Annotated in this window: 83 protein-coding genes, 1 tRNA gene and 1 pseudogene (1 of these 85 cut by a window edge); 36 read left to right on the top strand and 49 right to left on the bottom strand. The window is 61.7% G+C overall.

The features are described from left to right. Positions 1 to 1,680: 1,680 nt before the first annotated feature. From BB934_RS01925 to BB934_RS01900, 5 genes are all read right to left on the bottom strand, one after another. The gene (locus tag BB934_RS01925; RefSeq protein ID WP_099508130.1) at positions 1,681 to 2,997 is read right to left on the bottom strand and encodes a family 1 glycosylhydrolase; all 1,317 of its coding nucleotides are present in this window, start codon (positions 2,995 to 2,997) and stop codon (positions 1,681 to 1,683) included. 402 nt (positions 2,998 to 3,399) lie between these two features. After that, positions 3,400 to 4,332, bottom strand: coding sequence for an RNA polymerase sigma factor RpoH (gene rpoH / locus BB934_RS01920; RefSeq protein WP_418294742.1), 933 nt, complete (start codon positions 4,330 to 4,332; stop codon positions 3,400 to 3,402). Positions 4,333 to 6,440: 2,108 nt separating this feature from the next. Then, positions 6,441 to 6,791: a hypothetical protein gene (locus tag BB934_RS01910; protein WP_099508128.1), complete on the bottom strand. Its 351-nt coding sequence runs from the start codon at positions 6,789 to 6,791 to the stop codon at positions 6,441 to 6,443. Positions 6,792 to 7,080: 289 nt separating this feature from the next. Beyond that, positions 7,081 to 10,176 (bottom strand): efflux RND transporter permease subunit, encoded by a 3,096-nt coding sequence (locus tag BB934_RS01905; protein ID WP_099508127.1) that lies wholly within the window; start codon positions 10,174 to 10,176, stop codon positions 7,081 to 7,083. Then, positions 10,173 to 11,363 carry an efflux RND transporter periplasmic adaptor subunit gene (locus tag BB934_RS01900; protein WP_099508126.1) on the bottom strand — a complete coding sequence of 397 codons (1,191 nt, stop codon included), beginning with the start codon at positions 11,361 to 11,363 and terminating at the stop codon, positions 10,173 to 10,175. The genes BB934_RS01905 and BB934_RS01900 overlap by 4 nt, the downstream gene beginning before the upstream one ends. A 148-nt stretch (positions 11,364 to 11,511) precedes the next feature. On the opposite strand from BB934_RS01900, the gene BB934_RS01895 reads away from it, so the two are divergent. From BB934_RS01895 to BB934_RS01880, 4 genes are all read left to right on the top strand, one after another. Continuing rightward, positions 11,512 to 13,179, top strand: a complete 1,668-nt coding sequence (locus tag BB934_RS01895; RefSeq protein ID WP_162299133.1) for a sensor histidine kinase — start codon at positions 11,512 to 11,514, stop codon at positions 13,177 to 13,179. Beyond that, complete coding sequence (locus tag BB934_RS01890; RefSeq protein ID WP_099508124.1) at positions 13,088 to 13,687, top strand: response regulator transcription factor; 600 nt, start codon at positions 13,088 to 13,090, stop codon at positions 13,685 to 13,687. Before BB934_RS01895 ends, BB934_RS01890 begins: the two co-directional genes overlap by 92 nt. A gap of 1,262 nt (positions 13,688 to 14,949) precedes the next feature. Beyond that, positions 14,950 to 15,420 carry a DUF1003 domain-containing protein gene (locus BB934_RS01885; RefSeq protein WP_237050139.1) on the top strand — a complete coding sequence of 157 codons (471 nt, stop codon included), beginning with the start codon at positions 14,950 to 14,952 and terminating at the stop codon, positions 15,418 to 15,420. 1,112 nt (positions 15,421 to 16,532) lie between these two features. Beyond that, positions 16,533 to 17,840 (top strand): NRAMP family divalent metal transporter, encoded by a 1,308-nt coding sequence (locus BB934_RS01880; RefSeq protein ID WP_099508122.1) that lies wholly within the window; start codon positions 16,533 to 16,535, stop codon positions 17,838 to 17,840. 944 nt (positions 17,841 to 18,784) lie between these two features. On the opposite strand, the gene BB934_RS01875 is transcribed toward BB934_RS01880, so the two are convergent. The 7 genes from BB934_RS01875 to BB934_RS01845 all read right to left on the bottom strand — a co-directional run bounded on the left by BB934_RS01875 (position 18,785) and on the right by BB934_RS01845 (position 24,689). Beyond that, complete coding sequence (locus BB934_RS01875) at positions 18,785 to 20,293, bottom strand: Do family serine endopeptidase (RefSeq protein ID WP_099508121.1); 1,509 nt, start codon at positions 20,291 to 20,293, stop codon at positions 18,785 to 18,787. Positions 20,294 to 20,971: 678 nt separating this feature from the next. Next, positions 20,972 to 22,642 (bottom strand): IS66 family transposase, encoded by a 1,671-nt coding sequence (gene tnpC, locus BB934_RS01870; protein WP_099508120.1) that lies wholly within the window; start codon positions 22,640 to 22,642, stop codon positions 20,972 to 20,974. Positions 22,643 to 22,689: 47 nt separating this feature from the next. Beyond that, positions 22,690 to 23,040: an IS66 family insertion sequence element accessory protein TnpB gene (gene tnpB / locus BB934_RS01865; RefSeq protein ID WP_099508119.1), complete on the bottom strand. Its 351-nt coding sequence runs from the start codon at positions 23,038 to 23,040 to the stop codon at positions 22,690 to 22,692. Further along, positions 23,037 to 23,462 carry an IS66-like element accessory protein TnpA gene (tnpA, locus tag BB934_RS01860; RefSeq protein WP_099508118.1) on the bottom strand — a complete coding sequence of 142 codons (426 nt, stop codon included), beginning with the start codon at positions 23,460 to 23,462 and terminating at the stop codon, positions 23,037 to 23,039. The genes tnpB and tnpA overlap by 4 nt, the downstream gene beginning before the upstream one ends. Before the next feature lie 72 nt (positions 23,463 to 23,534). After that, positions 23,535 to 23,747, bottom strand: a complete 213-nt coding sequence (locus tag BB934_RS01855) for a chlorhexidine efflux transporter (RefSeq protein WP_099508117.1) — start codon at positions 23,745 to 23,747, stop codon at positions 23,535 to 23,537. 54 nt (positions 23,748 to 23,801) lie between these two features. Further along, entirely contained in the window at positions 23,802 to 24,479 is a 678-nt protein-coding gene (gene folE / locus BB934_RS01850) for a GTP cyclohydrolase I (protein WP_099508116.1), read from the bottom strand. Between the two features lie 24 nt (positions 24,480 to 24,503). Then, positions 24,504 to 24,689, bottom strand: a complete 186-nt coding sequence (locus tag BB934_RS01845; RefSeq protein ID WP_099508115.1) for a hypothetical protein — start codon at positions 24,687 to 24,689, stop codon at positions 24,504 to 24,506. Between the two features lie 259 nt (positions 24,690 to 24,948). Between BB934_RS01845 and BB934_RS01840 the strand changes: the two are divergent. The 3 genes and pseudogenes from BB934_RS01840 to BB934_RS01830 form a co-directional block, all read left to right on the top strand. Continuing rightward, positions 24,949 to 25,308: pseudogene (locus BB934_RS01840) on the top strand (IS481 family transposase); the annotation flags it as partial. A 118-nt stretch (positions 25,309 to 25,426) separates the two neighbouring features. Beyond that, the gene (locus BB934_RS01835) at positions 25,427 to 26,569 is read left to right on the top strand and encodes a type II toxin-antitoxin system HipA family toxin (protein WP_237050138.1); all 1,143 of its coding nucleotides are present in this window, start codon (positions 25,427 to 25,429) and stop codon (positions 26,567 to 26,569) included. Beyond that, entirely contained in the window at positions 26,566 to 27,663 is a 1,098-nt protein-coding gene (locus BB934_RS01830; RefSeq protein ID WP_099508113.1) for an HAD family hydrolase, read from the top strand. The genes BB934_RS01835 and BB934_RS01830 overlap by 4 nt, the downstream gene beginning before the upstream one ends. A gap of 61 nt (positions 27,664 to 27,724) precedes the next feature. Here the strand turns inward: BB934_RS01830 and BB934_RS46735 are convergent, their stop codons facing one another. The 4 genes from BB934_RS46735 to BB934_RS46730 form a co-directional block, all read right to left on the bottom strand. Beyond that, positions 27,725 to 27,901, bottom strand: a complete 177-nt coding sequence (locus tag BB934_RS46735; RefSeq protein WP_157933972.1) for a hypothetical protein — start codon at positions 27,899 to 27,901, stop codon at positions 27,725 to 27,727. Further along, a complete protein-coding gene (locus tag BB934_RS01825; protein WP_099508112.1) occupies positions 27,902 to 28,762 on the bottom strand; it encodes a hypothetical protein in 861 nt (286 codons plus the stop codon). Positions 28,763 to 28,863: 101 nt separating this feature from the next. Beyond that, a complete protein-coding gene (locus BB934_RS50800; RefSeq protein ID WP_418294741.1) occupies positions 28,864 to 29,328 on the bottom strand; it encodes a DUF2293 domain-containing protein in 465 nt (154 codons plus the stop codon). Positions 29,329 to 29,536: 208 nt separating this feature from the next. Further along, positions 29,537 to 30,211, bottom strand: coding sequence for a hypothetical protein (locus BB934_RS46730; RefSeq protein ID WP_157933970.1), 675 nt, complete (start codon positions 30,209 to 30,211; stop codon positions 29,537 to 29,539). A 206-nt stretch (positions 30,212 to 30,417) separates the two neighbouring features. On the opposite strand from BB934_RS46730, the gene BB934_RS01810 reads away from it, so the two are divergent. Then, entirely contained in the window at positions 30,418 to 30,846 is a 429-nt protein-coding gene (locus tag BB934_RS01810) for a transposase (RefSeq protein WP_099508109.1), read from the top strand. Positions 30,847 to 31,902: 1,056 nt separating this feature from the next. Here the strand turns inward: BB934_RS01810 and BB934_RS01800 are convergent. The 6 genes from BB934_RS01800 to BB934_RS46720 all read right to left on the bottom strand — a co-directional run bounded on the left by BB934_RS01800 (position 31,903) and on the right by BB934_RS46720 (position 40,559). After that, positions 31,903 to 34,140: an AAA family ATPase gene (locus BB934_RS01800; RefSeq protein WP_099508107.1), complete on the bottom strand. Its 2,238-nt coding sequence runs from the start codon at positions 34,138 to 34,140 to the stop codon at positions 31,903 to 31,905. Further along, positions 34,137 to 34,607, bottom strand: a complete 471-nt coding sequence (locus BB934_RS01795) for a hypothetical protein (protein ID WP_099508106.1) — start codon at positions 34,605 to 34,607, stop codon at positions 34,137 to 34,139. The genes BB934_RS01800 and BB934_RS01795 overlap by 4 nt, the downstream gene beginning before the upstream one ends. Beyond that, positions 34,607 to 35,158, bottom strand: coding sequence for a hypothetical protein (locus BB934_RS01790; RefSeq protein WP_099508105.1), 552 nt, complete (start codon positions 35,156 to 35,158; stop codon positions 34,607 to 34,609). Before BB934_RS01790 ends, BB934_RS01795 begins: the two co-directional genes overlap by 1 nt. Further along, positions 35,142 to 36,800 (bottom strand): site-specific integrase, encoded by a 1,659-nt coding sequence (locus tag BB934_RS46725; protein ID WP_157933969.1) that lies wholly within the window; start codon positions 36,798 to 36,800, stop codon positions 35,142 to 35,144. Before BB934_RS46725 ends, BB934_RS01790 begins: the two co-directional genes overlap by 17 nt. Positions 36,801 to 37,185: 385 nt before the next feature. Continuing rightward, a complete protein-coding gene (locus BB934_RS01780) occupies positions 37,186 to 39,261 on the bottom strand; it encodes a hypothetical protein (protein ID WP_237050137.1) in 2,076 nt (691 codons plus the stop codon). Further along, on the bottom strand, positions 39,261 to 40,559 hold the full coding sequence (locus BB934_RS46720; protein ID WP_157933968.1) for a tyrosine-type recombinase/integrase: 1,299 nt from the start codon (positions 40,557 to 40,559) through the stop codon (positions 39,261 to 39,263). Before BB934_RS46720 ends, BB934_RS01780 begins: the two co-directional genes overlap by 1 nt. A gap of 1,706 nt (positions 40,560 to 42,265) precedes the next feature. Between BB934_RS46720 and BB934_RS01770 the strand changes: the two genes are divergently transcribed. The 3 genes from BB934_RS01770 to BB934_RS01760 are packed head-to-tail and all read left to right on the top strand — an operon-like array spanning position 42,266 to position 49,136. Continuing rightward, entirely contained in the window at positions 42,266 to 45,922 is a 3,657-nt protein-coding gene (locus BB934_RS01770; RefSeq protein WP_099508102.1) for a DEAD/DEAH box helicase, read from the top strand. 54 nt (positions 45,923 to 45,976) lie between these two features. Beyond that, positions 45,977 to 48,157: a YecA family protein gene (locus BB934_RS01765; protein WP_099508101.1), complete on the top strand. Its 2,181-nt coding sequence runs from the start codon at positions 45,977 to 45,979 to the stop codon at positions 48,155 to 48,157. Between the two features lie 49 nt (positions 48,158 to 48,206). After that, the gene (locus BB934_RS01760) at positions 48,207 to 49,136 is read left to right on the top strand and encodes an HNH endonuclease (protein WP_099508100.1); all 930 of its coding nucleotides are present in this window, start codon (positions 48,207 to 48,209) and stop codon (positions 49,134 to 49,136) included. Between the two features lie 407 nt (positions 49,137 to 49,543). Here BB934_RS01760 and BB934_RS01755 read toward each other — a convergent pair whose 3' ends face one another. From BB934_RS01755 to BB934_RS01735, 5 genes are all read right to left on the bottom strand, one after another. Then, the gene (locus BB934_RS01755) at positions 49,544 to 50,500 is read right to left on the bottom strand and encodes a ComEC/Rec2 family competence protein (protein WP_099508099.1); all 957 of its coding nucleotides are present in this window, start codon (positions 50,498 to 50,500) and stop codon (positions 49,544 to 49,546) included. Next, positions 50,500 to 51,663, bottom strand: a complete 1,164-nt coding sequence (locus BB934_RS01750) for a patatin-like phospholipase family protein (protein ID WP_099508098.1) — start codon at positions 51,661 to 51,663, stop codon at positions 50,500 to 50,502. Before BB934_RS01750 ends, BB934_RS01755 begins: the two co-directional genes overlap by 1 nt. Further along, positions 51,660 to 53,948, bottom strand: coding sequence for a ThiF family adenylyltransferase (locus tag BB934_RS01745; protein WP_099508097.1), 2,289 nt, complete (start codon positions 53,946 to 53,948; stop codon positions 51,660 to 51,662). The genes BB934_RS01750 and BB934_RS01745 overlap by 4 nt, the downstream gene beginning before the upstream one ends. After that, positions 53,948 to 55,084, bottom strand: coding sequence for a ComEC/Rec2 family competence protein (locus BB934_RS01740; RefSeq protein ID WP_099508096.1), 1,137 nt, complete (start codon positions 55,082 to 55,084; stop codon positions 53,948 to 53,950). Before BB934_RS01740 ends, BB934_RS01745 begins: the two co-directional genes overlap by 1 nt. Before the next feature lie 318 nt (positions 55,085 to 55,402). Continuing rightward, positions 55,403 to 59,110 carry a vitamin B12-dependent ribonucleotide reductase gene (locus BB934_RS01735; protein WP_099508095.1) on the bottom strand — a complete coding sequence of 1,236 codons (3,708 nt, stop codon included), beginning with the start codon at positions 59,108 to 59,110 and terminating at the stop codon, positions 55,403 to 55,405. 666 nt (positions 59,111 to 59,776) lie between these two features. On the opposite strand from BB934_RS01735, the gene BB934_RS01730 reads away from it, so the two are divergent. Next, entirely contained in the window at positions 59,777 to 60,190 is a 414-nt protein-coding gene (locus BB934_RS01730) for an NADH:ubiquinone oxidoreductase subunit NDUFA12 (RefSeq protein WP_099512583.1), read from the top strand. Between the two features lie 21 nt (positions 60,191 to 60,211). Beyond that, entirely contained in the window at positions 60,212 to 60,433 is a 222-nt protein-coding gene (locus BB934_RS01725) for a hypothetical protein (RefSeq protein ID WP_099508094.1), read from the top strand. 97 nt (positions 60,434 to 60,530) lie between these two features. Here BB934_RS01725 and BB934_RS01720 read toward each other — a convergent pair whose 3' ends face one another. Next, on the bottom strand, positions 60,531 to 61,523 hold the full coding sequence (locus tag BB934_RS01720) for an IS481 family transposase (protein ID WP_099508093.1): 993 nt from the start codon (positions 61,521 to 61,523) through the stop codon (positions 60,531 to 60,533). Between the two features lie 116 nt (positions 61,524 to 61,639). Here BB934_RS01720 and BB934_RS01715 point away from each other — a divergent pair, with 116 nt between their 5' ends. Next, complete coding sequence (locus BB934_RS01715) at positions 61,640 to 62,680, top strand: IS110 family RNA-guided transposase (protein WP_099508092.1); 1,041 nt, start codon at positions 61,640 to 61,642, stop codon at positions 62,678 to 62,680. A 651-nt stretch (positions 62,681 to 63,331) separates the two neighbouring features. Next, complete coding sequence (locus tag BB934_RS01710) at positions 63,332 to 64,120, top strand: bestrophin-like domain (RefSeq protein WP_099508091.1); 789 nt, start codon at positions 63,332 to 63,334, stop codon at positions 64,118 to 64,120. A 67-nt stretch (positions 64,121 to 64,187) separates the two neighbouring features. Here BB934_RS01710 and BB934_RS01705 read toward each other — a convergent pair whose 3' ends face one another. Beyond that, on the bottom strand, positions 64,188 to 64,988 hold the full coding sequence (locus tag BB934_RS01705; RefSeq protein ID WP_099508090.1) for an aldo/keto reductase: 801 nt from the start codon (positions 64,986 to 64,988) through the stop codon (positions 64,188 to 64,190). Between the two features lie 5 nt (positions 64,989 to 64,993). After that, positions 64,994 to 65,617: a hypothetical protein gene (locus BB934_RS01700; protein WP_099508089.1), complete on the bottom strand. Its 624-nt coding sequence runs from the start codon at positions 65,615 to 65,617 to the stop codon at positions 64,994 to 64,996. A gap of 249 nt (positions 65,618 to 65,866) precedes the next feature. Between BB934_RS01700 and BB934_RS01695 the strand changes: the two genes are divergently transcribed. Beyond that, a complete protein-coding gene (locus BB934_RS01695; RefSeq protein WP_099512582.1) occupies positions 65,867 to 66,478 on the top strand; it encodes a DUF2155 domain-containing protein in 612 nt (203 codons plus the stop codon). 2 nt (positions 66,479 to 66,480) lie between these two features. On the opposite strand, the gene aat is transcribed toward BB934_RS01695, so the two are convergent. The 6 genes from aat to BB934_RS01665 all read right to left on the bottom strand — a co-directional run bounded on the left by aat (position 66,481) and on the right by BB934_RS01665 (position 71,315). Continuing rightward, a complete protein-coding gene (gene aat, locus BB934_RS01690) occupies positions 66,481 to 67,152 on the bottom strand; it encodes a leucyl/phenylalanyl-tRNA--protein transferase (RefSeq protein ID WP_099508088.1) in 672 nt (223 codons plus the stop codon). A 59-nt stretch (positions 67,153 to 67,211) separates the two neighbouring features. Further along, positions 67,212 to 67,814 carry a class I SAM-dependent methyltransferase gene (locus BB934_RS01685; RefSeq protein ID WP_099508087.1) on the bottom strand — a complete coding sequence of 201 codons (603 nt, stop codon included), beginning with the start codon at positions 67,812 to 67,814 and terminating at the stop codon, positions 67,212 to 67,214. A gap of 84 nt (positions 67,815 to 67,898) precedes the next feature. Continuing rightward, complete coding sequence (accC, locus tag BB934_RS01680) at positions 67,899 to 69,263, bottom strand: acetyl-CoA carboxylase biotin carboxylase subunit (protein ID WP_099508086.1); 1,365 nt, start codon at positions 69,261 to 69,263, stop codon at positions 67,899 to 67,901. An 8-nt stretch (positions 69,264 to 69,271) separates the two neighbouring features. Beyond that, positions 69,272 to 69,733: an acetyl-CoA carboxylase biotin carboxyl carrier protein gene (accB, locus tag BB934_RS01675; RefSeq protein ID WP_099508085.1), complete on the bottom strand. Its 462-nt coding sequence runs from the start codon at positions 69,731 to 69,733 to the stop codon at positions 69,272 to 69,274. Positions 69,734 to 69,756: 23 nt separating this feature from the next. Continuing rightward, the gene (gene aroQ / locus BB934_RS01670; protein WP_099508084.1) at positions 69,757 to 70,224 is read right to left on the bottom strand and encodes a type II 3-dehydroquinate dehydratase; all 468 of its coding nucleotides are present in this window, start codon (positions 70,222 to 70,224) and stop codon (positions 69,757 to 69,759) included. Positions 70,225 to 70,535: 311 nt separating this feature from the next. After that, positions 70,536 to 71,315, bottom strand: coding sequence for a DsbA family protein (locus BB934_RS01665; RefSeq protein WP_099512581.1), 780 nt, complete (start codon positions 71,313 to 71,315; stop codon positions 70,536 to 70,538). A gap of 303 nt (positions 71,316 to 71,618) precedes the next feature. Between BB934_RS01665 and BB934_RS01660 the strand changes: the two genes are divergently transcribed. Next, positions 71,619 to 72,800, top strand: coding sequence for a pyridoxal phosphate-dependent aminotransferase (locus BB934_RS01660; protein ID WP_099508083.1), 1,182 nt, complete (start codon positions 71,619 to 71,621; stop codon positions 72,798 to 72,800). A gap of 274 nt (positions 72,801 to 73,074) precedes the next feature. On the opposite strand, the gene BB934_RS01655 is transcribed toward BB934_RS01660, so the two are convergent. After that, positions 73,075 to 75,828 carry an Rne/Rng family ribonuclease gene (locus BB934_RS01655; protein ID WP_099508082.1) on the bottom strand — a complete coding sequence of 918 codons (2,754 nt, stop codon included), beginning with the start codon at positions 75,826 to 75,828 and terminating at the stop codon, positions 73,075 to 73,077. Positions 75,829 to 76,433: 605 nt separating this feature from the next. Here BB934_RS01655 and BB934_RS01650 point away from each other — a divergent pair. The 3 genes from BB934_RS01650 to prfB all read left to right on the top strand — a co-directional run bounded on the left by BB934_RS01650 (position 76,434) and on the right by prfB (position 81,617). After that, positions 76,434 to 77,675, top strand: coding sequence for an N-acetylmuramoyl-L-alanine amidase (locus BB934_RS01650; protein ID WP_099508081.1), 1,242 nt, complete (start codon positions 76,434 to 76,436; stop codon positions 77,673 to 77,675). Between the two features lie 109 nt (positions 77,676 to 77,784). Then, the gene (locus BB934_RS01645) at positions 77,785 to 80,235 is read left to right on the top strand and encodes a penicillin-binding protein 1A (RefSeq protein ID WP_099508080.1); all 2,451 of its coding nucleotides are present in this window, start codon (positions 77,785 to 77,787) and stop codon (positions 80,233 to 80,235) included. 253 nt (positions 80,236 to 80,488) lie between these two features. Continuing rightward, positions 80,489 to 81,617 (top strand): peptide chain release factor 2 gene (gene prfB / locus BB934_RS01640; RefSeq protein ID WP_099508079.1). Its coding sequence is split into 2 segments (ribosomal slippage): positions 80,489 to 80,557 and positions 80,559 to 81,617, totalling 1,128 coding nucleotides; the frame shifts between segments, so codons are not numbered across the junction. Positions 81,618 to 81,666: 49 nt separating this feature from the next. Here prfB and BB934_RS50405 read toward each other — a convergent pair. Next, the gene (locus tag BB934_RS50405) at positions 81,667 to 82,269 is read right to left on the bottom strand and encodes a calcium-binding protein (protein ID WP_261344841.1); all 603 of its coding nucleotides are present in this window, start codon (positions 82,267 to 82,269) and stop codon (positions 81,667 to 81,669) included. A 41-nt stretch (positions 82,270 to 82,310) separates the two neighbouring features. Between BB934_RS50405 and BB934_RS01630 the strand changes: the two genes are divergently transcribed. Continuing rightward, a complete protein-coding gene (locus BB934_RS01630) occupies positions 82,311 to 83,579 on the top strand; it encodes an IS701 family transposase (RefSeq protein ID WP_237050040.1) in 1,269 nt (422 codons plus the stop codon). Between the two features lie 47 nt (positions 83,580 to 83,626). Here BB934_RS01630 and BB934_RS01625 read toward each other — a convergent pair whose 3' ends face one another. After that, positions 83,627 to 84,229 carry a matrixin family metalloprotease gene (locus BB934_RS01625; RefSeq protein WP_099508076.1) on the bottom strand — a complete coding sequence of 201 codons (603 nt, stop codon included), beginning with the start codon at positions 84,227 to 84,229 and terminating at the stop codon, positions 83,627 to 83,629. Between the two features lie 89 nt (positions 84,230 to 84,318). Continuing rightward, positions 84,319 to 84,786 (bottom strand): peroxiredoxin, encoded by a 468-nt coding sequence (locus BB934_RS01620; RefSeq protein ID WP_099508075.1) that lies wholly within the window; start codon positions 84,784 to 84,786, stop codon positions 84,319 to 84,321. A 206-nt stretch (positions 84,787 to 84,992) separates the two neighbouring features. Between BB934_RS01620 and BB934_RS01615 the strand changes: the two genes are divergently transcribed. Beyond that, on the top strand, positions 84,993 to 88,463 hold the full coding sequence (locus tag BB934_RS01615; RefSeq protein ID WP_099508074.1) for a YhdP family protein: 3,471 nt from the start codon (positions 84,993 to 84,995) through the stop codon (positions 88,461 to 88,463). A 13-nt stretch (positions 88,464 to 88,476) separates the two neighbouring features. On the opposite strand, the gene tyrS is transcribed toward BB934_RS01615, so the two are convergent. Then, positions 88,477 to 89,739, bottom strand: a complete 1,263-nt coding sequence (gene tyrS, locus BB934_RS01610) for a tyrosine--tRNA ligase (protein WP_099508073.1) — start codon at positions 89,737 to 89,739, stop codon at positions 88,477 to 88,479. A 377-nt stretch (positions 89,740 to 90,116) separates the two neighbouring features. Here tyrS and BB934_RS01605 point away from each other — a divergent pair, with 377 nt between their 5' ends. Continuing rightward, positions 90,117 to 92,636, top strand: coding sequence for a M10 family metallopeptidase (locus BB934_RS01605; protein ID WP_099508072.1), 2,520 nt, complete (start codon positions 90,117 to 90,119; stop codon positions 92,634 to 92,636). Positions 92,637 to 92,783: 147 nt separating this feature from the next. Here the strand turns inward: BB934_RS01605 and BB934_RS01600 are convergent, their stop codons facing one another. Next, the gene (locus tag BB934_RS01600) at positions 92,784 to 93,440 is read right to left on the bottom strand and encodes an alpha/beta hydrolase (protein ID WP_099512580.1); all 657 of its coding nucleotides are present in this window, start codon (positions 93,438 to 93,440) and stop codon (positions 92,784 to 92,786) included. Positions 93,441 to 93,675: 235 nt separating this feature from the next. On the opposite strand from BB934_RS01600, the gene BB934_RS01595 reads away from it, so the two are divergent. The 6 genes from BB934_RS01595 (at position 93,676) to BB934_RS01570 (ending at position 100,313) form a co-directional block, all read left to right on the top strand. Beyond that, the gene (locus tag BB934_RS01595) at positions 93,676 to 94,848 is read left to right on the top strand and encodes a cysteine desulfurase family protein (RefSeq protein ID WP_099508071.1); all 1,173 of its coding nucleotides are present in this window, start codon (positions 93,676 to 93,678) and stop codon (positions 94,846 to 94,848) included. A 66-nt stretch (positions 94,849 to 94,914) separates the two neighbouring features. Beyond that, a complete protein-coding gene (sufB, locus tag BB934_RS01590) occupies positions 94,915 to 96,387 on the top strand; it encodes a Fe-S cluster assembly protein SufB (RefSeq protein WP_099508070.1) in 1,473 nt (490 codons plus the stop codon). Between the two features lie 122 nt (positions 96,388 to 96,509). Next, complete coding sequence (gene sufC, locus BB934_RS01585; protein WP_099508069.1) at positions 96,510 to 97,262, top strand: Fe-S cluster assembly ATPase SufC; 753 nt, start codon at positions 96,510 to 96,512, stop codon at positions 97,260 to 97,262. Position 97,263: 1 nt separating this feature from the next. Next, positions 97,264 to 98,577 (top strand): Fe-S cluster assembly protein SufD, encoded by a 1,314-nt coding sequence (sufD, locus tag BB934_RS01580; protein WP_099508068.1) that lies wholly within the window; start codon positions 97,264 to 97,266, stop codon positions 98,575 to 98,577. Positions 98,578 to 98,694: 117 nt separating this feature from the next. After that, complete coding sequence (locus tag BB934_RS01575) at positions 98,695 to 99,930, top strand: cysteine desulfurase (RefSeq protein WP_099508067.1); 1,236 nt, start codon at positions 98,695 to 98,697, stop codon at positions 99,928 to 99,930. A gap of 86 nt (positions 99,931 to 100,016) precedes the next feature. Then, a complete protein-coding gene (locus tag BB934_RS01570) occupies positions 100,017 to 100,313 on the top strand; it encodes an SUF system Fe-S cluster assembly protein (protein ID WP_418294740.1) in 297 nt (98 codons plus the stop codon). Positions 100,314 to 100,546: 233 nt separating this feature from the next. On the opposite strand, the gene ybaL is transcribed toward BB934_RS01570, so the two are convergent. Next, positions 100,547 to 102,436: a YbaL family putative K(+) efflux transporter gene (gene ybaL / locus BB934_RS01565; RefSeq protein WP_099508065.1), complete on the bottom strand. Its 1,890-nt coding sequence runs from the start codon at positions 102,434 to 102,436 to the stop codon at positions 100,547 to 100,549. Between the two features lie 170 nt (positions 102,437 to 102,606). Between ybaL and BB934_RS01560 the strand changes: the two genes are divergently transcribed. Then, on the top strand, positions 102,607 to 102,987 hold the full coding sequence (locus BB934_RS01560) for a HesB/IscA family protein (RefSeq protein ID WP_099508064.1): 381 nt from the start codon (positions 102,607 to 102,609) through the stop codon (positions 102,985 to 102,987). A gap of 3 nt (positions 102,988 to 102,990) precedes the next feature. Beyond that, complete coding sequence (locus BB934_RS01555; protein WP_099508063.1) at positions 102,991 to 103,365, top strand: TfoX/Sxy family protein; 375 nt, start codon at positions 102,991 to 102,993, stop codon at positions 103,363 to 103,365. On the opposite strand, the gene BB934_RS01550 is transcribed toward BB934_RS01555, so the two are convergent. After that, positions 103,358 to 104,917 carry a DEAD/DEAH box helicase gene (locus BB934_RS01550; RefSeq protein WP_099508062.1) on the bottom strand — a complete coding sequence of 520 codons (1,560 nt, stop codon included), beginning with the start codon at positions 104,915 to 104,917 and terminating at the stop codon, positions 103,358 to 103,360. The genes BB934_RS01555 and BB934_RS01550 overlap by 8 nt on opposite strands. A gap of 188 nt (positions 104,918 to 105,105) precedes the next feature. Between BB934_RS01550 and BB934_RS01545 the strand changes: the two genes are divergently transcribed. Beyond that, positions 105,106 to 105,804, top strand: a complete 699-nt coding sequence (locus tag BB934_RS01545) for an alpha/beta fold hydrolase (protein ID WP_099508061.1) — start codon at positions 105,106 to 105,108, stop codon at positions 105,802 to 105,804. A 309-nt stretch (positions 105,805 to 106,113) separates the two neighbouring features. Further along, a complete protein-coding gene (locus BB934_RS01540; RefSeq protein WP_099508060.1) occupies positions 106,114 to 106,758 on the top strand; it encodes an outer membrane protein in 645 nt (214 codons plus the stop codon). Positions 106,759 to 106,998: 240 nt separating this feature from the next. Here the strand turns inward: BB934_RS01540 and BB934_RS01535 are convergent, their stop codons facing one another. The 4 genes from BB934_RS01535 to BB934_RS01520 all read right to left on the bottom strand — a co-directional run bounded on the left by BB934_RS01535 (position 106,999) and on the right by BB934_RS01520 (position 110,660). Further along, positions 106,999 to 108,168, bottom strand: coding sequence for an IS481 family transposase (locus BB934_RS01535; protein WP_099508024.1), 1,170 nt, complete (start codon positions 108,166 to 108,168; stop codon positions 106,999 to 107,001). A 207-nt stretch (positions 108,169 to 108,375) separates the two neighbouring features. Further along, positions 108,376 to 108,633, bottom strand: coding sequence for a hypothetical protein (locus BB934_RS01530; protein ID WP_157933965.1), 258 nt, complete (start codon positions 108,631 to 108,633; stop codon positions 108,376 to 108,378). Between the two features lie 206 nt (positions 108,634 to 108,839). Next, positions 108,840 to 110,249, bottom strand: coding sequence for a type I glutamate--ammonia ligase (gene glnA / locus BB934_RS01525; protein ID WP_099508058.1), 1,410 nt, complete (start codon positions 110,247 to 110,249; stop codon positions 108,840 to 108,842). A 72-nt stretch (positions 110,250 to 110,321) separates the two neighbouring features. After that, positions 110,322 to 110,660: a P-II family nitrogen regulator gene (locus BB934_RS01520; RefSeq protein WP_036360409.1), complete on the bottom strand. Its 339-nt coding sequence runs from the start codon at positions 110,658 to 110,660 to the stop codon at positions 110,322 to 110,324. Between the two features lie 183 nt (positions 110,661 to 110,843). Here BB934_RS01520 and BB934_RS01515 point away from each other — a divergent pair, with 183 nt between their 5' ends. Continuing rightward, on the top strand, positions 110,844 to 112,331 hold the full coding sequence (locus BB934_RS01515; protein ID WP_099508057.1) for an NAD(P)H-hydrate dehydratase: 1,488 nt from the start codon (positions 110,844 to 110,846) through the stop codon (positions 112,329 to 112,331). Here BB934_RS01515 and BB934_RS01510 read toward each other — a convergent pair. After that, a complete protein-coding gene (locus tag BB934_RS01510) occupies positions 112,324 to 113,661 on the bottom strand; it encodes a multicopper oxidase family protein (RefSeq protein ID WP_099508056.1) in 1,338 nt (445 codons plus the stop codon). The two genes, BB934_RS01515 and BB934_RS01510, sit on opposite strands and share 8 nt — an antisense overlap. Before the next feature lie 172 nt (positions 113,662 to 113,833). Here BB934_RS01510 and BB934_RS01505 point away from each other — a divergent pair. Both BB934_RS01505 and tig read left to right on the top strand, forming a co-directional pair. Next, positions 113,834 to 113,919, top strand: a tRNA-Leu gene (locus BB934_RS01505). 112 nt (positions 113,920 to 114,031) lie between these two features. Then, positions 114,032 to 115,343: the 5' portion of a trigger factor gene (gene tig, locus BB934_RS01500; RefSeq protein WP_099512579.1), read on the top strand. 56 nt of this gene lie beyond the right edge of the window; 1,312 of the gene's 1,368 nt are visible here — the first part of the coding sequence; its start codon is at positions 114,032 to 114,034; the stop codon falls past the right edge of the window.

Genomic DNA, 115,343 nt, shown 5'->3' with positions numbered 1-115,343 from the left:
GACTGGTTAGGGGTAAATTGGTGACCCACCGGATCCCGTTCTCCTGTCGATAGCGCAACTTGGCATCGGGCGACCCTCGTTCATGTCTCAGTAGGCCAATGGGATGACGCACTGGGACAATCCAAAAGGCACGTCGACTGAGCTGGGAAGATGGAATGAGGTTAGGATTTGTCTCGACAGAATGGACTGTCAGATTTCGCAGGCTGACATGCGTCTGACCAACGACAATCTACTCAGCAGCGGCAACAGCGCTCATGCTCACGCCGTTCAACGCAGCAAGTGACTAGGAGAACTCCTCATGCTTTCGATCCGACTCGTCCCCCTGACCGCTGTCGCACTTGTGGTCGCGTCCACAATGGCGCAGGCAGCGCCCTTCTCCCATAGAGAGATCAATGAGCTTCCGCCGAACCACACTCTCGCTGCGTACGCTGATCGCTCCTTCGGGATGCCAGCCACGGCTCCTTATGCTCGCTCCGAGCGGTGGCCCTCTTGCCTGCAGGGGCCGCCGGCTTGCACGGCAGCTGGCTACCCAAACCTGCACTACTACCGCGCGACGCAGGGACTGCCGTACTAAGTTAGAAGGCACAACTACGGCGTCGCTCGTCTCTCTGAGGCGCTGGGCCGCTCGATCTGCTTCGCCTTCATCAAGTGGAGGTGGGGCATGATTTCGGGTCGTTGCACACGAACGCGCAACGCAAAGGCTGCAATCATTATCAGACGTTGTGCGGCCAATGTGAGTGCTCGCTTCTGAGAAGGATTCGTTGACGTGTCTGGAAGCAGTGACACCTGCGGACTGCGATCATCGATGTGGTTTCCGCGCCCGCTAGTTCCGATGCAGTCTGCAGACCGGAGATCAAACAACCGAATGTGCCCAGGACCTACCATTCTTCGTGCTGTCCGGCTCCCGTCGTGGCCAGCTCACATCACGCCTTCGCCACACTTTGCAGATTCTGAAGCCAACTGTGCCAGAGTGCAGCTACCACAGATGCACAATGACTGCCTCTTCCGGCCGGCGCGATCTGCTGACTAAGCGATACCCCTCGCCGCATTGATGCACGCTTGAGGGATTACGGCTCATGTTCTGACAACCCGTGCGAGTCCACAGAACTGTGGCCCACTTTGAAAACCCTGCCAAGGCTTCTTGCCGGCTAACGCGATCGGGCGCTGCGTCAGCCCTAATATGGGTCGAACTCTCGTTCTGAGACATGACAGATGATGAGGACTTTCAATCCTTTCCCGCTAACATCGTCCATATCTCCTGAGTAACCGGGCAACTCCTGAGCGCGTCCACAGTAAGGCCTAGTCTTCAGTAGACCGATGCTCCCGGCGGCTGATGCAAAACACCTGTTCCCGCATTCGGGGAGGTCCCGGGCGGTTAGGCCCTAGTAAAACACTACAGATCCCCGCGTTAGGAGAGGAGGCCTTAATCGGCTCTTGCGCGGCCGAACCCAGAGTAGGGCGGACGCTCGCGACCGCGATTGACACGTTAAGTCTGGAATCGGAGTGATGCCCCTGCGGCTGGAATGACACGGAAAGTGCAGAAGAACAGCCGGAACTCCTGTGAGACGCAGTGAGGTTGTGCCGCCTGACCTCGCGGGACCGGGCTTCGATGCGGCTGGACGAGAGAGAACGATCTCACTGTCGAGCAGTCCACCCAGGGGAGCACGCGTTCCTCCCTCCTCATCCTGCATGACCCGGGATGGCCTGCGTGGTGGATATCCCTTGGGTAAGGTCGAGGGCCTTCTCCACCTGGGACGCTGTGTGCGCACTGTCGAATTGGCTCGGTCGGATCACCGGTACCGTCAGACACACGCTTTGAGTCGGCAGGACCCGCCGCCACCGTTGGATCAGCTGCTGATAGGCTCTTCCGACGGGACGAATATTCCGGTCAAGATCATAGAGGCCGAGCGGGTTTACCCGACCATGCTCCTCGCGCAAGGCAACGTCCCAGTCGACTTGGTCCGTCAATGAGTACCAGGTGAAGCCGACAATCGGTATGCCACTGTTGCGAACCCGCAGAACATTGGCCCATTCCTTTTGCAGCCAAATGATAGCCTCCTCGCCTGTCGCACCCTGCGCAAGGTTCGTCTCCGTATGCATGATTGGAATGCGATACCGATCGTAGTATTGCCGCGTGATCTCAGCATACCCGAATATCTCCCCTGACGCCCAGCTCCGCCCGTCCCGAGCAACCCTGTGTTCATTCGTAGCGTAGTAGTCGTTGCCCATGATGCAGTGCTGCCGCAGCTGGTAGGTAAGGAAGAAATGATATTCCTCGCGTGTCATGCCGCTATCCATCAAAAACTCGTACATCTCCGAGTCGACCCGGCGGCCATAGTTGAGGTCAAGTGACAGGAATCGCTTCGCGTTCATAATTTCAGCCGACCTGATGGCCTCCGGTTCATCGGCATGGAAGTACTCGGTCGATTCACTCTGGATGAATATGGCATCCGGCCGGACCTCGAGAATCGCCGCCATGGCCAGAACATTTGCTTTGACGATGTGCTTGAGTGCTGTCACAAACGCCTGATCACTCGCGAGCTGCTCATTCCACCACCCATACGCGGCCGAGAAGGTCGCGCAGACGAACATCTCGTTCACAGGTGTGTAAAGTTGAACCCAGGGGAACCGTTGCGCGAAGGATCTTGCATAGTCGGCAAAGAGCTCAGGAAAGTCAGGGTTCTGGAAGTTGCCGATCCAACCCGGCACGCCGAAGTGGCAGAGATCGACAATTGGCACTACATCGAGAGCTTTGATCATCCCGAAGGTGTCATCCGGAAAGATCCAGTCATACCGATTGGGACCAAGCCATACATGGTGAATTGGTGGTCCGTAACGTAGATAGTGGATACCAAGTTCCCGCAGTAGCTCGAAGTCCTCTCGCCAATACTGATAATGTCCACACTTCTCCATCTCGTCGATGCGGACGCTGCCGTTCCTGATGGTCGGATAGCTGTTCTCGATCCCCGTGGCGAACATGAACCAGAGCGCTGTCATTGTGCTCCCCCATCCGAGGTTGGCCGATCCTGGCCCATTGCGCTTTGGCCGATCCGTGACTTTGATCGATGAATGGGTTGGGTCGGTGATAAGCTCTTTCTCCACTCATATAGGTCCAGGGCTGCGATCGATGCCAGGTGCGCCCTTGCACTCGCCAGGTGTGGAGAGGATTGTGCCGTGCATTCAAACCTGCTTCCGCCTGCAAGGTCTGATAGGGCAGGGCCCGCTCCTTCGGCCTTACTCGCTCGTGTGGTAAAGTGGATGCGATTGGAACTGGACCTAGTCCCTGTATGCACAGGTAGCAGCATGCTGGTTCCAGTAGGGTGCCACGTGCCTGCCTGACGCCGCCACCGAGAAATCGATCGCATAGGCCCATGATAGAGCTTCATGAAGTGGCAGATCCTATCTCAAAACGTGGGATCCATGACTTCCCTGAATCTTCGACCTATCGCGCTCGATCTGGGTCAGGTTCTTCTTGACCGCCTCTTGGATCTTCTCGAAGGCGCGAACCTCGATCTGGCGGACGCGCTCGCGGGAGACGCCGAACTCGGTGGAGAGCTCCTCCAGGGTGATCGGGTCGTCCGAGAGACGCCTAGCCTCGAAGATGCGGCGCTCGCGTGGGTTGAGCACGGAGAGCGCGCCGCGAAGAGCCTTCAGCCTGTTCTGGCCTTCCTCCTCCTCGACGAGCACCTGTTCCTGGCTCTGGCCATGGTCGACGAGCCAGTCCTGCCATTCGCCACCGCCTTCGCCTTCATCGCGCAGTGGCGAATTGAGCGAAGAATCACCGCCAAGCCTGCGGTTCATGTCCACCACATCCTGCTCGGTCACACCGAGCTGGGTGGCGATCTGCTTGACGTGGTCGGGGTGCAGGTCGCCTTCCTCGAAGGCGGAGATGCGGCCCTTGGCCTTGCGCAGGTTGAAGAACAGCTTCTTCTGGTTCGCGGTGGTGCCCATCTTCACGAGGGACCAGGATCGCAGGATGTATTCTTGAATCGCCGCCTTGATCCACCACATGGCATATGTGGCGAGGCGGAAGCCCTTGTCGGGCTCGAAGCGCTTGACGGCCTGCATCAGGCCGACATTGCCTTCGGAAACCACCTCGCCGATCGGCAGGCCGTAGCCGCGATAGCCCATGGCGATCTTGGCGACCAGGCGCAGGTGGGACGTCACGAGCTTGTGAGCGGCCTCGCGATCTCCATGCTCGCGCCAGCTTTTGGCGAGCATGTATTCCTCATGCGGCTCGAGCATGGGGAAGCGACGGATCTCGTCGAGATAGCGCGAAAGGCCTCCTTCATTGGCAGGAAACGGAATAGGCGCTGACAGTCTCAGGCCCATCATTACGGAATCCGAGGTAACTGCCGATACGGGCTGCAGTGCAGATTGCATCACACGCCGATTTGGCGAATGTCGTAGGATTCGGTGGGCGCTGTTCAACTCACCCCCTGGGTCGACAGCGTGCTCACCTACTGAAGATGATCTTCCAGGTGCCTGCCACATTGTCACGGTCATTCTCGTGTCTTTCGTTGGCATGTGAGATCTGACGATCACGTCGTCCGCAGAGACTGCAATTCGCCTTCACGGAGGCGAGCACTCCCAGCCGGCGCATTGCCATTGTTAAATCTACGTTGGTCGAGAGCGGCTTATGGCGTTCATCCCTGGGACACTCTACTGAGGTCAACCACCAGTGATCACTCAAGTTTGGCCCAACCTTCACCGTTCTCGAAGACTGGCGTCCGCATTGCAGGAGAACTTCACAAACCTAATCAGCGGAACGTCTTTCCCCCTAAAAGCTCCTCAGCAGTCAGATCATGTACTCGCGCGGCGCATCGGGTGCGCCAATTTTTGCGTGGAACTTAGCACGCGAGATCCAGCCGGTCTGTTCGAGTTCGCCGGACGCGAACTCGGAACTCGGGGTGCGCGCGTCATGTACGACCGGCCATCTTGCACCGAATGTGAGCGAACAGCGCCGGAGCGTTCGATCAATCTGGGACGCAAGTAGTATGCATAAGGCCCGTAAGCAGTGGGGTAATAGCGGCAGGTGCTGAGACCACACGGCCACTGGCATCCGTAGACTGGATAGGGATAAGCATAGGTTGTCCACTCATCATCCGGCCGCCAGCCGCGGTGACTACGGATCCAGTCAGCCCGCGAGTGCCATTCCTGAGGCTTCTCCCATCCCAACATCTGGCCAACGAGAGCATTTCTCCCAATGACATTTTCTCGCCTGAGGATTGGGCCGGCTGCCTCTCGTGCAGCGTCAAACCCACTGCCCGCGGGACCGTCTCGGCTGCCTAAGGTGCCGCTGCCACCGTGTGATCCTCCACCTTCTCGAGCGGCTGCAACACCGTCGATCGAGACGATCATGATAAGAGAAGTAAAAGCGACGTAGATGATTGGCTCGATGCGCAAGATCATGGCGATCATCCTCCTGCCTTCTCAAGCAGGTCGGGCGAGCTTCTGTTGAAGGTCTCGCCCGGTGTGGGCAGTCCCGCGTTGAAAAGCTGCAACTGTTTGGCCGGTTGCTCATCGTCGACGCTATACTGCAGCTCACGCCGGATCTATCATCGGTCCCTGCTCTGAGGCAGGAGCGAGCAAAGCATATAGCGGCAATAGTAGCAGGGTCCGACCGCATAACTTCGGGTGTCCTTCGTTGAAGTCACCTGGACGTAGAAGTCCACAGCGACTGCTTCGACCGATTAACTCATGCAGAAAGATGGTGTACTTCCGGACTTCCGTCAGCCTGTGATATGTGACAGGGCTGGAGACGGATTGTGCATTATAAGATACGGCGGCGCCCGGAGCATCGCCGTGTGGTGTTATCATACACGAATCACTCCCCCGGTGCTCAGCGCCGTCCGTCCCAGGCTACCCTGCGTTCGTCTATGGTGTAGTCGGCGTCGCCCAGGCCGCAGTGCTGCCGCAGTTGGTCCCTTCGATCCACGCGATAGGCGCGATCTTCAATGAGGCGGACTGCAGGCGTGTCGAGCGTCAGTCACTGACTATGCGCCAGACACATGATTGGAGCGAGAGACGTTGCTGATTGTGAGCGATTCCCCGGCAGCGGACTCCCGTCTTGACATGGTTGATCTTGGTTTCCTCACGACTCGGCCGGAGAAGGAGAAATCTCGTCGTTTTGGAAGTTCAGCGACTGCAAGTCCTGGATGCACGGCTCGCCCCCATGCGCGAGCATAGAACTGGAGATTCTGGGCCTGTGGCAGCCCTGCTCAAGGCCCAGCACACCGCATTCTCGCGTGTTTAATCAATCCTCAGCGGGAACGACTTCTTCATCGAGACCCTGGTCCGTTTCGGGGATATTCAGAAAGAGAGCGCGCTGTGGCTTGTTAACCGGCATGCAGAAGCTGCTCAAGCCGATCTTAAGTGATTGTGTAGTCTCCCGCTGACGCCTTGCTACTTGGATGTGGTGTTTCAGGTAGAGCCGCGCATCATGGCTCGTCATTCTCACGGTGAGAAAGCACGTGCGTCTCGGCTGCAGCAGCGGAGGCGTGAAGCGCCCAAAGGCGCGACATGGCGAGAAACGCAAATGATGCTGACCATCCAATGAGAAGCAGTCCATTCAGGACTTCCAGGCTCTTCATCAGACGCAAAGCGCCCCATTGGTACAGATCGCCCATTCCGAGGGACGTAAAAGTCTCGGCCGAGAAGTAAAAGTAGTTTGCGACCTCGTCTGCACCAAGTCCAGTGAACCCACCGATATGAGCAATGGTGTCGGCATACCAGAGCATGAGAGCGTAGAAGACGATTTCCAGAAGGTGCGCCAGGACGGTGCCGAACAAGACGAGAAGTATGCGAAGTCTCGGCTTAATCCGGACCGTTCCACCAGTTGGGAGATAATCCGCAACGCCTCGTAGTGGCAATGGACTGTGCCGATATAGAGCAGGACGCTAAGACCCACGGCAATCGTGAGAGATATCCCCGACGTTATGTCCTGTGCGTGTCTCACAAATGATGGCCCGAAGGCTCGAGTGCTGCCGGCATCGGCCATGATTCAAGAGGAGGAATCGACCAAAGCGATCCATGCCGATATCCCCAATGGATGGCGAGATGGAATGGAGACGAGTTAATCTACTCTGCCGGAGCAAAGCTTTGGCGTTCCCGCATTGGTCGCACCCGGAATCGATCCAGGGCAAGGTAGATGACGGGCGTCGAGAAAAGAGTCAGGATTTGGCTCAGGGCGAGGCCGCCGACGATGGCATAGCCGAGTGGCTGGCGCAACTCCGATCCAGTCCCGTGCGCCAGCATGAGCGGCAACCCACCCAGAATGGCGCAGACGGTCGTCATCAGGATCGGGCGGAAGCGCAACAGGCAAGCTTTACGGATCGCATCGACCGGCGGCAGTCCCTCTTCGCGCTCTGCGTGGAGTGCGAAGTCCACCATCATGATCCCGTTCTTCTTCACGATGCCAATGAGGAGGATGAGACCGATCAGGCTGATGATCGTGAAATCGATATGGAACACAGACAGCATTAGCAGTGCGCCGAGTCCCGCCGAGGGTAGAGTGGACAGGATCGTAAGGGGGTGAATGTAGCTTTCGTAAAGAACGCCGAGAAGCACGTAAATCACGAACAGGGCTGCGACAATGAGGAAAGGCTCGCTCGCCAGAGAGTCTTGGAAGGCCTGCGCGTTGCCCTGGAAGGATCCTACGATGGATGGAGGAAGGCCGATAGCGGCCCGCGCCGCCTGAACCGCATCCACGGCATCGCTGAGCGAGGCGCCGGGAGCTAAATTGAACGAGAACGTTACGGCCGGGAAACTGCCTTGATGTGTGAACGTCAGGGGAGCAACCGGCTGGGTGTCGAGGGACACAAGGCTTGAGAGAGGCACTGGCTGGCCGTTCGTGAGGGCCGGGATGTAGAGCTTGGAGAGCGTTTCCAGTGTTCCCTGCATGCTCGGCAGAACCTCAAGGATGACCTTGTAGGTGTTCAACTGAGTGAAGAACTGCGTGACCTGTTGCTGACTGAAGGCATCCGCCAGGACGGCGTCGATCGCGGCCGGCTGAATGCCGAAGCGGGCGGCGGTGTCGCGGTCGATCGTGAGGGTAACCGTCGGCCCGTTCGCCTCCTGATCGGTCGAGAGGTCGGTGATCTGCGGAACATTGCGAAGGCTCGTGAAGAGCCGTTGCGTCCATGTGCTCAGTTCATCGGCCTGCTCACCCTGGAGCGTGTACTGGAACAGTCCCTTCGACTGGCGGCCCCCGACGGTGATGTCTTGGGCCGGTTGCATGATGAGTTGAGCGCCCTGTACCTGGGCAAGCTGTGGTCGCAAGCGATTCACGATTTCCATGGCGCTGGCGCGGCCTTGGTCGAGCGGCTTCAGACTTGCATAGATCAGTCCTTCGTTGACCGTGCGAGATCCGCCGATCATCGAGACCACCTGCGCAACATCCGGATCCTTGGAGACAACGCCAGCCAGTGCCTGCTGCAGGCGGGCCATCTCGCTGGGGGAGACGTCCGGTGCCGCCTGTGTCTGGCCTATGATGAAGCCTGTATCCTGGATCGGGAAGAAACCTTTTGGAATTGTCACGAAAAGCCATGCGGTCGCCGCGACTGTCGCAGCGAAGCCGAGCAGCGTCAGCCTTCGGTGCTGTAGCACCACGTCTAGCGTTCTCGCGTAGCCGCGGATAAGCGCCTCGAACGCGCGCTCGCTGGCCCGATAGAGGCGGCTCTGCTCTGTCGAGGGGCGTTTCGGCTTCAGAAATCGGCTCGCCAGCATGGGCGTCAAAGTCAATGAAACGATGAGTGACACCAAGATCGAGACGGTGACAGTCACAGCGAACTCGCGGAGAAGGCGTCCGACGAGGCCGCTCATGAACAGCAGCGGGATGAAGACGGCGACGAGTGACAGGCTGATCGAGAGTACCGTGAAACCGATCTCGCCAGCGCCTGTCAGCGCAGCTTGTAGCGGAGGGAGGCCCTCCTCCATATGTCGTTCGATATTCTCAAGCACCACGATGGCATCGTCGACCACGAAGCCGACCGCAATCGTCAACCCCATGAGCGAGAGATTGTCGAGACTATAGCCCAACGCATACATGACTGCGAAGGTGCCGATAATGGAGAGGGGAACGGCCAGCCCTGGAATGATCGTCGAGCGCAGGTTGCGCAAAAATACGAAGATCACCAGGACCACGAGAATCATCGTTAGAATGAGCGTGAACTGCACGTCGCTGACCGAGGCGCGGATGGTGGTCGTGCGGTCGACAGCCGGGGTCACCGCGACGCTTGGCGGAATACTGGCCCGCAGGCGCGGCAGCTCGGCCTTGACCCGGTCGACGGTGTCGATCACGTTGGCTCCCGGCTGCTTGGAGACGATCAGCGCGATGGCGCGCTGACCATTGATCCAGGCGGCCAGGGTCGTGTCGGCCGGGCCATCCACGGCCTGGCCAATATCGCGGATGCGGATCGGAGCGCCGTTCCGGTAGGCGATGACCAGGTCATTGTAAGGCGCGGCTTTGGTCAGTTGGTCATTGTCGTAGATGGTGAAGCTTTGCGTCGGACCGCGCAGGGTACCCTTGGCGGCATCGACTGTCGCCTCAGCGATCACGCCGCGAACATCGTCGAGCGTGAGACCCTTTTCGCCCAGTTTCGCCGGATCGACCTGGACACGCACGGCCGGTTGTTGCTGCCCGCCAATCGAGACCTGGGCGACACCCGGCATTTGCGAGATCTGCAGCGCGAGCATGTTCTCCGCATAATCATCGACCTGCGTAAGCGGGACGGTATCGGAGCGAACGCTGAGCACGAGGATAGGTGGATCCGCCGGATTGACTTTCCGGTAGGTCGGGGGGCTCGGCAAGGTTTGCGGAAGCTGGCCCGAGGCGGCCGTGATGGCAGCCTGCACATCCTGGGCGGCTGCATCAATGTTACGGCCCAGGTCAAACTGCACTGTGATCTGGCTGTTGCCGAGGCTGCTGGATGAGGTGAGCTGCGTCACGCCGGGAATGATGCCGAGTTGCTTCTCCAGCGGAGTTGCGACTGCCGACGCCATGACCTCCGGGCTGGCTCCCGGCAGCGAGGCTGAAACTTGGATCGTCGGGAAATCCACAGTCGGTAATGGTGCCACTGGCAGCAATGGGTAGGCCGCCATGCCGATGATGGCGATTGCCAACATCAACAGCGAGGTCGCGACTGGGCGGCGGATAAACGGAGCAGACAGGTTCATGGCTGGCCGTCGTGGGCTTGAGCGACCTGCGCGGAGTCGGTCTCGCTCACGCGAGCTCCTGGGGTGAGACGGTACTGTCCCGCAACGACGATCCGGTCGCCCGCCGAAAGTCCGCTCGTGATCACGGTCCGTTCGTCCTGGATCTGTCCGAGCGCAACCGTTTGTGGCCGCACGGTATGGTCGGGAGAAACCAGCCAAACATAGGAACCGTTCGGACCACGCTGGACCGCCTGCGAGGGCACAGCAATGGCATCTGGCACAGTTCCTGTGACAATCCGGACCTGCACGAAGGCCCCGGGCCAGAGCTTGTGGTCCTTGTTGTCGAAGCGTGCCTTGAGCTTGATCGTTCCGCTGGCCGAGTCGACCTCGTTGTTAATAACATCGAGGCTGCCGCGCGCCCGCAGGGTCTTGCCGTTTTGATCGGAAACAAGAACCGCGGGCCTTTCTTGAGCGAATGCGGCCTGAACGTCACTCAGGTCAGCCTGAGGAAGGGTGAACTCGACCGCAATCGGCTCGATCTGGGTGATCGTAACAATACTGGTGCTTTGCGAAACAACATTGCCAATGTCTATGTTGCTCAGGCCAATGATGCCGGTGAACGGTGCCTTGATCGTCGCAAAATCCAGGTTGAGTTGAGACGTTTCAATGGCAGCTTGGTCTCCTGCGATCATGGCTTTGTCTGCTTCGACCTGCGCCTGCTCATTGTCGACCGTCTGTTGGGTTGCAAAGCCGCCCTTGGTCAGAAGCACCTGATCTCGTGAAAGATTCTTCTGTGCCGCAGCGAGATTGGCGGCATCTTGAGCTTTCTTGGCCTGGGCTTGATCGAGCGCGGCCTGGAATGGTCGCGGGTCAATGCGCACCAAGATGTCGCCAGCATGGACGAGACTACCCTCCTGGAACGGAAGTTCGGTCAATTGACCCGAGACTTGCGGCGTGACCGTCGCCGTGTTCCACGCCTGCACCGTTCCAAGGGCCGTCAGCGAAAGGTCGACCGGTTGCGAGCTGACAACCGTCGCCTGGACGGGAATGGCTGGCACCGCGTGCTGCGCGGAGGCCGACGTGGCCGGTTCAGCATGCAGCCAGATCGCGCACAGCTCTATTGCAGCCGTGGCCACCCCCAGCACGAGGACGATGCGAGGAATGAGAGGCTGCCGTTTCGCAGAGCGATCGTTCCTGTCCACCGCCATCTCCTGATCCTCGTCCTTGGACACGAAGATCGGGCGGCCCGGTCACGATGTCAGTCTGTGAGATTTGACAGGGGTACGGCTATGGTCGCGGGGTTAAGGTAGACTTATGAAGCTGAAACGTGATGCAATGGCCCACGCGGAGCGGATCATGCGATCGTCTCGTCCTTTATTTTCTCGACGCAGTTCTCTGCCGGCCAAGCTTGCCCTTCTGGCTGCCCTCTTCGTGCTGGCCGTCGTCACTGTGCGGGTTTTGAGCCTCGATCGGCTTGCCCATGTGGATGCCGTGTCGGGGGAGGTCCACAATCGCTGGCTGGATTCGGTCCGGCTGCTGGGGACGGTGAACCATCACATTGCGACGGTTCGGGCGCAGGAGGCTGAGGCTCTGCTCCACCGTGATGCGTCAGGTATCTCGACCAGCTCAGACGATCTGCTGCGGACTCTCAATGAAATTACGCAAGACGTCGAACGCTATCGCTCGATCCCGCACGATCGTGATGAAAGCCTGGCATTTGACAGCTTCCTGAAGGATTGGACTGATCATGGCCAACATGCGCAAGCAATCGTAGCGTTGGCTCAAGGTGGACAGGGAGACGCGGCGACTGCCCTGTTCGAGGGGGAGGCGCACTCGAGCTTTCAAGCGGCTGCTGACGGTCTTCGCAGCCTGATCGATCTCACCGAGACAAAGGCCGACGCAGCACGCAAGGCTGCAGCCGAAGCGATCGCGCGAGCGCAGCGCTTCGTGTCGGACCTGATCCTTGCCATGCTCGTCCTCTTTGTAACCCTTACCGCCTATCTGTGGCACTCCTTCTCGCGCCCACTTCTCGATCTTGCCGGACTGATGCGGCGCCTCGCTTCCCACGACACGCGTTTCTCGGTCCCGTTCGAGAGCCGGCGAGACGAGATCGGGGATGTGGCACGCTCACTCGCTGTCTTTCGGCGAAACACGATCGAGCTTCTGGAATCGCGCAAGAGCCTCGCAACACAGGCCGACATTCTGGCGGGGGCCCTCGAGAAGGAGCGGGCGCTCGCGGTTGAGCAACGCAACTTCATAACGACTATGTCGCATGAGTTCCGCACGCCGCTGACCAGCATTGATGGCCACGCCCAGCGTCTCCTTGCAACCAAGGACCAAGTCCCTCCGAGCCAGATTGCCGATCGCGCACACAAGATCAGGGCTGCGGTCTTCCGGATGACCAGCCTCGTGGTCAGCTTTACCGGTGCCATGGAGATAGCGAGCGGACAGGCCCAGCCCCGGACACGCCGCTTTGATCTCTCCCGGATGTTGCGCGATCTCCAGGGTTATTATCGCGAGATTGGCATGGGCGATATCCTTGAAGAGGAGATCGGCGATCTGCCTCAAGAAATCACGGGCGACCCGGAACTCCTCTATTACGCTTTCAGCAACGTGATTTCGAATGCCTTCAAATACTCGCCGGAAGGTGGTATTGTTACGCTGGTGACAAAGGTAACGGACGCCTGCGTTGAGATTACAGTTGAGGATCGGGGTGTGGGCATACCACCCGATGAGATCGATCGGGTTCGTGAGCGTTTTTATCGTGGCAGTAACGTCGGCACCCTCCCTGGCACCGGCGTGGGGCTGTATCTTGTCGACCTGATCGTTCGTCAGCATAGGGGCAGCCTCCGAATCGACAGCGAGGTCGGTCGGGGGACACGGATGACGGTGTCGTTGCCGATTGACGGTCCAGGGCCATCACCGCGGGAGGATGCGAGTGAGCAGGATCTTGTGTATCGAGGACGACGACGAGACGGCGAGCCTTCTGGTGGAGGCGCTGAGCGAGCTCGGCTACACAGTTGAGCGCTCACCGGATGGCGAGCGGGGTCTCGCCGCCATCTTATCGACCCCGCCCGACTTGGTGGTCTGCGACGTGCGCATGCCGGGCATGACTGGCTTCGAGCTTCTGGAGCGGGTAGCAGCAGCCGGATCGGCATTTGCCGAGATCCCATTCGTTTTTCTGACTGCACTCGGTGACCGGGACAGCGAGCTGATCGGGCGGAGGCTCGGCGCGGACGACTACCTGACTAAGCCTGTCGACTTCGAGATGCTCGGCGCCGTGATCGAGAACAGGCTCCGGCGCCGATATGACCGGTTCGGGCCACCATCTGACATTCATCTGACCGATCGCGAGCGCGAGATCCTGACCTGGGTCGGGCGTGGCAAGACCTCGTCCGAGATCGCCATTATCCTGGGCATCCGCGAGCGAACGGTCAATTTTCACTGCGATCAGGCCATGAAGCGGCTTGACGTCATTAACCGCACGCAGGCGGTTGTCAAGGCTATTGACCAAGGCCTGATCACCAGGTGAGCGAGCGCCGGGGTCGACCGACGTTTGTGGCGCTTCCGCTGCTTGCGAGATTGCTATCGATACACCACGTGGCGATCACGCAAGCAGTCACTTCGATCCCCGGTGAACTCCAGACCTTTTATCGTTGTATCACCAGAGCACAGTGCTGGAGCCGCCGGCTAGGGGACTGTGAGATCTGACCTTGCCTTGTACTTCCGCAGTGTGACTGTCAGATCTCACAGGCTGCCCTCAGGCTGAACGAGGGCCATCTCCATCGATAACGATGTTGATGCTCACCGGGTTCTTTTGTCTCCGACCAAATAAGAGCGTCACTCAGACTACTTGTCGTGGAGCTTATCGACACTCTGTTCACACCCTCGTAGCTGGTGAGGAAAGAGAATGTCCCGATACAATGGGAAATGCTTGGATCATGCTGCTTCAGCTGAGAGCGATCGTGAATGGCTCGAACGCGAGCTCGTCCAGGCTTATATCAAGCTTGAAGTGACGGAACCTGATGAGTATGACTGTCGGACTGCAACGGTGGGACCGTTCGGAGGGATCGAGGTTCAACTCACGGAGCTTCCTCGAGCACGTGCACTTTCGTCGCTACCACCTTTGTGGTTTGAGGTCTTCTCACGCAGCGACGGAGCCACGATCGACAGCTATGGATGCGTTGAGCTTGGTGAGGAAGAACTGAGTGCTGCGGTGGAGATGATCAGCAACACGAGGCGATACAGTCGAAATCACAGCTGATCAAAAGCTTCGTAAAGCCAAAACCACCTGCAGTCGACATTATGGATCGTTGCCCTAATCAGCCTGATCATTCAAACGGCCGCGTTATGAATACCTAATCACCTCCTGTCGGCACCTTGATCCTCGTGAAGGTGCTTGGTGAGAATACAGAGCTCCCTCTTTTAATTTGATTCTGCGGGTGGCTTGCGCGACGGCCCCGACGAAGCTGGCCGCGCCGTCGATCGCGCCTGACTGACGCGGCCTGGAACCGTAAGAGTTATATTGCGTTTTGCGGATGCGTTGCCACATGAGGCACGTACTTCAAGAGGAAACCTGAGTGTCATGCCGAGCGACAGTCACAGTCGATTGACCATCCCGTCACGGTTCTGCGCAGGGGCCTGATCTCCTGATCGGTTCACCTGCCGCTGGCCCAGGACGGTCGGTTGAAAGGAGGGTGAGCCATGAATGCAGAAATTCGCTTCCTTGCCCAGCATCTGTTACATGCGGGCCTTTCTCCACTTGGCACCCGGGGGCGGCGCGTCATCGCGCGGGTGGCCCGGCGCGTCCATACAGCCAAAAACCTGAATCAGGAGTTTGACGGCCGCCTCACCTTGGGCCAGCGTCTGGCCGACCGGGTTGCGGCCATCGGCGGTTCCTGGAGCTTTATCATGGGCTTCGGTCTGTTTCTCGGAGGCTGGGCGCTGATCAATACCATTCTGCTCGCCTCCAACGCCTTCGATCCTTACCCTTATATCTTCTTGAACTTGCTCCTGTCGATGCTCGCCGCTGTGCAAGCGCCCATCATCATGATGAGCCAGAATCGTCACGCCGCGAAGGACCGCCTTGCTGCAGCGATGGACTATGAGATCAACTTGAAAAGTGAAGCGGAGATCGCAGCCCTGAACGACAAGATGGACCGCCTCCAGGCTCAAATCGACCAATTCATGGCGTTGCAGCTTACGGCAGGTCCAGATGCCGACCTGTCGCTCCTGTGCCGGGTCCAGGACCACGCCAGTTCCTGAGGAGGAGCGGCAGGACGCTGCTCCCGGGCTTGAAAAGGAAGCCGCGACTTCTGCCCGAGCCAAACAATTCTGGGAATGCCTCATTCCGCCCGGTGCAGGTCGGTTCCGCTCCTGCCTGGTATTCCCGCCGTTCGAACATACGCAGGGCACGAGAAGAGTTAGCAGTCGTTCCTGCGGCTGCAGCGAAGATATAGCCACGAGTGTGTCCACCGTGCGCGTTCCAGGCGATCGTCCACCGCAATCGTACCCGCAAAGCCCTGATGAACCAGGAACGTCATCGTGCCCCCGAGAAGACATAACCCCGTAAGGCGAGAAGCTCTTGTCTGTTAAATCTCACAGGATGTCGCCGGCTCCCGAATACATCATATCTCTCATAGGCAAAGTGCCCGTCTCGGTGGAGGCCATGGCAATGTCTCCTGGCGTGACAGCTGGAGGATAGTGCACTGCGGACACACTTCTCTCGGGCATCAGCCAACTGGGAAATCTGAACCGTTCCAGACCGGCGTGGCTAACCAAGCCACTTGCAATGAGCTTGCGCCTGGAACAGGAGGCATTGGGAGAATCACATGACCAATCGGAGCATTTGGACGGCCGGGCGGATGACGATCCTCTTCCTTGTCTGGGTCTTGGCAATAGATCTCGGCGGCGCTGGAACGACCCTCGCGATGGGGGCGGCTAAAGCACATGGATTGAAGATGGATTATCCTGCAGGGCCATAGAAAATCCGCCTCCGCGTGCGAGCAAGAACTCCAGTTTTGGGCCGGACACTCGGCAATGCAAGGTGCGTGGGCTGGGTAGATTGGCAGCCTCCCATCCAACCGTCGATCAACCGGCCCGCTACAGTGCAGCCTCCTCGTCAGAGAAGCCGTGTCCATGAAGGCTCAGCCGAGATACGCGGTAATCCGGACATAGAACGCAGCAACGTGGCCAGTACACTCGCGGGGGCGCGGACTACCAAGATCAGCTGCCCTCATGCCGTCCGCTGCACATCGTCATCCGGTGATCGTGTGGTCTCGTCACAACACCAGTCCGTATGGTCCGACAGAGGCCCGGATACAGGGCGGTGGTTAAGCCCCATGGGCCTGAATAGCATAGCGAGAGGAGGCTAGAGAATGGAGCCGCACATCGTCGACGATGATCCAGAGGATTGGGGCCGGACTCCCGGCTCAAAGAGGCCACGCCTCTTCCGTCTGCTTGGCCCCGGCCTGATCACGGGTGCTTCGGACGACGATCCCAGTGGGATCGCCACCTACAGTCAGGCAGGCGCTCAGTTCGGCTACATGCTGACTTGGACGATGCTGTTCAGCTATCCGCTCATGACAGCGGTTCAGATGATCTGCGCTCGCCTGGGGCGCACCACAGGGCACGGCATTGCGGGCGTTCTTCGGACGTACTACTCGAATTGGCTTCTCCAGGTGATTGTGATCCTGCTGCTCATTGCCAATACCATTAATCTCGCGGCGGACCTCGGGGCGATGGCCGATGCCGTCCACTTGCTCCTACCCGGCCCACCGGCGCTCTACGTCGTCGTCTTTGCAGCGGTCTGCGTCTCTATGCAGGTGTTCCTGCAATACACGCAGTACGTGGCTGTCCTAAAGTGGCTGACATTGGCGCTCTTCGCCTATTTTGCAGTCATGGTCACGACCCACATTGATTGGGCGAAGCTCGCGTCTGGTTTATTGCTTCCAGCTGTGCGATGGGACAAGGACTATCTCACCGTCATCGTTGCGGTCTTCGGCACCACGATCAGCCCGTATCTCTTTTTCTGGCAATCGGCCGAGGAGGTAGAGGACATTGGTGCGCACCCGGGCCGTCATGCACTGATCGGTTCTCCGGAGCAGGGTAACGCCGCTTTGCAACGCATCAGGATCGATACTTTGGTCGGCATGGCTCTCTCGAACCTCGTTGCACTCGCGATCATGGTCACGACGGCAGCAACGCTGAACGTGAATGGGATCACCGACATCCAGACTTCTTCCCAGGCAGCGGAGGCGTTGCGGCCCATTGCAGGGCGCTTCGCGTATGTCGTATTTGCGCTCGGGATTATCGGTACAGGCCTACTCTCGGTCCCTGTTCTCGCGGGTTCGGCTGCTTATGCCATCGGAGAGGCCCGTGGTTGGAGTGTTGGGTTCTCCCGCCGGCCGATGCAGGCGAAATCCTTCTATGGTACGGTGGCCCTAGCGACCCTAATCGGAACCATCATCGACTTCAGTGAGATCAACCCTATCAAAGCCTTATTTTGGAGTGCCGTGGTCAACGGGGTGATCGCTGTCCCTGTCATGGCAACAATGATGCTTGTCACGTGCCGCTCGGATATCATGGGGCCTTTTGCTGTCAGGGGATGGCTACAGGCTGTTGGCTGGATCGCGACGGGGGTGATGACCCTCGCTGCCCTAGCTATGTTCATCACGTCGTTTTGACTTAAACCCGAGACAAGAGCAGCATCGTATACCTCGGCCTTGCCTGTCCTATCCCGCTTCTGCTTGTCGTTTCATGCTTGCCGAACATCATCGGGGCAACACACTGAGATCGTCCTTTCCGATCCCGTTGAGATCATGAACCTTCAGCGAGGCAATAGGGTCGGCTGAAGGATGCGTCCAGAGCGCAGACTCTCTTGCCAGCTGAGCCATGGCAGTCAAGGCCAGGAGCTGGAGGGTGTGATGGCCGTGTGGTTCATTCTGCCTCGCTCATTGTATGCCCGATCAATCTTCTGAGCCGTTCCTGGTGCCTATGGCATCGCCGAGCCCCTTGTCAGATATCAAAGTCTGGAGTTATGGCAGGCACGTCCATCTTCTGGCTGGTACCCTTCTGCGCTCACTTGCGGAAGTCTTACCGGAACGATCATGAAAAAAGATCCTTATAGGTGCGAGGTCGCCCTAGCGCTCGCAACCTCGACCATCCATTCGCTAAGCCCATCTCGGTTTTGCCCATCTGGAGCGTTCCAGCCATTGGCACAGCGCGTGCTACCGAGTCGGCATTGGCGCTGCGGCAGATGGGACAAACGCCCAGACAACAGCCTGAATTGCAGCGCCCGCCGCAGTTGCTCAGATGATGGAACAGGATTATGCGCAGGTTATGGTGCACCGTGCCTGCCATCCGGTCCGTGAACGGGTCGGCGACAATCGAGGACATGTTGAGATGTGTTCGAAATCCCGGACCTAAGAGAGGCTGCTGCTGGGCACCACCCACGCCGAGCACCAGCCTCAGGATTCCTTATTCTCATTGAGCGGGACAACTGGGGCCCTGCGAGCCCCGACTGTCCGGTCATTCGAAATGCAGGCTGCTCCCGTCCGCCTTAGGGCTCGCCATCCATCGTCGCGGCGAGGATCAACATCGAGAGCAACTTTACTGACGAGGTACGGTCTTAGCCAACGGTTCCCAAACCAAGTGGCACGAACCGTGTGCCCTGCTGATTCTTGATGCGCAGAAGAACGATCTTCTTCCCTTCGTTTTGGGCCCTTGTGAGACCTGCCTTGACGTCAGCCGGGCTCGAGACGGCATGGCCAGCGACTTCAAGGATCACGTCCCCAACCTCAATACCCCTGGCGGCAGCCGCGCCTGAGGCATCAACATCGACCACGACAACACCTTTATTGCCGGCACCAGGGATCGATGCCGCCGGCGCGAGGCCCAGCCCAAGCTGGGGGCCATGCTCCGGCAGCGTCTCGGCCTGAGCCGACTTCTCCTCCGGCTGGATCCCAAGCGTAATGCTCGCCGTCTGCTGCTTGCCCCCATGGAGGTACGTCAATTCGACCATGCTGCCCGGCTTGAACGCTGCCACCTTCCGCGACAGTTCACGCGCGTCGGCGATGGGCTCACCGTTGACCGCTGTGATCACATCGCCAGCTCGCAGGCCTGCAGCGGCGGCCGGTGAACCCTCCTGTGCATTGCCAAACAAAGCGCCCTTCTCGGTCGCGAGCCCAAGACCTTCGGCAAGGTCCTTTGAGAGCGGCTGGATCTGCACGCCGAGATAGCCGCGGGTGACCTTGCCATCTTTCTCGAGCTGCGCGACGACTGAGTGAACAGTGTCGGATGGGATTGCGAACCCGAGCCCGATGCTGCCGCCCGAAGGCGAGTAGATCGCGGTATTCACACCGACAACCTCACCGCTGAGATTGAAGGTTGGGCCTCCCGAATTACCCTTATTGATTGGGGCGTCGACCTGCAGGAAATCATCATACTGGCTCTCCCCGATGTCACGGCCGCGGGCCGAAATAATGCCGGCGGTCACCGTGCCGCCGAGGCCAAAGGGGTTGCCGATCGCCACAACCCAATCGCCGACCCGAGGGGTGACCTTCGCGAGCGGAACGTAGGGATAGTTGCCGCCCTCAGTAACCTTCAGGAGCGCGAGGTCCGTCTTTGGATCGGTGCCAATCACTCTCGCGTCGAGTGTCCGGCCATCATCTGTTGTGACCTGGACTGTTCTACTGTGCTCAACCACATGGTTGTTCGTCACGACATAGCCATCGGATGAGATGAAGAAGCCGGAGCCCAGTGCGATGCCGACCTGCGGTTGTCTGCTCTGGCCGAAACGACGGAGCAACTCGCGCAACTGCGGCGGAAGCTGGTCCAGCTCGCGCGACGAAAGCCTGTCGTCAGCTGAGCTGGTAGTCTCGACGTCGACGCGCACGGCAACGACAGCAGGCTTCACCCTGTCCACGACGTCGGCGAATGTCGGCGTGAGTTGGTTCCGCGTTGCAGTTTGGCCAAGCATCGTAGGGGAGGATGAGGCATCTTGCGCGAGCGCCGGCGCCCGCGATTCCACCAGCGTCGTACCGGCGGTAATGCCTGACAGGATAATAGCGGTGGCAGCAACGGACGCCAGCGCCCGCTTGGAGCACTTACGGGCTGCGAAAGAGTTTCTGTTCGGCATAGCACCCACTCCTTGAATGAATCCGAGCGTGAAGGCGGCATGATGTCGGTGAGAACATCGGGTCGCCCCGTCGCGATGTCAGCCTGTGAGATTTGACAGAGGCCAATTCGCACCTGGCTGGTTGATCTCACTCAAGAGCGGAGATCAACCCTGCCCGCGAAGGGCACCATCCCGGCTGATAGTTATCCGCGTTTGGGCAGGGCAGGAGACGCGGAGCCCCCGCGGCAACGCGTGCATGAGCCGAGCGTGCATCAACGGGGCCTGTACTGTGAGCCTCTCTAAGAGCGGCAGGTCTCCCGTGGCTTGGTGGCGACGCGGTGAGCCATAATGATCTACGGGTTTCTAAGGACCTTCGTCATCGTATGTTGACTCGGCGCAAAGGGAGGCGCGCGGGATCTGTTGCAAACTTGCTTTTTGCTCGTAAATCGCAACTAAGTTGCGAAGGCTCGCGACTGAGAAATCAATCACTTAAGGGGCATGTCACAACGGCAAAACGGCATCTGACGTGGCTATACTCGAAGTTTGCAACAGATCCATCTCTACGACGTCGAGAACTTCATCAAGGAGATCAAGGGCGTACACGACTTCGGGCGTACGCATCCGGTGAGTAAGCATCCGAGGAGCCACGCGGACTTCAAGTGTCGCGCGTAATCCGGTTTGTCGTATGATGGTGGATGTTCAGGCGGCCTGCTGCGAAGCCGGATCTTCGGTCTGGCGCAACCTCTTCCATTCCCATGGCAGCATTTCATGGAGGCGTGAGACCGGCAGGTTGGCGAGACGAGCGAGGATATCGGCGAGCCAGGCCTTCGGGTCGACATCGTTGAGACGGGCCGTCATGATCAGCGTCAGCATGACGGCGGCCCGGTCGGCACCGCGATCGGACCCGGCGAAGAGCCACGATTTCCTGCCGCAGGCCACACCACGCAACGCTCTTTCGGCGGCATTGTTGGTGAGACAAATCCTGCCATCCTCGACGAAGCGGGAGAAGTCGGCCCAGCGCGAGAGCATGTAATTGATCGGCTCGATCACCGGGGAGGATCGCGACAGATGACCCCGCTCCTGGCGCAGCCAGGCCTCCATCTCGTCGAGCAGCGGCTTGCTCTTCGCCTGCCGCACGGCGAGCCGCTCAGCCGCGCTCCGGCCGTTGATGTCACGCTCGATGGCAAACAGCGCATCGATGCGCCGGACCGCCTCCAGCGCTATCGGCGAGACCGGCCTGGCGTTCCCGCCGCGCCGGGGATTGCGGGCGACATCGACCAGTTCGAAGAACTTCCTGCGCGCATGCGCAAAGCAGAAAGCGGCCGTGATGGGCGTCTGCTTCTTCGCCGGGTCGAACAGCGGATTAAAACCATTGTAGCAATCAGCCTGAAGCACGCCGCCGAACCCGGCCAGGTGCTTCTGCGGATGCTCGCCGCGCCGATCGCGGGAGGCATAATAGACTGCGGCCGGCGGCGCAGGCCCGCCGAACGGCTGGTCGTCGCGCACGTAAGTCCAGATCCGTCCGGTCGTGCACTTGCCCTTGGCCAGGATCGGGATCGTCGTATCGTCGCCATGCAGCCGTTCGGCGGCAAACACATGGGCTTCGATCAGGGCGAAGACAGGCTGAAGCGCGGCGCTGACATGGCCGACCTGATCGGCTAGCGTCTGGGTCGACAGATCGATGCCTTCGCAGTGGAAACGCGTGCTCTGGCGGTTCAAAGGGATATGCTGTCCGAACTTGTCGAACACGATCGTCGCCAGCAGATGAGGGCCGAGGAAGCCGCGCGGCGTGGCATGGAACGGTGCCGGCGCCTGGCTGATTGCCTCGCAATCCCGGCACGTGAACTTCTCCCGCACCGTCTCGATCACCTTGAAGCGGCGCGGGATCTCCTCCAGCGTTTCCGTCACGTCCTCGCCCAGCTTCGACAGCCGTGCGCTGCCGCAGCCCCCGCAGACCGTCGGCGCCGCAACCACGACGCGTTCGCGCTCTATGCCATCCGGAAAGGGTTTGCGCAGCGGGCGCTTGCGGGTGAAGGCGCGCGCGGTCTGCGCCTTCGCCGCAACCTCCGCCGCCAGTTCATCCTCGGTCGCCGCCGTCACCAGCTCTTCGAGTTGCAACTCCAGCTGGTCGATCAGCCATTGGGTGCGCTCACGGCGTCGGCCATGCTTCTCACGTTCCAGCTTTCCGATCTGCAATTGCAGATACGCGATCAGCGCTTCGGTGCTGGACAGCCTGGCCTTCGCATTGGCGGCATCGGCCACCGCCGCATCGCGCTCGGCCTCGCTGCGCAACCGCGCCTCGCGTTCGGCCAGCAGCGCGGCCTGGGCGCTGGCAAGGTCCGAAGGCAGCGAGAACGGTGCCGATGACATGGCACCATTGAATCAGATTTCCCAGTAACTTCAATGGTAAAACCGGCTCACACCCGCGTCGGACGCCAGGTTTCCTGGGGATTGCGCCAGTCGATTCCGGACAGAAGATAAGACAGCTGCGCCGGTGAGATCGCAACCGCGCCGCCCTCCACAGTCGGCCAGATGAAGCGGCCTTTCTCCAACTTTCGCGTGAACAGGCAGGCTCCCTGACCGTCATGCCAAATCACTTTGATCAGGTCACCTTTGCGTTCCCGGAAGCAAAATAAGTGGCCGGCCAAAGGGTCATGCTTCAAAATCTCCTGCACCCGAAGAGCCAGAGTGGGGAAACCACACCGCATGTCGGTATGCCCGGTTGCCAGCCAGACCTTGAGGCTCGAGCTCATCGGAAAGAGGTTCATCGCAGCGCCTCAAGGCCGCGGATGATCCGCAGCAGCGCATCGACGTCGACATCCCGGTCGACGATCACATGCCGCCCGTTCGCAGTGACGACCTCCATCCGACCGAGGCCGCGTGGGGGATGTTGCACCGGTGCCAATGGCGCGGAAGGCTCCAAGGGCGCGCGAGCGTCCGGAACGACCAGGGCGGGCACAAATCCATCGCATGAACCAGCGCCAAGCCGTCCTTCTCTGTGAGCCTTGCGCCAGCTGTTCAATTGAAAGCGGGTGATCCCGTGCCGGCGCGCCGTGGCCGAGACCTGCTTTGGCCCGCGATAGCTCTCGGCCACAATCGCGAGCTTTGCTTCATCGCTGAACCGGCGGCGACGACCACTGTCGACCACGTCCAAGCGGCTGACCGGCCCACGGTCCCTGATAATGTCCATGGCTACAACACCGTCCATATCGACGTCGATATAGCCAGTGCTCTGCCAAATGCCTCAGTTCCACAAGGCGGCCTAACTCGGATGCGTACTCCGGTGACGACCACGGAGTCTCCGGATGCGTACGATGTAGGTCCAAACCATTGCGATGATCGCGCAGGCCACGCCCACCACACCCACATCCGCCACCGGCAGGCCGAAGGCCCACGCACCAAGCGGGGAAATCAGGGCCAGGCCCCCGAGCTCAAAGCTGATGGCGTGCCGGAGGCGATCCCAGGACGAGCGCATGATCAAAAAGCCTCAAAGGAGAATGTCGGACTGTCCCGCTCGGGTGCAGGAGGCCTAGGCTGATCCTGCCCGGTCGAGAGCAGTGCACTCCTGCAGGAACTCGCTCTTGAGGGCAGCATCGCTAGCCATCTCGCCCCAATAGTAGGTGTTGACCATGCGGCTGCGATGGCTGGCGCGCACACCACGCTGGGTCTTGCACATGTGCACCGCGCTGATGCGCACCGCCAGGCCGCGGGGTGAGGTCATGTCCATGATGTACTGACCGATCTGCTTGACCAACTCCTCCTGGATCTGCAGGCGGGCGGCAAAGTACTCCACGATGCGGTCGTACTTGGACAGGCCGATGATCTTGCCGTCGGCGGAGGGCAGGATACCGATGTAAGCGGCGCCATAGATCGGCATCATATGATGGGCGCACATGGAGCGCAGCTCAAGCGGGCCGGTGATGATGAGCTGATCATAGGCCTGAGCATTGTCAAACTCGGTGATCTTCGGCGGGGCAGTATAGCGGCCTTCCAGGATCTCCTCGACGTACATCTTGGCCAGGCGCTGGGGCGTCTCCCGGGTGTTGTGGTCGTTCCGATGATCGATGCGCAGGATGTCGAACAGCTCCTCAATCTTCTGAGCGGCGGCCATCATCATGGCGTCGCGCTCGGCCTCTGTGAGCGGCTGCTCAAGCGCCTCGTTGCACAGGCGTGCAAGGTTCACATCACGAGTGTGGAAGTTCATCATGGCCCCGGCGCAGTTGTTCTGCGACTAATTTGAATAGTTGATGAGTTGAGTAGCCAGCACGGCGAGCGACAGCCCGGCCAGGATCACGACCAGGATCAGGGTGATCCGCGTTAGCTTTTCGTGCCGCGCCAAACGGGCGTCGATGGCTTCCAGGCTTCGCTGCTTCGTCTGCTCATGCTTAGCCTTCTCAGAATTATCGTAGGCTTTCATTCGTGCCCCTAGGCGAAATTGTTCTGGACCAGTGCTCTATCAGCCTCGCGCCTACATGGGAAGATCATCCGCAAAGCGCGCGGCAAATTGCGCGTAAGCCCCTTTATGGATCTGGATAGGGTGTCATTTGAGCGTATTCGGAAGAATTCATCACCCGTTTATATGAGAACATAGTAAAACTAGTCTATTACGCTCCTGAGAAAGCCGCAGCTGCCGCACGAATACTGAACACAACTCGCCGTCCCGATCCGGTCCAAATCTCCACCGCAAGACCAAGCCCTACACGCCTCAGACCAAAAGCTTGGACGAGCGCTTCAGCAGATGGGTGCAGCGCGAGGTGCTGCGCATCACCAACTCCAGCCATCGGGATCTGGAGACGCTGCTCAAGGGCTTCAATCAGGCCTACAATATGAGACGACAACGCGTGTTGAAGGGGCGATCACCGGATGACGTTGTGCGAAGCCGTCTGGCCGCCGAGCCGAAGTTGGCCGATCGGCGCTCGAAGCGACCCGACCCACACGCATTGCCCGAGGCCCTCCAGGTCGTCGCCCATGCCAAGGAGGTCTCGCATCCAGACACGCTGGTGATGATAATACGTCGTTGCCGTAGAATAAGGTAGGCCGTAGCATTCGCCCAACTAATCGGAAACCTGAATGTGGCACGTCTCCCCTACTGGGCGCCTGGATAGGCTCACGGTCTTCAAGCATGTCGGACGCGGCTACGTCCCGGCCGGCGAGATGACATTCGAGGGCGGTGAGTTTCTTCGTCCCGGTGCATTTCAATATGACCAAAGTTATCTTGAGACACCTGGCGCAACGCCGCTCGATCCTCTTGGCCTTCCCATCGTGTCACAGGTTTTCCAAGGTGTCCCAGAGGCTCCACTTGCGCTGCTCGACACTGGGCCGGAGGGCTGGGGTCGGAGCGTGCTCGCCATGGCCTTCGAGGGATCGGTTCTTGGTGCAGCTGAATTCCTCGCGGCAGGTACCACGAACCGGACTGGTGATCTGGCCTTCGGCGCCTCTGCTGAAGCAGGACCAGGACATTGGCGGCCTGATGGCTCCCAGTCGTTGGGGAGGTCCAACCAATGCGACGATCTCGAAGCCTTCATGCTTGCCGCCATCGCGGCGGATGAAAGCGACGCGACAGCCGATCAAATCGCGATGCTCGTGCGAGCGTGTGCCGATATCGGGGGAGCCCGCCCGAAGGTGAGATGGCGCGACAGGGAAGGGGGATGGATTGCGAAGTTTCCAACCTGGGGCGACAAGTTCGACGATCCCCGCATCGAGGCCGTCTGCCTGGACGTTGCGGAGGCTGCTAGGCTCCCGATTCCTGAACGTCGGCTAATGACCTTCTCGGGCAAAACCGTCCTGCTCGTGCGGCGCTTCGACCGGTCGGAGGACGGCAAGCCCTATGCTTATCTAAGTATGGGAACGCTGCTTAATGAGCCTGCGAGCAGCTATGGAACGACCAGAACCTATCGAGACATGGCTGCGGCTTCTCGTGCGATCGGCGTCGAGGCTCCGGAAGAGCAGATGTACCGCCGTCTGCTGGTGAATGCCTCCTTGCACAACACCGACGACCACCTGCGCAACCATGCCGTCATTAACACAGGGGAGGGGTGGGAGCTCTCGCCGGTGTTCGACGTTGTTCCTAATCTTGGACGAAAGCGCCATGTTTGCGCTCCGGCGCCTGGATTTGGTGACGAGTGTAACCCGCGAACGGCGTTCGCATCCTACACCGCGTTTGGACTCCCCCTTGAACGGGCTGAAGCAATGCTGGACGATGTTATGTCAGCGATGGGTCAGTTACCTGAGTTCTTTGATCGTCGTGAGGTGAGCCAAGCCGACCGAGTGCTTCTGAGAGGGTTAAAAGGTCAATGACCAAGATCCAAGCCATATGCTTTGACGCCTTTGGGACTCTGGTCGAGATTACCGACAAGCGTCGGCCGTTCCGAGCCCTGCTGCGGCGAGATGTGAAGGGGATCTCGGCCGAGGAGGTCCTCACGAAGCCTCTGAACCTCCGGGAAGTCGCTGCGGGTGTCAGCCATGAGCTCGGAGAGGGCGGGCTGGCAGAACTGGAAGCGGACCTGGAGGCTGAATGCGCCTCTATCCGCCTCCGGCCTGGGATCGCCGAAATCTGGCAGTCCCTGCGGGAGCGAGGCCTGCGGATCGCCGTCTGTTCCAACCTGGCGCTACCCTATGGGGTGCCGCTCCTAGCTGCCCTGCCAGACGCTCCGGACGCCGTGATCCTCTCCTACGAGGTCGGGCTGGTAAAACCGGATCCCGCCATATTCCATCTGGTTTGTGATCGGCTCGGTCTACAGCCGGCGGAAATCCAATTTGTGGGCGACACGCCGTCAGCCGACGTCGATGGGCCACGAGCAATCGGCATGCCGGCGATGCTGATTGCCGATTTCGAGGCCTATTTGGCAAGGCGAGTATACGTAGTCGGTGATCTACCTGAAGATATTGTCGCGATGATCGAGGCGGCAGAATACGGCTCTGGCCCCCAGCAGGCGCCGGCGGATGACCCGCCGAAGCCGACCCTCTTCGTCAAGGGGTCCGGACTTGGGCGCTTAGTCAGCTTGGAGGAGGGCAAGGCCCTGCTCGATGAGATCACAATCGATGACGACTCGACGGATTGGGCCGCATCCGAGCTTCTGAACCCAACAAACTTGGCGGAGAGACTTCAAATCTCCCTGGCAACTCTGGACGCCTGGCGCACGGCCAAAAGGACGATCGCTTTTCGAAATGACGCCGGTGAGTACATCTACCCGGTTCGGCAATTCGATGGATCAGAACCGGTTGAGGGGCTTAATCGAGTTGTCGCGTTCCTCCCTTCACCGGAAGAGGCGTGGGAGTGGCTGGTCACGCCCTGTCGATACACCAATGACGAGGCTCCGATCGACCGGTTGCGCTCGAAATACATCGATGAGGTAGTCAGAGCGGCGGAAGGGGTGAACGATTTCGGATGAGGGTAACGACCGTCCTTTCTTGAGGAGCTGCGAACAGCACAGCGTTTGCTGATTGCCCGTTTTAGCGCCGTAACGGCTGCACGATCCAGACCGCTCGATCGATGCTGATTACCCGGTCGACGATTGAGTAATTGGCTGTGTCCCAGACAGCTCCCTTGTCACGGCTCTTGAGAAGCGCCTCGCGCAGCATGGTCGGGTTGACCGTGGGCCCCTCCAACTCGTCCCACACTTTGCTCATCTAGAGCATGATGCTCATCGCGGCGTCCGACGGCGATTGAGGGACCTCCTTCCCGAGTAATTTCTTGACGCCGGTGCCAGCCTCTGCGCCGAGCCCGATGGCGATGATCAGCAAGTAGAGGCCTAGCAGCATCATGCCGGTGGTCGACCATCCGAAGTAGAAGGCCGCGCCAATCGCGACTGGCGGCAAGATCCAGGTGCAGACGACGTTCCAAAGGGCCCTGCCGAGAATCGCAGTCCTGTTGAGCTCGCGCATCTTTTCGAGGTTGCCCTGGCTGCGGAGGTAGTCCGAGTTCATACCGATGGCGTCGCGCGGGAACGGCATGACGAATTGCTTAATGTGCTCGCCATACAAAGCAATCTCGGCCGAGACGAGCATGTCGACGAAAACCCAGTCCAGGACTGGATGTCTCAGCCATGGCTTGTCCAGGTATTCCGCGAACCGCGTCCAAATCACCTGTTTGTGGATGGACGGCATGTGCTCCGATTTGAGGCCCTCGTTGAACGCCCGCTTGGGATCGTGCCGGCGCCAGATCTCGTGCCGGGCGTTCTCGACGATCCTTTGCTGGGTTTCGTCGAGGTCCTCGCGGTTCTTGCAGGTCAGGTTCTTGACGTCCTTGCGTTGCGCGTTCAACCGGACCGACCGCAGGAGGTCATAAACGAATGCGAGCCGGTCCTGCAGCATCACCTCGTCGCCGCCTTCCCGCAGGGTCTCGGCGATGCACCGGGCGGCGAGCTGCTGCATCAACCAGTTCGCCTCACTGAACGCCCAGCGATCTTTTGTCGGCTCAAGCCGGTTGTCGATCCACACCTTCGTGAAAGCCAGCGCGTCTTCTTTCGTCAGTGTCTCTGTATCCGTCATGTCAGACCTGCTTAGCGCCGCGAGGGATTCACAACCCACACGGCGGAATCGTCGGCGATGACCTTGTCGATGATCAAGTACGTTGGCATGTCCCATACGGATCAGTTGTGCTCATCTTGTAGTCCCTCGGGCGGTGGCTCTCCTGTAGAGTCCAGTGTTGGAGATCGCCGTGCGTCTAACCATTGGCCGAGATAGTCCGTGAGAGCGGCGTTCTCTTCACGAATTAGCTGGTCCTCAGCGAACTTCGCCGCGTCTGCGGAAAGTGTTTGGCACAATCGTTTGAAATCTCTTCTGCGGCGTACGAATTGCTTAGTGATGCGGCGTAATCCACGGTCAGATTGAGCTGATCCATTCCGCCATTCATCGGAAATGTCCCGAACTTCGGCCGCAACGACAAGTCGGGCCTCATCCCGTGTCAGGCTTTGCCAGGGTCCATTAAAATTCATGAGCCACTCATAGTCGGTAAGCTCATGACGGATATGATTTGTCGTCAGTATCCCTGCAATTACGCTTAGCCTGCCGTAATGACCCTTCCTCTTGGCCCGTGCCAACAGTTCGTTCCTCATTTCAGGCGGGCACAGCGGGTACATAGCCTGAAAATAGACATCCAGTTGCGACCGGAAGATGGGCCGCTGATCTCTTGGGGAGAGAACTGCGTGCGGGCCAGGGTACGCCTCTGACGTTTCGGCCCTCGGTTCAGCATCGCAACTGTTATCCAATCACTATCCTCCCGCAGAAAGAGCTTGTGACTAATCTCAGCCTAAAAATGCGCCCTCAGAGCTTATGACCTATCCACCTGACACGCCCATAAACCTGCAGAGGCAAGTTGCCCGAAACCGCGACCGCCGGGACGTCCCGACGTTCTGCTGTGAGGATCCAAGAGGCTTCTCCTGTAACCCGCTCGGCTCGGCGGATCGTGAGTTGGTCTTCAACCGCGACCACAAAAAGCTCGTCTTGAGAAAAACTGCATTCCTTGAGATGAATGAGAACGTCATCTAATGGATTCATCAGCGGCGCCATGTCCGCATCTGAAACGGAAATCACTCCAGCATCATCTGCAGAGAGTCCCAGCTCTTGTAGTAACTCTGTTTCGAATAATTTGTGCCTGCCCGTAGGCTGAAGCGTCCGCGACCCACGCTCGACCTCCACATATTTTAAGCGGGGGACAAGTATCGTCGCTTCCTCCCATTGCGTTGACGGCATCCCTTTGCCTGTAATGAGCCATGTCCAACTGTAACCTGTAGTGTCTAAGACTCTGGACAAAATAGCAAGAGAAACCGACTTCCCGTCAAGAATGTTGTAGATCGAGGCACGCGAAACGCCGACCCGCTGAGCAAAGGAGATGACGTTTTCGCCAGCAATGATACTGCGCAGCCTTTCAGCTATTCCTTTGAAATCACTGCTATATTTTGCATTTTCAGGTGGTACAAGCGAGCGATCGCGAGACAAGAGTGTTGACCTTCCAGTGCTTTCGATCTCATATGTCTAAGAACTTAGACATCAAGTGAGTCGGAGATCGAAGAGAGAATCGTTCCTCATGATGAGAGCACGTCAAGGCTTTCTAGTTCAAAGCGCAAGCAATCTTCGCTGCAAATACGGCGCAACTGCCCAGCTCTGGCAGGATAACCACACTGGTCAAAATGATAGGATGAACAATGGAACAATTCCATCAAAAGCGGGACGATAATGCCGAAAGCTCATCTGGGTTTGAATTCATCGATGCAATTTTGCGAGAGTCCGACGCGGGGGTGACGGTCGACACCTTATCCGAGAAATACAATGTACCGGTGGGCGTAATTTATCAGTGGAGGGCTCTGTTTCTCCCGTCATTCAAGCACAGTCAGCGGCTCAAGGAACTGGAAGAAGAAAATGAACAACTTAGGCGGTTTATTACAGATGCCATGTCTGATGGGCTCGCGGCTAGAGCGGATATCTTGAGCCAGATCAACTCAAACCTTCGAGGGCGGATCCGACCTCGTGGTGCGCAGAATGAAACGCTGCGCTCATCAGATCATCCGAGTAGCAACGACATCAAGGCCTTTGATAAATCCAACGCGCTCGACGCAATAGACCCGAAACGATGAATGAAGACGTATTCCATGCCCCGTGACCATGCCGCTTGCTATCGATGCAGTTGGCGTCGCTGGTACTTTAATCAATGAATGGTCAACGGCTGACGGTGCTTTTAGTCGGAGGGGTGGGCCTATGCCTTTAAGGGGACCATGCCTCTCTCGGAAGGACCTCACTTCGTCAGATTTAGTAAAGGAACAAAGTGCATGAGAGCCTCTACCTTTCAAAGTTCCTAGATCACTAAGCCGGTCTATTCTTAAGGACAAGAGTATTTCCAAGCGCCGCCTGATATTCGATGTGCATCTTGCGATGCACATCGCCCTTAAATACAGGAGATCGTTCAATTATGAGGTTCTGTTGTGTCCAAACCAGCTCATTGAACGCGCGCCAACTTGACTTCTGACCTCGACAGTACGGGATCGGTTTACGCCTCGCAGTCCCCACTCATGCCCCAAATTTGTTTCGGTTTTTAGGAGCAGAGTCGGGTCGTGGCCCGTAGCCTGTCGGTTGGATTTCGTCGACCGCGGCTGCCGCGTGCTCTAGTCCGAAGCCGTCGTCAATGAGTACGCTGATCTGCCACCGACGTCGCATTTCGCGCGTCTCCTCGTCAACAGAGGCGTCACCGTCCGCTAATGGCAGCGTGTCCGCAAGGCGACTAAGTTCGCGATAGTCTCGGTAGCCCAACATTCGAGCGACTGTTGCTGACAGGTTCCAAGACGAACCTCATATCCCAAAGCAGCTAAAAAGCGCTTTAACAGCTTGGCCTCGAGCTTGGGGCGTTTGATAGATGTCACAGCAAACTGCATTGAATAGTCCCTTATCAAGTTAAATTGTGCAATTGTAGATGAAAGATGTTTTGTGGGACTCTCATCGCTATGGAATGATAACCCCATTGCCTAAATCTAAAACGTCTCCAACAATCGACTGCGTTGCTGTCGTGACAATCTTGCGACAGGCTCGGGCCATGGGCTCGCGATTTGTGATGGTGCTGTCGTCGGCCATGGACGACTAAGCACGTTATGGAAAGATCTATGCTCGCGAACTCTGAACGACCCAGGCGTAAGCGAGTTCTATACGCCCTCCAGCCAGCGAAGCCCGACCCGTCGCCGCTCTGCGGCCCATGGAACCTTGAGCGCGTCGGCGATCGTGTCGACACTACCGACGATTACGACTTGGTTCTCAGCACGCGTTACGGCTGTGTAGAGCCAAGATGGATCCAGGAGGCGGGAAGGCATCAAAGCAATAACAATCCGTCTAGCTTGGGATCCTTGGGCACGATGGCAAGTGAGGGCGTAGGCAAGGGAAAGATCGATTGTCTCCCCGGAGTTGAAAACATGTTCGCCTTCTTCGTCGCCATCGAAGGTCGCCACGAGCGACTTGGTGTTGGGGTCAATGCTTTTCACGACACCAAGGCTCCCGTTGTAGAGGCCGCGCTGGTAATCGTTGCGTCGATGGACGATCGGCTCGCCGACAGAGAACCACTCGCCGAGGGGGCTTGATATTTCCAAGCCATCGTTGGCCTCAAGATGAAGTCGATGCAGATTCTTATTCAGGCTTCTTACGCCGGCCGTTCCCTCGTTCATTGGGGATACAACCACCACCTCGTCCTGCGCGAGTTCCTGGAAGGCTCGGGCAACACCGTCCGAGATCTCGTTCGGTGAAGAGGCCGGTAGCAGGAATACACCGTCCTGAGCAATGCCGGCGTAGAGGGGCACGGGTGGCATTTTGCGGTTGCGTAGGGCTTCTGAGAAACTTGGAATGCCGGTTTCCCCGGTCTGCCGATGGACGACCGTCAGGCGGGCTGTGATCTCAGGATCGGCAACGACGCTGTGGAAGGTCAGCCCGAAGGAAACTGGAGGAAGCTGGCGGTCATCACCAACCATGAGGAGGCGAGCGCCCAGCGGCATCCGACGGAGAAGGGCATGCAAGGTAGAGATGTCAACCATTGAGGCTTCGTCGACCAGCACCAGGGTTTGAGGCGTGATCTCAGGGAGGCGAAGGAGCCGAAGCTCCAGGGCCGCGTATTCGTTGGGATCCATATCCGGATCCGACTGGCGCTCAAGGATGCTAGCTCGCTCATCCAGCTCCTGGATTGTTCGGAAAAGGGTTCGGGCCAGGCGGCCTGTCGATTGGTTTAGGCGCAGGGCTGCTTTGCCAGCGAGGGCCGCCAACAGGACCTTACCTCCGGTGGCTTCCCAAACGGCACAGATCGCTTTTGTGGTGTGCGTCTTGCCGACACCAGCACCACCCTGAAGGCAGGCGAAGCGGTAGCAAAGAACCTTCATAACCGCCGCTCTCTGCTCTGGATGCAATGGCCCTGCCGAGCGCTCATAGCCGGCGAGCGCGGCCTCCAGGTCTGTCGGCTGGTCATTTCCGCGGGAGGGCGGTATCTTCGACAGCTGCCGAAGACGCGCCAAGATTGCGTCTTCCATCATGGCGCATCCCGGAGCACGCCACTGGCCGTATTCTCCGGCAACGATGGCGCCGTTTCGGACGCCCGCTGACATCGCTGCTTCAAGGCGCCGGTGATCGCGGGATACGTTTAGTTTGGCGGCCACGCGGGCCCGCATATCGCGATCAGTGCTTGCGGTCGCCCCCGTCTCGATCAAGTCCTTCACGGCGGCGTCGACGGCACCAACGAGGCGGTTCAACTCATCTTCAGGTTCGACAATACCGTCCTCGCGGGCGACCCGCAGGCCAAGGCCGTCCACCTTCTGCCATGGTAGGAAGGAGACCAAGCACCAGGGATTCCGTTCGAGGCGCTCGATTGCATCCTCACCCAAGATTCTGGAAATCCGTCGCACGAGTCGAGCGTCGTCGATCCCGCGGCTCTGTGACCACTCCACCAGACGGGTCTCTGCATCGGATTCCCGCCAGGCTCGCACCAACGCGGCTGCAAGGCGTGGACCCAGGATCGGCCTTTCCGGAGCCATGGCCTCGGCAATCGCGGGAACGTCCCCAGCGAGTAGGACCTCCGGCAGCCGCGTTCCATAGGCCTCCCAGAGCCGGCGGGCGCGGTCAGATCCAATCCCTGAGATCTCTCGGGCGATGTAGTCCTTGATCAAAATCCCCGACGGCAAAGCTCGGGCCGCCCGCGCCGCATCCAACTGGGGTCCGTTCGGACCTTGCCGGAAGGATCCCTCGACACGCCAGGCTTCACCCTCGGCCGGATCGCCGAACATGGCTTCCCGTTTAGCGACTACCACAAGCCGCTTGACGCCTTCAGGGCCGCCTTCGGTCACACGGCCGGCAAAGATAACGCCAAAGGGTTTTCGCGAGAGGATGCGATCAATAACAATGACTGTCATGTTGGATCCTCAGTCCGAAAGATCATTCCAGTCTCCTCGACGAGGCCCAGCCGCTCCCTCAGGCCTGCATTCTCCCGCCGCAGGCTCTCGATTAGAGCCTCTCGTTCCGCGAGGCTCTGGCGCAAGTCAGACGTCTCCCGACCGATCATACTAATCCTCTTACGGGCGGCATCCTGGTCCTCGTCGTCGGAGCGGCTTCCAATTGCTTTCAGCCCTTGCTCCTCAGCAATTCTATCGACTCGATCGTACAGCTCTTTTTTCCGGAAGAAGTGCTGCTCATGGCTATCAAGGATCGCCGAATCTAACCGCATCAGGTCGCGGACAAGATGGCGGACGTTCACTTTGCCGTCAGCCGTGCCGGGCAGGGTGGGGGTTTTACTACCAGCGTTGAGGAATTCCCGATGCTTCACCTCGAGGTACGGCTCGAGCACAGGTAGGATAATGGGAAGAACGGATGGGCGGACCATCAGCTTGGCTCCCGCTCGGTGGGACGAAGTTGAACTACGTTCGCTCCGGCAAGCTTTGCCTTCAGATACGAGATCTCCAATTTGAGGACAGTGATCTCCTTATCCTTCTCTACAATATCTTCTCTGGCCTGGATGTACTCCAATTCGGCTTCCGTCCATGCCTGCTTAATGGCCTCCACGCGGTCGTCAGCCTCATTCACCTCCTGCCTGATGAGCTTCCGGACAATCCGGACACCTCCGGTGATCCTCCCGTTGACGCGCATGACCCAGTCCGTAACGTCTTCCTTAAGTCCGCCCGCAACTTTATGATGCGACTTTTCAAGAAGAGCTGAACTCTTGCCGGCACGCCGCAAGACCTCTTGGGTGTTGACGAACCCATCTTCGGCGAAAGGATAGAGGCCGTTGTTTTTCTCTATCTCGCGCTCCATTTCACGCATGGCATCAATCAAGGCGTCGCGTGTCGACTTCTTCTTACGATTCGACGCCTCCCGCCCGTGATCAGCAATCGACTTCTTTTGGGGCGCTTTCTCAACCTTAGGCCGCTTCGGCAAGAGATACCTCCCACAATTGGCGTGCAAGGTCGTTGGCTGCGATAATACGGTTTCGGATGTCCGGCCACCGCTTCAAGTGCGCAAGGATTTGCCCATCGAGATTGGCGACAAGCATGTCAAGCCCTTCGGCTTCCGCTCCGGCCCGTTCCGCAAGCAGGCAGAGCATGGCCTCTTCGGCATGTTTCTTGGACCGCTCGAGCTCAAGGCGGTGATCGCAACCGGTTCTGCAGCTTCCGGGATCAGGCTCTCCGTGTCCCTGTGTGCAAGGTCCAAACTGTCCGAGGGTTTTGGTACACAGGATTCCCGGGCGGACGAGTTCCCAATGTCGTCCGTTGAATGTCAGAATATCTGCCGCTTCGCGAATGGTCTCGACACCGTATTTCTCTTCACCGCGTTCCATCCGAAGCTTCTCAAGTCCTTGCTTCAAAGGCGTGGCTGCTGGTCCGCCTGTATTGTTGTTCACAGTTTCCTCAATGGCTTCAATTGCGAGTGCGTATGACGCCTCCTTCGCAACCTTCATGGCATCTTGAGCAACCTCAGGGTCAGAAAGCATGTACCTAAGCGTCATCTCGAGATCCCGGTGGCCGAAGAGATCGAGGAGGACTTGAGGCGCACCAACGACAGACAATGCGACCAATTTTGCGACGGTATGTCGCCAACGATGAACATGCGCTCTGTCCTCTCCGGCAAGCTCGGTTAAACCGAGGTTCTCAACCGTGGCCACCATTGGCTCTGTGAGATTGAGCAATTTTGAACCGCCTCGGCTGACCGTGCACCAGAGGTGGGTTTCATCGGCTGGGCGACATATGATGGATAGTTGTGACTGGAGATTGAGGGCCTGAACAGCACGGGGGTGCAATGGCCAATCCCGTAGCTTTCCAGTTTCTTCCTCAACAAGTTTAAACGTCCGAGCCGAGAAGCGCTCGTCCCTCAACGCCTCAAGTGACTTATCGGTGGCATCCCCGAGTTCACTAGACCGTGCTCCTGTACAAAAGGCTACGGTGCTGAGATTCAATACTTGAAGGACGCCCACGGCAACATTTAATGACTTGGTATCCCTTGGCGGCCAAGACGATGATAGGCCGTGTCCGGCATCGAGACGCTGGTGGATCATAAAAGGAAGTTCTTGGATCGCAGTTCCGTCCGCATCACGCCAATCAAAGGACGCGATGAACGCGTCACGTTCAGCGATAACAGAAGGGTGACCGGAAGATCGGCCGCGAGTAGCATGAACGTCCGCAATTTCCCTGAGACCGCGCCAGCAATCTAGTAAAGGCCGTCCCAAGTTCTCCTGCATCCACAGCGCTCTCCAGATGAGTTGAGATACGAATTCATCGGGAAACGGTTGCCAATTGCGTTCCTTCACCTTTTTGGTACGCTCTAGCGCTTTCTCGCCACGTCTTCCCTTCTCTGGAATCGCGTGAGTAGCGTTAGATGTCGTGTCATCAGACGGTAGCAAGCGAGGATAATCTACAAGACAGCCCCGATCGCCGGCGTCAATCAGCCAACGGACGATTGCTCCTAAGGCCTCCTGCGTTTTCCGGTTGGTTGAAATCTCCTGCATTCTTCGAAGGTCGTTCTCGTTGAGATGAGACCAGACGCAGCCGTCTTCAGATGGCTTGTTTTTGATCTGCCATTCCACTGCCTTGAGCAGTAGCCGAACTGCCCCGGCCCACGAAACTGGCTTATAGGATCGGATACCTGTGCTAGTGCGCCTTGGGAGCCAAAGCGCCAGCATTGCTCGGCGAATGCTCTCGTCCCTGTATCGAACTGCTTCCTGGGATCCAGCCAGAAGGGCTCCACCCAGAGTCGGATCGAACGTTCTGTAAGATTCACGTTCCGTTGCCCCACTGGGCATCCACTTTCTCGGAAGCTTTAGGAGTGGGTCGCCAAGTCTCACCCCTGGGAAAATCTCAATGCTTCGGACTTCAATCCACGGACGTTGGCCGAGGGTCGAATAGTCTCCAATAGCCTGAACAATCGCCTGCCGACATGCGTCAATCGCGACACTCTTGGGGGATCGGCTTTCAGTAGCTTGGATAGGTGTCATGTACCCTAATCTCCCCACTCTTCAGTTTCGTCGTCCACGCCTCAACTAGGACGTCGACCCGTTCTTTTGTGAAGTCTCGCAACGTCTCCTCTAATGAGTCGAGCTCATCCTCGAAACTTGAGCCCTGCCAGCTCGAATGTGGCAGCTGCCCCTGCAGGAAGCGAAGTTCTGCATATGCTCTCGCGAGATAGGGTAGGCTTGCCTCGAAGACCACACCGAGATGACAACCGGTACATCGTTGTACTCGACACAGTTCCCCGGCTTTATGATCAGGGGAAACCTCCCGAGGTGGACCGGTCGGATCGAGGCAGCCCATGCCTAAGCGAGTCCTCTGCCGTATATCCAGGAGCCTCATTTCCTGCTCAGGTGTAATTACGCCCTTAGTAACTAAAATGCGGATGCGAGTATGATCGAGGATACGCCCGCTTTCGATTTCGGAGAAAACGGCCTTCTGCCATAGACGAGTTTGCTGTTCGCTATGAGCGCGAAAGCGACGACGGTTCAGGTAAAATTTCAGAGTTCGCGAGGTCGAATGTTGACTGGCTAGACGGGTCAGAAGGACATGGTAACCGCTCTGAACGTAGGCATGCCCGATCCATGCATCTCGTGCAATGGAGGTTGTGATTTCTTGAATCTGTGGGTGGCGGTCTATAAGATTCGGCTTACGAACCGCAGCGAGGCGCGCAATCTTGTTGAGCTTCGCACTATCGTCATGTGTAAACACCCCGATGCGGCCAACCTCGTTGACAACGTGGTAAAGCCAAGGGCTCCTGGCCATCGCTTCAAGGCGGGCGATCTCGGCTAGAATTTTCGGCGTTGGATTGCCTCGCTGCCGTTCCCGAGCTTGCTTCAACTGATATTGAACGGTCTGTCGGAGGACTGCGGTCCTCGAAATCATAAACTTGATGATCTGATACGGATGCCACTCCGGATCGCACATGGAGAGCGCGAAAACATGGCGGTCCGCGCGCCCTTTGAAGCTGTGAAGTACCTTGAATTCGGGCTTTTGTGGGTGGTCTTCCGCCCAGTTCATTTCCGGCCTTACGGGCCTGTCCAGGTCCGGGTCCGGTTCAGTCACGTCAAGACCGAGCGCCGTGGCCAAGTTCCAGCCTGTTCCAATTAGAAACAGCCAGAGAAAGATAGCGGTATCGTGATAGCTCGGGTAAAACCATCGCAATTTGCCAACGATACCCTCGCGGCCCCGCGAGGTCATGCCGGGAGCCAAGTATTCCGGGCCATCAAATTTCTGAGTTTCGACATCGTTGGCATTATGAAGTCCCGCAGCTCCCTCGGCTAGGAACTCGCGCTTGCTCAATAGCCGTTCTTGGGTGAGCGACCGAACGAGCCAAGCGTGATTTTCACGAACGTCCCAAGACGCAAGCATCAAACCTCTAGCTGTACGCCGCGCCCTTGGATCACCGCCCTCACAAGCAAGTCTCTCTCCCTGACGAAACATGGCCTTGATCTGACGACCTTCGTCCTTCAACGCATGAAAGAACCGGCGCATTCCCACTTGGTCTATGTCATCTTGCTCCGTCGGCTCGTCACGGTTGCGCGCGGGCCAAAACAGAGGCGGCAGAGCCTGAAGCTCGCGCATTCGGCCGACGGTCGTTTTCAGGACTCGATAAAATGAGCGTGCGCCATTGCCATCTTCCAGCCACTGCCGAAAATTGCTACCGTGCCGGTCGTTGACTCCAGAAACGTCAGCAACATCTCCGAGTGGATCAACCTTATCAAGGAAGCGAAAGAAAGCCCGCATTGCAGCCCGTGAAGCAGTCGCACTATCCTCCGCCAGCCTTTGAAGTCGGAGCATCTCTGCAAACTGGGCTGCAAACTTCGGACGTCCCGCAAAGTCGCCAGTCCAAGAGTGGCGAGCCTGTGGGGCAATGTTTTCGAACCTGCCACCTCCTGCAAATTCTCTTAGATCGACCTCATAGGGCAGGGTCCCATCACCAGGATCAGTCCAGAAGCGAAGCGGCGTTATCGGCAGGTCCTCGACGTTTGAGAGGTCGATAATCCCGCGAAGGGCTGGGTCCAGCGTAATCTCAGTCATCAGAAATCCTCGATATTGAGCGACTCGTGCCAACCTTTTGCGACCGTTGCTACCTGCGTTGCGCTCATCAGCCACCGGAGGTAGATCTCGGTAGTTTCCTCATCAGCGTGGCCGAGCTGTCGTCGGAGCAGGTTTAACCACCAAGTTCCGCGGCCCATCACCCAGTCAGCTCCCATTTTGGTGAGATCCTTTCCGAGGATCTTCGCTTCTGATTCAAGCGCTCGCAGAACAAAGAAACACGCAAACGTGTGCCGCCCGAAATGGGGAGCCCACCCTGGTGGTCGTGGCTTCACTTCATGGAAGCAATCATAGATCGTGTGCGATTGAATCGGAGTGCCTTCGTAACCTCGAGAATCAGAGAGAAAGAGGCTGCTCGTTCTTTCTTTCGTCCGCCCGAAGTATGCCTTGGTGAGGCGAAGGCGGGGGCCGTCTATCCATTCTCGTACTTCAAACGCGTACTCGATTGGGATCATTACATCTCGCGGAACATCGCCCTTGGTTTCAATGAGCTCCAGAGTGGCAAAGAGGTCACCGCGCTTCTGCAACAACATGAGGGTTTCTTGAGTTGGCCATTGATCTTCAGTCAAAGCAGCAACTTCCATTCTCCGAGCGCCGACCTCAAGAATGAAACGGCATGCTAAAAACTTGGCTTTGCCGCGCTTGCGTAGCACCGCGCTTAGCCAAGCGCGAACTTCGTCGACTCTCGGTAGACTGAGTGCAGTCTGAAGTGCCTTCGATCGGGATGCCTTTTCGCGGCCAACGCGAAAGTGCCGAGAAGTAATGCGGCTCCTTGATAATTTCGCCGAATTGGCCTTGTTGCGAACAGTGGTGAGCTTAACTTGGAATGGAGGTCTCAAGCCTCGTTGTGCTGCCCATTGGAGAAAGTCAGTTGCCGTGTCAGCCCGACCATTAGCCGTTTCTGGCGTTAACTTACGACGATCTTTGGACCATGCACCACTACGTTGGTCTCTCTGATACTGGAGAACGTCCTCGTAGGTGAGAGACCTCCAATCGTCGAATCCAGGCCGGTTCTTGCGGTGTTCATCGCTGTTACAGGCTTTGCACCATTCAATGAAATTGCCGAGGTTGCGAGCAATGTTCTCCAATGATCGCTCGGCAAGCAGCACGACTTTCTTAGCGCCCTGAGGAACCCAATCAAGGGTCGCCCGCTCACGCAGATACCTGTTGACTTCTCGACAGTAGTTTGAAGTTGAATCAAAGACCACAGGAACGTGTGCAATTGATCCAAATCCCGCGTCGATCATCCGTTTTTTATCAGGGGAAAAGATAGAAGCCATGGATGAGCAGTCTCAGCGTTCAGCTCTTTTGTTTTATGAGTTCAGGAAATGCATTTGATGCAGTTGAGCATTGTTCGACACTCCTCAGTGCTTTCATCGGAAACCATGTATTGGAGTGTTATTTGCAGTGTCTTGTGTGCGAACAGGTTGGCGTTCGTCGCGAGAGTGGCATGTTGGACGGGAGCTTCCGTCACGCGTCTTGAAACCATCTGTCGCAAGCGATGTAATTTGCGACGATCGTTTATTTTGACTTCAGTCATCTGTATGTCCGCTGGTGATAATTTATCTGTACGTCTGTTTTGAAGCTTACGAACGGGTAATCTCGCTTCTTTGAATTCGCCCATTGCAACATTTCCTGTAGCGCTTGAGATGTTGATTGTATTGTCACGGTCCCGTACGAGGCATGTCTCGGATGTCGTCTGGCTAAAGGTCCATGGGACAACACGGCATCACTGTTGATCGGCATAGCCTCTCTTGAATCTGAGAGGAGCAGTGGTGCTTTCCGGCCGGTGATGCATCTGAGCATCGTTTTCCGGAGACCGTCGGCTTGTCGAGCGCGGTGCTTAAGGCTGGACTGAAATCGTTCCGGATAGGGCTCTTCCACTTTACCGGTCAAGCGCTGACGGGCTAGAGAGTATCGCGAATATGAGTGCGGGTACTCGTTTGGTTTTGCACAGTGCGGAACTGTGCTCGAGCGCAACAGTAGAAGGGACCGAGTATCAACGAGATCTTGTGGCAGGCTTCCAACCTGCGTCGCCAATGAAGTGTGAGAGAAAACAGCTCTACTATCTTGAGACCAGACTTCCATTCGGAGAGCCGATAGCGGCTCGCCAGCATTGGTCTTCACCAACAGGTTTGGACCAGCCTGCGCCAGAGGCGGGCTTTGGTACGAAGAGATCGTGCGCGCCTCTTCGGAGCAAGTTCCACAGGTAGTGACGCGATAGAACGCGCGCGCGTTTTTGAGCATGGCTGCCTCGTTGTGGAGGAGACCGAGTTTCGCAGCATCGGAGATTCCGACGCGCCTCAGTCTGCGCCATGCCAATCCCCGCTGGCGTCACCCTGCTCGCCTCAATGGCTCGCGCGGCCATTCGGCCTCGGGCTAGGGGTGTTCGAGCGTCACTGGTACGATGGCATGGCCCTACCAGCGGTGGCACCCTGGTTAAGATCGTCGTCCACGATCCCTGGTGCTGCTCAGACGAAGTGCCTGTGCCCCCTCGCTAAAGGGATGCAAACATGGCAACGATCGACATATTAGGGGCGTGGTCGCGCAAGTCAAGGCTAAGCTTAGGGTGGTTGGCGCAACGACTATGCCCAAGCACCTGCTTGCGAGGTTATTCAGGAAGGTGGCTCGGCAAACGCGCGCCTGCTGCCTCGGATCGGATCCCGGTTCGGGGTGGTCGAGCCGCAGACAATTGCTGCCCACGCGGTGCCGGCCCTCGTCGCGAGCGGTGGCGCGGTCGTCAGGGCCGCCTTCGTCGACCAATTCCAGACGCGGGCCGATGGGCACTTCACGGTGCACTGCCTGGAATAGACATGCGGCCTGGGGACAGGGCGAAGGGCTCACGACCAGATCCGTGGCAGCATCAGTCGCTGGCGATCTGCAGGCGAGTGACTGGCCAAACCTAAAACGGAATTGACACGCGGAGCTTCGCGGCTGACATCTCAGGAAACGGCTCTCACACGAGCTGAATAAGAGTGGTTAGTGTATGCCGGGGCAACGACCGTACTTCCAGAAGAAGATCACTGAACTCAAAGCGCTGTTCGAGGCTTCCCGCGGACATCGTGCGGTCCTGGAAGCACTGGTTGATGAGCTGGAGCACCGCAACGTGCCTAAGGCCAGGGATCTGGCGGTCGAGGTCGATGACGCTTTGTTGCATCTCAGGAGCGCCGAGGTCCAGGCCGAAGTAGCCGCAGGATCGCCGCACTCGACGCCCCGGAGGGCGGCACCGGAGCCGTCGCCGAGCGCAATCCTGCTGCCCTTTCCACGTCGTTCGGCACCTGAACCACCCGCCGGCGAACTGCGCTCGCACAAGCCGGCAGAACCACGTGAGACGCCGAGGCAACAGGCAACTCCTCCGACAGAGGACCTGGGGCCGCTGCCCACGTTTCCGAGTCCCAGGGGCGCTAACGAACCACGGGCCCTGCTCGCTGCATGGACGGCTCTGGAAGCCCTGTCTCCCCAAACCTACCGAAAGCCGGAGGATCTGGCTGCGGGGGATCGCCGGTGCGTTGCCGAACTGACTACCGGCCAGGTGCCGTGGGGTACGGGCGAGCGCTCACGTCCCAACAAGAAGCTCTACTATCAGGTGATCCTCGGGGCGATCGCGATGGACCGGGCGACCGATGAGCTCATGAAGGCCTTCGGGACCGACGAGGAGCGCAGCCGACGGGAGCGGGAGAAGGCGGCGATCGCAGCCGTGCTGGTGGACAAGGACGGCTTCGTGCTTGAGGACAACGCCATCGCCGTGTCCTCCTTCGTATGGGCCCTGCCGCATGCTCTGAAGCTCAATCTCGGGGGGCTCGGTGCATGGCCGCGAGTCGAACGGACCCTGCTCGACCGTGTCGACCAGATCGTGCGGCGCAAGGATCCCGACGGGAAGCCGTTGCCGCTGGACTTGGCCACCGTCCGGCGGGCGCACGATTGGCTCGTCGCCCAGTTCCAGCTTCCCGCACACCTCGTCGAGAAGCCGACATTCGCCCTGCGGGTCTATCACTACTACAAGTCCAAGACGCCGCCGGAGGCCTCACTCCTGAACTCCTTCTTCCTGGCCGACCTCGCCCGGGCGTCCGAACTCGTAGGCAACGGCAACTCCGGTCCGGGCCTGCGGCGCTACCTCGGCATGGAGCATCCCGGCAAGACCGAGGATGTCCTCGCCGACCTGAAGCTCATCGAGCCTGCGGTCGCCCCGGCCCAGATGCCTCCGTCGCGCTGGCCGTCACCGGGTGGTCACCCGCTCGTGCTGCTCCAGCAGGCTGCCGTGAACCTGGCTCGGTCCGAGCTTGGAGGCGGCGGTGGCATCATGGGCGTCAACGGCCCGCCGGGAACCGGAAAGACCACGCTGCTGCGCGACCTGGTCGCAAGCTGCGTCGTCGACCGTGCCGCCGCCATGGTGCGGTTCGATGATCCGGCTTCAGCCTTCACCAGCTCGGGACAGAAGTTATCAGTCGGAGGCAACGCCTTCCTCCACCTCTACCGGCTTGATCCCAGCCTCAAGGGGCATGAGATCCTGGTTGCGTCGAGCAACAACAAGGCCGTTGAGAACGTCAGCCGCGAGCTGCCCCTGAAGAAGGAGTTCGGCCGGCCAACCGAGGTCACCTACTTCCGCTCGATCAGCAACCGCCTCGCGAACTCCGTCGGGCTCGATGACGACGATGTGGATTCCGACATCAAGGCCGTCGAAACCTGGGGTCTGATCGCCGCCGTGCTCGGGAACGCGAAGAACCGGGCCGCCTTCCAGCAGAAGTTCTGGTGGGACGAGGAGTTCGGCTTCCGCGTCTATCTCAAGGCCGCCAAGGGAGAGTCCGCCGTCCGCGAGATCAAGGATCCCGTCACGGACCGGGTGATCGAACGGCGCACGCCCGAGGTGGTCGTCCGGGAGCAGCCGGCATCCGGAGATGCGGCCGCTGCATGCTGGCGCAAGGCCAGATCCCGGTTCAGGGCACTGAAGCGGGAGATCGAGGCCCAGCTCAAGCGCCTGGAGGAGCTTCGGGCTACCTGCCAACGTCTGCCCGGAGAGCGCGACAGGCTTGCCAAGCTCGAGGAGCAGCACGCAGCGCTTGAGCGGCAGGGTGCGGATGCTAGACGCGTGCTCGATGCGCACACCTCCGAACACGCGAAGCTGGCCGATGAGGTCAGGCGCCAGGAGACCGCCCAGGCAAGCCATACCCTGTTGCGCCCTGGATTCTTCGCACGCCTGTTCGGCACTGCCAGCTGGAAGGCGTGGTCGAGGGAGGCGAAGGAACTTGCCGATCGCACGAAGGGAACCCAGGCAAGGGCAGCAGCAGCAGAGAGGGCGAAGGCCGACGCCCGAGCCGTCTCCGACGCCTTGGCCAGCAGAGTCTCGGCCTCGGCGAAGGACCTAGCAAGCCAGAGGGATCTCGTATCCAGGCTCTGGCAGACGGTCGACATGGGCCGGGCGGAGATCGAGGACAGGCTCATCGACCAAGGCTTCTTCGGCGGCGATCACGAGAAGATCCACCTGACGGCTCCGTGGCTGCCTGACGCCCTCCAGCGCAAGCGCGAGGAACTCTTCATGGCTGCCCTGGAGGTCCAGAAGGCGTTCGTCGACGCCTCGGCCCAGAAGGTGCAGCATAACCTGGGTGCCCTGATGAGCGCCTTCACGGCAGGTGCGTTCCCGGAGGAGAAGAAGGCGCTGCTGGGCGACCTGTGGTCTACGCTCTTCATGGTCATCCCGGTCGTGTCGACCACGTTCGCGTCCGTCGACCGGATGCTCGGCGACCTGAAGCCGGGTAGTCTGGGGTGGCTTCTGATCGACGAGGCCGGTCAGGCGCTGCCGCAGGCTGCCATCGGGGCGATCATGCGGGCGAAGCGGTCCATCGTTGTCGGAGATCCGCTCCAGATCCCGCCGGTGGTCTCGCTGCCCGACCGCCTCACCGCCGAGATATGCACGTTCTTCAAGGTCGACATGGCCGAATGGGCGGCGCCGATCGCCTCCGCCCAGACGCTCGCGGACAAGGCCTCCAAGACGAAGGCGTCTTTCAGTTCGGACCAGGGCAGGCGGACTGTCGGGGTGCCGCTGCTGGTGCATCGCCGCTGCCAGGATCCCATGTTCAGGATCTCCAACGAGATCGCCTATGCCGGCGAGATGGTGCATGCCCCGAAACCGAAGGATCCTGGGCCAGTCGGCAGGCTGCTGGGCCAATCCTGCTGGTTCGACATCGACGGGACGGCGGAGACCAAGTGGTGTCCCGACGAGGGCGAGATCGTCGTCCGGATGCTGAGAGCGGTCGCCGCAGCCGGCATCACGTCGCCGGACATCTTCGTGATCACCCCGTTCAAGATCGTCGAGCAGGAGATGCGCCGGCGGCTCGAACGAGAGCGGGACATCTTCTCGACGTTTCAGGCACAGCCCGACGAGTGGGCACGCGATCGCGTCGGCACGATCCACACCTTCCAAGGCCGCGAGGCCGAGACGGTGATCCTCCTGCTCGGCGCTCCGAACGCGGGCCAGCATGGCGCGAGGAGATGGGCCGGCTCGGGACCCAACATCCTCAACGTGGCCGTCACGCGAGCGAAGCAGAACCTCTATGTGGTCGGATCATACGGCGCCTGGTCGGGAATCCCGAACTTCAGCGAGATGGCGCGGCTGCTGCCCCGCTCTCAAGTATCCAAGTCTCGTTAAATTCCTCCACACGTTAAGCGAAGCTATGCGTGCATCGGAAAGGTGGAGATAATTATGACTGCGCGTGCAGAACAGGAGATCTTCAATGACTTGGCTGAACTATGTGCCAGCCCGGGATACGCGCACGCAATAGCCTATCTCTGCTTCCGCGATCATGTTGTAGGCTATGGCGAAGCCCTCCAAGGCGATGATTACGCGCAACTCTTCTCACCTGGGCGGCTTATTCGCACCGAGATGACAACCCTCATCGGGTTAATGGTTCGCGCGCCGCGCGATCTGACGGTCCCCGGTATGAAGACGCTGGAAAATTATATCGAGCGCACCGAAGCCCTCCTGAAGGAGCTACAAGAGGCATTCGGAGAGCCCATCAAAGCTGAATTCCAGAAAGCGATTACGGATCCCAGTGGTGCCGAGAATTTCAATCCATTTGCCAATGCAGAGGTTCTACGGGAGTCGATCTTCTACAGTGCCGAGTCTGCATATAGCTTTCAGTACCGCGACCTGTCCGTCGAAAGGTATGCTCGCGACGAAGAGTGGTTCAGGGAAAACAAAGGCTTTACACCAGATGAAGCACGAAAAATTGTTTCTGCGCTTGAGGACTTCCTGAACGACAATCTAGCCAAGACATTGCAGGGCATGAACAAGATCTGGCCGGAAACGTGGATCTTCCTTCCGGGATTCCAATTTACCATCAATGATCTCACGGCAAAATCAGGCTTGCCGGAAGCAACGGTCAGTGCCGTTGTCGATGCGTTTACATGCCCGGAAGATGGCAACCCGACCTTCACATCGTTCAATGAGTTCAATGCCGTCAACGGGTACCCCATCCTTAAAGCCGACGGTAATAACCGCATCCTGTTTCTTTATGTGAGCTTGGCAGAGGCCCTGTACGACACGCCATTCTACTGGATGATCCGCGACAAAACTTACGCGAGCATCGCAACGGAGAATCGAGGTGGTTTCACCGAAGAGTTCACCGCGGCGCGCCTGCAACGCGTGTTCGGTGCCGACAAGGTTTTACTTAATGTCGATCTCTGGGAGACCAGCGCGCGCAAGAAGAAGCTTGGTGAAATTGATGCGTTGGTGTTGTTTGGTGACCGTGCCATTGTCGTCCAGGCCAAGTCGAAGAAACTGACGCTGGAAGCCCGCAAAGGTAATGATCTCCAACTGAAGAAGGATTTCAAGGCTGCCGTCCAAGAGGCATGCGACCAGGCGGTCCTTTGCAGTCAGCATCTGCTCGCGGGAACCTCGTTCCTTGCTGAGCGTTCAGGCGGCGAGGTCAAGCTCGCCGGGGTTCTGAGAAAGATCCATCCCGTTTGCGTCGTCTCCGACCATTACCCGGCCTTGAGCTTCCAAGCCCAGCAATTCCTTTCCTTCCATCCGGTCGACCACATCGAGCAGCCGCTCGTATGCGACGTGTTCTTTATCGACGTCGTGACCGAGTTTCTGGAAACACCGCTTCGCCTTCTCAGCTATCTCGAATTGCGGGCGAAAGCCGCCAACAATGTCAGTCTCAGCCATGAGATCGTGGCTCTGGGTTTCCACCTCAAGCAAAACCTTTGGCTCGGTGAGTACGACTTCATAGCGTTGCAAGATGACATTTCCGCTGATCTGGACATAGCGATGGCGGCCCGGCGTCAGGGTATTCCCGGCGAAAAGGACCCTCCTGGGATTATGACGGAACTAAAGGGTACAGCCATCGGTCGCCTCATCGAGGAGATCGAAAATCGCTCCGACCCTGGAGCAATCGGCATCGGCCTCGAACTCCTTAAGCTCAGCGGCGATAGCGCGAATACATTGAGCCGGTTGATCGACAAAATCGTGACTGACGCCACCAGAGATGGGAAGAACCACGACGCCTCCATAACCTACGGAGAAGAAGGCAGTGGGATTACGGTCCATTGCAATGCGATGCCTGACGAGACCGCAGGGCCACAACTCAAACGCCATTGCGAACGCCGCAAGTACAGCGTCAAGGCAAGCACTTGGTCTGGACTTGTTATCCGACCGGGTGATGGAGCCGTCCGCTTCGGTCTGATGCTCAATTATCCCTGGCAGCATGATGCCGCAATGGATGCAGCCACAGCGAAGATGGCGACGCCAAAACCAATAGAGGACATCTTGAAATCCATTAGTGGGGCGAGAAAGCGCAAGATAGGGCGCAACGATCCCTGCTATTGTGGCAGCCGACTCAAATACAAGAGATGCCATCTGTTGAAAGAGGGCGTCCGTTGATGCCCCTCTAACGGAGTTCGGGCTCCTTGGGCAAAGATCGGGGGAGAAAGTGGAGGCGGATTATCCCTACGCAGCCTTCAATGCGTCGCGGGGCACATCTTACAAGGATCGAATCGAGGAGCGGTATCATTTCTCCGAGCAGCTCCTGAAACCCGCCCGGATGTCAGTGGGCAAGCGGATTGTCTATTACGAGCCCCGGCGTGCCGACAAAGGCCGTGGCCGCAATATTTACTTTGCCACAGCTCGGGTGCTGAAGGTTGTCCCAGACGACGAGACCGGACTCTCAGACCACTACTTCGCGCTCGTTGACCAATTCCTGCCGTTCCAGCGCCCAGTGCCACTCCGGCGCCCCGATGGCACTTACTGGGAGAGTCGGATTAAGCACCCGTCCAGCGCCAAGGGACTGCTGCAGAACTCAATTCGAGGCCTACCGGCTCAGGATTTCGCCCACATTGTGATTGCAGGTCTCGGCGAGCTCTTTGACCAGTCCAAGGTGGCACTGCATGATCTGGACGACGCCCTGCGGGATCCGGAGACAGGAGAACTCCTACGCCTTGCTCCTGGCGAGCGCGAGCGACGCGTTGAGCAGTACCTCATCAATCGCTCGGTGCGAGACGCTATGTTCCGCCTGAATGTGCGGGAAGCCTATGGTTATCGGTGCGCCGTCACAGGGCTGGAGATCCGGAACGGCGGTGGTCGTCCCGAGGTACATGCCGCTCACATCTGGGCGGTGGAGGACGGTGGGCCGGACATGGTCCAGAACGGCATTGCCCTAAGCCAAACCTTCCACTGGATGTTCGACCGGGGCCTGATCGGCATTCGAGCCGACTATTCGTTGATCCTTTCACATAACAAGGTGCCGCCGGAGCTTCGCGGCCTGATCGGTGAGCGGGAGAGACAGATTCTCTTGCCGCAGGATCGAGCTCTTCACCCCGACCCGTATTTCCTGGCGAAGCACCGGGCAAAGCACTGCTTGTAAGGGTAGATTATCCCACGGCCAGCTCCAGTGTTCGGCGACACACGAGTTTCTACCCTCGGCCGTGGGCATCGGCCTTCCGCCCGCCGAGAATGCACGCATGACCGGGTAATATGGGCTGCGGACCTTCAGGTGCCGCCTCTTGCGGATTGTGTTTCAATCCCCATATCAGGTTTACCCCAGTGACATCGTATGTGGACTACGAAGCGGCGGGCGTCACCACCTGCCTCGATGAGGCCGTGCCAGGACAGATGTACTCCGGCGCGGCCTGTTCCTGCGCTTGCCTGACGATGCAGGCGCCCGTCTGGACCCCAATCAGCCCAGGCCCGTAGTGCGCGAGGCAGGAGGTGCGGCAGCACCCCGCCCGTTCGCCCCGGAGCCTGGGCTTTCTCGTTCGTACTGCGCTCCTTCTACCGGAGATTCAGATAGTGAGGTCGCGGCATCATCCTCTGTCGGATGGTATCCTCGTTAAAAGAAAGGAGCTGTGCCTTCTTTGATCTAAAATCACAGCTTGAGGAAATTTCCTTCGAGTTTCCTTTGAGATTGATGGCTCGGTAGTGTCCTGTGTGGTCACCAATGGATTTAACAATAATGTCCCCGGTCTTTGTAGTCATCAGACGGACGCCGTAATCAAAGAGAAGATCCCGTATCTCTTGACGCGGGTGGTCATATTGATTGGCATAGTCAGCGGAACAGATAGCCAGCTTCGGACGAAGCCGGGCTATGAAATCTTTATTGGTAAACCCATTGTCGGCCCCGTGGTGGGCCAAGATCATTACATCGGTTTGTTCTTTCAGGATCCGCCCCCGTCTGAGACGGGCTGAGATCCGGTGATCCTCAACATCGCCCAGGCTCAGAACGTTGAAGCTTCCTCCCCGAAAATGCTTCACCGTCGAGTTGTTGTTCGCACAATTCAGGTCGATCCATTTCGGATTGTAGAAGGTATCCCGGAAGGCGAGTTCTTCGGCCTTTGAGAGGCTTGAGATGTACGCCGGGGTGATAGCGCGGATCTCTGTCCCGCGATTGGAGAAGCGCCGGCTGATGCGGTAGTTTTCAATGGTCTTCAAGGACTTCTTGGCGGACTCCGAGTAGGGTTCGTAGCCGGGACACTCGATCTTGGCTGGGTGGATGAGGTTGAGGAGATCCTCAAGCTCACAATGGTTGCAGTGGTCGGTGTCCCAGCTCGTTATATGCAATGTATCGGCACCGTCCAACCCGCAACGTTGCATCTCATAGACGAGAGATGGTCGGCTCTGCGCTGTCAGGCGTGCCTCCAAAACGGTGAAATGTCCCCCCGCGAAGAAGGAGAACGACGAACCCGAGCATCCCAACTGATACGCACGGAAACGGGTTGTGATGCTTCTCATCAGGCTGACCAGGCATAGGGTTGGGGGAACTCGGTAGGAAGGCGGACCGAAAGGGTCGCATCGGCAGCCTCAAAGCCATGACGGGCGATCCGGTCGAAGAGATCCTTTGAGGGAGCCTTCAGATCGGTGGGATGCGTGAGCGCGAGCCGGCTTTCCTCGTCCGAGAGGTAAAGGTCGTAGTCGTCGCGGCCGCGTTTGACCTGGATGTCGATATCGCGCACCGAGTTGCCCATTTTGATGAGCGCCCCTCGAATGGTTCCGGCCTCGAAGTCTCGGACCAGCATCCGAGACCGCAGCGCGCGGATTTGATCGCTGGCAATATTAAACAGCCTGGGGGACGAGAGCCCTTCTGGGCGAAGTCTTTGCAGCAATCCAACCGGCGGACGTAGGGGCCCCGACGCATCGCTGCAGATCAACAGGTCGCACTCCTTCAGTTGTGCGCCCGGCTTATAGAGGAACTCCAGCCCCAGGTTCTCGTAAGCCCCTCCGTCCCACAAGCGTACCCGCGGCATTGCAGGAGTTGTTTTCGCGAGTGGGGTCCTCGTGGCCGGATCAGTCCGGTGCCAGCCCTCCGATGGGAGATCGAACGCAAGAGCGCCAATGGCGTAGGGCACGGCTGCCGAAGCCGCAGCAGCCGCGGCGACCTTGTAGGAAGGGTTGTAGTGCCTCCCAAAGGTCCAGTCACCCATCTCTCGCTGGGAGAACCTCCAATTTTTGCCTGTCTCGATGCAGGTCGTGTTAATCGCCCAGATCGGGTGGACCGGAAGGTCCGAAAGCATCGCAGTGATCCCCCAACTGCTTTCGAGGAGCCTTGCAAGCAGATCGGCGCGATTGAAGGCGACGCGGTGACTGTGTCGGACCGCGCCGAGCCAGCCAACGGCCGCAAAGCTGAATAGGTCCCGAGAGGTCAGGAGGTCTCGGAGTTTTGGATAGACTTCAGAGCGATAGGCCACAGACGCTGGCCACACCCACTCGGAGTGCGCGAAGATAGCCGCCGTCACGAGGCTCCCGCCTGAGACAGTCGAGAGATGAGAAACGCTTTCCAGCAGGTTTTCCTCCGCCAATCGACGGAGGACCCCCAGATGAAACACCGCAGCTCTGATACCGCCACCTGAGAGGGCCAAACCCAACTTCGGACGCGGGTTAGGGATCGGAAGGTTCATTGCACTGCTCCGGTGGCATTGATGATGACCAAGGGCTCGTCGCCACCGAGCAGGCCGGCCGTATGGATCCGGATACCGTCGTCTCCGACGATGGCCATGACGCCGGGCAGCCCGTTCATGTCGAGAACGCGGGCCAGTTCACCAAGTTGGGAGAGGTCCGTCAGGCTTGGGGTTGTGGGGTGACCTGCGGGGTGGGAGTGCCACTCGCCCACATAAGTGAGCTGACCTCCGGTTTCCGCAGAGGCGTGGCCGATCTTCTCGCGAAGGCCGGCGATGCCGCGCTCGAATGCGGCCGGGTCTCCCTTGCTGTCCTCGGGGGCGTCCAGTGCCGAGCACACGTGGATCGTGCGGGCCTCCATGTCGACGACACCAAGCAGGACGCCCCCGGTTTCGGCCGGGAGCGCTTGCTGCCGACGGCTTTCGAGCACGGCCTTCAGGTCATAGGAAAGCGACAGGCTCCAACCTCCCACATCGAACCGATGCCACTTGACGGCGTGAGCTCGGATGCAATGCATCCCGCCGTCCGCAAGGCGCCAGACTGTGACGGCCCCATCGTCGCCGTCGAGGGCTTCCTTGACCCCCATGGCGATTGCTGCCGAGAGCGCTGCGACACGCGTCTCGGGCATCCGGTTCGTGGCTTGTCGGCACGCTCCGGAATAGGCGATGCGCTCCTCCGTCATCCGCAAGTGACTGATGAGGTGCGGATCCTGCACGACCATTCCATAGTGCTGGGCTTCCAAGTCGCGCAGGGTGGATTGGCGATCAGCGGGCTCCACAAGGAGGACGGCGTCGGTCCCATCCGGGTTGAAAAAGAACGACATGCGGCGAACGGCAGATGGAGCGCCTGCAGAGAGATGCCGGCTGACAGTTATTGATGCGGAAGCATCGAAGATCAGTTCGGAGGAGGCGAGCGCCGCTTGAACCTCCTCATGCCTCGGCCCGTTGCCCAGCGCGTTAGCTACGACGTAACGGGTGTCGGTGACGGCGAGGATCTCGTCGAGGGTCGATGCAAGAGCCCGAGCCTTCGAAATTCCGACGGCCTCTGGGTAAAGGACGTGGCGCACGGCGTTGTGGGGGAGGAAGTGATCGTCGTCGATCACGGTCCAGGAGAACATCCCCTCTCGCGCGAGGAAGCTGGCAACGTGCGAGCCGACGGCGCCCGCGCCAACCATCACCACGGCGCGTTGGTCAATGCTCTCTCGACCTGAGACGATGGTCGCCAATTCGCGGTCGTAGCCGATGTGCAGCTCGCCCGGGATCAGATCATGGTCCAGCGGGCCGGTCGAGCTGGAGAAGAGAAGCCGCCCATAAACGCCGTCAGGTGATTTTTCCAAGCAGCCGATGCTTTCGCCGATTTCCGCGACGGTAGAGCGCGAGAAGAAGCCCCGGAGGTCTGTGCCAGCCGTTGTCGATCCCGCCTCGTCCTGCATTGGGAACGCGACGATCACGCCGAGCCTGGCACTCAGAGGCCTATCGCTGATGGGAGCGCTATCCCGTGCCTGCCCCATCTCGGCCCAGATCCGTTTCCGGAGTTCAGAGATGAGGTCCACCCCAAGCGGAGAGAGCAGGTCGACGAGCTCGCCCAAGGTCCGGGGTGGAAACCTGATCTGCCCTTGATGCTGCGGGGGAACACCCAATCCAAGCACCATCATGGGAACCCGGTTGAAGCCCTTCGGCACTGGGCCTGTGGTCGCGAGGAGAACCTCACGCTGCGCCTCCGCTTCAACCCGGTAGAGGGAGAGCCCGACCGGCTCCTCCGAGACGCGCGCCAACACACTGCGCGGAAGCACAACAATGGGGCCGAGACTGGCAAAAAGCGGATACGGAGCGCGATCCTGTCCATGCAATTGGCCCCGCGCGGTCATGGCGAGCCAATTCTGGATCCGAACCAGGAAGTCGCTTGGCGTCCAACTCAGCCGAGCTTCGCTCCAGGGTCGGTCATCAATGCAGAGGTACAGTGGATCGGACGGCGAGCCAGTGCACGAGTGGGGCGCAGGCGGAAAATCCTCGCGGATCGAGAACACGCCAGGCAGGTCCTGGGCCTCGAAGCGAAGCGCCAAAGGCTCGACAGCCTTGAGGGGATGAACGAACTGCTGCGGCCGGTCGACATGCACCCTGACAATGAGAGCCTCAGCGCCCCCAAGAGCGCGCCGAGCCTCGATCAGACGATACCCCTGTGTGTCACCATCACGGAGCAGCCGCGCGACCGCAATCGCGCGGGGATGCGACAGCGCATCGATTTCGAGAGGGGGGCCGAAAACGTCGTCGAGAGATTGAGGTGCCATCAACCAGCCCTCATCGGAGTGGCCGCTACGTAGTCAGACGGGAGCGCCGCGGTGGCGACAAACGACGCGCCAGCGGTCGTAATGGACACCTGGCAGGGCTTCGGATTACGACGCGGGGAGTGATGCATCGTGACCTCGAACTGGCCGTCCACCTCGGCCGCGACGTCTTCGTAATAGGCAGCGGCCTGTCGGTGTGGGGGACGGACGTTCTTGTCGCGCTCAGAACCCTTTCCGGGATTGATCTCGCTCGTGGAAACCATGATCCCGCGGGGCTCCGCCTGCTCCTCACACAGCCAGCGCACATCCTCAATAGGGGTGGTCTTATCGACGCCCTTGTCGTTGCAGTTCAACGACTTGTAGCTGCAGTGATGCGGGATCTTGAAAACATGCCAGCGGAGACGATCCTCGTTCTTATGCCGCTTTGAGGTCTGCACGATGTGGCTCAGTGTGTCCGCATTGACGTCGGAGGCGAACAGGACTTTGGTGTCGGTCATGCCCTCGCGGAATACGGCCTGAAAGACGACGGCATCCTCGTTCCTCTCCTCGACTTCACGGTCATTGAGACGCCATGCCAGAGGGTTGTGAATGAAGATCTCAACACCCCCAGCGGCGTTGAGGTCGTCAAAGCCAGGCACTAGCTTGCCGGCGTCCGTGATCAGATGGAGACGACCTTCGAGGCGGATACCATTGTCCTCACAGAATTTGCGCAGGCGCCCTGGTCGGGAAAACACACGGATGCCCTTGCCCTGGATGAAGCGATGACGAGCCTCCTGCCGGATGATTTTGGCATCGCCTTCGCATCCTTCCTCAGTGAGGGCAGCCGCCGGAACCCAGAGCTCTTTCATCTTGATGCGGCCGTTACCCTGGTAGCTGGTCCACCGCTCGAAATGAAAGAAGTCGCCGGCGCCCATCGTGTGGTCCGCGTCCAGATGGGTGAAGAGGACGACGTCGAAGTAGTCGCGCGCTTTGGCCCGGAGGTCGTTCCGAAGGGCGGTGGGAAGATCGATACAGGGATCCGCGGCGTCGTTCGGGTTACGCATGTCGGCGTAATCGACGAGAAGCTTGCGGCCATCCTTCAGGTCGATGCGCGTCGAGTCAGCGTTGTTGAGCGGGTGGAAGGTCAAAGTCACTGTCATTTGCCGAATCCTTCAAGCCCGGCCGGGACCTCGTCCTAACGGCCAGGCTGTTCATCGTTTGTTCGAGTAACCAGTTGACGCGCGCCAAGAGCGCCCATCAGCCCTGGTGGTTCATAGCTTGGGGAGGGGGCGGCATCGTAGGCACGAACGCCGCCCAGAAGAATTGTTGAGAGGCTCGGACGGAACCCGGACAGCCTATTGCAAGGGTGTTCCGGCGTTCACCCGCTGCGGGCGAACTATGCGTCGATTTGCGGACGCACTGTCGCTCGCAGCGGACAAACTTTGGGTCACGTCACAACAGACAAACACTCGGAATAATCAAGAGCACCCGGTTGTCCCACCGCACGTATCGCACTTCAAGCACGTCCCGTTTCGCACCAGCGTGAAGTTGGCGCATTCGGGGCAGGATTCGCCGACATAGCCTTTCATCTTGGCCTCGGCGCGCTTGTCGGCCATGGACGGGGCCGGGGCGGCGAAGGCGAGCTTGGACATCTCGGCTTCGCCCACCGTCTCCTCGACGGCTGCGGCGGCCGGGGCGAGCTCGCCCTTGAGCGCGTTCGCGCCGACCGTCAGACCGGGTGAGCGCTGACCAATGCCAGTGGCGCTGCCACCACCGCCGGGGATCAGCATGAGGCGGTCGGAATTGCCGCGCACGAAGCCGCGGGAGACGATGGCCGTGGCAGGCGCCGGCTCCGGCGCCTTCGACTGGGCTTCGCCCGAGCCGATGGTGGTGGGGCCTGCTTCCGACGGATCGACATGGGCGAGGTCGTTGCGGGAGAGATACGAGACCGCGAGCTCGCGGAACACGTAGTCGAGGATCGAGGTCGCGCTCTTGATGCGCTCGTTGCCCTGGACGAAGCCCGCCGGCTCGAAGCGCGTGAAGGTGAAGGCCTCCACGTATTCCTCGAGCGGCACGCCGTATTGCAGGCCGAGCGAGATGGCGATGGCGAAGTTGTTCATCATCGCACGGAAGGCGGCGCCTTCCTTGTGCATGTCGATGAAGATCTCGCCGAGGCGTCCGTCGTCGTATTCGCCGGTGCGCAGGTACACCTTGTGGCCGCCGACGACGGCCTTCTGGGTGTAGCCCTTGCGGCGGTCGGGCATCTTTTCGCGGTCGCGCATGGCGACCACGCGCTCGACGATCTTTTCGACGATCTTCTCCGACACGTGGGCCGCTTTTGCCGCGGCGGGGAGGGCGGCCAGGGTCTCGGCGGCATCCTCCGCATCCTCGTCCTCATCGGCGATGAGGGCGGAGTTCAGCGGCTGCGAGAGCTTGGAGCCGTCGCGGTAGAGGGCGTTCGCCTTGAGCGCCAGCTTCCAGGACAGCATGTAGGCGTTCTTGCAATCCTCGACGGTGGCGTCGTTGGGCATGTTGATGGTCTTGGAGATCGCACCCGAGATGAAGGGCTGCGAGGCCGCCATCATGCGGATGTGGCTCTCGACCGAGAGATAGCGCTTGCCGATCTTGCCGCACGGGTTGGCGCAATCGAACACCGCGTAATGCTCGGTCTTGAGGAAGGGTGCTCCCTCAAGAGTCATCGCTCCGCAGATGTGGATGTTCGCGGCCTCGATGTCGGCCTTCGAGTAGCCGAGGAAGGTGAGCAGGTCGAAGGACGGATCGTTGAGTTTTTCCGCCGGGACTTTGAGCGTGCCGGTCAGAAAATCCTCGCCGAGAGTCCAGCGGTTGAAGACGAACTTGATGTCGAAGGCCGATTTCAGGCCCTTCTCCACCGCGTCGATCTTCTCGTCCGAGAAACCCTTGGAGCGAAGCGAGCCGGGGTTGACGGCGGGAGCCTGCTTCATGGAGCCGTGGCCGACCGCGTAGGCCTCGATCTCGGCGATTTCGGATTCGCGGTAGCCGAGCGCGCGCAGCGCATCGGGCACGGCCCGGTTGATGATCTTGAAGTAGCCGCCGCCGGCGAGCTTCTTGAATTTCACGAGCGCGAAGTCGGGCTCGATGCCGGTGGTGTCGCAATCCATCACGAGGCCGATCGTGCCGGTGGGCGCGATGACGGTGGATTGCGCGTTGCGGTAGCCGTTCTTTTCGCCGAGTTCCAGGGCGCGGTCCCAGACGGACTTGGCATGGACGACGAGATCCTGATCGGGGCAGGAGGCGTGATCGAGCGGCACCGGGTTGACGGCGAGGCCCTCATAGCCATCCGACAGGCCATGCGCCGCGCGGCGATGGTTGCGGATCACGCGCAGCATGTGCTTGGCGTTGGCCTTGTAGTTCGGGAAGGGCCCGAGCTCGCCCGCCATCTCGGCGGAGGTGGCATAGGACACGCCGGTCATGATCGCGGTGAGCGCGCCGCCGAGGGCACGGCCGGCGTCGGAATCGTAGGGCAGGCCCATGGTCATGAGCAGGCCGCCGATGTTCGCGAAGCCGAGGCCCAGCGTGCGGTACTCGTAGGAAAGCTGCGCGATCTCCTTCGATGGGAACTGCGCCATCATCACCGAGATTTCGAGCACCACCGTCCACAGGCGGCAGGCATGCTCGAAGGACTCGGCGTCGAACTTGTGGTTCTGCCGGTCGAAGAACTGCAGCAGGTTGGCCGATGCCAGATTGCACGCCGTGTCGTCCAGGAACATGTATTCCGAGCAGGGGTTCGACGCCCGGATGCGTCCGCCGGCGGGGCTGGTGTGCCAGTCGTTCATGGTGGTGTTGAAGTGCAGGCCCGGATCCGCCGAGGCCCAGGCGGCATGGCCGATCTGCTCCCACAGGTCGCGGGCCTTGAGGGTCTTCACGACCTTGCCGTCCTTGCGGGCGGTGAGGTGCCAATCGGCATCGCTCTCGACGGCCCGGAGGAAGTCGTCGGTGAGCGAGACGGAGTTGTTGGAGTTCTGGCCTGAGACCGTGAGGTAGGCTTCCGAGTCCCAATCCGTGTCGTAAACGGGGAAGTCGATCTCGGTGTAGCCTTGCTTGGCGAACTGGATGACGCGCTTGATGGAATTGTCCGGGATCATGACCCGGCGGGCTTGTCTGATCTCTTTCTTCAGAGCCGGGTTCTTCTCCGGATCGAAGCAGGCATCGCCCTCGGCCTCGCAATTCACGCAGGCCTTCATGATGGCCTTGAGGTGCTTGGCGGCGAGCTTGGAGCCGGTGACGAGCGCCGCGACCTTCTGCTCTTCCTTCACCTTCCAGTCGATATAGCTCTCGATATCCGGGTGATCGACGTCGACCACGACCATCTTCGCCGCGCGGCGCGTGGTGCCGCCCGACTTGATCGCGCCGGCGGCCCGGTCGCCGATCTTGAGGAAGCTCATGAGGCCCGACGAGCGCCCGCCGCCGGAGAGCTTCTCGCCCTCGCCGCGCAGCTTGGAGAAGTTGGAGCCGGTGCCGGAGCCGTACTTGAACAGGCGCGCCTCGCGCACCCACAGGTCCATGATGCCGCCGTCGTTCACCAGGTCGTCCTCGACGCCCTGGATGAAGCAGGCATGCGGCTGCGGGTGTTCGTAGGACGACTTGGACTTGGTCAGCTTGCCGGTCTTGTAATCCACGTAATAGTGGCCCTGGCCGGGGCCGTCGATGCCGTAGGCCCAGTGCAGGCCGGTGTTGAACCATTGCGGCGAGTTCGGCGCGACCATCTGGTTGGCGAGCATGAAGCGCAGCTCGTCATAAAAGGCCTGGGCATCCTCCTCGGAGGAGAAGTAGCCGCCCTTCCAGCCCCAATAGGTCCAGCAGCCGGCCAAGCGGTCGAAGACCTGCTTGGAGGAGATCTCGGAGCCGAGGCGCTGGTCCTCGGGGAGGGATGCGAGCGCCGCCTCGTCGGGCACGGAGCGCCACAGCCAGGAGGGGACGTCGTTTTCCTCGACCTTCTTCAGGCGGGCCGGGACGCCGGCCTTGCGGAAATACTTCTGGGCCAGCACGTCGGAGGCCACCTGGCTCCAGGTCTCCGGCACCTCGATGTTCTCGAGCTTGAAGACGACCGAGCCATCCGGATTGCGGATCTCGCTCGTGGCGAGCCGGAAGGCGAGGGAGGAATAAGGCGATTGTCCGGTTTTGGTATAACGCCGCTCGATCCGCATTGTCACATTCCTAAGTATCGGAGACAAACGTCTCCGTGGCCGCGATTTGCCCCGCAGCTCATCAGCCCAAATTATTGTTCGACGCCCCAACGACCCGTTCTTTCGGATCGCCACACGTAACCGCCGAGTTACGGCCTCCTGCAGACGCCACAGGTCGCGCGGCAATCTCGTTGCCACGGAGCTCTGACGCTTACTCTGGGGAGGTTCCAACCGTCCCTTTCGGGTCGGTTGCCGGTCTCTGATCGGTACCCCGGCAAGCTAGTCGTGTTGCGAGCCTTACGTCAAGAACTAGTGTCGTGGCTCTCTGTTCCAACTATATATAGTGGAAGATTGTTAAGAATGTGGAAAACTGGCTAAGTAACAGAGACTCCTTTGAGAATCCGTTCCGCACTTTGACGGCGCCCGAATTTCGCCGGCTCCGGGTCGCCGCGCGAAGGCCCGATATGTTGTGCCGGCGCATCAATTCACATGCTTCCTGTGGAAGCCTCCCGAGGGGCCGTTTCGGGCCCCAAAATGGCCCGAATGCGGGAAATTCCTCCGCCCGCCTTCCGGAAGGGCCGAATCCGAGAATCAGTTGCGGGCTTTTGGCGACTCGCAAGGCTGGACTTCGCTCCCCCTTGCCGCCATATTCCGCGCAACTTCACGAACCCCTCCGGCGGCGGCAGCATGAAACAGTTTTGGACCCAGTTCTTCACCTGGTGGAACGGACAGACCCTCGGCACGCGCTACTTCACCTGGCGCAAGGGGCAGTTCGTGGGCGAGGACGAGTTCGGCAACAAATACTACCGCTACACCCAACCCATTCCGATCGACTCGAATGTGGGCGCCGAGCGCCGCTGGGTCGTCTACAACGGCTATGCCGACGCCTCGAAGGTGCCGCCCGGCTGGCGCGCCTGGCTGTGCCACAACGGCGACCTCGCTCCCAGCGAAGAGACCTACAAGGCCCATGCCTGGGAAAAGCCCTTCCTGCCCAACCTGACCGGGACGACCCAGGCCTATCGCCCGCAGGGCTCGGTGCTTGCCTCCGGTCAGCGCCCGTCCGCAACCGGCGACTACGTGCCCTGGACGCCGGGAGAGTAGGCTTAAGACCGGCCTTCATCCATGCTGCAGAAACCCCAAGCCCGTGCCTGCATCGAATGCGGACGTCCCTACGGACATCCCGATTTCGGCTACCATTACGGCCGCATCGAGAACGGCCCGTCCTATTGGTCCGACCGGGGCCTCCTGTGCTCCCACGCCTGCTCCATGGCCCATTTCGAGCGGCGCGTGGAGGAGGGGGATCCGATGAGGGAGCCTGCGCCGAACCCGCTCGAGCAGGATTGAGGCCGGGACTCAACAGATCCTCTGGCTGATAAGACTCTCCGTCGCTTATCCCCTCGTCCTTGCGGCGGGGAGTAGGGATTGGGCGCAAAATCGGAACCTAGATGTTTAGTCCCGGCATTTGGTGGAGCGGGTCGAGCCTGAAGCGTTGAGGCTCGCTTGTCCAGATCTTGCAGATGTACTCGTAGGGCGTGAGGCCGCGCAGGGTCTTGAGCCTTCGGGCGAAGTTGTAGGCGGCGAGGAAGTCGCCCAGGTGCCCCTGCAGCTGGTCGTGGGTGTCGTAGTAGTAGCGCCTGACGGTCGCGTCCTTGAGGGTCCGGTTCATGCGCTCAACCTGTCCGTTCGTCCAGGGATGGCGTGGTTTGGTCAGGCGGTGCTCGATGTCGTTCTGCGCACAGGCGAGCTCGAACGAATGGGCCCGGAAGATCTCGCCGTGGGCCATCGCCTCTTTGATCAGAGGGGCAGCCGAACTGGTGTTGCCGGGTGTGGTGAAGTGAGTGCCGTTGTCGGTGAGAACCGTGTGGATCTTGTAAGGCACGGCCGCGATCAGCGCCCGCAGGAAGTCACCCGCCACGCGCCTTGTGGCTTTCTCATGCAGTTGGGCAAAGGCGAATTTAGACGTGCGATCAATGGCCACGAACAGATAAAGCCGGCCTTCTTCCGTGTGCACCTCGGCGATGTCGATGTGGAAGTAGCCGATCGGGTAGCTCTTGAACTTCTTCTTGGCGGGCTTGTCACCGGTCACCTCTGGCAAGCGGCTGATACCATGCCGCTGCAGACAGCGATGCAGGGATGAGCGCGTCAGGTGCGGGATGGTGGGCTGAAGGGCGTAAAGGCAATCGTCCAACGGCAGCAGGGTGTGCTTGCGGAAGGCGACGACGATCGCCTCTTCCTGGACCGAGAGCACCGTGGAATGCGGTGCTCTCGGCCCCGTCGGGCGATCTGCGGTGGTATCCCGCTTCTTCCATTTGGCGACCGTCTTCGGGTTGATGCCATGGCGCTCGGCCAGGGCCCTCAGGCTCGCTTGACTATTTTGTATTGCTCGACGGACTGGATCGAGCGTTGTGGCGCTCCCATGGAGAACCTGGCCCATAGATGGAGTATTCGGCCTGCCATCCCATGGCTTGGGCTAGAAAGGCGCGCGCCGCGGGACGATGATGAAACCTGGTCTGTTGGATCAAGCACAAGCATCAGGAAAGGAAGCCTAGCATGAAGCACTATGCTGGACTGGACGTCTCGGTGAAAGAGACGTCGGTGTGCGTTGTGGATGAAACGGGTAGGATCTGTCGCGAGACAAAGGTGCCGAGCCACCCAGACGATCTCGCGCAAGTCCTCCACGATCCTGCTTGGCGGCTCGAGCGGATCGGCCTTGAGGCTGGCCCTTTGTCGCAATGGCTGTTCAGTGGGCTTGCAGAAGCCGGTCTGCCTATCGTCTGCATCGAGACCCGCCATACGAAGGCATTCCTCAAGGCACAGGTGAACAAGAGTGACCGCAACGACGCACGTGGCATTGCGCAGATGATGCGGGTGAATCTGTTCCGACCGGTTCATGTAAAAACCCTGACCAGCCAAAAGCGGCGCGCCCTCCTGACCGCCCGCAAGTTGCTGCAGGAGAAGGCGATTGCATTTGAGAATGATATTCGCGGCCTGCTGCGCAACTTCGGCCTCAAAGTCGGCATCGTTGGCGCAGCCAAATTCGACATCCGCATTCGCGAACTCCTTGACTGTCTGCCTGACCTGGCAGAGATCATAGAGCCGCTGCTGGCCAGCCGGCGAAAGCTTCGAGAGGAGTTCGAGCGTCTTCATCGAAAGCTGCTGTCGATTGTCCGCGACGACGGTGTTTGTCGACGCCTGATGACCATTCCAGGGGTCGGTCCCGTTGTCGCTTTAGCCTATGCCAGTACTATCGACGTTCCGGCTCGCTTCCGGAACTCCAAAGCCGTGGGTGCCTCCCTGGGGTTAACGCCGGTGCTTCATCAGTCGGGTGAGAGCAACCGGATCGGCCGCGTCTCCCTCTGCGGGGATGGCATGATGCGAACGCTGTTGTACGAAGCCGCTCAAGTCATGCTGACGAATGTTCACGTGAAGTGGTCGTGGTTGAAAGCATGGGCGATGAATATCGCCAAACGGCGTGGTGGGCGAAAAGCCATTGTTGCGCTGGCCCGGCGTCTGGGCGTGATCATGCACCGCATCTGGAGCGATGGCACCGTATTCCGCTGGACGAGGGAAAGCATACCCGCAGCTGTCTAAGATGCCATACCGGAACGGGCAATGAGATAACTCGAATTCCGCCAGAAGGCGGAAGAAAGACGTCCTTCGCAGGACGATGGATCAGGCGAGCTCGTGGATGCGCTTGTATCGGCCGCGCTGCCGCGGCCAGAACGCCCCATAGATTGAGCCACCTCATCCTACGAATCCCATGGTGGGAGGGCAAATGTGCCGATCCCGGAGAGAAGCAAGGCCCTGCGAGAGACGACTGCCTGGAGGTGGGATGGCCGATGCCTTAAAAGCGCTTGACTTGGAGGGGCCGAATAGAGAAGCGCATCCCTCCATTCCGGCGATAAGAATGCACCATCAAACCCTGGGATCAAACAGCTAGAGCAATGGATGTTCAGACGAGTCCATACTCGGCAGCCCTATACCGTTTGAACGGTGTGTGGGGCTGAACATAGTCGCGGTATGAAGATCCGCTTTCACCGCACGCCGCTATAGCTGGTCAGAAACGATTACCGCGACGACGGCTTGATTCGCCCGTTGGCCACCATCAACATGGCTGGCACGAATGCCGGGTTCTTGAGGTTGCATCCCTCGGCGGCGAGCATGACGTGCAACCCATCCGGGTGACGATACCGGGCGCGATGTGCACCCCATCCCCTACTGGTTGTGGAGGCGGCGGAGACCATGGAGTGGCTATACAAGTTGATCGCTGATAGCAGTGATGCGGCCCTTCTCGTTGGGGGAGTGGTCTGCACCGCCGTTCTCGCCCTTGTTCTCGCCCTCATCTCGCGGCGGCTTCTCTTTTCACCCCACGACGAGGCATTCGAGAGCCACAGCAAACTGGCCGATGTGGTCCATGGAAGCCTCCTGGCGTTCTCCGTTTTCGTTCTTGCTCTGGTGCTGACGGAAGTCCGCTCGAATCTCGGGAAGGCTGATGACGCGGAGCTTCGGGAGGCTTCGGTCATCGCGCGGCTTGTTCGAGACCTCCAGACTTTGGGGACCGAGGAGGCGTCAATCGCGAATGAGCGCGTCAAGGATTATGTCAGGTCGGCGGTCTCCGCAGAGTGGGAGATGCTCGCCCAGCATAATCCCTCACTTGCGGAGGAAACAGATCGTGCCTTGGCGTCGCTCGTCGCGCAGGTCAACAAGGTGGCGGCGGACAATCCGGCAGCCGCCAACTCCTTACGAGCTTACCTGGATAAGCTGGAAGATCTGCGCCAGAGCCGTCTCGAGTTGGCCACAAAGAGTGTGCCTCCGGTGTTCTGGTGGGTGATGGCCGTCTTCGTCGTCGGCGCAATGATCATGAACGGGCGCCATAAACTGGACGCCTTCGGAATGACGCTGATTGCCTTCCATATGGGGGCGATCGGGTTGGTTGCCGCTTTGATCCTGGTGATGGATTCACCGTTCAGGGGAGAAACGAGCGTCTCACCGGCTTCGCTGGTGAAGGCTGCGAGGCTGTCTACACCGTAGTGCAACCGCTCAAGTCGAGCCCGCTTGGTCTTGGGCGTCCTTGAGCCCGGCATAGCCTCCGACTCGGTCAGGACCGCCGCTGCTGCGGCGACAAAACCTGCCGCTCGTGAAACGCCCCGACATTCTGCTCAAGATGCGCGACCTTTCCGGTCCCGGTGAGGATCACGGCGTTCGGCAGCGCATTCTCGATGTGGCGGAACGCGGCCGATGCGGCCGCCTCGAAGGGCTGTTCGATAACCAAACCGCCCATGGCGAAGGGGCGATTGACGATGGCCGTGCGGCCGCTCGCCCGCAGGGCGGGCAGCAACGGGGCCATGCCCGCACTCGACAGGTTCAGAGGGAATTGCAGCGCGTCGTACAATCCGCTGTCCAGTGCGCGCTGTCCTGCTTCCACATCGCTGACGCTGGCACCGAAGGCTGTCACGCCGCAGCTTCTCGCATAAACCATCGCGGCGACGACATCGGGATGGGCGACCATATCGCTCGTCGCCTTATGGATCTGCACGACCTCGATGGAGCCGAGAAGCGCCAGGCTCCGGTCGATGCTTCGAATCAGCGCATCGCGACTGTGATCGACATAGCTGGTGCCGCGCTCGAAATCCCAATGCTCCCCCATCTTCGTCATGATGGTGAGAGCCCGCCTGCGCGACGGCTCGAGGTCGGCAAGGAAACGGCCGAGCCGCGCCTCGCTCTCCGCATAGGCCGGCGCCGTATCGAAGATGGTGATGCCGAGCTCCACCGCTCTGGAGAGCAGCTTTTGCGCCTCAGACGCATCGGGGGGCGCGCTTTGGCGAACGCCCCACACACGACCGATGGAGACCAGTCCGAGGCCGAGCCTGAGGCCTGGGCCGGTGAGTTTCAGCTGCATAGGAGTTACCTGCCCGATTTGGGATGGAAATGGGATTGGGGCCGCAGCGTCCCTTCCGAGAACAGCCCGAAGGCCTGGATCACGGAGCCGGTCGGAACATCGATGTTGCGAGCGATTCCCGATCCCTTCAGCACGCCGCCGCGCCCGTCCGGGTCCGGATCGCGGTAGCTGCCGCCGTCGCCGAGGGTGCAGTTCTGACAGCGGATGGGTCCCAGGACCTGGGCACCGCGGCCGATTCGGTTCGGGCGGCTCAGCGATCCGCCGCCAAGAAGGCGCGCATCGTCCCCGATCTCGATGGTCTCGCCGAGGCCCGCCTCGATGGTGAAGCCGCCTTCCTCGCCGATCTCGGCCCGCGCCCCGATTCTCACCGCAGCGCCGGAGGCTACGATCCGGGTGCCGGGGAAAAGCTGCGTCTCGCCGCCGATGACGATGCCGCCGCCCTCGAGCGCCTGGAGGATGACACCAGGCCACAGGATCGCACCCTCCTCGACCCGCACCTCCGGCGAAATCAGTACGGAATCGGGGACCGGCAGCAGGATTCCGCGTTGGGCAAGCGCCGCCGTTTCCGCCCGGGACAGAAAGCCGAGCCGTTGGCGAGCCTCATCGGCCAGCTTTTCGCTTTCGTTCATAGGCGCCCCGTTCCTCTCCGAACACGTTGGCGGCCAGCCTAGAGCATGGGATCCGAAAATGGACTCCCGGTTCGGGATTCATCTGACCCTCATTTTTGGGGGAGCGCTGCGCCGTCGGCCACAGCGTATCCCGTTCCAAGCGCCATCTTTTCCGGCTTGCCCTTTTTCCATCTTGGTTCGCGTGTTATCGCGTTGCCGCAACAGCTTCCACGCCGGCCCCCGGCCGGAAGGATCGACTTGGACGGTATGATGACATTCGGATGGACGCGGGCTGCCCTTGTGCTCGCATCGGTACTCGGCAGCTTCGGCGCGGCTCACGCGGACAGGATCAAGAATCCCACCGCCGTCTTTTCCGGCCTGGACAAGATCACCGGGCGGATCGTCTCGTTCGAGGTCGGGGTCGACGAAACGGTGCAGTTCGGCGCCCTGCAGCTGACGACGCGGGTCTGCTTCACCAAGCCGCCGACGGAAACGCCCAACACCACCTCCTTCATCGAGGTGGACGAGCCCGGCCCCGACGGAAAGGCCAAGCGGGTCTTTTCGGGCTGGCTCTTCGCCGCGAGCCCCGGCCTGCACGGCCTGGAGCACCCGGTCTACGATATCTGGCTCGTCGACTGCAAAGGCGGCACCGAGGTGATCGCCGAGCCCAAGGAGATGCCGGAGGAGCCGCCGCCGATCCAGCAGGACGCCGCCCGCCCGACCGCCCCGGCGACCACCGGGCGGCCCGGAGACATCATGGCGCCCACGGGCACCACCGCGCCGCGCCCGCCGGCTGTCGAGACCGCGCCGCTGCGCCAGCCGGCGCCGCAGCGTCAGCCCCAGCGGGCTCCCGCCGCTCCGATCATCAACACGGATCGCTGAGTTCAGGCGCCGATGGCGGCGAGGGCTTCCTCGCCGCGGACGACGCTGCCCCTGGGCCAGGAATCCCAGTTCGCCCCATGCTCCATCGCATGGCGCAGCATCTGCTTGTAGGTGCGCCGGGGAACCTCGACGGCGCCGAACTGCGCCAGGTGCGAGGTGACGAACTGGGTATCCAGAAGCGAGAAGCCGCCCCGCCGCAGGCGCGCCACGAGATGGACGAGGGCGATCTTCGATGCATCGCGCTCCTTGTGGAACATGCTCTCGCCGAAGAACGCCCCGTTGAGGCGCACGCCGTAGAGCCCGCCCACGAGCCGTTCGTCGCGGTAGACCTCCACCGTGTGGCAGAAGCCGGAATCGAAGAGCTCGCCGTAAAGCTCGCGGATCCGCCGGCTGATCCAGGTCTTCTCCCGGTCGAGGCCCGGCGCGGCGCAGCCGGCGATCACCCCATAGAAGTCCCGGTCGACGTGGATCTCGAAAAGGTCCGAGCGCACCGTGCGGGCCAGGCGCTTGGAGATGTGAAAGGTATCGAGAGGAATGATCCCGCGCTCGCGCGGCTCGACCCAGAACAGGGACGGATCGTCCGCATCCTCAGCCATGGGGAAGATGCCGGCCGCATAGGCCTTCAGCAGAATCTCGGGCGTGATTTCAATCGCGTGGTCGGGAGACCGGGTCATTCACCAACATATCCGATCGTTCGGCTGCTCGTCTAAGATAGGATAACCGCGATGTGAAGTCAGATCGGTTTCAGGTAGATTTTGCCGAGGTCCTGAATCTCGTCATCCGTCATCGCACGTTTCGTTGCAATCCCCCAGAGGTCGTGCCGGTGCGGGCGGCGGAACCCGAAGAACTTGGCAAAGCCGGCCTTCACGCAGGCATCGCCGAGGGATTTCAGCGTGAAGCCGGTATGGTGGGCCATGTAGAGGTTCCCGTCCTTCATAGCCGGCCGGAAGCCATAGAGCATGTCGAGCGGCGAGATGGGGCCGCTGCTGCTTGTGTAGAGCGGCTTCTCGATATCGCCCGCAGCCAGTCTCTCGCCCACCATCTGGAGGTCCGGGCAGGTCAGGATGACGAACCCGTCGCTCCTGAGAACCCGACGCATCGCCTTCAGGGCGACCGGCACTTCATGCGGATAGAGATGCTCGATGTTGTGCGCCGAGTACACCGCATCGAAGCTGCTCGACTTCACGCGGGACAGGTCCGGCAGCTTGTCGACGATGTCGGGTTTGACGCTCTCGTCGATGTCGAGGGACACCTCTTCCCATTCCGGCGCTGCGAAGGCTTTGACGGTCCGGTTCTTGCGCTTCGGGCCGCAGCCGACATGAAGAAAGCGAGGCATGGTCTTTCCATGGCCTCGCCTTCGATTGCGAGGCCCTCTCTTGCACTCGCGCGACAATAGAGGGCCTGATATTTTATAACAAGGCTACGACGCCTGGTCCTCGCCGAGGCCCCCGGTCTTCAGGAAGTTCTCGAGCCAGTGGATGTCGTACTGGCCGTTCTGGATGTCCGGGTTGCGCACCAGGGTGCGGAAGAGCGGCAGCGTGGTGTCGATGCCGTCGACGACGAACTCGTCCAGGGCCCGACGCAGGCGCATGAGGCACTCGTTGCGGGTGCGGCCATGGACGATGAGCTTGCCCACGAGCGAGTCGTAATGCGGCGGGATGCGGTAGCCCTGGTAGGCCGCCGAATCGACGCGTACGCCGAGGCCGCCGGGCGGGTGGAAGTAGCTGATCAGGCCGGGCGAGGGGCGGAAGGTCGAGGGATGCTCGGCATTCACGCGGCACTCGATGGCATGGCCTTCGATCTTGACGTCGCTCTGCTTGAAAGAGAGTGGCGCGCCGGCTGCGATGCGGATCTGCTCGTTGACCAGATCGATGCCGGTGATCATCTCGGTCACCGGATGCTCCACCTGAATACGCGTGTTCATCTCGATGAAGTAGAACTCGCCGTCCTCGTAGAGGAACTCGATCGTGCCGGCGCCGGCATAGTGCAGGTCCTGCATGGCCTTGGCCACGACGCCGCCGATGCGCTCCCGCATCTCGAGGTTGAGAGCCGGCGAGGGCCCTTCCTCCCAGACCTTCTGGTGGCGGCGCTGCAGGGAGCAGTCGCGCTCGCCGAGATGGATCGCGTTGCCCTTGCCGTCGCCGAGCACCTGGATCTCGATGTGGCGCGGCTTCTCGAGATATTTCTCGATATAGACCGCGTCGTCGCCGAAAGCAGCCTTGGCCTCGGTCTTGGCGGTCTGGAGCGCGTGGAGGAGATCGTCCTCGTTGCGCGCCACCTTCATGCCGCGTCCGCCGCCGCCGGCAGCCGCCTTGATGATGACCGGATAGCCGATGTCCCTGGCGACCTTCCTGGCCTCGGCCTCGTCGGAAATGCCGCCCTCGGAGCCGGGCACGCAGGGGATGCCGAGGCGCTTGGCCGTGCGCTTGGCTTCGATCTTGTCGCCCATGATGCGGATATGCTCCGCCTTCGGGCCGATGAAGGCGATGCGGTGATGCTCGAGCACCTCCGCGAAGCGCGCGTTCTCGGACAAGAAGCCGTAGCCGGGATGGATTGCATCCGCGCCAGTGATCTCGCAGGCGGCGATCAGGGCCGGGATGTTGAGATAGCTGTCGCGGGCGGCCGGAGGGCCGATGCACACGCTCTCGTCGGCGAGGCGCACATGCATGGCATCCGCATCGGCGGTGGAATGGACCGCCACGGTGGCGATGCCGAGCTCCTTCGCCGCGCGCAGGATTCGCAGGGCGATCTCGCCTCGGTTGGCAATGAGGATCTTATCGAACATGTCGCGCCTTACTCGATGACGAGGAGGGGTTCGCCGTATTCAACAGGAGTTCCGTCTTCGACATAGATGGCGGTTACCGTGCCGGCGCGGGGCGCCACGATCTCGTTGAAGGTCTTCATGGCCTCGACGAGCAGAACCTTCTCGCCGGCCTGGACCTTGGAGCCGACTTCGACGAAGTCTCTCGCGTCCGGGGAGGGCTTGCGGTAGGCGGTGCCGACCATCGGCGAGAGAACGGCGCCCGGATGAGGCGCGCCCGGCTTCGCAGGCTCGGCCGAAGCCGGAGGCGGGGCGACGACCGGGGCGGGCGCGAGAGCGGCCGGAGCCGCCACGGTGACGGCGGCGGTGATCGTGCGCGCCACGCGGATGCGAAGGTCGCCCTTCTCCACTTCGATCTCGCTGAGACCCGTGTCGGCGATCAGATTCGCCAATTCACGGACGAGATCGGGATCGAAAGGGTTTTCCTTGGCCATGGCTACCTCTATTTCCTGAGGATCTAGTGCTGCGAGGGTTTCGCCTGACGGGCCCGCTCGGCCATCACCCGGTGAACCGCTTCCAGGCCGAGCAGGTAGCTCATGGGCCCGAAACCACAGATCACGCCGACGGAGACGGGCGCTATGAGCGAGCGATGGCGAAAGCCCTCGCGAGCATGAACGTTCGAAAGGTGAATCTCGACCGTCGGAGCGCCGCTGCCGGAGATGGCGTCGCGCAGCGCGATCGAGGTGTGGGTATAGGCTCCGGCGTTGATGACGATGCCGGCTCCCTGGGCTCCCGCTTCCTGGATCCAGTCGACCAGATGTCCTTCATGGTTCGACTGGCGGAAGGTGATCGCTGCCCCCAGGGCCTCGCCCTTGTCGCGCACGAGCTTCTCGATGTCCTGCAGCGTGGTGCTGCCATAGACCTGAGGCTCTCTGCGGCCAAGCTGGTTGAGGTTGGGTCCGTTGAGGACGAAGACAGTGGTCATCGCGAAAGGAGCGTTCCCTGGAGCCCCGTCTCGCGGAGCAGAAACGCCCTCTTAGCCAAAAGGCGGGCAGGGGGGAAGGGGAAAACCAAGGCTTTCCCAAGCTTGGCGGGGTTTCCTCAAGGGCAGAAGGGGTGGTCGAGGCCCGGGGGCATGCTTCACTGTCATTCCGGGGCGACCATAGGTCGAGCCCGGAATCCATAAACACGACGTCTCAGAAAATGCTGCAAAGTGGATATTGCCTACCCTGCAGTGTCAGCGGTTATGGATTCCGGGCTCCGCTGCGCGGCCCCGGAATGCCAGCGGAAGGTGGACTACCCGCAACTCGCCTTGCCGCACTGGCGCACGTTATCCACGAGCTGCTTCAGCGGGTCGAGGCCGACGGCGCCCGGGATGACGGTCTCGCCGACGATGAAGGCAGGGGTTCCCGTCAGGTTCAGCTTGTCGCCGAGCGCCATGTTCTCCTGAAGGGCACCGCGGATCTCGGCGCTCTCCATGTCCTTCTGCAGGCGGGCCATGTCGAGGCCCATGTCCTTGGCGACCGACATGGCGCGGTCGCCGTTGACGCGGCCGCGGCTGTCCATGACCTTCACGTGGTAGTCGAACAGTTTTGGGCCCTGGAGCTGGTTCTTGACAGCGAGTGCGACACGGCTCGCCTCGACGGAGTCGGGCCCCAGGACGGGGAAGTCCTTCAGCACGACGCGCAGCTTGGAGTCGCTCTTCATCAGGGTCTGGACGTCGGCGAGCGCCTTCTTGCAGTAGCCGCAATTGTAATCGAAGAACTCCACCAGGGTGACGTCTCCTGACGGGTTGCCGACCACGTAGGAATGGGAGGCGTTCAGGAGCGACTGCTTCGTTTCCTTCACGGCGCCGGCCTGCGCCACCTGCTGCGCCTCGGCCTGGCGCTTCTCCAGCTCGCCGATCACCTCGGTGAGAACCTCGGGGTTCTTCAGGAGATAATCCTTCACGATCTCGCCGATGGCCTGCTTCTGCTGGTCCGTGAAGGCCGCATTCTGCGCCATCGCGGCGGGAGCGAGGCCCAGCGTGCCGATGAGAGCCACGGCCTGGCCGAGTTTGAGAAGCGAAACGCGCATATCCGGTCCTTTGAGGAATTCTTCAAGACAAGTCCGCGCCATAACCATGGTTCAAGGCAGAGTTGAGACTCGTCCGTACTCTTGCGAGTTAGCGGCTTGAGCGGTGCGCCGTCAAATCACGGGTTCGTATTGCACGCGATGAAACGCCCCGGTGTCATCCCCGGCGATCCGCAGGACCGGGCAGGGGATCCACTTCCGCGCTCACTGCTATGGATTCCCTTCCCCTCCGCTGCGCTCCGGCCGGGAATGACACCGTGAAGAACCGTCTTGAGGCTGCACCTGCAACGGGATACGAGCCTGTTCATGACCAAATCATCCGCCGATCTTCGCTCACCCCTCATTGCGCGCCGTATGGAGCGCGTGTCGTCCTTTCTTGCCATGGACGTGCTGAGCGCGGCCGCGGCCAAGGAGCGGCGGGGCGATACCGTCATCCACATGGAGGTCGGCCAGCCTTCCGCGCCGGCGCCGCGCGCGGCCCGGGAGGCGGCGAAGGCCGCTCTCGATCTCGGCCGCATCGGCTATACCGAGGCGCTCGGCATCTCGGCCCTGCGCGAGCGGATCGCCCGGCACTATCGCGATACCTACGGCGTGAGCATCGCTCCGGAGCGGGTGGTGGTGACCACCGGCTCCTCGGCCGGCTTCGTGCTGGCGTTCCTGAGCCTGTTCGATCACGGGCAGCGGGTGGCGATCACGGCACCGGGCTATCCGGCCTATCGCAACATCCTGGAGGCGCTCGGCATCGAGCCGGTGACGATCCCGCTCACCAAGGCCGACGGCTGGATCATGACGGCCGAGGCCATCGAAAAAGCTCATGCGGAGAAGCCCTTGCACGGCATTCTTGCCATGAGCCCCGCCAACCCATCCGGCACCATGATCGGCCGCAAGGCGCTGGCGGAATTGGGCGAGACCTGCCGCCGCCTGGGGCTCTGGTTCGTTTCGGACGAGATCTATCATGGCCTGACCTACAGCGAGGCGGCCTCGACGGCTTTGGCGTCCGACGACGATGCGGTCGTGATCAACTCGTTCTCGAAATATTACTGCATGACCGGCTGGCGCATCGGCTGGATCGTCGTGCCGGAGCGTCTCGTGCGGCCCATCGAACGGCTGGCGCAAAACCTTTACATCTCGCCGCCCTATCTCTCGCAGGTCGCCGCGCTCGCGGCCTTCGACGCGGCGGAAGAATTCGAGGCGGTGAAGGCGGGATACGCCAGGAACCGCGCCTATCTACTGGAGGAGCTGCCGAAGGTCGGCATCTCGGAGATGCACCCCGTGGACGGGGCCTTCTACATCTACGCCGACATCGCCCGCTTCACGAACGATTCCATCGGCTTCTCGAAGCGCATGCTGGAGGAGGCAGGCATCGCTGCGACGCCGGGGCTCGACTTCGATCCCATCGAAGGTTCGCATTACCTGCGCCTGTCCTTCGCCGGCTCGGAGAGCGATTGCCGCGAGACGGTGGCACGGCTGAAGGGCTGGTTGAGGTAGTCCTCCCAAGTCATCACCGGCCTTTGCCGGTGATCCCCGTTTTATCGATCTCCAATCCAGAGACCTCATCCTGAGGAGGGCGCGGAGCGACCGTCTCGAAGGAGGTTCCAGTTCGCGCTGGATCCTCCTTCGAGACGCCGCTTGCAGCGGCTCCTCAGGATGAGGCTGCGTTTCCTAAGACATAGTTGCCCGCAACACGTGCGGGCATGACGGCGTGGCAGTGGTCGTTAAACGAAAAATGCCCGGCTTGGAGCCGGGCATTTCCTTGTGAACCTTACGATCCGCTCAGGACCGACTTGGCCTTGGACCACCAGCCGGCGCGCTTCGGGCGTTCCGGGTCGGGCGGGGTCAGGACGACGGCGACCGGCTCAGGCTCGGGAACCACGGGAGCGGGCGGCGGAACCGGCGCTTCGGCCACGGGACGCGCGGGAGCGACGATGGGATCTTCCACGGTGACCGTTGGCTGAGACTCCTCGGCCGCGGCCGCGATGCCGGCCTCCTGAGCGGGAGCCGCCTCGTCGGACACCGCCTCGGACTCGGCCTGATCGGGAGCGACGAAGCCTTCCTCCATGGCGAACTCGACCGTCTCGTCACGACCGCGTCCACGACCGCCGCGGCGTCCACGGCGGCGGCGACGTCCACGGGCGTCCTCGTCGGACGACTCGCCGGCCTCGACGGGAGCTGCTTCCTCGCCGGTGGCCTCGACCTCGACATCCTCCTCGTCGGATTCGCCCTCGGTCTCTCCGGCCTCGGCGCCATCCTCGGCCTGGTCGCCGCCCGCGAACGAGTCGCGGTCGCGACCGCGGCGGCGGCGGCGGCGGCGACGACGACGTCCGCCGCCTTCGCCTTCCTCGCCACGCTCTTCGCGAGCCTGAGCTTCCTCAGCGGTTTCCTCTTCGGCCTCGGCCTCGATCTCGACCTCATCCTCCTCGACGGGCTCGTCGACGGGGGCGATGGCATCGATCTGGATGCCGGTGGCGGCCGACTTGTGCTCCAGCTTGAGGGCGGGATCGCCGCGCTCGATGGCATAGGTCGTGGTGCCGTGCATGCTTTCGTCGGCGACGATGGAGATCGAGACGCCGAAGCGGCTCTCCAATTCGCGCAGATGCACGCGCTTCTGGTTCAGGATGTAGAACGCCGCCTCCATCCGCGTGCGGACGACGAGGTTGTAGCTGGCATTCTTGATGAGGGTTTCCTCGATCGAGCGCAGAACCTGCAGCGCCACCGACGGCGTCGAGCGCACGAAGCCGGTGCCGGCGCAGTGCGGGCAGGGGATCGAGGAGGATTCGAGCACGCCGGTACGGATGCGCTGGCGCGACATCTCCAGCAGGCCGAAGGGCGAGATGCGGCCGACCTGGATGCGGGCGCGGTCGTTCTTCAGGCACTCGTTCAGCTTCTTCTCGACGGAGCGGTTGTTCCGCTTCTCCTCCATGTCGATGAAGTCGATGACGATGAGGCCGGCAAGATCGCGCAGGCGCAGCTGGCGGGCGATTTCCTCCGACGCTTCGAGGTTCGTGCGAAGCGCCGTGTCCTCGATGTTGTGCTCGCGGGTCGATCGTCCCGAGTTCACGTCGATGGAGACGAGAGCTTCCGTCGGGTTGATGACGAGATAGCCGCCGGATTTCAGGGTGACCACGTTCGAGAACATGGCATCGAGCTGGGCCTCTATGCCGTATTTCGCGAAGAGCGGCTGCGGCTCCCGGTAGGGCTGGACCAGCTTGGCATGGCTCGGCATGAGCATGCGCATGAAGTCCTTGGCCTCGCGGTAGCCGTCCTCACCGGCGACCATCACGTCGTCGATGTCCTTGTTGTAGAGGTCGCGGATGGCCCGCTTGATGAGGGAGCCTTCCTCGTAGACGAGAGCAGGAGCCGCGGAGCTGAGAGTCAGCTCGCGCACGCTCTCCCAGAGGCGCATCAGGTATTCGTAGTCGCGCTTGATCTCGGGCTTGGTGCGCGAGGCGCCGGCCGTGCGCAGGATGATGCCCATTCCCTCGGGCACCTCCAGCTCCTGGGCGATTTCCTTCAGGCGCTTGCGGTCGGCCGCATTGGTGATCTTGCGCGAGATGCCGCCGCCACGGCCCGTATTGGGCATGAGCACCGAATAGCGCCCGGCGAGCGACAGATAGGTGGTGAGAGCTGCGCCCTTGTTGCCGCGCTCTTCCTTGACGACCTGGACCAGCAGGATCTGGCGGCGCTTGATGACTTCCTGAATCTTGTACTGCTTGCGCGGGGTGCGCCGGCGCTGGGGAAGATCCTCGATCGCGTCGTCGCCGCCGAGCTGCTCGACGATCTCGTGCTCTTCCACGTCGTGATCGTCTTCGTCCTCTTCTTCGCCCTCGTCCTCGTCGGCTTCCGTGTCGCCTTCGGGCGTGCGGTCCTCGGTTGCTTCCACTGCCTCTTCGCCCGGCGCGGTCTCGGCATCCTGTGCAGTCTCGATGTGGGCCGAGGCTTCGACCGCCTCGACGGCAGCCTCTTCGGCGGTCTCGCCGGAAGCTGGGTCCTCGGCCATCACCAGGGCGACGGCTTCCGCCGCGTCCGATGCCGACGTGTCGCGATCTTCGCCGGCGCTCTCGGACGCATAGGAGGTTTCGCTCTCGGGATCCGCTTCCGCATTCTCTTCCGTGCCGGCTTCGGCCTCGGTGGAGACGACGGTCTCGTCGCTCTCCGTCCGGCGCTGCGAGGAACGGCGGCGGCCGCGGCCGCGGCTGCGGCGCTCCTCTTCCTGCTCCTCCTCGCGCTGGGCTTCGGCCTCGGCCTCGAGCAGAGCCTGACGGTCGGCGACCGGGATCTGATAGTAATCGGGATGGATTTCGCTGAAGGCGAGGAACCCGTGGCGGTTTCCGCCGTATTCCACGAAGGCCGCCTGGAGCGACGGTTCGACCCGGGTGACCTTCGCGAGATAGATATTCCCGCGCAGCTGCTTCCGGTTAGCGGATTCGAAGTCGAATTCTTCGACCTTCTGACCACGCACCACCACGACCCGGGTTTCTTCCGGGTGTGAGGCATCGATGAGCATCTTGTTTGCCATGTTGAACTCTCGACATGGCGATCGAGGGCAGGACCTGAGGCAGCGGCCGCATTGTGGGCGGATTGGCACGCCGCAAGCGAAGGCGACGGGCTGAAATTGCGTTCGGGGTGCTGTCGATCGCCGTCATGCGCCGCAAAGGGGCGCATTCTGGGTTGAATTGGGCCGGCCGAGGGCCGGAAAGGGTGGTGTCAGGGCGTGCGCGAAGAGAAACGCGCGATTCGAACGGTGCAGAAACGAAGGTCAAAGCTGACTTCGCGTGCGCAACCATTCAAGACGGCCCTTTCGTAGATATCGATGAGCCGGCGAAACCGGCCATCGGCGAGTGGCGACAAGCGTCGCCATATGGTCCTGTCCGCGGGCCTGTCGGGGTGACGGGTTCCGTGAGGATCGGTCAACACAACCGTCTCCTCGGATCCGCCGTCAGATTCGGCCATACCGGACGGGATCAAGATCATTACAGATCGATTGGGGCATTTGGCAAGATCTTGTGTCACTGTGCCATGAATGCAACAGAGTCTCAGTAAACTGGCCCGCGGCGTGAGGTTCCGTTAACCAAGCTCCGTTTATGGGTATAGGAAGGACGCTCGAACCCCCGGCGATCTGCGATGCCTTTCCCCTTCATCATACGCCTCATCGGCGCCTGCCTCGTGGCCATCGTCGTGGCCGCAGGGGGCGAACGCGCCTGGGCGGCGGAGGGGACAAAGCCCGGAACGCCCACCATCGCCGCGGCCGCAACGGTCGAGGCGGATGGCGGGAAGACACGCTTCAAGGTGACCCTGTCGAAGGCGGTGACGGCGCAGGTTTCCGTCATGGAGCGCCCGGACCGGGTCATCATCGACCTTCCGGAGGTCGCCTTCCACCTGCCGGCCGAGGCCGGACGCAGCAAGGAAGGGCTGATCGCCTCCTATCGCTACGGCCTTTTCGCGCCGGGCCGCTCCCGGGTGGTGATGGAGCTCACGCATCCGGCCGTCGTCTCCGGCATGACCACGGCGCCCGACGCGACGGGCGCCGCCACGATCCTGACCATCGAGCTCTCCCGCACCGAGCGCGAGGATTTCCGCAAGGCGGCTGTGGAAAGCTCGGCCGCCACGAAGGAAGCCTCGACGGCGCCGACGGTCCAGGAGACCAAGGATGCGAGGCCGGTGATCATGATCGATGCCGGCCATGGCGGCATCGATCCGGGCGCGGCGGGCTCCGGCAATGTGGTCGAGAAGGACCTCGTGCTCTCCTTCGCCCAGCGGCTGAAGAAAAAGCTCGAGGAAAGCGGCCGCTACAAGATCGTGATGACCCGCGACCACGACGTGTTCGTCTCCCTCGGCGACCGGATCCGTGCCGCACGCACGACACAGGCCGATCTCTTCATCTCCATCCATGCCGATTCGATCTCCGGCGGGCAGGAAGTGAGGGGGCTGACAGTCTATACCGGCTCCGAGCGGGCCTCCGACGCCGATTCCGCCAGGCTTGCCGACCGCGAGAACAAGGCCGATGCGGTGGCCGGCGTCGAATCGGGCGACATGCCCGACGACGTGTCCGACATCCTCATGGAGCTGACGCTCCGGGAAACGCGCGGCTTTTCCCACGGCTTCGCCAGCCGCCTCGTCGGGGAGTTCGATTCCGTGGCCCGCCTCAACAAGAATCCCCACCGGCAGGCGCGCTTCCAGGTGCTGCGGGCGCACGACGTACCGTCCGTGCTGGTCGAGCTTGGCTATCTCTCGAGCCAGAAGGACCTCGACCTGTTGATGTCCGAGGAATGGCGGGCCAGGATGGTCTCGGCGATGTCGGTTGCCGTGGACCGGTTCTTCTCCGCGCGGTTTGCCCGCAGGGGCACCGCCGCAGTTTTACCATAGATAGAGTGTGGATACCCGTAGCGGGGGCGCGATTCATCGGGTAACGAGGGTCCGCGTTTCAAGATCTGCATAAACGGGCGCCGTAGGCGCCGTCATGGAACACCTTCGGATGCGCTTTGTCCTGAGATTTTTCGGCTTCCTCTTCAGCGTCGGAGCGATCTTCTTCCTGATCGGCGCCGTGGGGCTGGCCTATGGATTCTGGTTCTATTCGAAGGATCTGCCGGATCACGCCCAGCTCGCCAATTACGAGCCCCCGGTGATGACCCGCATCCACGCCTCGGACGGCAGCCTGATCGCCGAATATGCCCGCGAGCGCCGGCTCTACGTGCCGATCCAGGCCGTGCCCAAGCTCGTGATCGAGGCATTCCTCTCCGCCGAGGACAAGAATTTCTACCGGCATCCGGGCATCGATCCCGAGGGTCTGGTGCGCGCCGTCGTGGTCAATCTCCGCTCCGGCGGTTCCCGCGAGCAGGGCGCCTCGACGATCACGCAGCAGGTCGCCAAGAACTTCCTCGTCGGCAACGAGCGCAGCTACGAGCGCAAGATCCGCGAGGCGCTGATCGCGCTGCGGATGGAATCGACCTTCTCCAAGGACAAGATCCTCGAGCTCTATCTCAACGAGATCTTCCTCGGCACCCTGACGCCCGGCCGCAACCTGCACGGCATCGCCGCCGCGGCGCTCGACTATTTCGGCAAGTCGATCCACGAATTGACCATCGCCGAGGCCGCTTACATCGCCGCCCTGCCCAAGGGCCCGAACAACTACCACCCCTTCCGCCAGCGCAAGGCCGCCGTCGAGCGCCGGAACTGGGTGATCGAGCGCATGGCCGCCAACGGCTATATCTCGAACGAGGACGCGACGGCCGCCCAGAAGGAGCCGCTCAACGTCAAGCCGCGCATGGTTTCGCCGAACAGCATCGCCTCGGGCTATTTCGCCGAGGGCGTCCGCCGCGACATCGCCGAGCGCTACGGCGAGGAATCCCTCTACGAGGGCGGCCTGCTGATCCGCTCGACCCTCGATCCGAAGATGCAGGCCATGGCTCGCAAGGCCCTCGTGGACGGTCTCGTGCGCTTCGACGAGGCGCGCGGCTGGCGCGGAGCGCATCAGAAAATCGATCTCGCCGGACGCGAATGGGGTGTGGCCCTGGCGGAAGTGCCGGCGATGGGCGACGTGCAGCCCTGGCGCCTGGCCGTCGTCCTGGAGGTTGCGCGCGGACAGGCCAAGGTGGGTCTGCAGCCGAGGAGGGAAGCCTCCGGTCAGATGGTCAAGGACCGCGAGACCGGCACGGTGACCGCCGATGGCGTGAAATGGACCCGCCGCCCGGTCGAGCGCGCCGTTGCCGTGGGCGACGTGGTCTTCGTCGAGCCGCTGGCCGACAAGCCGGGCCAGTTCCGCCTGCGCCAGATTCCGGAGATCTCGGGCGCCATCGTCGCCATGGACCCGAATACGGGCCGCGTCCACGCCATGGTCGGCGGGTTCTCCTACGACCAGAGCGAGTTCAACCGGGCGATCCAGGCCATGCGCCAGCCGGGCTCCTCGTTCAAGCCGATCGTCTATGCGACGGCGCTCGACAACGGCTATACGCCCTCGAGCACGATCATGGATGCCCCCTTCGTGCTCGATATGGGCCCGGGCCAGGCCGCCTGGGCGCCGTCGAACTACGACGGCAAGTCCGGCGGCCTGCGCACCCTGCGCTACGGCGTCGAGCATTCCAAGAACCTGATGACGGTCCGCCTCGCCAACGAGGTCGGCATGCCGGCGATCTCCGAGTATGCCCGCCGCTTCGGCGTCTATGACGACCTGCTGCCGCTCCTCTCCATGTCGCTCGGTGCAGGCGAGACCACGGTGATGCGCATGACGGCGGCCTATTCGATGTTCGCCAATGGCGGACGCCGGATCAAGCCGACCCTGATCGACCAGATCCAGGACCGCAACGGCCGCACCATCTACCGCCACGACGACCGCAAATGCACCTCTTGCGACGCGGAGAAGTGGGACGGCGGTGCTGCGCCCAAGCTCACCGAGAACCGGGAGCAGGTGCTCGACCCGCTGACCGCCTACCAGATGACCTCGATCCTCGAGGGCGTGGTCCAGCGCGGCACGGCCCAGTCGGTCAAGGCCGTCGGCAAGCCGCTCGCCGGCAAGACCGGCACCACGAACGACGCCAAGGACGTGTGGTTCGTCGGCTTCTCGCCCGATCTCGCGGTCGGCGTGTTCCTCGGCTACGACCAGCCGAAGTCGCTGGGCAACGCCGCGACCGCCGGCCAGTACGCCGCGCCGGTCTTCCGCGACTTCATGCAGATGGCGCTCAAGGACAAGCCCGCGACACCGTTCCGCGTGCCGGCCGGCATCAAGCTGATCCGCGTCAGTGCCTCTTCCGGCACCCGCGCCGGCGGCGAGGGCGGGGGCACGATCCTCGAAGCCTTCAAGCCCGGCCAGGCGCCGCCGGAATACGTGCCGCCAGAGCCTGCAGACGAAGGCCCGCAGGCCGAGTACTCGCCGGCTCCTCCTCCGGGAGCGCAGCGGGCCGTAGGCGTAGGACCGAGCGGATTGTATTGATCGGCTCCGGTCCCATAGCGAAAACGCTTCTCGCACAACGGAAAACGGGTTGTTCCTCGACTGCTCGGTCGGGGACAATTCGTTGGGTTTGATGCGAGAGCTTCTTTACATCGCGCGGTGCACCCTCTGGGTCCGCTCCGAACGATACGCCAATTCATGAATTGAACATCGGATCATTCCCAAAAGTGCATTCCGCTTTTGGGCCCAATGTTCTAAGACGCCGCAATCACACATACGGACAGCAGCGGATACAATGCGCGCCGAAATCCAACATCTCGTAGAAGAGACCAAGCAGTCAGTCGGGCTGCTGAGGAGGCATCTTTGACTGGGATACCGCCCAGCGACGCCTCGCGGAACTGAACGCCCAGGCCGAAGATCCCAACCTCTGGAACGATGCGGAGGCCGCGCAGAAGATCATGCGCGAGCGCACTTCGCTCGAAGACCAGATCTCGGCCGTGAAGCGCCTCGAGCAGGAGCTCGAGGATGCGATTACCCTGATCGAGCTCGGCGAAGCCGAAGAAGATGAGGGAACGGTCAAGGAAGGCGAGGAGACCATCCGCAGCCTTCAGGCCGAGTCCGCGCGCCGCCAGGTCGAGACGCTGCTCTCGGGCGAGGCCGATGCCAACGACACCTATGTGGAAGTGCATTCGGGGGCCGGCGGCACCGAGAGCCAGGACTGGGCCAACATGCTCCAGCGCATGTATGCCCGCTGGGCCGAGCGCCGGAAATACAAGGTCGAGTTGCTCGAGATCACCGACGGCGAAGAGGCCGGCATCAAGAGCGCCACGCTCCTGATCAAGGGCCTCAACGCCTATGGCTGGCTTAAGACCGAGTCCGGCGTGCATCGCCTCGTGCGCATCTCGCCCTATGACTCGAACGCCCGCCGCCATACAAGCTTCGCCTCGGTGTGGGTCTATCCGGTGGTGGACGATCGCATCAACATTGAGATCAAGGAATCGGACTGCCGGATCGACACGTTCCGCTCGTCGGGCGCCGGCGGCCAGCACGTGAACACCACGGACTCGGCCGTGCGCATCACCCATATCCCGAGCGGCATCGTCGTGGCCTGTCAGCAGGAGCGTTCGCAGCACAAGAACCGGGCCACCGCCTGGAACATGCTGCGCGCCCGCCTCTACGAGGCCGAGCTGAAGAAGCGCGAGGAGAAGGCCAGTGCCGAGGCCGCAGCCAAGACGGATATCGGCTGGGGCCACCAGATCCGCTCCTATGTGCTGCAGCCCTACCAGATGGTGAAGGACCTGCGCACCGGCGCCCAGTCGACGAGCCCGCAGGACGTGCTCGACGGCGATCTCGACCCCTTCATGGAAGCCTCGCTCGCCCAGCGCGTCTATGGCGGCGCCGACGAGGTCGAGGATATCGACTGATCGATCAAACGAGCGCTGCGCGCCGGAGAGGCGTGCATCGCTCCCGTCCCTATATGACGAAGAAGTCGGATGCGCCGATCGTGACGGTGCCCGGGATCTTCACGAAGCAGACGGCCGCCACCGGGCCCGAGCCGTCCGGGTCGTAATAGGCGGCCCGCTCGCCATCGTTGTCGAAGAGGATCCTGTCGTTGGAATCGGCGGCAGCCGCCCCGTCGACGAACATTGCATCGCTGAGCTGGCCCTTCGCGATCATGCCGAAGATCTTCGATGACAGGACGATCTTGTCCGTGTCCACCTCGTTGCCAAAGTCCAGGATCCTGTCGAAATTTGTGCCGGCTTTGAGCCAGGTGTCGAACGTGAACCGGTCGTTGCCGTCACCGCCGCTCAGCACATCGCGGCCTGTGCCTCCATACAGGATGTCGTCGCCGCCGAAGCCGTGGAGCCTGTCGTTGCCGGCGTCGCCCTTGATCACGTCCTTGACCGCGACCCCGTAGATCGTGTCGGCCTTGCTCTTGCCGGTCTGCGACAGGATCTGCTTCGACTGGTTCCAGTGCCATTTGGACACCTGGCGCCCGTCCTGCGAGGGATCGCCGTAAAGAACCCGGATGGCCTGAATGTCGAGTGGTCCTAGCACTACAGTTGCACGCTGCACAGGCGCCCTAATTACCTCCTGATCTGATACAGGAGGCTGCCATGTCAGGCGTGGCCATCGAGCAGATGCTCGAACTCTGGTGTGTGGAGTTGCGTCAGGTCAAAGCTGATCTCAAACTCCAGTTTGCTCATCCCAGTGTCGCGGCCTCTGCGGCCGCCTTCCTCGACGGTCTGCTCGGGCCGGAGCGGCGCAAGACCGGCTGGATGCGGGCGGAAGCCGCCGGTGATCCGGGACCATGGCGCCAGCAGGCGGTGCTCGGGCGCAGCCACTGGGACGCGGATGCTTTGCGGGACATGGTGCGCGACTATGCGCTCGAGACGCTCGCCTCTCCCGGAGCGGTACTGGTGATCGATGAGACCGGCTTTCTCAAGCAGGGGCAGAACTCGTGCGGGGTGGGACGCCAGTACACTGGGTCAGCCGGCAAGATTGCCAGCTGCCAGATCGGCGTGTTTGCCGCTTACGCGTCGGACAAGGGCTGCGCCTTGATCGACCGCCAGCTCTATCTGCCCAAGGACTGGACGACGAAGCCCGAGCGCCTGGCCACGGCTCACGTGCCCGATGCGATCCGCTTCGTCACCAAGCCGCAGATCGCCGCCGCGATGATCGAGCGGGCCCTGGCGGCCGGCGTACCGTTTGAGTGGGTGGCCACCGACACCATCTATGGGGCCCTGGCCATGCAGCTGCGCCGAGCTGGCAAGGGTTACGTGCTGGGCGTTCAAGCCACAGACCGCTTCAATTCCTGGGACAAGAGCCCGCCGGTGGCCGGCACGGCCGCGACGATTGCACAGGGGCTTGCTCCCAAGACCTGGCAGCGTCTGTCGGCCGGGATCGGCACCAAGGGGCCGCGCCTGTATGATTGGGCCTATGTCGCGTTGGCCGATCTCGAGGCCGAGGAATTCAACGAGGCGCTGACCGGCCTGTGGACGCGCGGCCTGCTGATCCGGCGCAGCATCAGCGATCAGGATCTGGCGTTCTTCTCGACCTGGTGCCCGGCCGGCACACCGATGGAGACCCTGGTGCGGGTGGAGGGCCAGCGCTGGGCGATTGAGGATGCGTTCGAGACCGCGAAGACGGAGTTGGGGCTGACGCACAATGAGACGCGTTCGTGGCACGGTTGGCATCGGCATGTGTCGCTGGTGATGCTGGCGTTTGCCATGATGACGGTGGTGCGTGAGCACGCCAACCGCCTTACCTCACCCCAAAAAAGAAACGACGAAGCCCGACTGCAGCGCTGGTATGCTGGTCTGTCCAGGAAATCCGCCGGGTCGCCACACGTCTCCAGCAGCGCCGGATCGAGCCTGCCTTCGTGATCGCCTGGTCCGCGTGGCGACGAGCGCATCAGGCCATGGCGCAAGCCTCACATCGCAAACGAAAGGTGCAACTGTAGTGCTAGGCTCACCGGCCCCATCTCGGGATCGCCACCCGTGTAGCTCATCACGGTGTACTCGACCTTGTCGAGATCCGACGCCAGCAGCTGCTTGTTGTGGTCCATCTTGTGAAAGGGATGCTTGAGCCCGAGCGCGTGTCCGATCTCGTGCAGAAGCACGTAGAGCTTGTAGTGAGGATTCTCTCCGATCTCGCTGCGATTGAGTCTGTTCAGATAGACATTCCCGCCCGCCGGATCCCGAATCCGGTCGCCCGGGTTGCCGAAGCGGTCGCGGTTCAATGCCGGAAACTCCGCCCAGGCGATGGTCGATGACCAGGTTTCCTGCCACTGGAATTTCAGCTCGGCTTCCTGCCCCTTGACCTCGATGAACCGGATGCCGCTGGCATCTCCCCACATCTGCAGCGCCTTGCGCGCGACCTCCCTGTCGGCGCTGCCGAACCGCGACCAGTCCCATAACGAGTCGAGCGGGGGCGGATTGAACGTGTAGGTGAGAAAAACCGGCTTCTTCGTGCTGCCGAGGGTGGGCAGCGCGTTCCAGCTCTGGCCGGAGAGAATGGCTTTGTAATCCGGCATCCATCCGAGTTCTGGTTCAATAGAAGGTTACGCAGCGGGCAGAAACCATAAAACGTTACGGAGCCCAGTCGCAATAGCTCATTCGGCTATCAGGGCAGAGCCTTCGCCGCAGTCAGCACCTCCTCCGCGTGGCCCTCGACCTTCACCTTGTTCCAGACCCGGGCGATGGTGCCGTCGCGGTCGATCAGGACTGTGGTGCGTTCAACGCCCATGTATTTCCGGCCGTACATGCTCTTTTCCACCCAGACGCCATAATTCTGCAGCATCCGGGTCTCCTCGTCGGAGGCGAGAGCGAAATCCAGGCGGTATTTCGCCCGGAACTTGTCGTGGCTCTTGAGGCTGTCGGGGGACACGCCGACGATTTCCGTATCGGCCGCCGCGAAGTCTTTCTTCAAGGACTGGAAGGCCTGGGCCTCGAGGGTGCAGCCGCTGGTGTCGTCCTTGGGGTAGAAATAGAGCACGATCTTGCGGCCCTCGAGGGCGGCGAGACCGATCTCCCGACCATCTGTCGCAGGCAGGGAGAAGGCCGGAGCGGGGCTTCCGATGGTAAGTGACATGAGTCGCCTTCCTTTCGGCGGAATGTATTGTTTGGAACCTCTAAAGCATCGGGCCCAAAATGCGGAGATCTCTTTTTCGCACGATGCGCTAATGTGCACGATCGCAGCGGGATCAGTCGCGAGAGGCGACGGACACAGCTAAGGTCTCTCGATTGATTCCCGATTGGCGCTGGAAGCGCAAGAACCGGATTGCCTAACGTCACAGTATGAAGCTGCCATTTCGCACCACGTTGTCCCGGCAAGAACCGGTCAAGCGGAGCCGCCTCAAGCGCGTGCTGCGTGGCACCCTCTATGTGAAGCTTGGCCTTTTGGTCTTCCTGGCTGTGGCGCTCGGGCTGTTCTATCTGCGCCTGTCCGCCGCCCCGATGAGCTTCGGGCGCCTGCCCGAGCGGGTTGCCGAGGCGCTGGCCGAGCGGATCGGGCCCGGCTGGAACGTGACGCTGCGGAATACTGCCATCGAGCTCCATGACGGCTCGCCGGCCCTGCGCGCGAACGGCCTCGACATCCGGGCCCCGGGGGGCGACCTCGTCCTGCGGGCGCCTTACGCGATCCTCAGCGTCGACCTGATGTCTCTGCTGACCGCCAATCTGCAGCCCAAGGCCATCGAGGTACGGGACCTGCAGTTGCGCGTTCTCGTCAACAGGGATGGCTCGCTCACCTTCTCGCCCGTGCAGGCGGAGACGGAGACCGGGAATGCGGCTCCGCCGCCTGTCGCGCCGGCGCCCTCCAAGGAAGCCGCGGCGTCGCTCGCCCGCGACGCCAACGGGCCGTCCCCGGTCTCTGGCGCAATAGGCTCGCTGCTCGAACTGATCGTCGGTCCGTCGAGCGTCCTCAACACCCTCGGTCAGGCTCAGCTGACCAATGCGCGCCTCGTCTTCATCGATGCCGACGGTCGCGAGCGGGCCCGGTTCCAGCGCGTGGATGCCGCCTTCGACTGGGCGGAAAACGGCGGTCGCGAGTTTGCCGCGACGGTGGAGGGCGACCAAGGCCCCTGGCAGCTGAATGGCGACGTCACCGCGCAGGGCAAGGCCTCCTACCGGGCGAGCGTCACGGCCGAGGCCGCGCCGATCAAGGACATTCTGCTGCTGACCGGGTCGTCCGACCTGCCGGCAACGACGGATGTGGAATTCTCCGGACGCTTCGACATCGCCTTCGCCGACGGGCGCCTCACCGAGCTGAAGACGCGGCTCGAGAGCAATGCGGGCACGGTCCAGATCGACGACAAAGATACGTCGCCTTTCCCCGTCGAACACGCGACGATCGAAGCCCATTGGGACGAGGCCGGGAAGGCGCTTCAACTCGAATCCCTGGAGGTGAAGGGGGGCGAGACGCAGTTCCGTCTGCAGGGCCGACTGTCGACACCCAACGGAAGCAACCCTTGGCGCATGTCCCTCAGCGGCCGCGACGCCGTGTGGTCCGGGGCTGCCGCCGGCGACAAGCCTGTCCAGGTGAGCGAGTTCGCCGCCGACCTGTCGGGGCCCGACGGGGTCACGATCAACAGCTTGACGCTCAAAGGGCCGGACCTGTCCGCCCGCATCAGCGGCCTCCTGGGAGCCAGCGCGGATCCGAAGGCGCTGAAGCTCGACGTCAAGGCTGAGAAGACCGATGTCCGGTCGGCCCTGCGCATCTGGCCCGAGGCCGTGGCTCCGCCGGTGCGCCGGTATCTGGTCTCGAACGTGAAGGCGGGCACGCTCGAATCCGTCGATCTCAAGGTGGCGATGAAGGGTGCCGACATCGAGAAGGCCCTCACCGGCGGTCCGACGCCGGACGATTCCCTCAAGATCGACTTCGCCGTTTCCAAGGGTGTGCTCCAGGTCGATGCGGGCATTCCCCCGATTTCCGGCATGGATGTCACGGGCCAGGTGACCGGCAGGAAGGTTTCCCTCCGCGCGCCCGCAGGCCTGGTCCAGATGGCTGGCAACCGCTCGCTCGGAGCCTCCGACGGCACCTTCGTGCTGGACAATTACTGGGACGACAATGCGGTCGCGCGCATCGATTTCCGCCTCACAGGCGGCGCCGACGGATTGGGCGCCCTGCTGCTCGAGCCGCGCATCAAGGAGATCGCAGGCTTCAACATCGATCCCGCCACCATGAAGGGAAAGACGGATCTGCGCGTCGGCATCGGCCTGCCGGTCGAGAACATTCCGGCCTTCGTCGACCTGCCGCTGAAGGTCGGCGGCACTGTGAGCGATTTCGGCGTCGACAAGTTCTTCGGCAAGGACCGCCTGGAAGGCGCCAATCTGACGATCGCTTATGACAGGGGCGATCTCACGGTGAAGGGCGACGGCAAGCTTGCCGGAAGCACCGCCACCATCGACCTGCACAAGACCCGGCAGGGCGGGCAGGCCAGCGTCGCGTTTTCTGTCGACGAGGCTGCACGCAACAGGCGAGGGCTGTCCTTCGGATCCCAGCTGACAGGCACCATCGGCCTCAAGGCCAGCCTGCCGCTCGGCGAGGCCGCACCCTCCATCATTCTCGTCGAGGCGGACCTCGCCAGGGCCGGAATCGACCAGCTCATACCGGGCTGGGTGAAGCCGGTCGGCAGGCCCGGCAAGCTCAGTTTCACCCTCGCGGACGGCCCGGCGAACGAAATCCGTGAGCTTCAGCTCGACAGCGGCCCGGTTCAACTGCGGGGAAATGCGACGCTCTCCAGCGAAGGCAGCCTGGAGAAGGCGGAGCTTTCGACCTTCAAGCTCTCGCCGGGCGATGACATGAAGGCCCAGATCGAGCGTGCCAACAATGTCTACAAGGTGTCGATCCGCGGCAATGTCGGCGACGCGCGGCCTTTCGTGAAGGGCGGAGCGACGATACCCGCATCCTCCGGCCGCGGCGGCTCCGCCGCGAAGGAGAGCAAGGATTTCGATCTCGACCTGAACCTCAACATTCTCACCGGGTTCAACGAAGAGGCGATCACCAACGCCTCAATCAAAGCGTCCATGCGCAAGGACAACCTGCGCCAGCTCGACATGAAGGGACGCCTCGGCGCCACCGACATTCTCGGCAAGACCATGCAGGATACCGGCGGCCGCCCCGTGGTGGTCATCCAGGCGGACGACGCCGGAGCGCTTCTGCGCTTCACTGACATCTACAAGCGGATGTCGCGCGGCGATCTCATCCTGCAACTCGCCACCGGCGACGGGCCGCAGGAGGGGCATGTGATCCTGCGCTCCTTCGCTCTCATCAACGAGCCCGCTCTTCGCCGGATCATCCCGACCCAGACCCAGATCGTCGCCGGGCAGGACAAGTTCGGCAAGCCTCAGATGGTCCGTGTGGATGTGAACGAGGTGCAGTTCACCAAGGCGCGCTTCGAATTCACGCGCACGGCCGGACGGCTCGACTTCAAGGACGGCGCCATCTGGGGCAACCAGATCGGGTTCACGCTTGGCGGCTTTATCGACTACGCGCGCGACCGGCTCGATATCACGGGCACCTTCGTGCCGGCCTACGGGCTCAACAACGTGTTCGCCCAGGTGCCGCTGTTCGGGCCGCTCTTGGGCGGAAGCCAGTATGAGGGATTGTTCGCGGTCAATTTCCGCCTGAACGGGCAGGCGAGCTCGCCGTCCCTGACGGTCAACCCGCTCTCCGCGGTCGCGCCCGGCTTTCTGCGCAAGCTTTTCGGCGTCGGCGCCGCCGGGGATCCGCAGACAGGGTCGCTGCCGACGGTCCCCGAGCGCTGAGATTCTTGAAGCCTTAGATCGCCCGCAGCAGAACGTGCTTCTTCTTGCCGAAGGACAGCTTGATCACGCCTTCGGCCGTGACGTCTGACAGGCTCAACGAGCCGCGTTCGTCCGAAACGGTCTGATCGTTCACCTTCAGCCCGCCGCTCTTGATCTGCCGGCGCGCCTCGCTCGATGACGGCACCAGCTTCGCGTAGTCGGGGCCGAAGGCCGCCAGCACGCCGAGGCCGCCTTTCAGCACATCCGACGCGATCTCGATGGTGGGCAGGCTTTCCGCCAGGGTGCCCTGCTCGAAGGTCTTGCGGGCGGTTTCCGCGGCCAGCTCCGCCGCCTCGTGGCCGTGGAGGAGGGCGGTCGCTTCCGTTGCGAGAACCTTCTTCGCCTCGTTGATCTCGGCGCCTTCCAGCGCCTCGAGCCGGGCGATCTCGTCCATGGGCATGATCGTGAAGAGCTTCAGGAAGCGGCCAACATCCGCATCCTCGGTGTTGCGCCAGAACTGCCAGTAATCGTAGGGGCTCAACATGTCGGCGTTGAGCCAGACCGCGCCGGAGGCCGTCTTGCCCATCTTGGCGCCGGAGGCTGTGGTCAGGAGCGGGCAGGTGACGGCATAGAGCTGCGGCGTGCCGAGGCGGCGGCCGAGATCGATGCCGTTGACGATGTTGCCCCACTGGTCCGAGCCGCCCATCTGCAGCACGCAGCCGTAGCGCTTGTTGAGCTCCACGAAATCGTAGGCCTGGAGGATCATGTAGTTGAATTCCAGGAACGACAGCTCGTGCTCCCGGTCGAGGCGCAGCTTCACGCTGTCGAAGGACAGCATGCGGTTGACCGAGAAATGGCGCCCGACGTCGCGCAGGAACTCGATGTAGTTGAGCCTGGTCAGCCATTCGGCATTGTCGGCCATCATGGCATCGATCTTGCCGTCGCCGAAGGAGATGAAGCGGGAGAAGACCGTCCTGATGCTCTCCTTGTTGGCCTCGATCTGCTCCACGGTGAGAAGCTTGCGGCTCTCATCCTTGCCCGATGGATCACCGACTCGGGTCGTGCCGCCGCCCATGAGGGTGATCGGCTTGCCGGCGCCGGTCTTCTGCAGCCAGTGCAGCATCATGATGGAGAGCAGATGTCCCACATGGAGAGAGGGCCCCGTGCAGTCGTAGCCCACATAGGTGGTCAGCCGGTGCTCCAGCGCCGCAGCATCGATGCCCTCGAAATCGGAGGTCTGGTGGATGAATCCCCGCTCGGTAAGCACCTTCAGAAATTCGGATTTCGGCGCGTTCATCGCGTCTCTCTCATGGTCCTGTCGCAAATGTGCGGACCCTCTACCAGCTTCGCGCCGGGATTTCACGCGGTTTCGACGCAAGGGGCGCTCTCGACGCGCTTGGTGCACTCAACTTGTAATTGAATTAACCACCGGAGCTTGCGCGCCGGCTCACATATTGTCCAGGTTGAGATCCTCACGTATAGTGATAATATATCATTAAGGATCAAGCCCGATGTCTTTGCTCGATGGTGCGTGGGACTGGCTCGAAGGAGCAGCGCGAGACGCGGTCGACTTTTTCAGAGGGATCGGCGAGTGGGTCGTGGATGGCGTCCTAACCCTCCCGCTGCGCTTCAACGTCCTGATGGCGAGCTACTTTCCCGGCCTCTCGATAGGGAATGCCGAGTATTTCAGGCCGTCGCACCCCGGATCCAGACGTCGCAGCGCTGCTGTCAGGCTCGAAATGGAAGGGCGATGCGATCACGTACTCGCTTCCGGATGCCCGTGGCGATTATGTGCAGATTAATCCCAGCGCATCGGGGTTCGAGCGTCTGTCGGCACAGTCGGAGAGTGTCGTCCATGAGGCCATGGCTGCCGTTGCCGGCTACATCAAGGTCGGTGTCTCCTACGCAGGTCGCAACGACGCGATGATCAAAGTTGCCGGCTTTAAAGCCGGATCGATCATCCATTCGAGCACGGGCTATTATCCCGGCGTGCCGGGTTATGGCGGCGAGACTTGGCTGGAATATGGATCCTCGCCCTATGTCTCGAAAGGCGGGTCAAATTATTATCTGGTTCTGCATGAGCTCGGTCATGCCTTGGGCCTGAAACACACTCACGACTCAGTCCCCGGACTCCCGAGTGTATCGGCTGCGTGGGATTCGACCGAATTCACGGTGATGTCGTATAAAACCACGACGGACAGGCCGTCGACCTTCATGCAGTACGACATCGCTGCCTTGCAGGCGATGTACGGTGCCGATTTCACGACGAATAACGGCGATACCGTCTATAGCTGGGATGCGTTCTCGGGAGAGATGTTCGTCAGGGACGAGTATCTTGACCAATATCCCATCGGTCAGGGCAGGCGGGCGGACAACAAGATCTTCCTGACCATCTGGGACGGCGGCGGCGTCGACACCTACGACGTATCGAACTTCGCCGGCAATGCTCTGATCGATCTGACGCCCGGAGGGTTTTCGCGGTTCTCCCAGGACAGGCTCGCACGAAAGACCGACACGACCTTCGTCAACGGAAACGTCTACAACGCCTTCCAGTATCAGGGCAATGTGCGTTCTCTCATCGAGAACGCCAAGAGTGGAAGCGGCAACGACAAGATCATCGGCAATCAGGCCAACAATATTCTCAAGGGCGGCCGGGGCAACGATGAGCTCTACGGGAATGGCGGCCACGACAATCTTTACGGCGAGGATGGCGACGACCGGTTCTATGGCGGAGCCGGATACGATATCTTCGACGGCGGCAACGGCCAGGATCTGGTGAGCTACTGGGATGAGTCGGCGGGCGTGCAGGTCTTCCTGTGGGGAACCGGCTTCCATAGTGGCGGCGCAGCCGTCGGCGACCACTTCGTCTCCATCGAGGCCATCGACGGATCGCGCTTCAACGACACGATCGAAGGCAACGGTGATGCCAACACCTTCTGGGGTGATGGTGGCGATGATGTCCTCAGAGGCGGCGCAGGCAACGATCAGCTATCCGGCGGCGACGGCAACGATCGGCTCGAAGGCGGCGCCGATGCCGACGTCTTCAATGGCGGGAACGGCCGCGATACCGTGAGCTATTCGCTGGCTTCGGGAGCCGTGCGGGTCTACCTCTCGGATACTTCGCGCAACACCGGCGAGGCCGCAGGCGACACCTACGTCGCCGTCGAGGTGATCGAAGGTTCATTCCACAGCGACACGCTCGAGGGCAGCACCGCAGCCAACACCTTCTCGGGCTATAACGGGCACGATGTGCTCAAGGGTTTCGGTGGTGCCGACACGCTCTCGGGCGGCGCCGGCGGCGATCATCTCTACGGCTGCGAGGGAGCGGACCTTCTCGACGGCGGTGCCGATTTCGATTTCGCCGTCTATGCCGATGCCGCGTCCGGCGTGCTGGTTGATCTCCTCAACATGAGCCGCAACACCGGCGAGGCAACCGGTGACGCGTATGTGTCCATCGAGGGCCTGATCGGTTCGGTCCACGCCGACCAGTTCTACGGCACGGCAGGCTGGGACGGCTTCTACGGCGGCGGCGGTGACGACCGGCTCGAAGGCCGCGGCGGCGGCGACCAGCTCGACGGCGGCGATGGCCGTGACCACGCGGTTTACTGGAGCGCCACGTCAGGCGTGGTTGCAAACCTCTCGGCCGGTTATGGCACCGCGGGCGATGCGGCGGGAGACGTCTTCGTCTCGATCGAGGGACTGGAAGGCTCGAACCATGCCGACACGCTCACCGGCGATGGCAACGGCAACACCCTCTATGGCAACGGCGGCAGCGATCAGCTGTTCGGGCTTTCCGGCAACGACTGGATGCATGGCGGCGACCATTCCGATACCCTGTCGGGCGGCGATGGCATGGATTGTCTCGTCGGCGGCGCCGGCCGCGATTATTTCCGCTTCGACACGAAGCCTCACGCCGGAAACGTGGACACGGTCGAGGACTTCTCTGTGGCCGAGGATTTGATCCAGCTCAGCCGCAGCGTCTTCGGCGATTTGCCAGCTGGAAATACGCTCGCTGCCTCAGCTTTCACCATCGGCCCCGCTGCGACGACGGGCTTCCTTCGCATCGTCTACAACAAGGCGACCGGCGAGCTCTTCTACGATGCCGACGGTTCCGGCATGGCGGCAGGGCAGACCAAGTTCGCCGTGATCGGTGCCGGCCATAACCTGAGCACCAATCACTTCCTGCTGGTCTAGGATTGCGGAAGACACAGACGCACGAAGGCCGGCGATCGCCGGCCTTCGCTTTTGCGATTGTCAGAAAACGAAGAAGCCGGCGTATTCGGACGCCGGCTTCGGAAGTTCATGACTTGAAAGATGCGAGATCGCAGTGCCGATCTCGGCTCAGGCGGCCTCTTCGGTCGTTCCCAGGCGCTTGTTCAGGTATTCGTCCACGGACACCATCAGCTCGTCGACTTTGCCGTCGAAGAAGTGGTTGGCGCCGTCGATTACCGCGTGCTCGAGCTTCACGCCCTTCTGCGTCTTCACCTTCTCGATCACGCTGACCACGTCCCTGACCGGCGCGACGCGGTCTTCCGAGCCGTGCACGAAGAGGCCCGAGGACGGGCAGGGGGCGAGGAAGGAGAAATCGTAGCGGTTGGCCATGGCCGCAATCGAGATGAAGCCTTCGATCTCCGGGCGGCGCATGAGCAACTGCATGCCGATCCAGGACCCGAAGGACACGCCGGCGATCCAGCAGGCGCGGGCATCCGGGTTCATGGACTGAGCCCAGTCGAGGGCCGCGGCCGCATCGGAGAGCTCACCCTGGCCATGGTCGAAAGCGCCCTGGCTGCGGCCCACGCCGCGGAAATTGAAACGCAGCACCGAGAAACCGCGCTTCGCGAAGTCGTAGTACAGGTTGTAGACGATCTGGTTATTCATCGTCCCGCCGAATTGCGGGTGCGGGTGCAGGATGATGGCGATGGGAGCGCCTTTTTCCTTGGCTGGCTGGTAGCGTCCTTCGATGCGACCGGCAGGACCCGTGAAGATGACTTCAGGCATATACGCGAACCTCTTGATCACCTCTCCGTCGGGAGAGGGAAAATCCGGAACGACCTTGACTTCAGGCCGCGGATCCTCGTAAAAGAACCCTTAGAACTATTCTAAAGTGTTCCATTGTTTCATTCGCCCCGGATGACTATTACCGTCGGGGGAAAACATCGGACAGATGTGGTTGCGGTGCTTTAGCACGGCAACCAGGGTCGATTGCAAGAATTTCGTGAGGCCTCACGCAGCCATGGTGGTCAGCCAGCGCATATATCTCGACCATAATGCGACTTCGCCCCTGCGGCCGGAGGCTGCCGAGGTCGTCCTCCGCGCGCTGCTGCTGCCCGGAAATGCCTCGTCCGTCCATGCCGAAGGCCGGGCCGCCCGGGCCGAAATCGAAAGCGCCCGCGAGAAAGTGGCCCGTCTCGTCGGCGCCCGGGTGAAGAACGTCGTCTTCACCAGCGGCGGGACCGAGGCTGCGAATCTCGTCCTGACGCCAAGCTTCCGCCGCCTCGGGCAGCCGGGGACGACCCGGCTCCTCCTGGGAGCGGCCGAGCATCCCTGCGTTCTCAACGGCCACCGGTTCCCCGCCGAGGCCATCGAGCTCATCCCGGTCGATTCGAACGGAGTCCTCGATCTGGCCTGGCTCAAGGCCGCCCTGGAAAGGTCCGGAGACGAGCGGATACTGGTCTCCATCCAGCTCGCCAACAACGAGACGGGCGTTCTCCAGCCGGTCGCCGAGGCGGCCCGGATCATCCACGAGCATGGCGGGCTGGTGCATACCGATGCGGTCCAGGCCGCAGGTCGGATCCCGGTCGACATGGCCGAGCTTGAGGCCGATGTACTGACCCTGTCGGCCCATAAGATCGGCGGCCCGAAGGGAATCGGTACCGTGATCCTGGCCTCGGACCAGTTCGAGATCGCCGACAGGCTGATCCGCGGCGGCGGGCAGGAAAAGGGTTTCAGGGCCGGCACCGAGAACGTGGCGGCCATCGCCGGCTTCGGGTCTGCGGCCGAGCTTGCCCTGTCGGGGCTGGGGCAGGAATCCGCAAGACTCCGGGGTCTCCGCGACCTGGCAGAGGCCGAGCTTCGCCGGATCGCACCCGATGTCATTGTTGTGGCTTCCGGCGCTGAGCGGTTGCCTAATACCTTCGCCTTTGCCATACCCGGCCTCAAAGCCGAGACGGCGTTGATCGCCTTCGATCTGGCAGGGGTGGCCCTGTCCTCCGGTTCGGCCTGCTCGTCCGGAAAGGTCAAGCGATCGCATGTTCTCGACGCCATGGGCATGGAGCCCGCCCTGGCCGAGGGCGTTTTGCGTGTGAGTTTGGGGTGGTCGACCACGAAAGAGGACGTGATCCGCTTTGCGGAGGCGTGCGAAACGGTGGTCGGCACCTTATATAAGCGGAAGGCGAGCGCGGCCTGACGGCCGGCGAGCATTTCCTTGTCATCAACCCGCGGCCCTTGAAGCCGTGAGCGGTGGGAGAGACGAATGCCTGCAGTGCAGGAAACGATCGATCAGGTTCGCCTGATCGATGTCGATCAATACAAGTACGGCTTCGAGACCGAAGTCGAGATGGAGAAGGCGCCCAAGGGCCTCTCCGAGGATGTGATCCGCTTCATCTCGGCCAAGAAGGGCGAGCCGGAGTGGATGCTCCAGTGGCGTCTCGATGCCTATAAGCGCTGGCTCACCATGAAGGAGCCGAACTGGGCGCGGGTGTCGTACGACAAGATCGACTACAACGACATTTATTACTACGCCGCGCCGAAGATGAACCCGTCGCCGAAATCCCTCGACGAGGTCGATCCGGAAATTCTCAAGACCTATGAGAAGCTCGGCATCCCCTTGCGCGAGCAGGAGATCCTGGCCGGCGTCGAGCCGCGGAACCGGGTCGCGGTGGACGCTGTGTTCGATTCCGTGTCGGTCGCCACGACCTTCAAGGAAGAGCTGAAGAAGGCCGGCGTGATCTTCATGCCGATTTCCGAGGCCATCCGCGAATATCCGGACCTTGTGCGCCAGCATCTCGGCACGGTGGTGCCGGTGACGGACAATTTCTTTGCCACCCTGAACTCGGCCGTCTTCACCGACGGCTCGTTCGTCTACATCCCGCCGGGCGTGCGTTGCCCGATGGAGCTGTCGACCTATTTCCGCATCAACGAGAAGAATACGGGCCAGTTCGAGCGTACCCTGATCATCGCCGACAAGGGCTCCTACGTCTCGTATCTCGAAGGTTGCACGGCCCCCAAGCGCGACGAGAACCAGCTTCACGCTGCGGTCGTCGAGCTGATCGCGCTCGACGATGCCGAGATCAAGTATTCCACGGTCCAGAACTGGTATCCGGGCGATGCCGAAGGCCGGGGCGGCATCTACAATTTCGTGACCAAGCGTGGCGATTGCCGGGGCAAGAACTCGGTCATCACCTGGACCCAGGTCGAGACCGGCTCCGCTATCACCTGGAAGTATCCGTCCTGCATCCTGCGCGGCGACAACTCGCGCGGCGAGTTCTACTCGATTGCCGTTTCGAACGGGAAACAGCAGGTCGATTCCGGTACCAAGATGATCCATCTGGGCAAGAACACCACGAGCCGGATCATCTCGAAGGGCATCGCGGCGGGCAAGTCCGAGAACACCTATCGCGGTCTCGTTTCCGCTCACCGCAAGGCGACCGGCGCGCGCAACTTCACGAACTGCGACTCGCTGCTCATCGGCAACCAGTGCGGGGCGCATACGGTGCCCTACATCGAGTCGAAGAACGCCACCGCCGTGTTCGAGCACGAGGCGACCACATCGAAGATCTCCGAGGATCAGATGTTCTACTGCCAGCAGCGCGGCCTCTCGGCAGAGGAGGCGACGGCGCTGATCGTGAACGGCTTCGTGAAGGACGTGCTGCAGCACCTCCCCATGGAGTTCGCGGTCGAAGCGCAGAAGCTGATCTCGATCTCGCTCGAAGGCTCGGTCGGCTAATCCATCGGCGTCATCCCGGCCGAAGCGTAGCGAAGAGCCGGGAACGCCAGAACCAGTTCAATTCGGATAGCGATCCCGGGTCTCGCTACGCTCGCCCGGGATGACGCGAATGGAAATTTAAAATGCTCGAAATCAAGAACCTGGTTGTCCAGATCGAGGACAAGCGCATTCTCAACGGCCTCAACCTCACCGTGAACACGGGCGAGGTCGCCGCCATCATGGGCCCGAACGGCTCGGGCAAGTCGACCCTGTCCTATGTGATCGCCGGCAAGGAGGACTACGAGATCCTCGACGGCGAGATCCTGCTCGACGGCCAGAACCTGCTCGAGATGGCGCCGGACCAGCGCGCCGCCGCCGGCCTATTCCTGGCCTTCCAGTATCCGCTGGAGATCCCCGGCGTCGCCTCGATGACCTTCCTCAAGGCCGCCATCAACGCCCAGCGCAAGGCGCGCGGCGAAGTGGAGCTGACCACGCCGGATTTCATCAAGCGCGTGAACGCCGCAGCCACCCAGCTCGAGATCCCCAAGGACATGCTCAAGCGCGCCCTCAATGTCGGCTTCTCCGGCGGCGAGAAGAAGCGCATGGAGATCCTGCAGATGGCGCTGCTGCAGCCGTCCTTCTGCATCCTGGACGAGACGGATTCCGGCCTCGACATCGATGCGCTTCGCGTCGTGTCCGAGGGCGTGAACGCACTCCGCTCGCCCGACCGTGCCTTCCTCGTCATCACGCACTATCAGCGTCTCCTGAACTACATCGTGCCGGACACCGTGCATGTCATGCACACCGGCCGCATCGTGAAGTCGGGTGGCAAGGACCTCGCCCTCGAGCTCGAGGCGAACGGCTATGCCGATTACCGGGAAAGCGAGGCCGCGTAACATGGCTGACGTCACTCTCATGAAGACGCCGGCGGAAACCGCGCTGGCGCAGGCCTTCGAGAGCGCGAAGACGGCGTTGCCCGGCGAGACCGAGTCGCGTGCGCAGGCCTTCGAGCTTTTCACCCAGCAGGGCCTCCCGCACCGCCGGGTCGAGGAGTTCAAGTACACCGACCTGCGCGCGCTCCTGCGCGAGGTCGCTCCCTTTGCGGGTGTGCCCTCGTCCGACGAGGCCAAGGCAGCTCTCGCCGGCGCCAAGGCGCTTGCGGGCGTCGAGGCGCTGCAGGTGCCGTTCGTGAACGGCCATTTCGTGCGCGAGGCCGTGGACTTCCATAATCTGCCGGACAACGTCGAGATCGTGCCGCTGGCCGAGGCTCTGGCGAGCGGCCATGACTGGCTGGCGAAGTTGAGCCCGGTGCCGTGGGCGAACGACAATCCTGTCTATCAGCTCAACACGTCCTTCATGGCCGATGGGGTGATGATCCGGGTCGCCGGCCCCGTCGAGGTTCCGGTGCACCTGCGCTTCGTCACGGCGGCGTCGTCCGCCGTCGCCACCGCGACCCGCATTCTCGTGGTCGTGGAGGAGGGCGCCTCGGTGACCCTTCTCGAGACGCACGAGAGCACGAACGACGCCAACCACCAGCCGAACGACGTGGTCGAAATGATTGCCGGCGACCGGACGAACGTGCAGCACGTGCGCGTCAATGCCGAAGGCGACCGGGCGCTGGCTCTGTCGACGCTCGCCGCCAAGATCGGCGGCGACGCCGTGTTCAACAGCATCAACGTGACGGCGGGTTCCGCGACCTCGCGGCATCAGGTCTTCACCATCCTCGACGGCGAGAACACCATTCTGCGCGTCAACGGCGCGACGATGCTCAAAGGTTTGCAGCACGGCGACTCGACGTTGGTGGTCGAGCATGCGGCTCCCCATTGCGAGAGCCGCGAATTGTTCAAGACCGTCATCGACAACGAGGCGACCGGCGTCTTCCAGGGCAAGATCATCGTTCCGCATCACGCCCAGAAGACCGACGGCCGCATGATGTCGGCGGCGCTCCTCCTCGAGGAGGGCGGCGCGATGAACAACAAGCCGGAACTCGAAATCTTCGCCGACGACGTGCAATGCGCCCACGGCGCCACCTGCGGCCAGCTCGACGAGGACATGCTGTTCTATCTCATGGCCCGCGGCCTGCCGAAGAAGGAAGCCGAGCGGCTCCTGGTTCAGGCGTTCCTGGGCGAGGCGCTGGAATACGTCGAGAACGAAGCCGTCCGCGAGTCGCTCATCGGCACGGTCGAGGGCTGGCTGAAGGCTCGGGCTTAATCGCACTACGTCATGGCCGGGCTTGTCCCGGCCATCCCGATACGGTGAAGCGCGGTGTCTCTCGCGTCGGGATCACCGGCACAAGGCCGGTGATGACAATGCAGAAAGCATTTGGCAATGAACGCACCTTTCGCACCATATGACGTCGAAGCCATCCGGGCGGAGTTCCCAATCCTGGCGCAAGAGGTCTATGGCAAGCCGCTCGTCTATCTCGACAACGCCGCCTCGGCGCAGAAGCCGCGAGCGGTCATCGATGCCATGGTAAACACCATGCAGACGGGCTACGCCAACGTTCATCGCGGCCTGCATCACATGGCGAACGTGGCGACGGAAGGTTTCGAGCGCGCGCGCGAAACCGTGCGCGAGTTCCTGAACGCCGAATCCATCGACGAGATCGTCTTCACCAAGTCGGCGACGGAAGCCTACAACCTGGTGGCGGATTCCTTCGGGCGCATGAATATCGGGGAGGGGGACGAGATCATCCTCTCCATCATGGAGCACCATTCCAACATCGTGCCCTGGCACTTCCTGCGCGAACGCAAGGGAGCGGTGATCAAGTGGGCGCCGGTTGACGATGAGGGCAACTTCCTCATCGAGGAATTCGAGAAGCTCATCACCCCGCGCACCAAGATCGTTGCGATCACCCACATGTCGAACGTGCTGGGCACGGTGACGCCGATGAAGGAGATCATCCGCATCGCCCACGCTCATGGCGTGCCGGTTCTGGTGGACGGGGCGCAGGGTGCGGTCCATCTCAACGTGGACGTGCGCGATCTCGACGCGGATTTCTACGTCTTCACCGGTCACAAGGTCTATGGGCCGACGGGCATCGGCGTTCTCTACGGCAAGCGCGAATGGCTCGAGAAGATGCCGCCCTATTCCGGCGGCGGCGAGATGATCCGCGAGGTGCGCCAGGACGCGATCACCTATAACGACCCGCCGCACCGCTTCGAGGCCGGAACGCCCCCGATCATCGAGGCCATCGGCCTGGATGCGGCCCTGCGCTTCATGATGCAGCTCGGCCGCGAGAACATCCAGGCGCACGAGGCGGCGCTCTCGGCCTATGCCCATGAGCGCCTGGGCGCCATGAACTCGATCCGGATCATCGGCCGCGCCAGGGGCAAGGGCGCCATCCTGGCCTTCGAGATGAAGAACGCCCATGCGCACGACGTCGCCACAATCATCGACCGGCAGGGCGTGGCGGTTCGGGCTGGCACCCATTGCGCCATGCCGCTGCTGGAGCGCTTCGGGGCGACCTCGACCTGCCGTGCTTCGTTTGGCCTCTACAACACCATGCAAGAAGTCGATAAGCTGGCGGACGCCCTTCAGAAGGCTGAAGCCCTGTTTGCGTGAGGATTGAACCTGTGAACGACCTATCTCCGACCAACGCACCGCAGGTGTCACCGGGCTCCGGGATCCCGCCGGAAGAGCTCGACCGCATGACCGACGACATCGTCGCGGCGCTGAAGACCGTCTACGACCCGGAAATCCCGTCCGACATTTACGAGCTCGGGCTGATCTACCGCGTCGACATCGATGACGACCGCAACGTCTCCATCGACATGACCCTGACCGCGCCGGGCTGCCCCGTCGCCGGCGAAATGCCGGGCTGGGTGGAGAACGCCGTCTCCATGGTCCCGGGCGTGCAGAGCGTCAAGGTCGCCATGGTTTTCGACCCGCCGTGGGACCAGAGCCGCATGTCCGACGAGGCGCGGGTCGCGCTCGACATGTGGTAGGTCGGTCGTCACGCGTCTGAAAGCAGACCCAATCGCGTCATGGCCGGGCTTGTCCCGGTCATTTTTATTTCCCGCGCTGTCATTCCGGGGCGCACCACCGGTGCGAGCCCGGAATCCATAACCGCTAGCGTTACAGGAAGAAGCGCAAGGCCGATCACAGTTCTTGAAGCTTGGTGTTTATGGATTCCGGGTTCCGCTACGCGGCCCCGGAATGACAGCGGAATGGATGTGCCTCAATGCCCCGGTTCGTCGGCACGCTGGCGTAGAGGCCTCTGTTCCGGCGTAGTTTCGTCCGTCTGATCCGAACTGGCTTCAGTCACGGGACTTTCAGGCGAAAGCTGCACCGTGTCGTCTCCCTCCGCGCCGGCTTCGCGCGGCTCGTCATCGTCCGCCTCCTTGACGGAGGACAGCACCGGCTCGCGGGGCGCATCGGGGACGGCGGCGAACATGGCGCGTGCGATTTCCTGTTCGCCCATCACGACCTGGCTCGCGCCATATTTCATGACGTGCTCCTCCTGGGCGGTGGAATGCACGCGCACGACGATCGGAAGGTCCGCGTTGATCTGGCGGGCCTGTTCCACCACCTGGCCGCTCTCGAATGCATCCGGGATGGCGACCAGGAGGCAGCGGGCCTGCTTGATATTGGCGGCGGCTGCCACCTCTGGATCGGCGGCGTTGCCGATGATGACCGGCGAGCCTTCCTTCTGCAGATCCGCAACCTGGTTCTTCTCAGTCTCGATCACGAGGAGTGGCGATCCTATCGCGGTCATCTTACGGCTGATGTACTTGCCGACCCGGCCATGGCCTACGAGAACCACGTGATCGGTCAGAGGCGTGACGGGGAGGGGCTCCCGTGCAGCGGCAGCAGCCGCTTTCTCTGCTGCGGCCGCTTCCTTCTCGGCGGCGACAGCCTCTGCTTTCGCCGTCGCCCTGGCGCTTTCCCCTTTCGCGAACCACCGGTCCAGCAGGGTGAACAGGAACGGATTGACCATGATCGACAGGATTGCGCCCGCCAGGATCAGGTCGCGCCCCTTTTCCGGCAGGACCTGAAGCTCGACCCCGAGGCCCGCAAGAATGAACGAGAATTCGCCGATCTGCGCGAGGCTTGCCGCAATGGTCAGCGCGGTCGAGTTCGGGTGGCGGAAGAGGCGCACGATGGCGAAGGCCGCAAGCGACTTGCCGATGACGATGATCAGGAAGGTCGCAAGCACCGGCCCGAAATCGTTGACCAGGATCATCGGGTCGAAGAGCATGCCGACCGAGACGAAGAACAGGACCGCGAAGGCGTCGCGCAGGGGCAGGGTCTCGGAAGCCGCCTGATGGCTGAGCTCCGACTCGCTCATCACCATGCCGGCGAAGAAGGCGCCGAGAGCGAAGGACACGCCGAACAGCTCCGCCGCGCCGAAGGCGGCGCCGAGCGCGATGGCAAGGACCGCCAGGCGGAACAGCTCGCGGGAGCCCGTGTGGGCGACATAGTGCAGGATCCAGGGAACGACCCGCCGACCGACGATCAGCATGATCGCGACGAAGGCAATGACCTTGCCCAGCGTGATGCCCAAGGAAATGACGATGGATTCCAGATCGACCGAGGTGCTGGACGCAGCTTCCGCAAAGGCGGGGAGAAGGACCAGGGCCAGGACCATGGCCAAGTCTTCCACGATCAGCCAGCCGACCGCGATATGGCCGCGCTCCGTTTCGACGAGGCGGCGCTCCTGCAGGGCGCGGAGCAGCACGACCGTACTGGCGACCGAGAGCGCTAGGCCGAAGACGAGGCCGCCGCCGAGGTTCCACCCCATCAGCCAGGCTAGACCCATGCCGAGAACCGTCGCGCTGGCGATCTGGACGACGGCGCCGGGAATCGCGATGGCCTTAACGGAGAGAAGATCTTTCAACGAGAAATGCAGGCCGACGCCGAACATCAGCAGGATCACGCCGATCTCGGCGAGCTGGTTGGCGAGCCCCTGATCGGCCACGTAGCCGGGGGTGAACGGCCCGGCGAGGACGCCGGCAAGCAGATAACCGATGAGAGGCGAGAGGCGAAACCGATGCGCGATAACGCCGAGGGCGAATGCCATTACGAGGCCGACAACGATGGTGGATATCAGCGGCATGTGATGCGGCATCGGCTCTCCTTCGGCAGGGTGTTTTTGGGATGGAACAACCCCGATATGGTCGACCTGGGCCGTTGGGGCAACCCCGAACGGTCTCGACGTTTGCCCTTTCCGCTCTTATCTATAGAGATATGAACTCGTTCTGCCCGGGCCTTGAACCCGGCCGTCAGGAGAGAAGGCTTATGGCTCTACCCGGCTTCAAGGTCGTGACCTTGACCGACGCGGCGGCAACCCGCGTCAAGGATATCATCGGCAAGGCGGAGCGCCCCATCGTGGGCGTGCGCGTCGGCGTGAAGAACGGCGGCTGCGCCGGCATGTCCTACACCATGGAATATGCGGAAAGCGTCAACCCGCTCGACGAGGTGGTCGAGGACAAGGGCGTGACCGTGCTCATCGATCCCAAGGCCGTACTGTTCCTGCTCGGTACGGAAATGGACTTCCAGACGTCCAAGATGTCGTCCCAGTTCGTCTTCAACAATCCCAACCAGACCTCGGCCTGCGGCTGCGGCGAATCCGTCGCGATCACGCCTGCCACGCCTCCCGCGCTCCAATCGGCGGGCTGAGCCATGGATGCCGAGGATATCCGCGAGATCTTCCGCGGCCTCGGCCCCGTCCAGATCCGGCGCATGTTCGGAGGGCAGGGCGTCTACCGAGACGAGCTGATGTTCGCGCTGGTAGCGTCCGGGGAATTGTATCTCAAGACTGACGATGAGAGCGTCGCCTTCTATCGCGACGCCGGTTCGCGCCCCTTTTCTTACGAGACGTGCGACGGGAGCAAGACGCTCACGAGCTATTGGCTGATGCCCGAATCGGCTCTCGACGACCCCGAGGAGGCGGCCGAGCTGGGACGCATGGCCGTGGCGGCAGCCCGGAGGAAGGCGACTGGTAAGGCCAAGGCTGCCATGAAGACCCGGAGGCGGGCCTCCGGACCCGTCACTTAGCCTTCTTCACCGTCGTCGGCCGCATCAGGAAGGCAGGAATGTGATCGCCCAGTCCGATCACTTTCTCGTCATGATCGTCGTCCCGGCGCGAGCGGCCCCGATATTCGCGCTCGGACGAGCGTTCGGAGCGTTCGGAGCGTTCGGAGCGTTCGGAGCGTTCGGAGCGTTCGGAGCGTTCGGAGCGTTCGCTGCGCTCAGGGCGTTCGCCGCGCTCCTGGCGTGGCCTGCGGCTCGGCTGTTCCTCGCGTGGGGCGGGATTCGCTCTCGGGGCAGGCTTCTCGCGCGCGACCGGTGCCTCGTCTCTCGGCTCTTCCGACCGCTCGCGGCTACGCTCCGAGGACCGCACTCGGACCTTGCGGCCCCGGGACCGTTCCTCGCCCCGACCGCCGCGTCGGCGGGAGGAGCCTTCCGAAGCCGGTCGCTCGGCGAGCGTCGGGCCTTCCCACGCGATCGGCTGGCCGATCAGCTTCTCGATGGCCGCCAGGGATTTCTCGTCGCTGGGGCTCACCAGCGTAAAGGATTGGCCCGAGCGCCCGGCGCGACCCGTGCGGCCGATGCGGTGCACGTAATCCTCGGCGTGGTGCGGGGTGTCGTAGTTGAAGACATGGCTGACCGCAGGAATGTCCAGGCCGCGGGCCGCCACGTCGCTGGCGACCAGGATCGTCATCTCGCCGGTGCGGAAGCTGTCGAGGGCCGCCATGCGGGCATGCTGGTCCATGTCGCCATGGAGGGCGACCGCCCCGAAGCCGTGGTTCTGCAGGGAGCGGTGAAGGACGGCGACATCGCGCTTGCGGTTGCAGAAGACGATTGCGTTCTGCAGGTCCGTCGCGTTCCGGATCAGCCCCCTCAGGGTCTCTCGCTTCTCGTAATCCTCGCGGCCCGTCGCCACGAGGCGCTGGATGATGGTCGAGGCTGTCGAAGCGGCGCGGGCTACCTCGACCTTCACGGGATTGTGCAGGAAGGCATCGGCAAGGCGCTGGATCTCCGGCGGCATGGTCGCGGAGAAGAAGAGCGTCTGTCGGGTGAACGGCACCAGCTTCACGATGCGCTCGATATCCGGGATGAAGCCCATGTCGAGCATGCGGTCGGCCTCGTCGATGACGAGCAGCTCGACGCCGGTGAGCAGGAGCTTGCCGCGCTCGAAATGGTCGAGCAGGCGGCCGGGCGTGGCGATCAGCACATCGACGCCGCGGGTGATCTTGGCATCCTGATCGCCGAAGGACACGCCGCCGATGAGGAGGGCGACGGAGAGCTTGTGATTGATCCCGTACTTGTCGAAGTTGTCCTCGACCTGGGCGGCAAGTTCCCGGGTCGGCTCGAGGATGAGCGTGCGCGGCATGCGCGCCCGGGCCCGGCCGGTTTCCAGCAGGGTCAGCATGGGCAGCGTGAAGGCCGCCGTCTTGCCCGTGCCGGTCTGCGCGATGCCGAGCACGTCCCGCCGCGCGAGCACGTGGGGAATGGCCTGAGCCTGGATGGGAGTGGGCGTCGTGTAGCCTGCGGCATCCACGGCTTGTTGAACTTTTTCGCTAAGTCCGAGTTCGGCGAACGACATGAATGTAAATTACCGTTGAGGGGCTAGGCGCGCTCTTAAGTGCCGGCCGCGCTCTACGGCAACAAACAGGCGCGAGACTGGTTTCACCTGAGGCTCTTGCTCAAGTTAAGGAGTGGCGGGACCATAGGACAAGCTATGCGCTTGTCAATCCAGGGAAACTTGCCAAAGGACCGCAAAGGATAAATTGAATGGCCGAAGCACTCGTTCTGATCCCCGGGCTGGCCTGCACCTCCCGCCTTTTCGAACCGCAGATCGAGGCCCTGTCCGATGGGCGCACCGTCCTGGTGGCCGATCATATGAGGGATGATTCGGTTCCGGCCATCGCGGCCCGACTTCTGCGCGAGACTCCCGAGCGCTTCGCCTTGGCCGGGCTCTCGATGGGCGGATACGTCGCCATGGAGGTGATGCGGCAGGCGCCGGAGCGGGTCTCGCGGCTCGGGCTGCTCGACACGAGCGCTCGCCCCGACTCGGTCGAGGCGGGCCAGGACCGCGAGCGGCTGATTGCCCTCGCCGAGGCCGGCCGCCTCGAGGATATCCATTCCAGGCTCTGGCCGCGCCTCGTCCATCCCGACAATCAGGCTGATCAGGTGCTGCAGGACATCTCCCTCGCCATGCTGCGGGAGACAGGCCCGGACGCCTATATCCGCCAGCAGCGGGCAATCATGGCCCGTCCCGATTCCCGGCCGGACCTGCCCGGCATCGAGATCCCGACTCTCGTGCTCGTTGGGGAAGGGGATGCCATCACTCCACCGGACATCGCACGGGAGATGGCGGAAATGATCGAATGGTCGTCGCTCGTGATCGTGCCCGGGGCGGGGCACCTGTCGACCCTCGAGCAGCCGGAGCGGGCGATTCAGGCCCTCAAGCTATGGTTGAACGAGAATTAACCATAGTTCTGCCTGCTTCTTGCGAAGCTCGTATAAAAGATGGTCAATCATTCGTTACAGAGGCTCGCAAAGGGAGGCGGCCTCCGCGTCGAAGGCGCAAGCCACTGAAAAATCTGACGTATTCAAAAACTCTATCTGTGCCGTTTCGGAATGACTGGCCAAGCGGAAGGAGATACCGGAGCCACCGACCTTGGGTTGTCGGGGGATTATATTCGGCTTTGGTCTTATGTGTGGCAGGAAAGTGACAGACGCAGGGTCAAGTCTCGGCTATAAGCTGGACCACAGTCTCCTAACAGACGGACCCAACCAATGAAAAAGATTCTCCTCTCTTCGGTCGCCCTTCTCGGCCTGGCCACTGGCGCCATGGCTGCCGACCTGCCCTCGCGCGCCGCTCCGGCTCCGATGATCGCCGCCGTTCCGGTCTTCACCTGGACCGGCTTCTACGTCGGTGTGAACGCCGGCTACGGCTGGAATGCCAATGACAGCATCACCGTCGGCGGCCTGACGTTCGACCTCGACGACGAGGGTGGCTTCGTCGGCGGCGCCCAGGCCGGTTACAACTACCAGATCGGTTCGTTCGTGGTCGGTCTCGAAGGCGACATCCAGTACGCCGATTTCGGCGGCGACGACCGCTTCGACTTCGACGGCGACGGCATCCTCGACGACGACTTCAACACCAGCGACTGGTTCGGCACGGTGCGGGCTCGCGCCGGTGTGGCCTTCGATCGCGCCCTGATCTACGCCACCGGCGGCTTCGCCTTCGCTGACAACGCGACCGGCTGGACCGTCGGCGGTGGTCTCGAGTACGCCTTCACCAACAACCTGTCGGCCAAGATCGAAGGCCTGTACGTCAACCTCGACCAGGACGACAACTTCCCGGGCCTCGACCTCGACAACGACGCCGAGTTCGGTGTGGTGCGCGCCGGTCTGAACTTCCGCTTCGGCACCTACTAAGATCCGTCTCACCCGAGACAGACGAAAAGGCCCGGGTCACACCCCGGGCCTTTTTGTTTTTGCGAGCCAAAGCAGAGGCTGCTGACGGGGCGCGCGCCTGAGTGTCTGGCCGAGAATAGGAAAACGAGGGTTCACCGACCCCGCGTGGACAAGACCTGCCGCGTCATTGATGGCCTTATGGCGACCTTCCCGAGGGGGAAAGCACCGCGCCTATCGGATCGGGATCACCGGCCTTGTTGTTCAGTCTGGAGAGATAGCCGTCACCTGTTCGGAGAGATGAGCGCCACTTTTGCGGTCGGTCAAGTCGATGCTGGCGATCTGCTGGGTGGCGAAGAAGACGCCGAACCGGCCGTCTGCAGCGAGGGGCCGGATCGCGACCGTCTCGCCGCGGAACGCCGTCGGCACCTTCCACAGCCGTCCGCGGAAGGTGACGTAATCCTTGCCGGACAGGACCCGCCGCACGGTCTCGCCTTGCGCATACTGCACCGCCGGCAGCTTTGCCGGCAGGGCCCGCGCGCTGGGACGGTAGCGGCTGGCCGGCACCGCCTGGCCCAGCGCCTCATGCGGCCGTTCCAGGTTGTAGGTCTGGCGCCAGGCGTCGAGCGCATGCTGCACCGCCGTCCGGTCGCGAAACGCGCGCAGGGCGAAGACCTCGGCCTTGAGCGTACGATGGAAGCGCTCGTTCTTGCCCCGGCTCTGCGGGTGGTAGGGCCGGCTGTGCAGCACCGCCACGCCCAGCTTCAGCAGCCAGACGCCGAAGCGTGTCCAGGGCGCTCCGGCGGCAGCGCCCCAGGGCGTGCCGTTGTCCACGAACACCGCCTGCGGCAGCCCGTAGCGGCCGAACGCCCGCTCCAGATGCGCACGCACCGTCGCCCCCGTCTCGTCGCTACAGGCCGCCAGCACCACGGCATAGCGCGAGTGGTCGTCGATGACGGTCAGCGGATGGCAGCGGCTGCCGTCGGCGAGCCGGATCCAGCCCTTGAAGTCCATCTGCCACAGCAGGTTCGGCGCCGGCTTCTCGAAGCGCAGGCCGGCCGGCGGGCCGCCGCGGGGCGGCACGATCCGCCCGCTCCGGCGCAGGATCTCATGCACCACCGACACCGCGGGCGAAGCCACGCCCTCCCGCTCGAGGCAGCGCGCGATCTTGCGCGCGCCCCAGGCCGGGTGGGCATCCCGCACCGCCAGGATGCGCGTCTCAACCGCCGCATCCGTCCGGCGCGGGCTGCGCCGCGGCCGGCGCGAACGCTCCTCCAGGGCCTCCCCGGCGGCCCAGCGCCTCAGCCATTTGTAGCCCGTCTTCGGATGAATGCCGAAGCCCCGGCACAGTGCGCGCCGGTTGGCCCCCTCCGCCAGGGCGAGCGCAACGAATTCCCGTCGCCGATCCATCTTCGACACCTCTTGCCACGGCATGGACCGCCTCCTTTAGACGCATCCATGACAGTTTGAGGTGGCGGCCATGTCTCCGAACACCCGGCGACCATGTCTCCGGGCTGAACAACAAGCCCGGTGATGACGAGGAATGTGAGTTTTCGTCCAGACACCGAGGAGCCGAGGCGGTGACGGGCCGAATGGATTTCGCTAGGTCGGTGATGACATGTGGAACTCCGGATCGGGAGCTTAGAAGAACCTGTCGACCCGGGCGGCCTGGGTTTTCACGTGCCCGATGAACCCGTTCAGATTCATGCCGTGGACATCCCGGTAGAGACGCCAGATCTGCTCGCCACGCAGGCCAAGTCTTTCAAGATCCAGAAGGATCATGAGGCCCGCAAAAGGCTCATCCACAATCCTTCCCAGGACGGAGGCTGCGCCCACACTGCCGGCTGCAAGCGTCTTGATGGCTCCCTCGAGGGTGTCCGTCGCTTCGAGCATCCTCAACGATAACATCCTCTTCCCCGGCGACAATAGGCGGCGAAGCTTGTCGCCAGGGCTCTCTCAAAAGCAGGTTATCCGATAGGAGCTTTCCCGATCGAAGCCGGTACAGAGAGAGGACATTCCCTGTCAACGAGACAAAAAAGCCGGAGCCCGAGGGCTCCGGCGAAGGAAGGCTGCGTTTTAAGCAGCCGGGAGGAAAGTCTCGTCCGTTAGACGGAGTAGTACATCTGGAACTCGACCGGATGCGGGGTCATCTCGAAGCGAGCGACTTCCGTCATCTTCAGCTCGATGTAGCTGTCGATGAAGTCGTCGTTGAAGACGCCGCCGGCCTTCAGGAACGCGCGGTCCTTGTCGAGGCTGGCGAGGGCTTCGCGGAGCGAGCCGCAGACGGTCGGGATCTTCTTCAGTTCGCGCGGCGGCAGATCGTAGAGATCCTTGTCCATCGCTTGGCCGGGATCGATCTTGTTGATGATGCCGTCGAGACCGGCCATCAGCATCGCCGCGAAGGCGAGATACGGATTGGCGGTCGGATCGGGGAAGCGGACCTCGACGCGCTTGGCCTTCGGCGAGGTCGTCCACGGAATACGGCAGGAGGCGGAGCGGTTACGGGCCGAGTAGGCCAGCAGCACCGGAGCCTCGTAGCCGGGGACGAGACGCTTGTAGGAGTTCGTCGACGGGTTGGTGAAGGCGTTCAGCGCCTTGGCGTGCTTGATGATGCCGCCGATGTACCACAGGCATTCCTGCGACAGATCGGCATATTTGTTGCCGGCGAAGAGGGGCTTGCCGCCCTTCCACAGCGACTGGTGCACGTGCATGCCCGAGCCGTTGTCGCCAAAGACCGGCTTCGGCATGAAGGTGGCCGTCTTGCCGTAGGACTGGGCCACGTTGTGGATGCAGTACTTGTAGATCTGCATCTCGTCGGCAGTCTTCACCAGGGTGTTGAACTTCGTGCCTAGCTCGTGCTGGGCGGAAGCCACCTCGTGGTGGTGCTTTTCGACCGTCACGCCCATGGCCTTCATGGCAGCCAGCATCTCGCCGCGCATGTCCTGCGCGGAATCGAGTGGGGGAACCGGGAAGTAGCCGCCCTTGGTCGGGATGCGGTGACCGAGGTTGCCGCCCTCATAGGCCGTGTCGCCGTTGGTCGGCAGCTCGGAGGAGTCGAGCTTGAAGCCGGTGTTGTATGGGTCGGCCATGAACTTCACGTCGTCGAACACGAAGAACTCGGCCTCAGGACCGACATAAACCGTGTCGGCGATACCCGTAGACTGCAGGTAGGCCTCGGCCTTCTTGGCGATGCCGCGCGGATCGCGGTTGTAGGGCTCGCCGGTCGCCGGCTCGAGGATGTCGCAGTTGATCGACATGGTCGAGGCCGAGAAGAAGGGGTCGATCTGGGCGGTCGTCGGATCGGGCATGAGGGTCATGTCGGATTCGTTGATCGCCTTCCAGCCGGCGATGGAGGAACCGTCGAACATGATGCCGTCGGCGAACAGGTCTTCATCGACCATGCCGACGTCGAAAGTGACGTGCTGCCACTTGCCGCGCGGGTCGGTGAAACGGAAGTCGACATATTGAACGTCGTTATCCTTGATCGCCTTGAGCACTTCCTTGGCGGTCTGCATGGTCGTCTGGTCCTCTTCTGCCCTTTTAGGATTATCCTCGGCCCGGAAAGGCTTCGGCTTGAGAAAGCGAGCTTAGATCGCGTCGGATCCGGTCTCGCCCGTGCGGATGCGAACGGCCTCTTCGACCGTCGAAACGAAAATCTTGCCGTCGCCGATGCGCCCCGTCTGGGCCGCTTTGCGAATGGCCTCGATCGCGCTCTCGGCCATCTCGTCGTTGAGGACGATCTCGAGCTTCACCTTGGGCAGGAAGTCCACGACGTACTCCGCCCCGCGGTACAGCTCGGTATGGCCTTTTTGGCGACCGAATCCCTTGGCCTCGATGACCGTGATGCCCTGAAGGCCGACTTCCTGGAGAGCTTCTTTGACTTCATCGAGCTTGAAGGGCTTGATGATGGCTTCGATCTTCTTCATCCGGGTCCAACCGCTCTTTGGTTTCGAGGTTTTGCCGCTTTTAGCACCAGCCAGAGGTGCCTTCCATGCGTTCGTCGATTCAAAGCAGATCATTTTGCCGACTTGGTGGGCATATCATGATCAAAGTTTGTGCAGTTGCGGAAAACCTCGCCAAATCGTCGAAAACGAGTCCATTTTGCTCCCATGACAGCCCCTGAACTCGTTCTGACCCCCTCCGAAATGAAGCAGTCCGACGTTGAAGCCATCGCTTGCGGGCTTCCGGGGTTCGAGCTGATGCGCCGGGCAGGGCGCGCCGTAGCCGATTCTGCCGAAAAATTAGTCTCTTCCGGCAAGCGGATCGCGATTGTCGCCGGACCCGGTCAGAATGGCGGCGACGGCTTCATCGCGGCTGCGATCCTGGCCGAGCGGGGCCATCGCGTGTCCCTGTTCCTTCTCGGAAGCCAGGATCGCTTGAGGGGCGATGCAGCGGAAGCCGCGCGGGGCTGGGCCGGACCGGTCGCGGCTGCGGAAGAGGCATCTTTCGCCGATGCCCACCTGATCGTCGATGCGCTCTTCGGCACCGGCCTCGCCCGCGACCTCGACGGCGCGGCGCGCCATGTGGTCGACCGGATGAACGGATCGGGCCTGCCGATTCTCGCCGTCGATCTTCCCTCCGGCATCGACGGCGACACGGGAGCGGTGCGGGGCATCGCCGTCAAGGCGGCCCGCACCGTGACCTTCGCGGCGCGAAAGCCCTGCCACCTGCTCATGCCGGGGCGGGCGCATTGCGGCGAGGTCGAGGTGGCGGATATCGGCATCGGCCGGGAGATTCTGGCGGCCAAGGGCGGACACCTGTTTGCCAACCACCCGGATCTCTGGCTGCGGGCTCTGCCGCAGCCCGGGCTCTCGTCGCACAAATATGAGCGCGGCCATACCCTCGTCGCCTCCGGCGGAGCGACCCGGACCGGCGCGGCCCGGCTGGCGGCACGCGCTGCGCTCAGGATCGGCTCCGGCCTGGTGACGGTCGCCTCGCCGCCCGAGGCCCTCGGGGTCAACGCGGCGCATCTCACCGCGGTCATGCTGAGGGGATGCGACGGTCCGGAGGGGCTGCACGCCATCCTGCAGGACACGCGCCTGAACGCCCTCGTTCTGGGGCCGGCGCTCGGCGTCCATGCTGGCACGCGGGCGATGGTGGCCGTCGCGGTTCATGCAAGGCGGCATCTCGTCCTCGACGCCGATGCGCTGACCTCGTTCGAGGGGCTGGCATCGGAGCTCCATGGTGCCTTCCGCCATGCTCCCACGGTGCTGACGCCCCATGGCGGCGAGTTCAACCGATTGTTCAAGGGACATGCGGATATCCTTGATCCGGAATCGAAAATCGAGCGAGCGCGCCGCGCCGCCGCCTATCCCGGTGCCGTGATCGTGCTGAAGGGAGCGGACACGGTGATCGCCGCGCCCGACGGCCGGGCGGCAATCAACGAGAACGGCACGCCCTATCTGGCGACGGCGGGATCCGGCGATACGCTCTGCGGGCTCATCGCCGGGCTGATGGCGCAGAACGTGCCCGCCTTCGAGGCGGCCTGCGCCGGGGTCTGGATCCACGCCGAAGCCGGGCGGAGCTTTGGCCCCGGTCTCATCGCCGAGGACCTGGCCGATCTGGTGCCGGGCGTCCTGCGCGAATTGCTCAAGTAACCTCGATCCAGGTCCACAGGCCGGCATCGAACCGCTCCATCACGGTCGAGGCGAGAAGCCACTTGCCCGGATTGTCGGCGACGAAGGCGATGCGGATCGTCTTGTTCTCGGGCACCTGCACCGTGTCGAGGAAGTAAGGCTCCCAGCCGTCGTCGAGCGCGTGCAGCAGCCGGAAGCAATGGCCATGCAGATGCAGGGGTTGCATCAATGCGGTCTGATTCACGAGCGTCAGCACGACGGGTGTGCCGCGTTTCACCTTGACGAGCGGCACACCCGACGGCTTGCCCACCGCCCCGTTGAAGGTCCAGGGGGCGTTTGGAGCTTTTGGATCGCCCTTGATCGTCACGTCCTTGCGGGTCGCGTTCTGGAGCCTGATCGCGTCAGGCAAACGCGGGTTCGGCGGAAGCGGGGCGACATCCGGCAGGGCCGGGCGCTTCTCGCCGGCGGCGACGATCTCGGCAAGCGGCATGCCGTCGCCGATCATGGCCGTCACCGTGCCCGTCGCACCGGCCTCCGACGCCAGGTCGACAAGCAGGTCGTAACGGGTGCCGGGCGCGAAGGGCAGGGAGGCGCGCAGCGGCTCGAAGGTGCCGGAAGCAGGCTGTCCGTCGATGGCGATCACATAGGCTTTCAGCCTGTCGAAGCGCAGGCGCATGGCCCGCGCATTGCACGCATTGGCGAGGCGCAGGCGCAGGCGTCCGCCGGGTGGGGCCTCGATCCGCTGCGGCGTCGCCGCGCCGTTGACGCTGAGCCAGCTTCCGAGGCGGCCGGCGGGAGCCGCCTCCGCCGGCTTCTCGAACGCGGCGAGCGAACCGTCGTCGTTCAGGCGCCAGTCGTCGATCACCAGAGCGAGGTCGCGGTCGACCTGGGGCGGGTTCGGCCCCTCGACGATCAGCAGGCCCGAGAGCCCGCGCTCCAGCGGCTCCGCGCTGCCTCCGAGGACGCAGGGCCGGATCAGAAAGGTGCCGGCATCGGGCGGGGTGAAGCGGTATTCGTGGCTTTTACCCGTGGCCACCGGCTCCTGCGTCAGCCCGCCGACACCGTCCATGGCATTTGGGCCGCGCACGCCGTGAAAGTGAAGCGACAGGGGCAGGGGCGTCTCGTTGCGGAGCACGAGCCGCAGTTGCTCGCCCTGCCTCGCCTTCACGACGGGGCTGGGGGAACCGTCGAAGCTCCACACATCCGCGTCGCCCGCCGCATCGGCGCGCAGCTTCATCGGCGCGGGCTTTGCCGTCAGTACGGCGCCGGACGAGGTCTGCGACCGGCCCGGCCGCGGCAGCCCGATCAGGGTCGCGGCAAGACCGGCGGTGACGGCGCGACGGGTGATCATGGAGACGGGCTCTCGCGTGGCTTGAGGATCGTGCATACGGGTACAGCCTTGAACGTGAACGGCCAAGTTTGGTTGCCATTTGGCCGCACGCGAACTTTTTTGATGCACTGACTTTTAACCGTGCTATAGAGCCGCGTCCCGGAAGAGGGGTGCGCCCGCGCGCCGCTCGCGCGCGGGCGTGGCGGAATTTGGTAGACGCACTGGATTTAGGTTCCAGCGACGAAAGTTGTGGGGGTTCGAGTCCCTCCGCCCGCACCAATCCCGCCAGGGTTGGTTATCCGGAGGCTCCGAGTGGCCTGGTTGACGGCATGACGCCGCATCGGCCGGAGCCTGACAGAAATTTTTCGAGCGAATGAAGGCGAATAATACCATGCAGGTGACGGAAACACTGTCCCAAGGCTTGAAGAGAGAGTTCAAGGTCGTGCTCCCGGCCACCGAGTTGGAAGAGCGCCTGAACAGCGAGCTGAGCACCCTGAAGGACCGCGTGCGGATCAACGGCTTCCGCCCGGGCAAGGTGCCGGTGGGCCACCTGCGCAAGGTCTATGGTCGCTCGGTGATGGCCGACGTGCTGCAGAACGCCGTCAACGAGGCCAACCGCAAGATCGTCGAGGATAACGGCCTGAAGCTCGCCCACGAGCCGCAGGTTCAGTTCCCCGAGAGCCAGGACGAGGTCGAGAAGGCCATGGACGCCAAGGGCGATCTGGCCTTCACCGTTGCCCTCGAGGTCCTGCCGGTCTTCGAGCTCGCCGACCTGTCCGACGTGTCGGTCAAGAAGCCGGTGGCGGAGATCTCCGACGTCGAGGTCAACGAATCCCTCGAGCGCATGGCGAAGCAGAACCGCTCCTTCGAGACGAAAGACGGCGCCGCTGTCGATGGCGACCGGGTCGTCGTGGACTTCGTCGGCCGCATCGACGGCACCGAGTTCGAAGGCGGCAAGGGCGAGGACATCCGGGTCGAGCTCGGCTCCAACACCTTCATCCCGGGCTTCGAGGACCAGCTTCTCGGCCTCAAGGCGGGCGACACCAAGCTCGTGAAGGTGAAGTTCCCCGAGAATTACCTGGCGCCTCATCTGGCCGGCAAGGATGCCGAGTTCGACGTGACCGTGAAGGAAGTCGAGGCTCCGGGCGAGCTGAAGATCGACGACGAGATGGCCAAGGGCTTCGGCATGGAGTCCCTGGACAAGCTCAAGGACGCGATCCGCGATGCCATCAAGCGCGATTTCGACGCCCAGTCCCGCCGCAAGGTGAAGAAGGAGCTCCTGGACGCCCTCGACGCCAAGTACAGCTTCGAACTGCCGCCGACCCTCGTCGAGCAGGAGTTCTCGGCCGTATGGGCGCAGGTCGTCGGCGACTTGAAGTCGAACAACCGCACCTTCGAAGACGAGAGCACCACCGAGGACGAGGCCAAGGCTGAGTACCGCAAGATCGCCGAGCGTCGCGTGCGTCTCGGTTTGGTCCTTGCGCAGATCGGTGAGAAGTCCGATATCAAGATTTCCGACGATGAGGTGACTCAGGCCCTGATCGAGCGGGTCCGCCAGTATCCCGGCCAGGAGCGTCAGGTTTGGGAGTTCTACCAGAAGAACCCGCAGGCCCTCGCTGAAATCCGGGCCCCTCTGTTCGAGGAGAAGGTCGTCGACCAGATCCTGTCCCAGGTGAAGGTGGACGAGGAGACCGTCTCCAAGG

Source organism: Microvirga ossetica (assembly GCF_002741015.1).
Classification (GTDB): Bacteria; Pseudomonadota; Alphaproteobacteria; order Rhizobiales; family Beijerinckiaceae; genus Microvirga; species Microvirga ossetica.
This window is presented reverse-complemented; position numbering and strand designations above follow the sequence as displayed.

Bases quoted from the DNA above. Each gene is read 5' to 3' on its own strand.
- BB934_RS01925 (WP_099508130.1), bottom strand. From the start codon at position 2,997: ATGACAGCGCTCTGGTTCATGTTCGCCACGGGGATCGAGAACAGCTAT.
- rpoH (WP_418294742.1), bottom strand. From the start codon at position 4,332: ATGGGCCTGAGACTGTCAGCGCCTATTCCGTTTCCTGCCAATGAAGGA.
- BB934_RS01905 (WP_099508127.1), bottom strand. From the start codon at position 10,176: ATGAACCTGTCTGCTCCGTTTATCCGCCGCCCAGTCGCGACCTCGCTG.
- BB934_RS01900 (WP_099508126.1), bottom strand. From the start codon at position 11,363: ATGGCGGTGGACAGGAACGATCGCTCTGCGAAACGGCAGCCTCTCATT.
- BB934_RS01895 (WP_162299133.1), top strand. From the start codon at position 11,512: ATGCGATCGTCTCGTCCTTTATTTTCTCGACGCAGTTCTCTGCCGGCC.
- BB934_RS01890 (WP_099508124.1), top strand. From the start codon at position 13,088: ATGCGAGTGAGCAGGATCTTGTGTATCGAGGACGACGACGAGACGGCG.
- BB934_RS01880 (WP_099508122.1), top strand. From the start codon at position 16,533: ATGGAGCCGCACATCGTCGACGATGATCCAGAGGATTGGGGCCGGACT.
- BB934_RS01875 (WP_099508121.1), bottom strand. From the start codon at position 20,293: ATGCCGAACAGAAACTCTTTCGCAGCCCGTAAGTGCTCCAAGCGGGCG.
- tnpC (WP_099508120.1), bottom strand. From the start codon at position 22,642: ATGTCATCGGCACCGTTCTCGCTGCCTTCGGACCTTGCCAGCGCCCAG.
- tnpB (WP_099508119.1), bottom strand. From the start codon at position 23,040: ATGAACCTCTTTCCGATGAGCTCGAGCCTCAAGGTCTGGCTGGCAACC.
- tnpA (WP_099508118.1), bottom strand. From the start codon at position 23,462: ATGGACATTATCAGGGACCGTGGGCCGGTCAGCCGCTTGGACGTGGTC.
- BB934_RS01855 (WP_099508117.1), bottom strand. From the start codon at position 23,747: ATGCGCTCGTCCTGGGATCGCCTCCGGCACGCCATCAGCTTTGAGCTC.
- folE (WP_099508116.1), bottom strand. From the start codon at position 24,479: ATGATGAACTTCCACACTCGTGATGTGAACCTTGCACGCCTGTGCAAC.
- BB934_RS01845 (WP_099508115.1), bottom strand. From the start codon at position 24,689: ATGAAAGCCTACGATAATTCTGAGAAGGCTAAGCATGAGCAGACGAAG.
- BB934_RS01835 (WP_237050138.1), top strand. From the start codon at position 25,427: ATGACATTCGAGGGCGGTGAGTTTCTTCGTCCCGGTGCATTTCAATAT.
- BB934_RS01830 (WP_099508113.1), top strand. From the start codon at position 26,566: ATGACCAAGATCCAAGCCATATGCTTTGACGCCTTTGGGACTCTGGTC.
- BB934_RS46735 (WP_157933972.1), bottom strand. From the start codon at position 27,901: ATGAGCAAAGTGTGGGACGAGTTGGAGGGGCCCACGGTCAACCCGACC.
- BB934_RS01825 (WP_099508112.1), bottom strand. From the start codon at position 28,762: ATGACGGATACAGAGACACTGACGAAAGAAGACGCGCTGGCTTTCACG.
- BB934_RS50800 (WP_418294741.1), bottom strand. From the start codon at position 29,328: ATGAGGAACGAACTGTTGGCACGGGCCAAGAGGAAGGGTCATTACGGC.
- BB934_RS01810 (WP_099508109.1), top strand. From the start codon at position 30,418: ATGGAACAATTCCATCAAAAGCGGGACGATAATGCCGAAAGCTCATCT.
- BB934_RS01800 (WP_099508107.1), bottom strand. From the start codon at position 34,140: ATGACAGTCATTGTTATTGATCGCATCCTCTCGCGAAAACCCTTTGGC.
- BB934_RS01795 (WP_099508106.1), bottom strand. From the start codon at position 34,607: ATGGTCCGCCCATCCGTTCTTCCCATTATCCTACCTGTGCTCGAGCCG.
- BB934_RS01780 (WP_237050137.1), bottom strand. From the start codon at position 39,261: ATGACTGAGATTACGCTGGACCCAGCCCTTCGCGGGATTATCGACCTC.
- BB934_RS46720 (WP_157933968.1), bottom strand. From the start codon at position 40,559: ATGGCTTCTATCTTTTCCCCTGATAAAAAACGGATGATCGACGCGGGA.
- BB934_RS01770 (WP_099508102.1), top strand. From the start codon at position 42,266: ATGCCGGGGCAACGACCGTACTTCCAGAAGAAGATCACTGAACTCAAA.
- BB934_RS01765 (WP_099508101.1), top strand. From the start codon at position 45,977: ATGACTGCGCGTGCAGAACAGGAGATCTTCAATGACTTGGCTGAACTA.
- BB934_RS01755 (WP_099508099.1), bottom strand. From the start codon at position 50,500: ATGAGAAGCATCACAACCCGTTTCCGTGCGTATCAGTTGGGATGCTCG.
- BB934_RS01750 (WP_099508098.1), bottom strand. From the start codon at position 51,663: ATGAACCTTCCGATCCCTAACCCGCGTCCGAAGTTGGGTTTGGCCCTC.
- BB934_RS01745 (WP_099508097.1), bottom strand. From the start codon at position 53,948: ATGGCACCTCAATCTCTCGACGACGTTTTCGGCCCCCCTCTCGAAATC.
- BB934_RS01740 (WP_099508096.1), bottom strand. From the start codon at position 55,084: ATGACAGTGACTTTGACCTTCCACCCGCTCAACAACGCTGACTCGACG.
- BB934_RS01735 (WP_099508095.1), bottom strand. From the start codon at position 59,110: ATGCGGATCGAGCGGCGTTATACCAAAACCGGACAATCGCCTTATTCC.
- BB934_RS01730 (WP_099512583.1), top strand. From the start codon at position 59,777: ATGAAACAGTTTTGGACCCAGTTCTTCACCTGGTGGAACGGACAGACC.
- BB934_RS01725 (WP_099508094.1), top strand. From the start codon at position 60,212: ATGCTGCAGAAACCCCAAGCCCGTGCCTGCATCGAATGCGGACGTCCC.
- BB934_RS01720 (WP_099508093.1), bottom strand. From the start codon at position 61,523: ATGGGCCAGGTTCTCCATGGGAGCGCCACAACGCTCGATCCAGTCCGT.
- BB934_RS01715 (WP_099508092.1), top strand. From the start codon at position 61,640: ATGAAGCACTATGCTGGACTGGACGTCTCGGTGAAAGAGACGTCGGTG.
- BB934_RS01710 (WP_099508091.1), top strand. From the start codon at position 63,332: ATGGAGTGGCTATACAAGTTGATCGCTGATAGCAGTGATGCGGCCCTT.
- BB934_RS01705 (WP_099508090.1), bottom strand. From the start codon at position 64,988: ATGCAGCTGAAACTCACCGGCCCAGGCCTCAGGCTCGGCCTCGGACTG.
- BB934_RS01700 (WP_099508089.1), bottom strand. From the start codon at position 65,617: ATGAACGAAAGCGAAAAGCTGGCCGATGAGGCTCGCCAACGGCTCGGC.
- BB934_RS01695 (WP_099512582.1), top strand. From the start codon at position 65,867: ATGACATTCGGATGGACGCGGGCTGCCCTTGTGCTCGCATCGGTACTC.
- aat (WP_099508088.1), bottom strand. From the start codon at position 67,152: ATGACCCGGTCTCCCGACCACGCGATTGAAATCACGCCCGAGATTCTG.
- BB934_RS01685 (WP_099508087.1), bottom strand. From the start codon at position 67,814: ATGCCTCGCTTTCTTCATGTCGGCTGCGGCCCGAAGCGCAAGAACCGG.
- accC (WP_099508086.1), bottom strand. From the start codon at position 69,263: ATGTTCGATAAGATCCTCATTGCCAACCGAGGCGAGATCGCCCTGCGA.
- accB (WP_099508085.1), bottom strand. From the start codon at position 69,733: ATGGCCAAGGAAAACCCTTTCGATCCCGATCTCGTCCGTGAATTGGCG.
- aroQ (WP_099508084.1), bottom strand. From the start codon at position 70,224: ATGACCACTGTCTTCGTCCTCAACGGACCCAACCTCAACCAGCTTGGC.
- BB934_RS01665 (WP_099512581.1), bottom strand. From the start codon at position 71,315: ATGCGCGTTTCGCTTCTCAAACTCGGCCAGGCCGTGGCTCTCATCGGC.
- BB934_RS01660 (WP_099508083.1), top strand. From the start codon at position 71,619: ATGACCAAATCATCCGCCGATCTTCGCTCACCCCTCATTGCGCGCCGT.
- BB934_RS01655 (WP_099508082.1), bottom strand. From the start codon at position 75,828: ATGGCAAACAAGATGCTCATCGATGCCTCACACCCGGAAGAAACCCGG.
- BB934_RS01650 (WP_099508081.1), top strand. From the start codon at position 76,434: ATGCCTTTCCCCTTCATCATACGCCTCATCGGCGCCTGCCTCGTGGCC.
- BB934_RS01645 (WP_099508080.1), top strand. From the start codon at position 77,785: ATGCGCTTTGTCCTGAGATTTTTCGGCTTCCTCTTCAGCGTCGGAGCG.
- BB934_RS01630 (WP_237050040.1), top strand. From the start codon at position 82,311: ATGTCAGGCGTGGCCATCGAGCAGATGCTCGAACTCTGGTGTGTGGAG.
- BB934_RS01625 (WP_099508076.1), bottom strand. From the start codon at position 84,229: ATGCCGGATTACAAAGCCATTCTCTCCGGCCAGAGCTGGAACGCGCTG.
- BB934_RS01620 (WP_099508075.1), bottom strand. From the start codon at position 84,786: ATGTCACTTACCATCGGAAGCCCCGCTCCGGCCTTCTCCCTGCCTGCG.
- BB934_RS01615 (WP_099508074.1), top strand. From the start codon at position 84,993: ATGAAGCTGCCATTTCGCACCACGTTGTCCCGGCAAGAACCGGTCAAG.
- tyrS (WP_099508073.1), bottom strand. From the start codon at position 89,739: ATGAACGCGCCGAAATCCGAATTTCTGAAGGTGCTTACCGAGCGGGGA.
- BB934_RS01605 (WP_099508072.1), top strand. From the start codon at position 90,117: ATGCCGAGTATTTCAGGCCGTCGCACCCCGGATCCAGACGTCGCAGCG.
- BB934_RS01600 (WP_099512580.1), bottom strand. From the start codon at position 93,440: ATGCCTGAAGTCATCTTCACGGGTCCTGCCGGTCGCATCGAAGGACGC.
- BB934_RS01595 (WP_099508071.1), top strand. From the start codon at position 93,676: ATGGTGGTCAGCCAGCGCATATATCTCGACCATAATGCGACTTCGCCC.
- sufB (WP_099508070.1), top strand. From the start codon at position 94,915: ATGCCTGCAGTGCAGGAAACGATCGATCAGGTTCGCCTGATCGATGTC.
- sufC (WP_099508069.1), top strand. From the start codon at position 96,510: ATGCTCGAAATCAAGAACCTGGTTGTCCAGATCGAGGACAAGCGCATT.
- sufD (WP_099508068.1), top strand. From the start codon at position 97,264: ATGGCTGACGTCACTCTCATGAAGACGCCGGCGGAAACCGCGCTGGCG.
- BB934_RS01575 (WP_099508067.1), top strand. From the start codon at position 98,695: ATGAACGCACCTTTCGCACCATATGACGTCGAAGCCATCCGGGCGGAG.
- BB934_RS01570 (WP_418294740.1), top strand. From the start codon at position 100,017: ATGACCGACGACATCGTCGCGGCGCTGAAGACCGTCTACGACCCGGAA.
- ybaL (WP_099508065.1), bottom strand. From the start codon at position 102,436: ATGCCGCATCACATGCCGCTGATATCCACCATCGTTGTCGGCCTCGTA.
- BB934_RS01560 (WP_099508064.1), top strand. From the start codon at position 102,607: ATGGCTCTACCCGGCTTCAAGGTCGTGACCTTGACCGACGCGGCGGCA.
- BB934_RS01555 (WP_099508063.1), top strand. From the start codon at position 102,991: ATGGATGCCGAGGATATCCGCGAGATCTTCCGCGGCCTCGGCCCCGTC.
- BB934_RS01550 (WP_099508062.1), bottom strand. From the start codon at position 104,917: ATGTCGTTCGCCGAACTCGGACTTAGCGAAAAAGTTCAACAAGCCGTG.
- BB934_RS01545 (WP_099508061.1), top strand. From the start codon at position 105,106: ATGGCCGAAGCACTCGTTCTGATCCCCGGGCTGGCCTGCACCTCCCGC.
- BB934_RS01540 (WP_099508060.1), top strand. From the start codon at position 106,114: ATGAAAAAGATTCTCCTCTCTTCGGTCGCCCTTCTCGGCCTGGCCACT.
- BB934_RS01535 (WP_099508024.1), bottom strand. From the start codon at position 108,168: ATGCCGTGGCAAGAGGTGTCGAAGATGGATCGGCGACGGGAATTCGTT.
- glnA (WP_099508058.1), bottom strand. From the start codon at position 110,249: ATGCAGACCGCCAAGGAAGTGCTCAAGGCGATCAAGGATAACGACGTT.
- BB934_RS01520 (WP_036360409.1), bottom strand. From the start codon at position 110,660: ATGAAGAAGATCGAAGCCATCATCAAGCCCTTCAAGCTCGATGAAGTC.
- BB934_RS01515 (WP_099508057.1), top strand. From the start codon at position 110,844: ATGACAGCCCCTGAACTCGTTCTGACCCCCTCCGAAATGAAGCAGTCC.
- BB934_RS01510 (WP_099508056.1), bottom strand. From the start codon at position 113,661: ATGATCACCCGTCGCGCCGTCACCGCCGGTCTTGCCGCGACCCTGATC.